The 111,859-nt window shown below is 71.2% G+C and carries 109 protein-coding genes, 1 pseudogene and 1 riboswitch (1 of these 111 only partly in view); of the genes and pseudogenes, 57 read left to right on the plus strand and 53 right to left on the minus strand.

Going from position 1 to position 111,859, the window contains the following annotated elements; genetic code table 11:
- Positions 1-63: 63 nt before the first annotated feature.
- The gene (locus tag TNCT1_RS17235) at positions 64-741 is read left to right on the plus strand and encodes a CBS domain-containing protein (RefSeq protein ID WP_143632896.1); all 678 of its coding nucleotides are present in this window, start codon (positions 64-66) and stop codon (positions 739-741) included.
- Between the two features lie 12 nt (positions 742-753).
- Here the strand turns inward: TNCT1_RS17235 and TNCT1_RS17240 are convergent, their stop codons facing one another.
- The 7 genes from TNCT1_RS17240 to acsA all read right to left on the minus strand — a co-directional run bounded on the left by TNCT1_RS17240 (position 754) and on the right by acsA (position 7,784).
- Positions 754-1,041, minus strand: a complete 288-nt coding sequence (locus TNCT1_RS17240) for a DUF1876 domain-containing protein (protein WP_143632898.1) — start codon at positions 1,039-1,041, stop codon at positions 754-756.
- A 123-nt stretch (positions 1,042-1,164) separates the two neighbouring features.
- Positions 1,165-1,983 carry a universal stress protein gene (locus TNCT1_RS17245; protein WP_143632900.1) on the minus strand — a complete coding sequence of 273 codons (819 nt, stop codon included), beginning with the start codon at positions 1,981-1,983 and terminating at the stop codon, positions 1,165-1,167.
- Between the two features lie 49 nt (positions 1,984-2,032).
- Positions 2,033-2,302: an acyl carrier protein gene (locus TNCT1_RS17250; protein ID WP_143632902.1), complete on the minus strand. Its 270-nt coding sequence runs from the start codon at positions 2,300-2,302 to the stop codon at positions 2,033-2,035.
- A 5-nt stretch (positions 2,303-2,307) separates the two neighbouring features.
- Positions 2,308-3,852: a 2-oxo acid dehydrogenase subunit E2 gene (locus tag TNCT1_RS17255; RefSeq protein WP_143632904.1), complete on the minus strand. Its 1,545-nt coding sequence runs from the start codon at positions 3,850-3,852 to the stop codon at positions 2,308-2,310.
- A gap of 1 nt (position 3,853) precedes the next feature.
- Positions 3,854-4,933: an alpha-ketoacid dehydrogenase subunit beta gene (locus TNCT1_RS17260; protein WP_143632905.1), complete on the minus strand. Its 1,080-nt coding sequence runs from the start codon at positions 4,931-4,933 to the stop codon at positions 3,854-3,856.
- Positions 4,930-5,955, minus strand: a complete 1,026-nt coding sequence (pdhA, locus tag TNCT1_RS17265; RefSeq protein WP_216856629.1) for a pyruvate dehydrogenase (acetyl-transferring) E1 component subunit alpha — start codon at positions 5,953-5,955, stop codon at positions 4,930-4,932. The genes TNCT1_RS17260 and pdhA overlap by 4 nt, the downstream gene beginning before the upstream one ends.
- Positions 5,952-7,784, minus strand: a complete 1,833-nt coding sequence (acsA, locus tag TNCT1_RS17270) for an acetate--CoA ligase (RefSeq protein ID WP_143632907.1) — start codon at positions 7,782-7,784, stop codon at positions 5,952-5,954. Before acsA ends, pdhA begins: the two co-directional genes overlap by 4 nt.
- 359 nt (positions 7,785-8,143) lie before the next feature.
- Between acsA and TNCT1_RS17275 the strand changes: the two genes are divergently transcribed.
- From TNCT1_RS17275 to TNCT1_RS17310, 8 genes are all read left to right on the plus strand, one after another.
- Complete coding sequence (locus TNCT1_RS17275) at positions 8,144-9,328, plus strand: 4Fe-4S dicluster domain-containing protein (protein WP_143632909.1); 1,185 nt, start codon at positions 8,144-8,146, stop codon at positions 9,326-9,328.
- On the plus strand, positions 9,325-10,143 hold the full coding sequence (locus TNCT1_RS17280) for an FAD/NAD(P)-binding protein (RefSeq protein ID WP_143632911.1): 819 nt from the start codon (positions 9,325-9,327) through the stop codon (positions 10,141-10,143). Before TNCT1_RS17275 ends, TNCT1_RS17280 begins: the two co-directional genes overlap by 4 nt.
- A 1-nt stretch (position 10,144) precedes the next feature.
- The gene (locus TNCT1_RS17285) at positions 10,145-10,996 is read left to right on the plus strand and encodes an oxidoreductase (RefSeq protein ID WP_143632913.1); all 852 of its coding nucleotides are present in this window, start codon (positions 10,145-10,147) and stop codon (positions 10,994-10,996) included.
- Between the two features lie 24 nt (positions 10,997-11,020).
- On the plus strand, positions 11,021-12,367 hold the full coding sequence (locus TNCT1_RS17290; RefSeq protein ID WP_143632915.1) for a Ni/Fe hydrogenase subunit alpha: 1,347 nt from the start codon (positions 11,021-11,023) through the stop codon (positions 12,365-12,367).
- Positions 12,364-12,837: a hydrogenase maturation protease gene (locus tag TNCT1_RS17295; protein WP_143632917.1), complete on the plus strand. Its 474-nt coding sequence runs from the start codon at positions 12,364-12,366 to the stop codon at positions 12,835-12,837. Before TNCT1_RS17290 ends, TNCT1_RS17295 begins: the two co-directional genes overlap by 4 nt.
- Before the next feature lie 240 nt (positions 12,838-13,077).
- On the plus strand, positions 13,078-14,592 hold the full coding sequence (locus tag TNCT1_RS17300) for a DUF1254 domain-containing protein (RefSeq protein ID WP_143632919.1): 1,515 nt from the start codon (positions 13,078-13,080) through the stop codon (positions 14,590-14,592).
- Between the two features lie 162 nt (positions 14,593-14,754).
- Entirely contained in the window at positions 14,755-15,633 is an 879-nt protein-coding gene (locus TNCT1_RS17305) for a universal stress protein (protein WP_143632921.1), read from the plus strand.
- A 90-nt stretch (positions 15,634-15,723) separates the two neighbouring features.
- Positions 15,724-16,167, plus strand: a complete 444-nt coding sequence (locus tag TNCT1_RS17310) for a universal stress protein (RefSeq protein WP_143632923.1) — start codon at positions 15,724-15,726, stop codon at positions 16,165-16,167.
- Between the two features lie 22 nt (positions 16,168-16,189).
- Here the strand turns inward: TNCT1_RS17310 and TNCT1_RS17315 are convergent, their stop codons facing one another.
- From TNCT1_RS17315 to TNCT1_RS17335, 5 genes are all read right to left on the minus strand, one after another.
- A complete protein-coding gene (locus TNCT1_RS17315; RefSeq protein ID WP_235902655.1) occupies positions 16,190-16,420 on the minus strand; it encodes a TrkA C-terminal domain-containing protein in 231 nt (76 codons plus the stop codon).
- On the minus strand, positions 16,410-16,868 hold the full coding sequence (locus tag TNCT1_RS17320) for a CBS domain-containing protein (protein ID WP_143632925.1): 459 nt from the start codon (positions 16,866-16,868) through the stop codon (positions 16,410-16,412). The genes TNCT1_RS17315 and TNCT1_RS17320 overlap by 11 nt, the downstream gene beginning before the upstream one ends.
- A gap of 36 nt (positions 16,869-16,904) precedes the next feature.
- On the minus strand, positions 16,905-17,894 hold the full coding sequence (locus tag TNCT1_RS17325) for a nitroreductase (RefSeq protein ID WP_143632927.1): 990 nt from the start codon (positions 17,892-17,894) through the stop codon (positions 16,905-16,907).
- 30 nt (positions 17,895-17,924) lie between these two features.
- Positions 17,925-18,803: a universal stress protein gene (locus tag TNCT1_RS17330; RefSeq protein WP_143632930.1), complete on the minus strand. Its 879-nt coding sequence runs from the start codon at positions 18,801-18,803 to the stop codon at positions 17,925-17,927.
- A 136-nt stretch (positions 18,804-18,939) separates the two neighbouring features.
- On the minus strand, positions 18,940-20,334 hold the full coding sequence (locus TNCT1_RS17335; RefSeq protein ID WP_143632932.1) for a nicotinate phosphoribosyltransferase: 1,395 nt from the start codon (positions 20,332-20,334) through the stop codon (positions 18,940-18,942).
- 170 nt (positions 20,335-20,504) lie between these two features.
- On the opposite strand from TNCT1_RS17335, the gene TNCT1_RS17340 reads away from it, so the two are divergent.
- Positions 20,505-20,927, plus strand: a complete 423-nt coding sequence (locus tag TNCT1_RS17340) for an Hsp20/alpha crystallin family protein (RefSeq protein ID WP_143632934.1) — start codon at positions 20,505-20,507, stop codon at positions 20,925-20,927.
- Between the two features lie 63 nt (positions 20,928-20,990).
- On the opposite strand, the gene TNCT1_RS17345 is transcribed toward TNCT1_RS17340, so the two are convergent.
- The 9 genes from TNCT1_RS17345 to TNCT1_RS17385 all read right to left on the minus strand — a co-directional run bounded on the left by TNCT1_RS17345 (position 20,991) and on the right by TNCT1_RS17385 (position 28,712).
- Positions 20,991-21,611 carry a V-type ATP synthase subunit D gene (locus TNCT1_RS17345; protein WP_235902657.1) on the minus strand — a complete coding sequence of 207 codons (621 nt, stop codon included), beginning with the start codon at positions 21,609-21,611 and terminating at the stop codon, positions 20,991-20,993.
- Positions 21,608-23,002, minus strand: a complete 1,395-nt coding sequence (locus tag TNCT1_RS17350) for a V-type ATP synthase subunit B (protein ID WP_143632936.1) — start codon at positions 23,000-23,002, stop codon at positions 21,608-21,610. Before TNCT1_RS17350 ends, TNCT1_RS17345 begins: the two co-directional genes overlap by 4 nt.
- Positions 22,999-24,786 carry a V-type ATP synthase subunit A gene (locus TNCT1_RS17355; RefSeq protein WP_143632938.1) on the minus strand — a complete coding sequence of 596 codons (1,788 nt, stop codon included), beginning with the start codon at positions 24,784-24,786 and terminating at the stop codon, positions 22,999-23,001. Before TNCT1_RS17355 ends, TNCT1_RS17350 begins: the two co-directional genes overlap by 4 nt.
- Entirely contained in the window at positions 24,783-25,295 is a 513-nt protein-coding gene (locus tag TNCT1_RS17360; RefSeq protein ID WP_143632940.1) for a hypothetical protein, read from the minus strand. The genes TNCT1_RS17355 and TNCT1_RS17360 overlap by 4 nt, the downstream gene beginning before the upstream one ends.
- A complete protein-coding gene (locus TNCT1_RS17365; RefSeq protein ID WP_235902659.1) occupies positions 25,292-25,510 on the minus strand; it encodes a V-type ATP synthase subunit F in 219 nt (72 codons plus the stop codon). The genes TNCT1_RS17360 and TNCT1_RS17365 overlap by 4 nt, the downstream gene beginning before the upstream one ends.
- A gap of 11 nt (positions 25,511-25,521) precedes the next feature.
- Positions 25,522-25,935 carry an ATP synthase subunit C gene (locus tag TNCT1_RS17370; protein WP_143632942.1) on the minus strand — a complete coding sequence of 138 codons (414 nt, stop codon included), beginning with the start codon at positions 25,933-25,935 and terminating at the stop codon, positions 25,522-25,524.
- On the minus strand, positions 25,920-27,362 hold the full coding sequence (locus tag TNCT1_RS17375) for a V-type ATPase 116kDa subunit family protein (protein WP_235902661.1): 1,443 nt from the start codon (positions 27,360-27,362) through the stop codon (positions 25,920-25,922). Before TNCT1_RS17375 ends, TNCT1_RS17370 begins: the two co-directional genes overlap by 16 nt.
- The gene (locus TNCT1_RS17380) at positions 27,349-28,197 is read right to left on the minus strand and encodes a hypothetical protein (protein ID WP_235902663.1); all 849 of its coding nucleotides are present in this window, start codon (positions 28,195-28,197) and stop codon (positions 27,349-27,351) included. The genes TNCT1_RS17375 and TNCT1_RS17380 overlap by 14 nt, the downstream gene beginning before the upstream one ends.
- Positions 28,198-28,274: 77 nt before the next feature.
- Positions 28,275-28,712 (minus strand): hypothetical protein, encoded by a 438-nt coding sequence (locus TNCT1_RS17385; protein ID WP_235902665.1) that lies wholly within the window; start codon positions 28,710-28,712, stop codon positions 28,275-28,277.
- A 165-nt stretch (positions 28,713-28,877) separates the two neighbouring features.
- Here TNCT1_RS17385 and TNCT1_RS17390 point away from each other — a divergent pair, with 165 nt between their 5' ends.
- From TNCT1_RS17390 to TNCT1_RS17410, 5 genes are all read left to right on the plus strand, one after another.
- Entirely contained in the window at positions 28,878-29,747 is an 870-nt protein-coding gene (locus tag TNCT1_RS17390; RefSeq protein WP_143632946.1) for a CBS domain-containing protein, read from the plus strand.
- Positions 29,748-29,878: 131 nt separating this feature from the next.
- Positions 29,879-30,784, plus strand: a complete 906-nt coding sequence (locus TNCT1_RS17395) for a universal stress protein (protein WP_143632948.1) — start codon at positions 29,879-29,881, stop codon at positions 30,782-30,784.
- 129 nt (positions 30,785-30,913) lie between these two features.
- Positions 30,914-31,078: a 50S ribosomal protein L33 gene (rpmG, locus tag TNCT1_RS17400; RefSeq protein ID WP_143632951.1), complete on the plus strand. Its 165-nt coding sequence runs from the start codon at positions 30,914-30,916 to the stop codon at positions 31,076-31,078.
- Positions 31,079-31,170: 92 nt separating this feature from the next.
- Positions 31,171-31,293 carry a type B 50S ribosomal protein L36 gene (gene ykgO / locus TNCT1_RS17405; RefSeq protein WP_043662604.1) on the plus strand — a complete coding sequence of 41 codons (123 nt, stop codon included), beginning with the start codon at positions 31,171-31,173 and terminating at the stop codon, positions 31,291-31,293.
- 224 nt (positions 31,294-31,517) lie between these two features.
- The gene (locus TNCT1_RS17410; RefSeq protein ID WP_143632953.1) at positions 31,518-31,931 is read left to right on the plus strand and encodes an SRPBCC family protein; all 414 of its coding nucleotides are present in this window, start codon (positions 31,518-31,520) and stop codon (positions 31,929-31,931) included.
- A gap of 226 nt (positions 31,932-32,157) precedes the next feature.
- Here TNCT1_RS17410 and TNCT1_RS17415 read toward each other — a convergent pair whose 3' ends face one another.
- Positions 32,158-32,823: an MSMEG_1061 family FMN-dependent PPOX-type flavoprotein gene (locus tag TNCT1_RS17415; RefSeq protein WP_143632955.1), complete on the minus strand. Its 666-nt coding sequence runs from the start codon at positions 32,821-32,823 to the stop codon at positions 32,158-32,160.
- Between the two features lie 198 nt (positions 32,824-33,021).
- Between TNCT1_RS17415 and TNCT1_RS17420 the strand changes: the two genes are divergently transcribed.
- Complete coding sequence (locus TNCT1_RS17420; RefSeq protein WP_143632957.1) at positions 33,022-33,462, plus strand: VOC family protein; 441 nt, start codon at positions 33,022-33,024, stop codon at positions 33,460-33,462.
- Between the two features lie 251 nt (positions 33,463-33,713).
- On the opposite strand, the gene TNCT1_RS17425 is transcribed toward TNCT1_RS17420, so the two are convergent.
- Positions 33,714-34,130 carry a DUF3224 domain-containing protein gene (locus TNCT1_RS17425; RefSeq protein WP_143632959.1) on the minus strand — a complete coding sequence of 139 codons (417 nt, stop codon included), beginning with the start codon at positions 34,128-34,130 and terminating at the stop codon, positions 33,714-33,716.
- A gap of 116 nt (positions 34,131-34,246) precedes the next feature.
- Here TNCT1_RS17425 and TNCT1_RS17430 point away from each other — a divergent pair, with 116 nt between their 5' ends.
- The 3 genes from TNCT1_RS17430 to tkt all read left to right on the plus strand — a co-directional run bounded on the left by TNCT1_RS17430 (position 34,247) and on the right by tkt (position 37,629).
- The gene (locus TNCT1_RS17430) at positions 34,247-34,705 is read left to right on the plus strand and encodes a pyridoxamine 5'-phosphate oxidase family protein (protein WP_143633300.1); all 459 of its coding nucleotides are present in this window, start codon (positions 34,247-34,249) and stop codon (positions 34,703-34,705) included.
- A 248-nt stretch (positions 34,706-34,953) separates the two neighbouring features.
- On the plus strand, positions 34,954-35,292 hold the full coding sequence (locus TNCT1_RS17435; protein WP_216856631.1) for a hypothetical protein: 339 nt from the start codon (positions 34,954-34,956) through the stop codon (positions 35,290-35,292).
- A 99-nt stretch (positions 35,293-35,391) separates the two neighbouring features.
- Complete coding sequence (gene tkt / locus TNCT1_RS17440) at positions 35,392-37,629, plus strand: transketolase (RefSeq protein ID WP_143632960.1); 2,238 nt, start codon at positions 35,392-35,394, stop codon at positions 37,627-37,629.
- A gap of 482 nt (positions 37,630-38,111) precedes the next feature.
- On the opposite strand, the gene TNCT1_RS17445 is transcribed toward tkt, so the two are convergent.
- Together TNCT1_RS17445 and TNCT1_RS17450 are read right to left on the minus strand one after the other, a co-directional pair.
- Positions 38,112-38,399, minus strand: coding sequence for a hypothetical protein (locus tag TNCT1_RS17445; protein WP_143632962.1), 288 nt, complete (start codon positions 38,397-38,399; stop codon positions 38,112-38,114).
- A gap of 129 nt (positions 38,400-38,528) precedes the next feature.
- Positions 38,529-38,783 (minus strand): DUF6332 family protein, encoded by a 255-nt coding sequence (locus TNCT1_RS17450; RefSeq protein ID WP_174266331.1) that lies wholly within the window; start codon positions 38,781-38,783, stop codon positions 38,529-38,531.
- A 253-nt stretch (positions 38,784-39,036) separates the two neighbouring features.
- On the opposite strand from TNCT1_RS17450, the gene TNCT1_RS17455 reads away from it, so the two are divergent.
- The 5 genes from TNCT1_RS17455 to TNCT1_RS17475 are packed head-to-tail and all read left to right on the plus strand — an operon-like array spanning position 39,037 to position 43,889.
- Positions 39,037-40,236: an FAD-binding oxidoreductase gene (locus tag TNCT1_RS17455; RefSeq protein WP_174266332.1), complete on the plus strand. Its 1,200-nt coding sequence runs from the start codon at positions 39,037-39,039 to the stop codon at positions 40,234-40,236.
- Positions 40,233-40,487, plus strand: coding sequence for a (2Fe-2S)-binding protein (locus TNCT1_RS17460; protein ID WP_143632966.1), 255 nt, complete (start codon positions 40,233-40,235; stop codon positions 40,485-40,487). The genes TNCT1_RS17455 and TNCT1_RS17460 overlap by 4 nt, the downstream gene beginning before the upstream one ends.
- Positions 40,480-41,970, plus strand: coding sequence for an FAD-dependent oxidoreductase (locus TNCT1_RS17465; protein ID WP_174266333.1), 1,491 nt, complete (start codon positions 40,480-40,482; stop codon positions 41,968-41,970). Before TNCT1_RS17460 ends, TNCT1_RS17465 begins: the two co-directional genes overlap by 8 nt.
- Positions 41,971-41,982: 12 nt before the next feature.
- A complete protein-coding gene (locus TNCT1_RS17470) occupies positions 41,983-42,885 on the plus strand; it encodes a dihydrodipicolinate synthase family protein (RefSeq protein WP_143632968.1) in 903 nt (300 codons plus the stop codon).
- Between the two features lie 2 nt (positions 42,886-42,887).
- Entirely contained in the window at positions 42,888-43,889 is a 1,002-nt protein-coding gene (locus TNCT1_RS17475; RefSeq protein ID WP_143632970.1) for a proline racemase family protein, read from the plus strand.
- A 378-nt stretch (positions 43,890-44,267) separates the two neighbouring features.
- On the opposite strand, the gene TNCT1_RS17480 is transcribed toward TNCT1_RS17475, so the two are convergent.
- A complete protein-coding gene (locus tag TNCT1_RS17480; RefSeq protein ID WP_143632972.1) occupies positions 44,268-46,871 on the minus strand; it encodes a collagenase in 2,604 nt (867 codons plus the stop codon).
- A 358-nt stretch (positions 46,872-47,229) separates the two neighbouring features.
- Entirely contained in the window at positions 47,230-48,195 is a 966-nt protein-coding gene (locus TNCT1_RS17485) for a LysR family transcriptional regulator (protein WP_143632974.1), read from the minus strand.
- A 316-nt stretch (positions 48,196-48,511) separates the two neighbouring features.
- Between TNCT1_RS17485 and TNCT1_RS17490 the strand changes: the two genes are divergently transcribed.
- The 5 genes from TNCT1_RS17490 to TNCT1_RS17510 all read left to right on the plus strand — a co-directional run bounded on the left by TNCT1_RS17490 (position 48,512) and on the right by TNCT1_RS17510 (position 52,157).
- A complete protein-coding gene (locus TNCT1_RS17490; RefSeq protein ID WP_143632976.1) occupies positions 48,512-49,024 on the plus strand; it encodes an ATP-binding protein in 513 nt (170 codons plus the stop codon).
- Positions 49,025-49,215: 191 nt separating this feature from the next.
- Positions 49,216-50,601 carry an aminopeptidase P family protein gene (locus TNCT1_RS17495; RefSeq protein WP_143632978.1) on the plus strand — a complete coding sequence of 462 codons (1,386 nt, stop codon included), beginning with the start codon at positions 49,216-49,218 and terminating at the stop codon, positions 50,599-50,601.
- A 117-nt stretch (positions 50,602-50,718) separates the two neighbouring features.
- Positions 50,719-51,429 (plus strand): GntR family transcriptional regulator, encoded by a 711-nt coding sequence (locus TNCT1_RS17500; RefSeq protein WP_143632980.1) that lies wholly within the window; start codon positions 50,719-50,721, stop codon positions 51,427-51,429.
- Between the two features lie 111 nt (positions 51,430-51,540).
- Positions 51,541-51,780: a hypothetical protein gene (locus TNCT1_RS17505; protein WP_143632982.1), complete on the plus strand. Its 240-nt coding sequence runs from the start codon at positions 51,541-51,543 to the stop codon at positions 51,778-51,780.
- Positions 51,780-52,157 (plus strand): fic family toxin-antitoxin system, toxin component, encoded by a 378-nt coding sequence (locus TNCT1_RS17510; RefSeq protein WP_143632984.1) that lies wholly within the window; start codon positions 51,780-51,782, stop codon positions 52,155-52,157. Before TNCT1_RS17505 ends, TNCT1_RS17510 begins: the two co-directional genes overlap by 1 nt.
- A gap of 118 nt (positions 52,158-52,275) precedes the next feature.
- Here the strand turns inward: TNCT1_RS17510 and TNCT1_RS17515 are convergent, their stop codons facing one another.
- The 3 genes from TNCT1_RS17515 to TNCT1_RS17525 form a co-directional block, all read right to left on the minus strand.
- Positions 52,276-52,986 carry a DUF2071 domain-containing protein gene (locus TNCT1_RS17515; protein WP_143632986.1) on the minus strand — a complete coding sequence of 237 codons (711 nt, stop codon included), beginning with the start codon at positions 52,984-52,986 and terminating at the stop codon, positions 52,276-52,278.
- Positions 52,987-53,488: 502 nt separating this feature from the next.
- Positions 53,489-54,094 (minus strand): GNAT family N-acetyltransferase, encoded by a 606-nt coding sequence (locus TNCT1_RS17520; RefSeq protein WP_174266336.1) that lies wholly within the window; start codon positions 54,092-54,094, stop codon positions 53,489-53,491.
- Between the two features lie 88 nt (positions 54,095-54,182).
- Complete coding sequence (locus tag TNCT1_RS17525) at positions 54,183-55,430, minus strand: threonine/serine exporter family protein (RefSeq protein ID WP_235902666.1); 1,248 nt, start codon at positions 55,428-55,430, stop codon at positions 54,183-54,185.
- A gap of 951 nt (positions 55,431-56,381) precedes the next feature.
- On the opposite strand from TNCT1_RS17525, the gene TNCT1_RS17540 reads away from it, so the two are divergent.
- Complete coding sequence (locus TNCT1_RS17540) at positions 56,382-57,461, plus strand: Dyp-type peroxidase (RefSeq protein WP_143632990.1); 1,080 nt, start codon at positions 56,382-56,384, stop codon at positions 57,459-57,461.
- Positions 57,462-57,480: 19 nt separating this feature from the next.
- Positions 57,481-58,323: a family 1 encapsulin nanocompartment shell protein gene (locus TNCT1_RS17545; protein WP_143632992.1), complete on the plus strand. Its 843-nt coding sequence runs from the start codon at positions 57,481-57,483 to the stop codon at positions 58,321-58,323.
- Positions 58,324-58,585: 262 nt separating this feature from the next.
- Here TNCT1_RS17545 and TNCT1_RS17555 read toward each other — a convergent pair whose 3' ends face one another.
- Positions 58,586-59,671, minus strand: a complete 1,086-nt coding sequence (locus TNCT1_RS17555) for an aromatic acid exporter family protein (protein WP_143632994.1) — start codon at positions 59,669-59,671, stop codon at positions 58,586-58,588.
- Between the two features lie 98 nt (positions 59,672-59,769).
- Positions 59,770-61,206: a sugar porter family MFS transporter gene (locus tag TNCT1_RS17560; protein WP_143632996.1), complete on the minus strand. Its 1,437-nt coding sequence runs from the start codon at positions 61,204-61,206 to the stop codon at positions 59,770-59,772.
- Positions 61,207-61,595: 389 nt separating this feature from the next.
- Here TNCT1_RS17560 and ppk2 point away from each other — a divergent pair, with 389 nt between their 5' ends.
- Positions 61,596-62,552 carry a polyphosphate kinase 2 gene (gene ppk2, locus TNCT1_RS17565; RefSeq protein WP_143632998.1) on the plus strand — a complete coding sequence of 319 codons (957 nt, stop codon included), beginning with the start codon at positions 61,596-61,598 and terminating at the stop codon, positions 62,550-62,552.
- A gap of 107 nt (positions 62,553-62,659) precedes the next feature.
- Here the strand turns inward: ppk2 and TNCT1_RS17570 are convergent, their stop codons facing one another.
- Both TNCT1_RS17570 and TNCT1_RS36325 read right to left on the minus strand, forming a co-directional pair.
- Entirely contained in the window at positions 62,660-63,484 is an 825-nt protein-coding gene (locus TNCT1_RS17570) for a DUF1684 domain-containing protein (RefSeq protein WP_143633000.1), read from the minus strand.
- Between the two features lie 70 nt (positions 63,485-63,554).
- A pseudogene (locus TNCT1_RS36325) lies at positions 63,555-63,680 on the minus strand (LLM class F420-dependent oxidoreductase); the annotation flags it as partial.
- Between the two features lie 273 nt (positions 63,681-63,953).
- Here TNCT1_RS36325 and TNCT1_RS36955 point away from each other — a divergent pair.
- From TNCT1_RS36955 to ssuE, 12 genes are all read left to right on the plus strand, one after another.
- Positions 63,954-64,064, plus strand: coding sequence for a putative leader peptide (locus tag TNCT1_RS36955; protein WP_333750322.1), 111 nt, complete (start codon positions 63,954-63,956; stop codon positions 64,062-64,064).
- A 129-nt stretch (positions 64,065-64,193) separates the two neighbouring features.
- On the plus strand, positions 64,194-65,084 hold the full coding sequence (locus tag TNCT1_RS17580) for a glutathione S-transferase C-terminal domain-containing protein (RefSeq protein WP_143633002.1): 891 nt from the start codon (positions 64,194-64,196) through the stop codon (positions 65,082-65,084).
- 38 nt (positions 65,085-65,122) lie between these two features.
- Positions 65,123-65,231: riboswitch (SAM riboswitch) on the plus strand.
- Positions 65,232-65,555: 324 nt separating this feature from the next.
- Positions 65,556-66,536: an amino acid ABC transporter permease gene (locus TNCT1_RS17585; protein ID WP_143633004.1), complete on the plus strand. Its 981-nt coding sequence runs from the start codon at positions 65,556-65,558 to the stop codon at positions 66,534-66,536.
- Positions 66,533-67,330 (plus strand): amino acid ABC transporter ATP-binding protein, encoded by a 798-nt coding sequence (locus TNCT1_RS17590; protein WP_143633006.1) that lies wholly within the window; start codon positions 66,533-66,535, stop codon positions 67,328-67,330. Before TNCT1_RS17585 ends, TNCT1_RS17590 begins: the two co-directional genes overlap by 4 nt.
- 64 nt (positions 67,331-67,394) lie before the next feature.
- On the plus strand, positions 67,395-68,423 hold the full coding sequence (locus TNCT1_RS17595) for an ABC transporter substrate-binding protein (RefSeq protein ID WP_143633008.1): 1,029 nt from the start codon (positions 67,395-67,397) through the stop codon (positions 68,421-68,423).
- Positions 68,424-68,512: 89 nt separating this feature from the next.
- On the plus strand, positions 68,513-69,238 hold the full coding sequence (locus TNCT1_RS17600) for a GNAT family N-acetyltransferase (protein ID WP_143633009.1): 726 nt from the start codon (positions 68,513-68,515) through the stop codon (positions 69,236-69,238).
- A gap of 59 nt (positions 69,239-69,297) precedes the next feature.
- Complete coding sequence (locus TNCT1_RS36960) at positions 69,298-69,384, plus strand: putative leader peptide (RefSeq protein ID WP_348652471.1); 87 nt, start codon at positions 69,298-69,300, stop codon at positions 69,382-69,384.
- 77 nt (positions 69,385-69,461) lie between these two features.
- Positions 69,462-70,706: an LLM class flavin-dependent oxidoreductase gene (locus TNCT1_RS17605; RefSeq protein ID WP_143633010.1), complete on the plus strand. Its 1,245-nt coding sequence runs from the start codon at positions 69,462-69,464 to the stop codon at positions 70,704-70,706.
- A gap of 20 nt (positions 70,707-70,726) precedes the next feature.
- Positions 70,727-72,100 carry an NtaA/DmoA family FMN-dependent monooxygenase gene (locus tag TNCT1_RS17610; RefSeq protein ID WP_143633012.1) on the plus strand — a complete coding sequence of 458 codons (1,374 nt, stop codon included), beginning with the start codon at positions 70,727-70,729 and terminating at the stop codon, positions 72,098-72,100.
- On the plus strand, positions 72,097-73,188 hold the full coding sequence (locus TNCT1_RS17615; protein ID WP_143633014.1) for an LLM class flavin-dependent oxidoreductase: 1,092 nt from the start codon (positions 72,097-72,099) through the stop codon (positions 73,186-73,188). The genes TNCT1_RS17610 and TNCT1_RS17615 overlap by 4 nt, the downstream gene beginning before the upstream one ends.
- Positions 73,181-74,323, plus strand: coding sequence for an LLM class flavin-dependent oxidoreductase (locus TNCT1_RS17620; protein WP_143633016.1), 1,143 nt, complete (start codon positions 73,181-73,183; stop codon positions 74,321-74,323). Before TNCT1_RS17615 ends, TNCT1_RS17620 begins: the two co-directional genes overlap by 8 nt.
- Positions 74,324-74,603: 280 nt before the next feature.
- A complete protein-coding gene (gene ssuE / locus TNCT1_RS17630; protein WP_143633018.1) occupies positions 74,604-75,158 on the plus strand; it encodes an NADPH-dependent FMN reductase in 555 nt (184 codons plus the stop codon).
- Positions 75,159-75,413: 255 nt separating this feature from the next.
- On the opposite strand, the gene TNCT1_RS17635 is transcribed toward ssuE, so the two are convergent.
- From TNCT1_RS17635 to TNCT1_RS17655, 4 genes are all read right to left on the minus strand, one after another.
- A complete protein-coding gene (locus TNCT1_RS17635) occupies positions 75,414-78,290 on the minus strand; it encodes a tetratricopeptide repeat protein (protein WP_235902668.1) in 2,877 nt (958 codons plus the stop codon).
- A 654-nt stretch (positions 78,291-78,944) separates the two neighbouring features.
- Positions 78,945-79,253: a hypothetical protein gene (locus TNCT1_RS17645; RefSeq protein ID WP_143633022.1), complete on the minus strand. Its 309-nt coding sequence runs from the start codon at positions 79,251-79,253 to the stop codon at positions 78,945-78,947.
- Positions 79,254-79,534: 281 nt separating this feature from the next.
- The gene (locus TNCT1_RS17650; RefSeq protein ID WP_143633024.1) at positions 79,535-80,062 is read right to left on the minus strand and encodes a DUF6584 family protein; all 528 of its coding nucleotides are present in this window, start codon (positions 80,060-80,062) and stop codon (positions 79,535-79,537) included.
- A 188-nt stretch (positions 80,063-80,250) separates the two neighbouring features.
- Positions 80,251-80,424 (minus strand): hypothetical protein, encoded by a 174-nt coding sequence (locus TNCT1_RS17655; RefSeq protein ID WP_216856633.1) that lies wholly within the window; start codon positions 80,422-80,424, stop codon positions 80,251-80,253.
- Positions 80,425-80,548: 124 nt separating this feature from the next.
- Here TNCT1_RS17655 and TNCT1_RS17660 point away from each other — a divergent pair, with 124 nt between their 5' ends.
- Together TNCT1_RS17660 and TNCT1_RS17665 are read left to right on the plus strand one after the other, a co-directional pair.
- Positions 80,549-80,800 carry a hypothetical protein gene (locus tag TNCT1_RS17660; RefSeq protein ID WP_143633026.1) on the plus strand — a complete coding sequence of 84 codons (252 nt, stop codon included), beginning with the start codon at positions 80,549-80,551 and terminating at the stop codon, positions 80,798-80,800.
- Positions 80,801-80,810: 10 nt separating this feature from the next.
- A complete protein-coding gene (locus tag TNCT1_RS17665) occupies positions 80,811-81,995 on the plus strand; it encodes a flotillin family protein (protein ID WP_143633027.1) in 1,185 nt (394 codons plus the stop codon).
- Between the two features lie 82 nt (positions 81,996-82,077).
- Here TNCT1_RS17665 and TNCT1_RS17670 read toward each other — a convergent pair whose 3' ends face one another.
- Positions 82,078-82,650, minus strand: coding sequence for a GNAT family protein (locus TNCT1_RS17670; RefSeq protein WP_308789283.1), 573 nt, complete (start codon positions 82,648-82,650; stop codon positions 82,078-82,080).
- 226 nt (positions 82,651-82,876) lie between these two features.
- Between TNCT1_RS17670 and TNCT1_RS17675 the strand changes: the two genes are divergently transcribed.
- On the plus strand, positions 82,877-83,245 hold the full coding sequence (locus tag TNCT1_RS17675; RefSeq protein ID WP_143633028.1) for a nuclear transport factor 2 family protein: 369 nt from the start codon (positions 82,877-82,879) through the stop codon (positions 83,243-83,245).
- Between the two features lie 253 nt (positions 83,246-83,498).
- On the opposite strand, the gene TNCT1_RS17680 is transcribed toward TNCT1_RS17675, so the two are convergent.
- The 5 genes from TNCT1_RS17680 to TNCT1_RS17700 form a co-directional block, all read right to left on the minus strand.
- Positions 83,499-84,242, minus strand: coding sequence for an SOS response-associated peptidase (locus tag TNCT1_RS17680; RefSeq protein ID WP_143633030.1), 744 nt, complete (start codon positions 84,240-84,242; stop codon positions 83,499-83,501).
- A gap of 208 nt (positions 84,243-84,450) precedes the next feature.
- A complete protein-coding gene (locus TNCT1_RS17685) occupies positions 84,451-85,050 on the minus strand; it encodes a cation transporter (RefSeq protein ID WP_143633032.1) in 600 nt (199 codons plus the stop codon).
- 84 nt (positions 85,051-85,134) lie between these two features.
- Entirely contained in the window at positions 85,135-86,394 is a 1,260-nt protein-coding gene (locus TNCT1_RS17690; RefSeq protein WP_143633034.1) for an MFS transporter, read from the minus strand.
- A 419-nt stretch (positions 86,395-86,813) separates the two neighbouring features.
- Positions 86,814-88,745: a glycoside hydrolase family 5 protein gene (locus TNCT1_RS17695; protein WP_143633036.1), complete on the minus strand. Its 1,932-nt coding sequence runs from the start codon at positions 88,743-88,745 to the stop codon at positions 86,814-86,816.
- 414 nt (positions 88,746-89,159) lie between these two features.
- Positions 89,160-90,359 carry a hypothetical protein gene (locus TNCT1_RS17700; protein ID WP_235902670.1) on the minus strand — a complete coding sequence of 400 codons (1,200 nt, stop codon included), beginning with the start codon at positions 90,357-90,359 and terminating at the stop codon, positions 89,160-89,162.
- A gap of 630 nt (positions 90,360-90,989) precedes the next feature.
- On the opposite strand from TNCT1_RS17700, the gene TNCT1_RS17705 reads away from it, so the two are divergent.
- Complete coding sequence (locus TNCT1_RS17705; protein WP_235902671.1) at positions 90,990-91,466, plus strand: hypothetical protein; 477 nt, start codon at positions 90,990-90,992, stop codon at positions 91,464-91,466.
- Positions 91,467-91,617: 151 nt separating this feature from the next.
- Positions 91,618-92,892, plus strand: coding sequence for a hypothetical protein (locus tag TNCT1_RS17710; RefSeq protein WP_216856636.1), 1,275 nt, complete (start codon positions 91,618-91,620; stop codon positions 92,890-92,892).
- A gap of 97 nt (positions 92,893-92,989) precedes the next feature.
- On the opposite strand, the gene TNCT1_RS17715 is transcribed toward TNCT1_RS17710, so the two are convergent.
- Positions 92,990-93,349, minus strand: a complete 360-nt coding sequence (locus TNCT1_RS17715) for a MerR family transcriptional regulator (RefSeq protein WP_143633040.1) — start codon at positions 93,347-93,349, stop codon at positions 92,990-92,992.
- A gap of 62 nt (positions 93,350-93,411) precedes the next feature.
- Here TNCT1_RS17715 and TNCT1_RS17720 point away from each other — a divergent pair, with 62 nt between their 5' ends.
- On the plus strand, positions 93,412-94,557 hold the full coding sequence (locus TNCT1_RS17720) for an alkene reductase (protein WP_143633042.1): 1,146 nt from the start codon (positions 93,412-93,414) through the stop codon (positions 94,555-94,557).
- Positions 94,558-94,681: 124 nt separating this feature from the next.
- Here the strand turns inward: TNCT1_RS17720 and TNCT1_RS17725 are convergent, their stop codons facing one another.
- From TNCT1_RS17725 to TNCT1_RS17735, 3 genes are all read right to left on the minus strand, one after another.
- Positions 94,682-96,172, minus strand: coding sequence for an alpha/beta hydrolase (locus TNCT1_RS17725; RefSeq protein WP_143633044.1), 1,491 nt, complete (start codon positions 96,170-96,172; stop codon positions 94,682-94,684).
- 325 nt (positions 96,173-96,497) lie between these two features.
- The gene (locus TNCT1_RS17730) at positions 96,498-98,144 is read right to left on the minus strand and encodes an amidohydrolase (protein ID WP_143633046.1); all 1,647 of its coding nucleotides are present in this window, start codon (positions 98,142-98,144) and stop codon (positions 96,498-96,500) included.
- Between the two features lie 55 nt (positions 98,145-98,199).
- Positions 98,200-99,684, minus strand: coding sequence for an APC family permease (locus TNCT1_RS17735; protein ID WP_143633048.1), 1,485 nt, complete (start codon positions 99,682-99,684; stop codon positions 98,200-98,202).
- A 337-nt stretch (positions 99,685-100,021) separates the two neighbouring features.
- Here TNCT1_RS17735 and TNCT1_RS17740 point away from each other — a divergent pair, with 337 nt between their 5' ends.
- Positions 100,022-100,753 carry a TetR/AcrR family transcriptional regulator gene (locus TNCT1_RS17740; RefSeq protein ID WP_143633050.1) on the plus strand — a complete coding sequence of 244 codons (732 nt, stop codon included), beginning with the start codon at positions 100,022-100,024 and terminating at the stop codon, positions 100,751-100,753.
- Between the two features lie 227 nt (positions 100,754-100,980).
- Here the strand turns inward: TNCT1_RS17740 and TNCT1_RS17750 are convergent, their stop codons facing one another.
- The 3 genes from TNCT1_RS17750 to TNCT1_RS17760 all read right to left on the minus strand — a co-directional run bounded on the left by TNCT1_RS17750 (position 100,981) and on the right by TNCT1_RS17760 (position 103,940).
- The gene (locus TNCT1_RS17750; protein WP_373920480.1) at positions 100,981-101,445 is read right to left on the minus strand and encodes a MarR family winged helix-turn-helix transcriptional regulator; all 465 of its coding nucleotides are present in this window, start codon (positions 101,443-101,445) and stop codon (positions 100,981-100,983) included.
- Positions 101,446-101,595: 150 nt separating this feature from the next.
- The gene (locus TNCT1_RS17755; RefSeq protein WP_143633056.1) at positions 101,596-102,456 is read right to left on the minus strand and encodes a TIGR03620 family F420-dependent LLM class oxidoreductase; all 861 of its coding nucleotides are present in this window, start codon (positions 102,454-102,456) and stop codon (positions 101,596-101,598) included.
- Between the two features lie 170 nt (positions 102,457-102,626).
- The gene (locus TNCT1_RS17760) at positions 102,627-103,940 is read right to left on the minus strand and encodes an epoxide hydrolase family protein (protein WP_174266337.1); all 1,314 of its coding nucleotides are present in this window, start codon (positions 103,938-103,940) and stop codon (positions 102,627-102,629) included.
- Between the two features lie 353 nt (positions 103,941-104,293).
- On the opposite strand from TNCT1_RS17760, the gene TNCT1_RS17765 reads away from it, so the two are divergent.
- The 3 genes from TNCT1_RS17765 to TNCT1_RS17775 all read left to right on the plus strand — a co-directional run bounded on the left by TNCT1_RS17765 (position 104,294) and on the right by TNCT1_RS17775 (position 107,308).
- Positions 104,294-104,737 (plus strand): nuclear transport factor 2 family protein, encoded by a 444-nt coding sequence (locus TNCT1_RS17765; protein WP_143633058.1) that lies wholly within the window; start codon positions 104,294-104,296, stop codon positions 104,735-104,737.
- 72 nt (positions 104,738-104,809) lie between these two features.
- The gene (locus tag TNCT1_RS17770) at positions 104,810-105,778 is read left to right on the plus strand and encodes an alpha/beta hydrolase (RefSeq protein WP_143633060.1); all 969 of its coding nucleotides are present in this window, start codon (positions 104,810-104,812) and stop codon (positions 105,776-105,778) included.
- 210 nt (positions 105,779-105,988) lie between these two features.
- A complete protein-coding gene (locus tag TNCT1_RS17775) occupies positions 105,989-107,308 on the plus strand; it encodes an epoxide hydrolase family protein (protein WP_143633062.1) in 1,320 nt (439 codons plus the stop codon).
- Between the two features lie 60 nt (positions 107,309-107,368).
- Here TNCT1_RS17775 and TNCT1_RS17780 read toward each other — a convergent pair whose 3' ends face one another.
- Positions 107,369-108,325: a DMT family transporter gene (locus tag TNCT1_RS17780; protein WP_143633064.1), complete on the minus strand. Its 957-nt coding sequence runs from the start codon at positions 108,323-108,325 to the stop codon at positions 107,369-107,371.
- A 522-nt stretch (positions 108,326-108,847) separates the two neighbouring features.
- Here TNCT1_RS17780 and TNCT1_RS17785 point away from each other — a divergent pair.
- Both TNCT1_RS17785 and TNCT1_RS17790 read left to right on the plus strand, forming a co-directional pair.
- Positions 108,848-109,555, plus strand: a complete 708-nt coding sequence (locus TNCT1_RS17785; RefSeq protein ID WP_143633067.1) for a maleylpyruvate isomerase family mycothiol-dependent enzyme — start codon at positions 108,848-108,850, stop codon at positions 109,553-109,555.
- Positions 109,556-109,744: 189 nt separating this feature from the next.
- Positions 109,745-110,230 (plus strand): DUF427 domain-containing protein, encoded by a 486-nt coding sequence (locus TNCT1_RS17790; RefSeq protein ID WP_143633069.1) that lies wholly within the window; start codon positions 109,745-109,747, stop codon positions 110,228-110,230.
- Positions 110,231-110,282: 52 nt separating this feature from the next.
- Here TNCT1_RS17790 and TNCT1_RS17795 read toward each other — a convergent pair whose 3' ends face one another.
- Positions 110,283-111,341 (minus strand): PP2C family protein-serine/threonine phosphatase, encoded by a 1,059-nt coding sequence (locus tag TNCT1_RS17795; protein ID WP_235902673.1) that lies wholly within the window; start codon positions 111,339-111,341, stop codon positions 110,283-110,285.
- Positions 111,342-111,694: 353 nt separating this feature from the next.
- Here TNCT1_RS17795 and TNCT1_RS17800 point away from each other — a divergent pair, with 353 nt between their 5' ends.
- On the plus strand, positions 111,695-111,859 hold the 5' portion of the coding sequence (locus tag TNCT1_RS17800) for a lamin tail domain-containing protein (protein WP_235902675.1). 1,755 nt of this gene lie beyond the right edge of the window; 165 of the gene's 1,920 nt are visible here — the first part of the coding sequence; it begins with the start codon at positions 111,695-111,697; the stop codon falls past the right edge of the window.

Raw genomic sequence — 111,859 nt, forward strand, 5'->3', positions numbered from 1 at the left:
CCGCACCGCCGCACGGGGCGCGGCTCCAGGAGCGAGGCGGGCGCCCCGCACCCGGGAGGCACCATGCATCACCGCACAGTCGAGGAGCTCATGTCCCGGGACGTCGTCCGGGCACGGCCCGACACGCCGTTCAAGGAGCTCGTCAGGCTGCTGGAGGACAATGGGGTCACCGCCGTACCCGTGGTGGACGAGATCGGCCGTCCGATGGGCGTGGTGTCGGAGGCCGACCTGCTGCGCAAGAGCGCCGACCAGGCCGACCCGTCCGGCAGGGCCCCCATCCCGCGTCTGGAGGCCTGGGAGCGGGCCAAGGCCGGGGGCTCCCGCGCCGAGGAACTCATGTCCGCCCCCGCGGTGTGCGCACGGCCCGAGTGGACCGTGGTCGAGGCCGCCCGCCTCATGGAGACCCAGAAGGTCAAACGCCTGCCCGTGGTCGACGAGGCGGACCGGCTGCTGGGCATCGTCAGCCGCGGTGATCTGCTGCGGGTCTTCCTCCGCCGGGACGAGGCCATCCGCGAGGAGATCACCACGGATGTGCTGCGGCGCACCCTGGGGCTCGAACCGAGGGACGTGACCGCGGAGGTGCGCGACGGGCGGGTCACCCTCGCGGGCACCGTGGAGCACGGCAGCCTCGTCCCCGTCGTCGAGCAGCTGTGCCGGGGCGTCGACGGCGTGGTCTCGGTCACCGCGCGGATCGCCGTCCGGACGGACGCCGCCGGGGAGCCCCCTGCCGGAACACCATGAGGCGGCCGGGTCTCAGAGGGGCCGTCCGGCCGTCCGACGGGTGTCGGCTCGTGCGGCGGCCATGGCCCGGACGTCGCGTTCGGCGGTCTCCAGCAGCTGATGGGCGAGATCCACCAGGGCCCTGCCCGCCGCCAGCTCGTCGCCGATCTCCGGCACGTTGGTGTCCGCCGGATGGCAGTGCGCGGACCCGTGGCCGGTGAGTGCCGTGGTGCCGGTGTCCAGCACCAGGTGCGCCTTCGTCGTGCCGTCGTCGTCCTCGAAGAGGTCGAGACGTACCTTCCACTGTCCTGTGTGCGACATCGTTCTCTCCTTGCCTGGCATTGCCTGGCGTCCCTCCACGATGCGACGGCCGCCGTACCGCGGCAGGGGGCCGAAGGTCCCCGGCGCACCGGCGACCGGCCCCGGAAGCCGGTCCCGCGCCGGTCACACCTGCGGGACGACGGCCACGGGGCACGGTGCGTGATGCAGCAACGCGTGGCTGACCAGGCCGAGTTGCAGCCCCGGATGGCCCAGCCGCCGCCTGGCGCCCACGACCAGCAGATCCGCGGTCGACGCGGCCTCCAGCAGCGCCCGGCGGGCCGGCTCCTCGATCAGGCGCCGGCTCACCCTGGCGTCGCCGTACCTTTCCGCGGGCCGGCGCAGGGCGTCGTCGAGAACCTGGGCCGGGGGCCGCCGGTGCGCCTCCAACTGCCAGGAGGACGCCTGCGGCGTCGTACAGGCACCGGCCGGTGCGCTCCAGGCGTGCACCGCCTCGAGCCGGCAGCGCCGCACCTGGGCCTCGCGCACCGCGAAGTCCACGGCCGTGCCGCTGCTCTCGCCGTCCTCGACGCCCACGACGACGCTTCCGAACCCGGTGGCGCGGTGTTCGGAACCGCCGCGGACCACGACCACCGGGCAGTCGGCGCGCGCGGCCACGGCGAGGCCGACCGAGCCGAGAAGCATGCCGGACAGATCCCCGAGCCCCCTGTTCCCCAGCACCAGCGCGAAGGCGTTGCGTCCCTCGCCGACCAGGGCGGTGGCCGCGTCCTCGTGCGACACCTCGCTGGACAGGACCACCGCCGGAGCGGCCTGTCTGGCGCGCGCCGAGGCGGCGCCGAGCACGGCGGACGCCTCCCGCTCACCGGCCGCCGCGTGCAGCAGTCGGAGCGGGACCCCGTGCCGGACCGCCTCGCCGGCGGCCCAGTCGACGGCCTCGAGACTCGCCTCGGAGCCGTCGACGCCCACCACCAGGGGAATCGTCACCGCGCCCGTCTCCTCTCCCGCCGCACGCGCCGCTTGCCATTGAGTCCGGTCATGCCCCCCGGCCGCCGCCGGTCCTCTCGACCAGGAACCGTGTCGTGGCGGACAGGGTGGTCAGGTCCGGGTAGTCCTCCTCGTCGATACGGATGCCCGCACGCTCCGACAGCAGCTCGACCAGGCTGAGGAAATCGAGCGAGTCGAGTTCGAGCACGTCGCGGAACTTGTCGTCCGGTCCGACCAGTGTGAAGTCGGCGTCGGGGACGACCTGCGCGATCGCCTCCTCGACCAGCGACCGGGCCTCCGCCTCGTTCAGTGGCTTCATGCGGCTCACAGCTCCTCCGGTCTCTGCAGAAGTCGGCCGACCGCCGTGAGGTAGCGCGCCCCCACGGCGCCGTCCGTGGCCCGGTGGTCGGCGGCCAGGGTCGCGGTCACCACCGGACGCACTCCGAGCATGCCGCCCGCGGCCCACGGCCGTTCGACTACGGCGCCGAAGCCGACCAGGGCCACCTGGGGCGGGTGGATCACCCCGAACACGGCCTCCACACCCTGGTCGCCCAGGCTGGTGACGGTCAGGGTGGCGCCGGACGTCTCGGTCCCGCGCAGCCGCCCTCGGCGGGCACGCTGCACCACCTCCTTCAGCCGGGTCATGAGGACGTCGGGCGGCAGTGTGTCGGCGTCGTGGATCACCGGGGCGAGCAGTCCGCCCTGCCGGAGCGAGACCGCGATGCCCAGGTTGATCGCGGAGGCGGGGGCGAACCCGTCGTCCAGCCAGTAGCCGTTGAGCGCCGGCACCTCGCGTGCCGCCACGGCGGCGGCCTTCAGGAGCAGGGCCGCGGGCACGAGCCGGCCGGCGGGCGTACGGTCGCGGTTGGTCCGGCGGAGCCAGTCCTCGGCCGCCGTCAGGTCGATGGTGGTGGACAGGTAGTAGTGCGGGATCTCCCGCTTGGAGCGGCTCATGAGACCGGCGATGGCACGGCGCATGGTGTCCGTACGGTCCTCCGCGCGGCCCTCGCCCCGTTCGGCGGTGTCCGGACGCCGTTCGCCGTTCAGCGGGCCCGGCTCCGGCCGCCCGGGCCCGTCTCCGCCGCCGGGGGAGCGCACGGCCGCCCGCACGTCCGCCGCCCGCACGGCTCCGGCGTCCCCGGTGCCCCGCACCGCTGCCAGGTCGACGCCCAGCTCCAGGGCGAGGCGCCGGGCGTACGGGGTGGCCCGCACTCGCGGCGCGCGAGGCGGCTGGGCGTGCTCCACGTCGGCGCGTGTGATCCGGCCCCCGCGGCCGGTGCCGTGCACTGTCGCCAGGTCGACACCGTGCAGATCGGCCAGGTGCCGCACGAGCGGACCCGTGCCGGGCATCGGGACGGTTTCACCGGGCGGACCCGGGCGCGCCGGTGCGTGCTCCTCGGCCGGCTCGTCCCGGGATCCGGCGCGTACCGGCTCCGCAGCGGTCCCGGGCCCGCGGGCCGTCTTCCGTCGGGGCGCCGGGTGCCGGTGCCGTGCGGACCGTTCCGGGCCGGCCGCCGCCTGCGAGGACGCCCCGCTCGCGGTCGCCTCCCCGGCCGGCTCGGCGGACCCGGCCGGAACCCGCTCCGCCCCGGCCGTCACCGGCCCGCCGGCGCCCGCCCGCATCTCCGGCACGCCCCGGTCCTCGATGAGCGCGAGCGGGGTCCCCACCGGTACCCGGGTCCCCGGTTCGACGAGCAGCCGCCCCACGGTCCCGGACGCGAAGCACTCGACCTCGATGGCCGCCTTGTCCGTCTCCACGACCGCCACGACATCGCCCTTGCGCACCCGGTCCCCGGGACGCACCAGCCACTCCCGCAGCAGTCCCTCGGCCATGTCCGCGCCGAGCGAGGGCATGGTGAACGCGGTCATCTCAGCCCGACCTCCCGCCGACCGGCTGCCGTCGTGCCCCGCCGGCCGGGGCCGGCGCCGGTTCGCCCACGACGCGGTGCACGGCCGCGACGATGGTGCTCACCTGGGGCAGCGCGGCCTCCTCCAGCCGGCGCGCGTACGGTATGGGCACTTCGGCGCTGCACACCCGCTCGACTGGGGCGTCGAGATCGTAGAAGTGCTGTTCCGTCAGGCGTGCCGAGATCTCCGCGGCGAGGCTGCCGGTACGCCAGCCCTCGTCGACGACGACGGCACGGTGGGTGCGCGCGACCGAGCCGCCCACGGTGGCGTCGTCCAGGGGGCGCAGCGTCCGCAGATCGACGACCTCGGCGCTGACGCCGCCGGCGGCGAGGTCGTCGGCGGCGGCCAGCGCCTTGGGCAGGGAGCCGCCGTACGTGATCAGTGAGACGTCCGTGCCGGCGCGGCGGACGGCCGCGTGGTCGAGGTCGACCGGCCCGGCGTCGGCGGGCAGGTCGCCGGAGACGTTGTACAGGGTGCCGTGCTCGAAGATCAGTACCGGGTCGGGGTCGGCGAGCGCGGGTGCCAGCATGCGGCGGGCGTCGGTGAGGGTCGCCGGGGCGAGGACCCGCAGGCCGGGGATGTGCGCGTACCAGCCCTCCAGGCTGTGCGAGTGCTGGGCGGCGAGCTGCCGCCCGGCGCCGGTGGTCATCCGGATCACGATCGGCACGGGCAACTGGCCGCCCGACATGTGGAGCAGGGTCGCCGCGTTGTTGAGGATCTGATCCAGCGCCAGCAGGCTGAAGTTGACCGTCATGATCTCGACGATCGGCCGCATCCCCGACAGGGCGGCGCCGATGCCGGCGCCGACGAACGCCGACTCGGACAGCGGGGCGTCGCGGATCCGCTCGGGCCCGAACTCCTCCAGCAGGCCGAGGCTGACGCCGAAGCAGCCGCCGTACCGGCCGACGTCCTCGCCCATCAGGAACACCCGCTCGTCGGTGCGCAGAGCCTCGCGCAGGGCCTCGCGCATGGCCTCCCGGTAGGTCGTCTTCCGCGCGGAGGGCGCCGCCTCCCCGGCCGCGGGGGTGTGGGTCGTGGTCATGGCCGCGTCGCCTCCGCCGGGCTGGTCACGTACTTCAGCAGGTCCTCGACCGGCTCCTCCGGAGCCCGCTCGGCCGCCTCCACGGCCGTGTCGATCTCGGCGGCCAGCCGGTCCTCCAGCGCCGTGCGGGCCTCGTCGGTGAGCTCCTTCGCCTCCCGCAGCCGCCGGGCGAGCCCCTCGACCGGGTCGCGTTCCTTCCAGCGCTCGATCTCGTCCTTGTCGCGGTAGCGGTCGGAGTCGTACATGGAGTGGGCGCGGAAGCGGTACGTGCGCATCTCCAGGAAGTGCGGTCCGGTCCCGGCCCGCACCCCTTCGGCCGCGCGCCGGGCGGCGTCCTCGACGGCGAGGACGTCCATGCCGTCCACCGCCCAGGAGACCATGCCGTACGCGGCCGCGCGCAGCGCTAGGTCGGTCTGGGCCTGGTGGCGGGCGAGCGCGGTGCCCATCGCGTACAGGTTGTTCTCGCAGACCAGCAGCAGGGGCAGGCGCCACAGCGCGGCCAGGTTGGCGGTCTCGTGGAACTCGCCCTCGGCGAAGGCGCCGTCGCCGAAGAAGCAGCAGGTGACGCGGTCGCGGCCGGTCATACGGTCGGCGAGCGCGAGACCGGCGGCGAGCGGGAGCCCGCCGCCGACGATCGCGTTGCCGCCGTAGAAGCGGCGGCCGGCGTCGAAGAGGTGCATCGAGCCGCCACGGCCGCGGCTGCAGCCGGTGACCTTGCCGAACATCTCGGCCATGATCGCCTCGGCCGGAACCCCGCGGGCCAGCGCGTGCCCGTGTTCGCGGTACGTCGACACGACCGCGTCGTCGTCCGTGAGCGCCTCGTTGACGCCGACGGCCACGGCTTCCTCGCCGATGTACAGGTGCATGAAGCCCCGGACGCGCGCCGCGCTGTACAACTCCACACAGCGTTCCTCGAACCGCCGGACGCGCAGCATCGACTCCAGCAGGGCGAGGCGGTGTGCGGCCTGACGGTTCGGCCGGGCGGCGGGCCGTGGTGCGCGGGGGGTGCGGGCGGTGGTCATGCGGGCTGCTCCGTCCTCACCTCGGGGGCGGCCCGCGAAGCGGAGTCCTCCAGGGTGGAGATGTCGCCCTCGGGCAGCCCGAGCTCACGGGCCCGCAGCAGGCGGCGCATGACCTTGCCGCTGCGGGTGTGCGGCAGGTGCTGCTCGAAGGCGATCTCGCGGGGCGCTACGGCCGGTCCCAGCCGCCGCCTGGCGAAGGCGAGCAGATCCCGCCGGGTCGCGCCGCTCGCTTCGTAGCCCGGCCGCAGCGTGACGAACGCCTTGACGATGTTCCCGGCCACCGGGTCCGGCCGGCCGATGACCCCGGACTCGGCTACCGCCGGGTGCTCCATCAGGGCGCTCTCGACCTCGAACGGACCGATGAGGTGCCCCGCCGACTTGATGACGTCGTCGGCCCGCCCGACGAACCAGTACCAGCCGTCGGCGTCGCGTCGCACCAGGTCGCCGGTGAGGTACCAGCCGTCGGCGAAGGCCGCTGCGGAACGGGGCTCGTCGTGCAGATAGCCGCGGAACATCGAGGGCCAGACGGGCCGCAGCGCCAGCTCGCCCTCCACCCCTGGCTCCTCCACCACGGTGACGCGTCCGCCGGCGACCTCGGCCCGGCCGTCCTTGCCGCGGCGCAGCACCGCCGCCTCCACACCGGGCAGCGGACGCCCCATCGAGCCGGGGCGGATGTCGCTGGCCGCGAAGTTGGCGATCATGATGGCGCCGGTCTCGGTCTGCCACCAGTTGTCGTGCACCGGCAGCCCGAGCACGTCCCGGCCCCACACCACCGCCTCCGGGTTGAGCGGCTCGCCCACCGACGCGATGAACCGCAGCGCACCGAGGTCGAACGAGCGGGGCAGGTCGAACGGACCCGTCCTCGGCGTCGTCCGCATCAGCATGCGCAGCGCCGTCGGCGCCGTGTACCAGACGCTCACCCGCTGCTCGGCGAGGATCCGGTACCAGCGGCGGGCGTCGTAGTCGCCCTCGTCCACGACGACCGTGACGCCGTGCATGAGGGGAGCGACGATCCCGTAGGACATGCCCGTCACCCAGCCCGGGTCCGCGGTGCACCAGAACACGTCGTCCTGATGGAGGTCGAGGGCGTACAGCGCGGTCATGTAGTGGGCGACGGCCGCCTCGTGCACGTGCACCGCGCCCTTGGGGATGCCGGTCGTGCCGCTCGTGAAGTGCAGCAGGGCCATGTCGTGCGGTGAGGTCGGCGGAATGGTGAAGGTGTCGGCCGCGGCGGCCATCAGTGCGCCGAGGGACCGGGTGCCGGGCAGTTCGTCCGCCCCGTCGCCGACGATCAGTACGTGCCGCAGGCCGGCGAGGCTGTGCCGGCGCCCGGCGACCTTCTTCCGGTACAGGTCGGCCGTGGTGACCAGCACCTGCGCGTCGCTCAGCGTCACCCGCTGGAACACCGGGTCCGGTCCGAAGGCGGAGAACAGCGGGCACAGGACACTGGTGTTCTTCAGCGTCCCGAGGACCACGGTGTACAGCTCGGGGCAGCGCCCCAGCAGCGTCACCACCCGGTCGCCGTACCCGATGCCGAGGCCGCGGAGCACGTTGGCGAACCGTGCCGTCGAGCGGGCCAGGTCCGCGTAGGTCACGGAGGTGACCGTGTCGTCCCGTCCGACACAGCGCAGCGCGACCGCCGTGGCCCGCTCCGACGCCGCGTGCCGGTCAACGGCCTCGTGCGCGATGTTCAGGCCCCGCCCGCCGGGCAGCCCCTGCATCCTGCCGCGGGCCGCCTGCCAGGAGAAGCCCGCGCACTCCTTGTCGTAGTCGCGCAGATTGGGGGCGGTGCGCAGTGGGGTGTCCTTCCGGATGGTCTCCCATGGCATGCCGGCCCCTCCTTCCTTCAGGCCCGCTTCGACCATCCACCCGGCCCGCCCCGTCCGCACTGGGTCGAAGGGCCCCCGTCCGCGGCCGGACGGCTCAGATCCGCGGCCCCGGCCATGACGGCCACCGGGTTCTCGGTGGCGCCGGCCCCACCCGTGACGGCCATCAGTGCACCGGCCCCGGCCCATGACGGCCACCGGGTTCACGGTGCGCTCCGGGCAGCGGCGACGGGACCAACGGACCCCTGCACAGGTGCCACGTGGCTCTGTCGGCGCGGCGCCGCACCCGGAATGCTGCCATCGTGGGCCTGGGGGGACGGCGGTGCTCCATGTGCCGTCCGCTGTGCCGAAGGAGGTCGGGCATGGACGCCGACGCCGAGGTGGAGGTCTCCCGGCCGCCCGCTCCCGACGGGATCGTCATGGGCCGGGACGGCATGGCCGCGCTCGTGGACGTGCTGATCCGCCGCGGGTACACCGTGATCGGACCCACCGTGCGGGACGGGGCCATCGTGCTGGCGGAGCTGAGCTCGGCCGACGAACTGCCGTACGGATGGGGCGTGGAGCTGGAGGCCGGGCGGTACCGGCTGCGGGAGCGGCCGGACGGCGCCGCCTTCGCGAACGCGGCCGGCCCCCAGTCGTGGAAGTCCTTCCTGCATCCGGCGCGGGTGCGCGAGTGGAGCGCCGACCGGGCGGAGGGCGCACTGGTCTTCAGCGCCGACCGGGCCGAACCGCCCCGATACGCCTTCCTGGGTGTGCGCCCGTGCGATCTGCGCGCCATCGCCGTCCAGGACCGGGTGCTGACCGGCGGGGCGCACCGCGACCCCGGCTACGAGCGGCGGCGTTCCGGCGCCCTGCTGATCGTGGTCGAGTGCACGGAGCCCGGAGCCACGTGCTTCTGCGTCTCCATGGGCACCGGGCCCGCGGCGGGCCCCGGCTACGACCTGGTGATGACCGAGGTGGCCGACGAGGACGGCCACCGCTTCTGGGTCCGCAGCGGCAGCCGGGAAGGCGCGGAGATCCTGGCCGAACTGCCCGCCCGCCCGGCCGACCCGGAGACCAGGGAGACCGCTCACGCGAACGTCGACGCCGCGGCGGAGCGCATGGGCCGGACCATGCCGGAGGCCGACCTGCGGGAGCTGATGGCGGGGACCCTCGACGCGCCGCGCTGGGACGACGTCGCCGGGCGCTGTCTGACCTGCGGAAACTGCACCATGGTGTGCCCCACCTGCTTCTGCACCACCACTGAGGACGTCACGGACCTCACCGGTGACCACGCGGAGCGCTGGCGGCTGTGGGACTCCTGCTTCGACCTGGACTTCTCCCGGCTGCACGGCGGCCCGGTCCGCTCCTCCGCGCGCAGCCGCTACCGGCAGTGGATGACCCACAAACTCGGCACCTGGTACGACCAGTTCGGCTCGTCCGGCTGCGTGGGCTGCGGACGCTGCATCGTGTGGTGCCCGGTCGGGATCGACATCACCGAGGAAGCGGCCGCCCTGCACGACTGGACACGGTCCGGAAAGCCCGCCTCCGCTCCGGAGTCACCGTGACCACCGTGACGCCCCCGCTGCCGTACCGGGTCGCCGGCGCCTGGGACGAGACCGCCGACACCCGGTCGGTCGAGCTGGTGCCGGCCGGGCGGGCACTCGCGCCCTTCTCGCCGGGGCAGTTCGCCATGATCTACGCCTTCGGGGTCGGTGAGGTGCCGGTCTCCGTGAGCGCGCTGCGCGGCCGCCACGGGGGGCTCGTGCACACCGTGCGCGCGGTGGGCGCCGTCTCGGCCGCGCTGTACCGGCTGCGCCCGGGCGACACCGTCGGACTCAGCGGGCCGTACGGCACCGGCTGGGACCTCGAAGCGGCCGCGGGGCACGACGTCCTGGTGGTCGCCGGCGGCATCGGACTGGCTCCGCTGCGGCCGGTCGTGCACCAGCTCCTGGGCCGGCCGGCCGCACACGGCCGGCTGGCGGTCCTCGTCGGCACCCGCACGCCCGGCGACCTGGTGTACCGCGACGAGATCGAGAGCTGGCGCGGCCGGGCCCGGGTCGAGGTGACCGTCGACCGGCCCGGTCCCGGCTGGCGGGGCGCGGTCGGCGTGGTCACCACGCTCCTGGACCGCGTCGAGCTGCGCCCGGCACGCTCGTGCGCGCTGGTGTGCGGGCCCGAGGTGATGATGCGCCACACCGCACGCGACCTCGTCGTCCGCGGCGTGGTCCCGCACCGCGTCCAGGTGTCCCTGGAACGGAACATGCGGTGCGCCACCGGCCACTGCGGCCACTGCCAGCTCGGCCCGCTCCTGCTGTGCCGCGACGGGCCGGTCGTCGGCTACGACCGGGTGGCGGACCTGCTCCTGACGGGGGAGTTGTGACATGCTCACCGAACTCGGCCCGGACATCCGCACACGGCCGACGCTCGCCGTGTGGAAGTTCGCCTCCTGCGACGGCTGCCAGCTGACACTCCTCGACTGCGAGGACGAACTCCTCGGCCTGACCGAACGCGTCCGGATCGACCACTTCGTGGAGATGACCCCGGTCGAGGGCGGCGGGCGGGAGCGTGCCCGGCTCGAGGGACGCGGGCCGTACGACCTGTCCCTGGTCGAGGGGTCGATCACCACCGCGGAGGACGCCGAGCGGATCCAGCAGGTCCGCCGGATGAGCCGGTACCTTGTGACGATCGGGGCCTGCGCCACCGCGGGCGGCATCCAGGCACTGCGCAACTTCGCCGACGTCGACGACTTCCTCACCGCCGTCTACGCCCGTCCGGAGTACATCGCCACCCTGGAGACCTCGACACCGGTCTCGGCCCATGTGCCGGTCGACTTCGAGCTGCGCGGCTGCCCCATCGACCGCCGCCAGCTCCTCGAGGTCGTCAACGCCCACCTGGCCGGCCGCAGGCCCCAGATCTCCGGGCACAGCGTCTGCTTCGAGTGCAAGAGGCGCGGCACCACCTGCGTCACCGTCGCCCACGGCACCCCCTGCCTCGGCCCGGTCACCCACGCCGGCTGCGGGGCCATCTGCCCCGCCTACGGACGCGGCTGCTACGGCTGCTTCGGACCGTCGAGCCGGCCCGCCCTGCGCTCCATGATCGCCCAGTTGCACCACGACGGGATGAGCGAGCGGGACATCCAGCGTGTCTTCCGCACCTTCAACGCCGCGTCACCGGAGTATGCCCCCGTACCCGACCTCGCGGCCGAGGAGCGGCAGCAGAGCCCACCGGCCTGACGGACCACGCCCGGAAAGGCTCGCATGAACCGTCGCGGAACCCGCGTCCTGCGGCTGGACGCGCTGGCCAGGGTGGAGGGCGAGGCGGCCCTCCACCTGCGCGTCGAGGGGGACACGGTCGCCGAGACGCGGCTGCGCATCTACGAACCCCCGCGCTTCTTCGAGGCCTTCCTGACCGGCCGGGGACACACCGAACCCCCGGACATCACCGCCCGCATCTGCGGCATCTGCCCCGTCGCCTACCAGATGAGCGCCTGCCAGGCGATCGAGAACGCCTGCGGCGTCACGGTCGACGGACCCCTCGCGGACCTGCGCCGCCTGCTCTATTGCGGCGAGTGGATCGAGAGCCACACCCTGCACATCTACCTGCTGCACGCGCCGGACTTCCTCGGCCACGCGGACATGGTGGGCCTCGCCCGCGACCAGCGCGCCGCGGTGGAACGCGGCCTGCGCCTCAAACAGGCCGGCAACGCGATCCTCGAACAGCTCGGCGGTCGCCCGATCCACCCCGTCAACGTCCGGGTCGGCGGCTTCTACCGGACACCGGCACCGGCCGAACTCCGGCCGCTGGCGGAACGGCTGTGGCGGGCCCGGGAGGACGCGCTGGAGACCGTCCGCTGGGCAGCGGCGTTCGACTTCCCCGAGGCCCGCTGCGACCACGACCTGCTCGCCCTGCGCGACCCCGGCCGCTACGCCGTCGACACGGGAACACCCGCGGTCATGACCGTCCGGAGCACCGGCCCGGCGCTGCGGGAGTTCGCCCTGTCCGACTTCGAACAACACGTCCGGGAAGAGCAGGTGCCGCACTCCACCGCCCTGACGGCCCGGCTCGACGGCCGTCGCTTCCTGACCGGCCCGCTGGCCCGCTACGCGATCAGCGGCCGCTGGCTGCACCCCGCGGCGGCCGAGGCGGCCCGGGACGCCGGGCTGGGCGATCCCGCCACCGGGACGATCTGCGACAACCCCTTCCGGAGCATCCTCGTACGCGCCGTCGAGGTGGTGCACGCCGTCGAGGAAGCGCTGCGCCTCATCGACGGATACGCGCAGCCTCCGCGGCTGGCCGTGGAGGTCCCGCCGCGCGAGGCCGTCGGCGCCGGAGCCACCGAGGCGCCCCGCGGCCTGCTGTACCACCGCTACGCCCTCACGGCGGACGGCACCCTCACCGAGTCCCGCATCGTTCCGCCCACGGCCCAGAACCAGACCGCCATCGAGGAAGACGTACGCAGGGCGGTCCAGGCGCGCCTGGACCGCGCCGGGCCCGCCGCCGGCGACGAGGAACTCACCCATCTGTGCGAGCGGGTCATCCGCAACCACGACCCCTGCATCTCCTGTGCCGCGCACTTCCTCGACCTGACGGTGGAGCGCCGGTGAGCGGCCGGGTGGTGGTCATCGGGGTGGGCAACCCCCTGCGCGGCGACGACGGGATCGGCCCGGCGGCGGTGGAGGCGCTCCACGGCCGGGTGCCGGACGGCACCGTGCTGACGGTCAGCGACGGCGAACCCGCACGCATGCTGGACCTGTGGCGCGGCGCGGACACCGTGGTCCTGGTCGAAGCCCTTCGCACGAGCCCGGCCTGCCCGGGTCGGCTGCACACCCTGACGCCTTCGGAAGCCGCCCGCCACGCCCCGGGTGCGGCGAGCACGCACGCCTTCGGTCTGGGGGAGTGCCTCGCCCTTGCACAGGCTCTCGACCGGTTGCCGCCACAGCTCGTGGTGCACGCCGTCGAGGTGGCCGGCGTCGCGCTCGGCACGGGCCTGAGCCCGGCGGTGCGGTCGGCGCTCCCCGAACTGACCGAGCGCGTCGCCGCCACCGTGAGCCGGGCCCACGAACACCACCGCTAGGCCTGTTGCGCAAACGCCCCTCGCCGCACGACGCCCCGGCCAGTGGACCGTTTCCGGACCGATGGGCGCTGCCGACCACGGGGCCGCGCGTACGAACCGACCAGCGCCGCCGGCCGCCGGGGCCACGCGACCTACTCCGGCTGCGTCCGACGGCGAAGCGGGGGACGATGGTCAGGGGTCTCCACGGGCCCGGGACGGCCCCCGACCTGCCTCCGACACCGTGAGCGAAGTGGTGTTGTCATGTCCGAACCCTCGCAGCCCCCTGTCTGGCGGCGGATCCCCGAGGACCTGGCGGGCTCGGCCGCCTCGGTGGCCCGGGCCGCCGGGAACATGGCCCGGCACCCTGGATCCACGATCGATCGCGCACGCCGCCTGCCCGGGATCGTGCCCGCGCTGGGCCGGGCCGTGAAACCGGTCCTGACCGGGCGGACGGCCGACTGGCGCGGAGAGTACGCCTACACGCTCGGCGAACAGGCCTTCGTCTACGGGTTCCCGTACATCTACTACGCCCAGTTGCGGCACGACTGGGTGACGCAGCCGCGCAACCCGGCGACGGTGCCGTACGCGGCGGTCAACCACTTCTGGCACGCCGAGCGGCTGCTGGACGCGACCTACCGGGACGGCGGGTGCCCCAACAACGACACCCTGTACTCGGCGGCCTGGGTGAACCTGGGCAGCGAACCGGTCGTCCTGTCGCATCCGGACATGGGGGACCGCTACTTCACCTTCGAGCTGGTCGGGATCACGTCCGACAACTTCGACTACGTCGGCCAGCGCACCACCGGTTCCGGCGCGGGCAGCTTCGCCCTCGTCGGCCCGGACTGGCACGGCAAACTGCCCGCCGGGGTGCGACGGCTCCACAGGGCGCCGAGTCCGTGGATCCTCGTGCTGGGCCGCACCCTCGTCGACGGCCCGGACGACGTACCCCGCGTCCGGGAACTCCAGGCCCAGTACCGGCTCACCCCGCTCAGCCTGTTCGGCAAGCGGGATGCGGAGGTCCCCGAAAGCCGTGACGTCCTGACGCCGATCTCCGCGGAGGAGGACCCCCTGGGGCCGTGGAAGACCCTGAACGCAATGCTGGCCGAGAACCCACCGCCGTCCCGTCACGCGCTCCTGCTCCAGCAGTTCGCCGAGATCGGCGTCGGCCCCGGCCTCGACGTCGAGGCCCAGCCCGAGACGGTCAGGGAAAGCCTCACCCGGGCCGCCGCCGTGGGCGTGCCCCTGCTCAGGCAGCAGATCCTCAGCGGCGACTGGGCCCATCTCGTGCACGGGTGGCGATACCCGCCCCCGCAGATGGGGCGGTTCGGCGACGACTTCCTCAAGCGCGCCGCGGACCAGGCGCTGATCGGCGTCGCCGCCAACGATCCCGCCGAAGCGGTCTACCTGCTGAACTTCGACGACGCGGAGGGAAAGAAGCTGGCCCCGGGAGGCCGGTACGAACTGCACTTCCCCGGCGACGCCCTGCCGCCGGTCGACGCGTTCTGGTCGCTGACCGCCTACGGGGAGGACATGAACCTCATCGCCAACCCGGCCGACCGCTACTCGGTGGGCGACCGCAGCACCGGCCTGCGGTGGGACGCGGACGGGGGACTGACCGTTCACCTGCAGAGCGAGGCGCCCGCGGAGGAGCGGGAAGCCAACTGGCTGCCCACAGCCGGGGACGGCACCTGGTTCGTCGCCCTCCGGATGTACCGGCCCCGCCCCGAGGTGATCGACGCGACCTGGGAGTGCCCTCCGCTGACCCGCGTCGCCTGACACCGGGCGCCGGCACCGGCCATCACGGGCCGCGGGGCCGGGGCCGAAGGTCCTTTCAAGCGGGCCCGAGCGCCCCTCGCGGCGCCCGGAGCCGGGTGGCACGGTGAAATCTCCCTCCACTGTGCCGCCCGCGAAGGCGGACCCTGAAAGGCGGTGGGCAAGATGTCACTTCCCCTGGTGGTGGGCGTCGACGGATCGGACTCGTGTCTGCTCGCCGTCGACTGGGCCGTGGACGAGGCCGCGCGCCACGGCGCCCCGCTCAGGCTGGTGTACGCCTCCCTGTGGGAGCGCTATGAGGCCGGCCTTCCCTCGGTCGGGCCGGGGCGCCCTTCTGAACAGGTGCTGGCCGAGCACATCGTGGCCTCGGCGGCCGATCGTGCCGAACGGCGCAACCCGGACGTGAAGGTCACCACCGACATCGTCCCCGAGGACGCGGTGGACGCCCTCGTCCGCGAGGGCCTGGACGCCTTCACCCTGGTGACGGGTTCACGGGGCCGGGGCGAGGTCAAGGGACTGCTCCTCGGGTCGGTCGGTCTCGCCGTGTCCGCTCGGGCGCACTGCCCGGTGGTCGTCGTCCGGGGCGATCCGGCGGGGCTCGCGGGCACGCACGAGCGGATCCTGCTGGGCATCGGCGACGTCGACGACATGAGCACCGAGGCCGTGCGGTACGCCTTCCGGGAGGCCGAGCTGCGCGGCTGCGTCCTCGACGTAGTGCATGCCTGGCGCCGGCCCGCCTTCGACAGGAACGGCAACCGGACGCGCACGGGAGAGCCGGCGGGCACGTACGAGGAACGCGCCGCCGCCGTCGTCGAAGCCCGGATCGGGGCCGCGAGCGCCGCTCATCCGCAGGTCCGCACGCGCCCGGCGACGCCGGAGGGACCGGCCGCCAGGGTCCTCGTGGACCGGTCGGCCGCCGCCGACCTGGTGATCGTCGGGGCGCGGCGCCGGACGCGCACCGTCGGATTCCAGCTCGGCCGCGTGAGCCACGCCCTCCTGCACCGTGCCCGGTGCCCGGTCGCGGTCGTGCCCGAACGGCGGTGAACGGTCTCCGCCGGGGCTGGACGGCCCGCGGCATGGAGATTACGGGTGCGGGATATGGCGGGCGCAGACACCGAGAGAGAGGTGGGACGCATGGACAAGGAGGTTTCCGGGCGCCGGGTGGTGGTCGGCGTCGACGGGTCGCGGTCCTCCTACGAGGCCCTGCGCTGGGCCGTCCGCTACGCCGGTCTGGTGGGCGCGTCCGTGGACGCGGTCGCGGTGTGGGAGCTGCCGGGCCTGTACGGCTGGTCGGGTCCCGCGGTGGACATGGACGTCGACGAGGACGAGGCCCGGCAGAAGATGAGCCGGGAACTGACCGATGTGCTCGGCGACGACGCCGCCGGCTCGGTGCGGACCCACCTGGTGCACGGCAACGCCACCGACGTCCTGCTGAGAGCGGCCGAGGGGGCCGAGGCCCTCGTCGTCGGCAGCCGGGGCAGGGGCGGCTTCGCGCGTGCCCTGCTCGGTTCGGTCAGCCAGCATGTGTCGCAGCACGCAGACTGCCCGGTCGTCATCGTGCGCTGCCGGGAACGGTGACGCGGGGCCGGTCCCGCCCGGCTCACTGGAAGGCCGCGTGGATCTCCTGCTCGGTCGCCTCGTGCGACACGAGCAGCAGCTCGTCGCCGGGCAGCAGCCGCACCTCGGGACCCGGGACAGTGGGCTGCCCGCCCCGTACGACGGTGGCCACCACGGTGCCGGCGGGCAGCGCGATCTCCGTAGTCCCGGCGCCCGCCGCCGGACCGCCGTCGTGGAGCGCGGTCGTGCCCTGCCGTGCCCGTTCAGGGCTCATCCGGGTCTCCGGCCTGCCGGGGCGGTCCCGGAGGCTCCTGCAGGACGCTCCAGGCCACCGGCCCCAGCAGGTCGGTGAACCGCCGGAACAGGTCGAGGAACAGATCGTCGATCGTCAGCACCCCCACCACCCGGCCCGTGTCCAGGACCGGAAGCCGGCGGACCCCGGTGCGGCGGAACGTGCGATGGGCGGCCTCCAGGCTCTCGACGGCCTCGACGGTGACGACGCGGGCCGACATCACCGCGTCCACCCGCGTCCCGGCGTCCAGGCCACCGCCCATGCCGCGAACGGCGAGGTCGCGGTCGGTGACGATGCCGTGCAGGGCCCCGTCCACGACCACCAGCACGGACCCGACGGCGCTCTCGGCCATCAGCCGGGCCACCTCGGCCAGGGTGGCGTCCGGCGTCACGCACACCGGAGGAGCCGTCATCACCTCGGAGACCTTCATGGCTCCTCCTCGCTGTTGCGTTCCGCGAGGCCGGACTCAGCGGACGTCGAGCAGTTCGGCGACCGGCCGCCGCGGGCTCGCGGGGCCTTCGGGGCCGTGGCCGAGCCGGATGACCATCTGCACGTGCCCCATCGCGGAGAGGGGGTCGCGGACGGCCCACCTGATCTCGGGCCACTCCAGGGGCTGCGAGGTGACCGAGGCGACCAGCCCGTCCACGGTGGCCCGGAGCAGGACCCGCTCCAGTGCCTGACCGGCCGTCAGCCAGTCCGCGGGCCGGTCGTGGGCGGTGCCCAGCAGGGCGATGTTCGGCCTCCGCTCGAAGAGCGCCCAGCCGCGTCCGGGCAGCGGACGGCCGACGGCGAAGTCACGCACGGGGACCGAGGAGCGGCGCTGCCGAGGACCGAAGGCCTCGGCGGTGATGCCGTCGACGGCCCCGGCGCCGCCGGAAGGGCCGGTGTGCGCCCAGTGCGCCGTCTCCTCGCGCACGTCCGGCGCTTGCGCCTCCCTGCCCTCGGCGTCGCTCGCCAGCTCCAGGATCGACTGCACGTGCCACTCGCCGGGGAACAGCAGTTGTGCGCCCTCGGCGAGCGCGGCGTCCCGCAGCGTCTCCCGCACCGTGGTGGGAAGCGTCTCCTCGCGGAAGGGGAACCGGCTGGAGTGACGGCGGTGGACCGCGGGGCTCAGCCGGGCGAGCTCCCCGTCGGGGGCTCCCGTGCCGCACAGCCGGAGCTCGGCGAGGAACTCCGGGCAGGCCGGTTCGGGCAGCAGCCGCACGAGCGGCGCGAGCCCGGCTGCCGCGGCGGCCACGCGCAGGTTGAACAGGGCGGCGCCGCACCCCACGTGCAGGCCGCGGTTGTCGGGGTCGGTGCGCGGCAGCGCCCGCTCCAGGTCCGCGTACAGCCGCAGCACACCGGTGTCCCGCAGATAGCGGAAGGCCCACGGCTGGGCGTTGTGCAGCGACGGCGCGGCCGCGGCGTCGGCGACGAGTGCGGCGACGGTGTCCACGTCGGGAGGTTGTGCGGTCACGGCGGCTCTCCTTCGTGCCGGTCTGCCGGTTCACTCGCGGGTCGGTACGGCGATGACAGGGCAGCGGGCGTGGTGCAGCACGCCCTGGCTGACCGAGCCCAGCAGCATCCCGGCGAAGCCTCCGCGGCCCCGGGTCCCCACCACCAGGCCCAGCGCATGCGCCGAGGCGTCGGTGAGCACCTGGACCGGATGCCCGACGAGCACTTCGTGGTGCAGGTCCACCTCGGGATAGCGGGCCTGGCGTCCTGCCACGGCCTCGGAGAGGAGCCGGCGGGCCTCCCGCTGCGGCTCGCTCTCGTCAAAGATCCTCAGCGGGCCGGGCTCCCAGACGAGCAGGGCCCGCAGCCGGGCGCCGCGCAGGGCCGCCTCCTCGAACGCCACGTCGACAGCGGCTGCGGAGTGCGGGCTGCCGTCCACACCGACGACGAAGTACGCCGGCTCCTCGGTGACGTGTTCCGGCTCGGGCACGACCACCAGCGGACAGTGCGTACGGGCCATGACCGGCAGGGCCACGGACGAGGAGCCGAACACCTCCTGCTTCCGGCTCAGATGACGCGATCCCAGCACGACGGCGGCGGCGCCGCGGCTCTGCTCGCGCAGCACCCACACCGGGTCGCCCTCCGCGAGCAGCGCGTCGACCTGGAGCTGCGGGTGCCGGGCCGTGGCAAAGTCCACCGCCTGCCCCAGCACCTGCCGGCCGGCCTTGTGCAGAGCCTCGTTCCACTCCTCCCAAGAGGGCGGGACCTCCTGCCCCCGGTAGCCCCGGGTGGGCACGCCCTCCACGTGGACGGTCCGCAGCGGCAGGTGTCTGCGGGCGGCCTCGTCGGCCGCCCAGGCCAGTGCCATCCGGTGGACGGGATCGGGGTCTACGCCCACCACGATCGGCCGGCGGTCACCGTGCCCGGACATCGCCCTCGCCTCCTCAGCCGCGGTGGCGCGCGGGAATGCCGCCGCCAGTTCCATGGAAGGCCGCGCCGGCTCCGGCCTGCCAGGGGCCAATGGTCCCCACGCACGTCCTGCCGGCCCTCCGCCGGCGCCCGGCGGGTCAGTGCCCGGGGACCGAGAAGGCGGCGGAACCACGGTGGGCCGGGTCCGGCGGCGCGGCGCGGCGCTCCGGTCCCCGGCGGGCCTCGATGTCGGCCCGTACGGAGGCCGTCAGACGGCCGAGCGCCTGCGATCGCACCGGCCGGACCGGCTCGGGATCCTCGATCCGGCGCGCCGGGCCGGGCAGCCCGGCCAGATCCTCGCGGAACCGCTCACGCGCGGCCCGCCAGTCGTCGGGCGCACCCGTGCGCCGCCCGTCCCGCATGCTCGTGAGCAGCAGCGGGCACGCGCGGTCCGGCGCCACCTCGGCCGCCAGCGCGATGACGTCCGGCCGCCCGGGCCGGCGGAAGACCTGCTTGCGGCCCGGCGCCGTGACCTTCGCCGAGGACAGCTTCATCACGGGCCGGCCGTCGTACTCGACGAGCTTGTACGCGGCGTCCAGGTACGGGGCGTCCGCCGCGACGCCCACCTTCGTGCCGACGGCGTACACGTCGATGGGGGCTCCGGCGCGCACGAGCCGGTCCACCCCGTACTCGTCGAGTCCGCCGCTGGCCACGATCCGTACCTCGGGCAGCCCGGCCGCGTCGAGCAGGGCGCGCGCCCGGCGCGAGAGCGCGTCGAGGTCCCCGCTGTCCAGCCGGATCGCGCAGCCGGGGCCACGCCGCAGATCGGTCAGGACCCGGGCCGCGATCCGGACACCCTGTTCCGTGTCGTAGGTGTCGACGAGGAAGGTGACCGGGCCGGGGTGGCAGCGCGCGAACGCGCGGAACGCCTCCTCCTCGCCGGGGAACGCCTCGATGTAGGAGTGCGCCATGGTGCCCGACGCCGGAACGCCCAGGGAGGTGGCGGCGGCGACGTTGCTGGTGCCGGCGAAGCCCACCAGGGCGCCCAGCCGGGCGGCCTGCAGCCCCGCCCACGGACCGTGCGTGCGGCGCAGCGAGAAGTCCACGACCGCCCTGCCCGCCGCGGCCAGGACGCAGCGTGCCGCCTTGGACGCCACCGCCGTCTGGTGGCAGAGCTGGTTCAGCAAGTACGTCTCGACGAGCTGGGCCTGCGGGAGCGGCGCGGTCACCTCCAGCAGGGGCTCGCCGGCGAGGACCACACGGCCCTCCGGGACCGCGCGCACTTCGCCCTCGAAGCGGAGCCCGAGGAGCGGTTCGAGGTCCCGGACAGGCCGGTGCAGGGCGTCCGCGAACCGCTCGACGTCGTCCCGCTCCACGCGCGAGCCGGCCAGGAAGTCCAGGGCGGACTCCAGACCCGCGGTCACGAGGAAGCCCCGGCCGGGCGGGAGGTCACGGACGAACAGGCTGAAGGTGGCCGGCGCCCGCATGTCCTCCCGGAGGTAGGACATGGCCATGGTCACCTCGTAGAGGTCGGTGGTGGTGACGTCGGACATGATGATCGCCGCCGGATGTCGGGGGTCTGCTGATCCCAGTCTCGTCGCGGCCGTGCGGCAGGAAAGGGACCTCAGGGCCGCGCACATGGGCTCTTCGGCCCCAGCGAAGGGGGTTCCGCCGCGCTGAACTGGTTGTGTCCGCGGAGAGGACCGAGCCGGGAGGTACGGCGATGACCACACTCGCACGCAGACAGAGGTTCGCGTTCCCGGAGATGTCGGACTGGTTCGAGACCCTGCCGGCCCGCTTCAGCATGCCCACGATGAGTGAGCTGTACACGGTGCGGATCGAGGACTACACGGAGGACGACCGTTACGTGATGCGGGCGGAGCTCCCGGGCATGGCGCCCGAGGACATCGACGTCTTCATCGCCGACGGCGTGCTGACGGTCCAGGCCGAACGCACCGAGAGGGACGTCACGAAGAACCGCAGCGAGATCCGGTACGGCGCGATGAGCCGCAGCGTGTCGCTGCCGGCCGGTGCCGACGAGGACGACGTCAAGGCCGAGTACACCGACGGCATGCTCACCGTCAGCGTGGGCCTGGGCGCCGAGAAGGCGGAGGCGAAGCACGTGAAGATCCGGCACGGCGACTGACGCCGTCCGGTGACGTCCGGCGGGCCCTGTCCGGGGCCCGCCGGCGGTGTGCGCACGCGAGCGTCATCGGCCGGCGCGGCCGGCGGCCCAGCGGCGCCGTACCGCCTCCTCGTGCTCCGCCGCCTCCAATGCCAGCTCCACGGCGCCCAGTTCGGCCTGCAGCCGCGGGATCCAGTGTCTGCGCAGGGCACGGACCCGCCGGCGCGTCCGTTCGGCCTCGGCGGCCAGCAGGTCGGCTGCCGCCTGGTGCGCGGCGAGTTCCGCCGCGGCGCGGACCGCGGCCCGGTAGGCCGTCTCGGCGTGGGCGAGCGCCGTGTTGGAGGGGGTCGGCTCCGCCGTGGAGCGCACGGGCGCCGCGCACTCCACCGCTGCCGGGTGGCGAACGCCCATCAGCGCGGCCCAACGGATGTCGACACGGACCCGGTCGACGGGCGCCGCTCGGGCCAGCGCGCGTTCGCCGCCGAGCAGCACCCCGCGCAGCAGCCAGGTGTCCGCGTCGGCCAGCGCCTCGTCCCACGCCCGGTGCGCCTCCTCGGCAGCCCGGCGTGCCGTGTGCTCGCGGTCCAGCAGGAGCCGGAGTTTGCGGTCGAGCAGGTCCGCCCCGCGCAGCGCCGTGGCGAGACCCCGGCGCAGCCGCAGGCGCCCGGCCCGCCCGGTCGCGGCGCGGCTCGCCCGCGGGCTCACCGCCGTTCCTCCCGCCGAGGCCGAGCGTGGGCGTCGAGCAGGTCGGCCGGGAGCATGCCGAGCTGGCTGCGCGGCAGGGTCAGCAACACCTCCCAGGCCCGGTCCAGGGAATCGTCCAGCGACCGGTCCTCGTCGGCGCCCTGCGCGAGGAAGCGGTCCCGGAAGGCGTCCTGGAGGTCCAGGTGGCGCAGATCGGTCGCACTGAGCGCGGCGCGGCCGATCAGGTCGGCGAGTTCCGCGACCTGCCGGGACCGGGCCAGCGCCGCGGTCAGCTGCGCCGCGACGGCCGGATGGTCGGCACGGGTGCGTCCCGCCCCGGTCCCCTTGCGCATCAGACGCGACAGCGAGGCCAGCGGATCGACGGGCGGATACGCGCCGGCCGCCTGGACGTCGGCGGACAGCACGATCTGGCCCTCGGTTATGTAGCCGGTCAGGTCGGGGACGGGGTGGGTGATGTCACCGGCGGGCATGGTGAGCACCGGCAGGACGGTGACCGAGCCCGGCCGGCCCCGGATCCTGCCGCAGCGTTCGTAGAGCGAGGCCAGGTCGCTGTAGAGGTAGCCGGGATAGGCACGCCGCGCCGGTATCTCACCGCGCGCGGCGGACACCTCGCGCAGCGCCTCCGAGTAGGCCGTCATGTCCGTCATCACCACCAGAACGTGGCGGCCGGCCGCGAACGCCAGGTGTTCGGCGACGGTCAGGGCGAGCCGCGGGGTCAGCAGCCGCTCGATCACGGGGTCGTCGGCGGTGTTGAGGAACAGGACGAGTTCCCGTGCCGCGGAACGCGCGGCCAGCCCGGCACGGACGAACGCCGTGTCGGCGTGGGTGAGCCCCATCCCCGCGAACACGACGGCGAACGGCTCACCCCCGCAGGTCGCCTGGGCCGCGATCTGCACGGCCAGTTCCAGGTGCGGCAGCCCCGCGGCCGAGAACACCGGCAGCTTCTGTCCGCGCACCAGCGTCGTCAGCACGTCCACCGCGCCCACCCCGGTGAGTACCGGCTCGTTCGGGGGCTCCCGGCGTACCGGGTTGATCGGCGCGCCGCCGACCGCCTCGTACGATCCGCCCAGCACCGGCGGCCCGCCGTCGGCCGGTTCCCCGCGCCCGTTGCAGACCCGCCCCAGCCACCCGGCGCCGACCGGGATCCGCATCGGCGACCCCGAGAAGGCGACGCGGGTGCCGGTGCGGTTCATGCCGGCCGTGTCCTCCAGGACCTGCACCACCGCGAGGTCGCGGTCCACCTCGAGGACCAGCCCGTGCCGCCGTTCACCGGTGCCGAGCACGATCGTGGCGGACTCGTCCCAGCCGACCCCGCTCACCCCTTCGACGACCACGAGCGGGCCGCGCAGCTCGCGCACGCCCGTGTACTCGATCCCCGCCGGGCCGCTCACACCGTCTCCCCGAGCCGGGCCAGCACGGTGTCGCGGGCAGCCGTCACCGGCTCCGTCTCCGCCGGGCCCGCCGCCTCGCGCGCCCGCAGCAGCGGGCCGAAGTCGGCCGCCTCGACGACCTCGGCCCGGGTACCGGCGTCCACCTCCTCCAGGCAGCGGTCGATCACGGTCAGCACGGCGTCCACCAGGGCCGCCGTCTTCGCCGGGGAGCTGAAGGCGTCCGCCGGGGACAGCGCGTTCTGCTGGATCGCCGCCTCGCGCAGCAGCCGTCCGGCCAGCACGGTGATCCGTTCCCGGGGCGGCAGAGCGGTGACGCCGACCAGTTCGACCAGGCCGGCCAGCCGGTCCGCCTCCGCAAGCTGCCGCGCCACGCGCCCGCGCCGCTCGCTCCACTCGGGGTCGCCTGCGCGCGCGTGCGCGTCCGACAGCGCGGCGGCGTCCCGGGAGAACGACTGCGACCAGGACACCGCCGGATAGTGCCGTGCGTAGGCGAGGTCGCGGTCCAGGCTCCACAGGCACCGCACGAACCGTTCGGTGTGCGCGGTGACGGGCTCGGTGCGGTCGCCGCCCGGTGGGGACACGGCGCCGATCACCGTGACGGACCCGGTGCCGCCGCCCAGCGTGCGAACGGCGGCCGCCCGCTCGTAGAACGCCGCCAGCCGTGAGGCGAGCGACGCCGGGTAGCCCTCCTCGGCGGGCAGCTCGCCCATGCGGGAGGCGAACTCGCGCAGCGCCTCCGCCCACCGGGACGTCGAGTCGGCGATGAGGACGACGTCGAGACCCATGTCGCGGAAGTACTCCGCGACGGTCGCGCCCGTGTGCACGCTCGCCTCGCGCGCCATCATCGGCATGTTCGAGGTGTTCGCGATCGTCACGGTGCGCTCCGCCAGCCGGCCGCCGGTGCGTGGATCGGCCAGCTCCGCCAGCTCCTCGATGACGTCCGCCATCTCGTTCCCGCGCTCGCCGCAGCCGACGTAGACGATCACGTCCGCGTCGCACCACTTGGCGATCTGCTGCAGCAGCATCGTCTTGCCGGTGCCGAACCCGCCGGGGACGGCGACCGTGCTGCCGCGGGCCACGGGGAACAGCAGGTCCACGGCACGCTGCCCGGTGTTCAGGGGCGCGTCCGCCGGCAGGCGCCGCGCGACCGGCCGCGGCCTGCGCACCGGCCACGACTGCGCCATGCGTACTTCGACCCCGCCCACCACGGCGAGCGGCACGTCCGCGGCGTACGTGCCGGCCGACGCGATCCGTGTCACCTCGCCCGACAGGCCCGGGGGTACCAGCAGCCGCAGCGGGACACGTGCGCCGATGTCTCCGAGGACGGCGCCGGGCGCGGCCCGTTCCCCCTGTGCCAGCCGGGGCGTGAACGACCACGCGGCCGTCTCAGCGGTGCCCGACCCGCTCGTGGACAGACGGTCGCCCGCGCCCGCCAGGGGGCGCAGCAGGCCGTCGAACACGCCACCGAGCAGCTCCGGGCCCAACCGCACCGTCAGGGGCCGCCCCTGGGGCCGCGCGGGGTGTCCGGGCGCCAGCCCGCCGGTGTACTCGTACGCCTGGACGGAGGCGGTGTCCCCCTGGATCGCGACGACCTCGCCCGGCAGCCCGAGGCTGCCCAGCAGGACGAGATCGTGCATGGCGACCGTGGGAGGGCAGGCGATCTCCACGAGCGAGCCGGCCACACGTAGGACGCTCGGGCCGGCCGCCCGAGCACCGCCCGCCGCGAGTGCGGGGGCGATCGCACCGGACCGCTCCGGCTCCTGGCCGTCGGCGATCGCCGTCACGGCGGGCCCCACAGCGTCTCGACCCGGGCCCCCAGCCGGTCCAGGGCGCGGTCGGCGAGGGCGTCGGCCGACAGATCGACCCGGCGGCCGGGCGCTTCGGCCGTCACCCCGCCCTGCGCTGCGGCCGTGACCTCCGCCCCCCGCCCCAGTGCCGCTCGCGCCACGTCGGCCAGGTGCGACCGTGCCACGGCGCCCTCCCGGGCCAGCGCCCGCCGCACGCCCTCCCGTACCTCGGCCCTGAGCGCCGCGTAGACCTCGGCGCGAACGGCGAGTTCCGTCTCCCAGGCCCGCTGCGCGGCCCGCACCCGCTCCCGCTCGGCCTGTCCGGCGCCGTCGGCCTGGCCGAGTCCGCGGGCCCGCGCCAGCACGGACCCGGCGTCAGCCCGTGCCGCGAGCAGGGTGCCGGCCGCGTCGGCGCGGGCCCGGTCCAAGACGGCGTCGGCAGCGGCTCGCGCCGCGCGCAGCAGCTCGGCCCGGACACGTTCCAGCTCGTCGGCCGGCGCGGTCATGAGGGCATCACCACCGTCAACGGCCGGTCCGGGTCCGGCGCCGTCGCCGCGTCCCCCAGCACCTCGGCGGCCTCGGCCGTGAGGATCACCAGACCGACCGTGCCGGGCAACGCCCGCCAGGCCACGCGCACGGCCTCCGGGTCCTCCGCCACGAGGACGTCGACCCCGGCCAGCGCCAGACCGCACACCCTGGTCCGGGCGCCGATGGCGGCCACCGTAGCCACCGTCAGGCCTTGCCGATCAGCAGGATCGCGACGACCAGCCCGTACACGGCGATGCCCTCCGCCAGGCCGACGATCACCATCGCCCGGCCGAACATCTCCGGTCGTTCGCTCAGCGCGGCCAGCGCGGCGGCGCCCGTGTACGCGACGGCTATCGCCGCCCCGATCGACGCGCCTGCCACCGCGATGGCCGCGCCGATCAGGGCGGACCCGTTGACCCCGCCGGACGCGGCGGCCCGCGCCGAGGCCTGCGCGGGGCCCGTCAGCGCCGTGGTGAGGACGACCAGGGCGCCGCCCAGCAGAGCGAGGTTCGCGGCCAGCAGCCAGCGGAAGGCGTGCCTGGCCCGGCGCCGCCGCAGCAACCGGACGGCACCGAGCACCGCTACCAGGACCGGCAGGACGATCAGCCAGGTGAGCATGGGAGCACCTTCGCAGCGGGGTCGGCAGGTTCCGCCGGGGGAACGTGCCAGGGACGGAACGGACGGCCCTCCCTCTCGAAGAGGCGGGAGAAGAGCTCGTAGAACTCCAGCCGCAGGGCCTGCACACCGGCCACCAGGGCCTCCAGGGCGAAGGAGACGGCCGTGCCCACGACGAACAGCAGGACGGCGCCCGCGAGCCCGGCCGCGCCGCGCCCCGCCAGCGCCGTGGTGCCGCGCCACACCAGGGCGGCGAGCGCGGCATGGGTGAGGCCGAAGGCCGCGAGCCGGGCGAACGACAGGGTGTTCGTGCCGGTACGCACGACGACGTCGAACAGCCGCACCACCGTCTCGGCCACCCCCGCGCCGCCGCCCCCGGTGGCCCGGAACATGCCGAACGCCACCAGCGCCAGCCCGGCCACCGCGCAGGCGGCCCCGGCCACCGTCCAGGCCAGGTGGTGCAGGAGCAGACCCGCCGCGGCCTGGGCGAGCCCGAGGTAGAACAGCAGCCCCGCACACCCCGTGGCGGCGTAGAGGCCCTGGGCCCAGCCGTTCTCCCGCACGCGGTTCACCGCGCCCGCGGCGTGGGCGAGCACCAGCAGACCGGCCCCGAGGACCACAGCGGCGGCCAGCAGACGGGCGGGCTCCTCCAACGGGCTCAGCCACAGCACCGGCAGCAGCCCGGTCGGCCCGAAGAACTCGCCGTACGCGGCGCCCGCGAGCATGGCCGCGACTCCCGCACCCGCCAGGAACGGCCACAGCCGGGTGAGACGCGCCAGGGCACGGGGCCGCCCGAGACGCAGGGCGAGAGCGCCGAGCACCAGCAGCGCGCCGTGTCCCACGTCACCGAACATGATCCCGAACATGACGACGTAGGCCAGACCGGCCGGCCACGAAGGGTCGAGGTCCGCGTAGGCCGGTGTGCCGTACGTCGACACCAGCGGCGTGAAGGAGGCGGCCCGGCCCGAGCGCAGCAGCGTCGGCGGATCCGTGCCCCGCGGCACCGGCAGCGGCAACAGCGCGCCGCCCGCCGCGGCCAGCCGGTCCGCGACAAGCGGCACCTGCGCGGCCGGACACCACCCGGCCAGCGCCGCCACCTCGCCCTGCCGTACGGCGCCCTGCGCGCGCTCCTCCAGCTGGGCCTCACCGGCCAGCAGGGCGAAGCGGCGCCCACGGTCGAGCCGGTCGAGATCGGGCGCCGTGACGGCCAGGGCCGCCGGAGCGCCGCTCCGGGACCCGGACGGCGTTCCCTGTCCGCGCAGCCGCTGCAGCCGCACGGCCGCCTCGCCCGGCGCCGCCTCCTCGACGCGGTCCAGTTCCACGCAGCCCTGCTCCGCGATCCGCACCAGCGCCTCCCTCAGGCCGGACTGCGGTACGACCACCGCCACGCGGCGCATCCGGACCGGTGTCACCGCCTCAGACCAGGGCATCGAACGCCTCTCCCGGCCGTCCGCCGCGCGCCGCCGACTCCAGCGCGGCCCGTACCCGCCAGGCGTCCGCGGACAGCGACGCGACCGCGCCGACGACGACCGCTGGCCCGTACCGGCCCTGACGGAGCATCGCCGCGCCCTCGGCCTGTACCGTCCGCCACCAGCGGGCCTCGGCCCGCCACAGCTCACCGGGCTCGTCTACATCCGTTAGGACCCACCGGGCGGTCGAGGGCAGGCTCTCGCGGAACTCCGGGTAGGACGGAGCGGCCGGCGCCCGTGCCCCGAGCAGTCGTGCCGCGTCCCTACGCACGGACCGCGTGGGGGAGCGGCGGTGCACGAAGAGTTCTCGCGCGGTCAGCAGGACCGCGCGTCCCTGCGCCCAGCGGCGCGCGGGCGGGACGGACACGGCGACCCGCCGCGCCGCGGCCATGCGCATGCCGGTGACCAGGGCCCACGGAGTGTCGTCGCCAGGGTCGCCCCAGGGCGATGCGGCGAGCGCCGCTCTCAGCTCCGCGAGCGTCCCGGCACGCTCCAGGCTCCGCCAGGCCGTCTCAAGGGCGCCGAGCCGGTACGGCTCCACCGCCTCGGCGCGCCCGCCCTCCGGCGCCGGCAGCCGGGCCACCACATTGGCGATCTCGAATCCCGAGGCGAGCGGAACCAGCAGGCGGGCGCCGCCGCGCGGCAGCCACCCGGCCAGCACCCGCAGCTGCCACAGAAGGGCCGCGGCCACCGCCCGCTGGGCGCCGGCAAGGCCGACGGCGGCCCGCGTGTACCGCGCGTACGGCGTCGTCGCGAGGCGCCGCAGGGCGTCGTCGAGCGTCGGACCCCGCGCCATCTCACGCGCCCCCTCGGCGCCCGGACACCTCGCGGCGAAGGCCCGCGCCCGCACCGCCCCCGCGACCCACCCGGCGCTCACGGATCCGCCGCCGTCCCGCTCGCCGGCCGCATGGCGTCGGCCACGGCGAGTTCCACCAGACGCGGCATGCGCTCCCGTGCCCGCTCGCGGATCGCCGAGGCCCTGCGGTCGCCGGCCGCGCGCAGCGCGTCGGCCTCCCGGCGGGCTTCCCGCAGGAGAGGCTCCGCGGCCTGCCGGCGAACCTCCGGTGCGCGCTCCCGCGCGTCCGCCAGGAGACGTTCCGCTTCCTCGGAGGCCTCCTGCCGGAGGGCCCGCGCCCTCTGCTCCGCGGCGGCACGGATCCGTGCCGCCTCCCGCTGAACGTCGGTCAGCCGGTCGAGGGCCGGTTGGAGTTCCGCCGCCCGCTCCGCGGCACGGTCGGCGGGCACGCCGGTCGCCGACGCCCCCGGCGTCCCCGCCGGACGGAACCGCTCCAGGAAGTCCCGCAGACTCATCGGCAGCCTCCTGCGGTCGGTGCCCCTTCAGTTTCACCGTTCCCGGTCCGCACCGCACCGGATAGGGTCCTTGCGCCGTTCCACCAGGGCCGTTCGGCTCTTGGCGCGGACCGCGGGCACGGCAGACTGGGACGGTAGGCGACTCGACGGAGTCAGGAGGCCGCCGTGAACGCGCACGAGAACTTCCGCGCGCAGGCCGACGCCCGGCAGGGTGCGCCCGCACGTCCCTGGAGCCCGGGGGAGACGGCTCGGCAGGACATGCTGCTCCGCTACCTCGGTGCGGTCGCCTCGGCCGCCGCCAGGCACTCCGGCAGGACGGCCGAGCAGTCGGACACCGGGGAGCGGGCCCCGTCGGCCGCGACTCCCGCGCGGCGGCCGGACCTCCCGCAGGAGCCCGGCACGCCCCTGGTGCGGGACGTCATGGACGTGCCCGCGACGTCCGTCGGCGAGGACCTGCCGTATCGCGACATCGCCCGGTTGCTGGCCCGCGAGCAGGTGGGCGCGCTCCCGGTCGTGGACGCGGAGGACCACGTCGTCGGCGTCGTCTCGGAGTCCGACCTGCTGGCCAAGGTCGCGTTCGAGGCTTCCGGCCACCGGCCCGGGCACATCGGCAGGCTGCGCGAACGCCGGATGCACGGCAAGGCCCGGGGCGAGACGGCCGCCGACCTGATGACAAGCCCCGCGATCACCGTGCTGCCGGGCACGACGGTGGCCGAGTCCGCCTGGCTCGCCGCGCTGTCCCGGCTGAAGCGGATGCCCGTCACCGATCGCGACGGCCGGCTCGTCGGCGTGGTGCGCCGTGACGCGTTGCTGGAGGCGCTGATCAGGGACGACGCCGGTATTCGAGCGGAGGTCCAGGCCACGCTCGAAGCGTGCTGCCCACCGGCCGACCGCGAGGGGGTGGCGGTGACCGTGCACGACGGGATCGTGGAACTGACGGGCCGGCTGACGCCGGCGACGATGGCCCGGCTGGTCGCGGAGGTCGAGGGGATCGCCGACGTCGTCGAGGTGAAGAACCTGCTCACCGCCGACTGAGCGAAGGTCCCGTCACGGATCTCCGGCCGCGGAGGGACGGTCGGGCCCCGGTGGGGCCGTGTGGCCCCTGATCCTTCCGGCGCCATGACGTCAGGCTGGTGTCGGAACCCTCGCCGTGGGAGGTGGAGACGATGCCCCGCACCGTCACCGTTGGTGTCGACGACTCGCCCGAGAGCCGGGCCGCAGCGGAGTGGGCGGCGCGAGAAGCGCTGCTGCGCGGTCTGCCCCTCAAGATCATGTACATCTCGGAGCCGACTCCACGGCTCGTGGCCCGGACGCCGCTGCTGGATCCCGACACCTACCGGCAGTGGGCTGAGCAAGTGACAAGGGAGTCCGCGGAGGGCGTCCGGCTTCGCCACCCGGGCATCGAGGTGATCACCGAGCGGCTGACCGGGTCCCCGGCCGACGTGCTGTGCGAGGCGGCGGGCTTCGCCGAGCTGCTGGTCCTCGGCTCACGGGGCCTCGGCGGTCTGGAGGGGTTCATGGTGGGCTCCGTCAGCCTCGGCGTGGTCGCCCGCGCCGAGCGGCCGGTGGTGCTGGTGCGGGCGGGGGAGCAGGCCGCCGACGAGCACCGGATGGACCCGGCGGGCGTTCCGTCCGCCGCCGCACCCTTCCGCCCAGTGGTTCTCGGGCTCGACCTCGACCAGGCGGACGACACCCTGATGGAGTTCGCCTTCGACGCCGCCGCCCGGCGCAAGGCCGCACTGCGGGTCGTCCACGCCTGGCCGGAACCGCCGGCCTCCTTCTACCGTTTCGCCCGCAGCCCCGAACCTCACGACTCGCTCGAACGCGGTCAGGCCGCCCTTCTGAGCAAGGTGCTGCAGCCCTGGCGGCAGAAGTTCCCCGACGTCGAGGTGATCGAGGCGAGCCGGTGCGGCAGCGCCGCGCAGGTCCTCGTCAACGCCTCCCGTGACGCCTCCCTGGCGGTCGTGGGCCGGCGCATCCGCACCAAGCCGTTCGGCGCCCGCATCGGCCACGTCGCCCATTCCGCCCTGCACCACATCGCCGCTCCGGTCGCGGTCGTCGCACACAGCTGACCTGGTCCTCCGCCGGGACCGGGGTGCCTGAGCACCGGGAATGCGCTGCCGGGGAGTGTTGTTGTCCAGGCTGTCTGACATGGCGAAGTCAATCCGCTCGGGATGTCGGACAAGCGAAGGAGGCTCCCCATGGCACGCAGCACCGCACGGCCCGTCGTCACGCTGAGGTCGACGGCCGGAACCGGTTCCGCCCACGTGACCCGCAAGAACCGTCTGAACGATCCCGACCGGCTGGTCCTGCGCAAGTACGACCCCGTGATCGGCAAGCACGTCCCGTTCCGCGAGGAGCGCTGACCCCTGCGGCCCGCCGCTGACCGCGGGCCCGTCACCGACCGCGGGCCCGCCACTGACTGCGGACCCGTCCGATCTTCCGAGAGGAGGCCTTCATGAAGGTGCGCAACTCCCTGCGCTCGCTGAAGTCCAAGCCCGGCGCCCAAGTGGTGCGCCGACGGGGCGTGACCTTCGTCATCAACAAGAAGGACCCCCGCTTCAAGGCCCGCCAGGGCTGACGGTGAAGGCCCCTGGTCCCCGGTTCGGTGCCGGGGGCCAGGGGCCCTTCCACGCTTCCGACGGCGGCTGTCCGGGGCCGAGGTCACCAACGCTCCCGGCCCCGGGTGCTCGGGGCGGAAGCCACCGACGCTCCCGGCCCCAAGTGCGGCACCGCACTGCGCCTGTCGCGTGGTGCGCCGGCGATTCCGTTTGTGCGGGGCGGCCGTCGGGGACTCCGTTGACCATGGGTGACTACAGCGACAGCATCACGGTGAACGTGCCCGCGGACCGGCTCTTCGACTATCTGTCGGACGTGGAACATCTTCCCTCGTACATGCCGCGGCTGACCTCCGCGCACCCGCACGACGGCGACAAGGTCACCGTCACCGCTCACATCGATCCCCCGGACGCTCCGGAACAGGATGTGACCAGCGAGGCGTGGCTGCGGGTCGTCGAGGACGGCAAGAGCCTGGAATGGGGTGCGCCGGGGCCGCACGACTACCAGGGCCGGCTGCACGTGGACGGCGAGGCCGGAGCCGCTTCCAGCCGCCTTACGGTGGAGCTGCACACGGAGCAGACCGAGGGCGAGCACATCGACCGCAGCCTGGAGGAAGCGCTGCACGGCATCAAACAGGCGGTGGAGCGCGCGGAACACTGAGGACCGCGAGGACCCGAGAACCGCGAGGACCGCGAGGAACTCCGAAGTCGTCGCGCCCGCCGCCCGCCGCCCGCCGCCCGCCGCCCGCCGCCCGCCGAGCGAGCCGGGCGGCAGGCGGCGGAGTGCTACCGCCGGCGGGTGAGCCCACGGCCCTGCAGAGCCCGAGCCCGGCCGTCGAGGGCGTCCCGGTCCGCAGTCACTCGGTCCGTAATTACTCGTACCGCAGTCACTCGTACCGCAGGCGCAGCGACTCCCGTTCGGCCTCCTCGACCTGGGCGACGGTCAGGCCCGGCATGTCGAGCTGGGCCAGGGTCACCTCGGCGCTGGTCGGCTGGGCGTCGGCGGGCACCCACTGCTCAGGCTGCCAGGCGTTCGCGCGCATCAGCGACTTCGGACAGTGCGGGTAGGCCTCCTCGACCTGCACCACCAGCGCCGTGACGGGCGGTCGCCCCACGGGAGTGAGCCGGCCGAGCAGCTCCGGACGAGCCGAGACGCAGGCGCGGCCGTTGACACGCAGCGTGGTCGGGCGGCCGGGGACGAGGAAGAGGAGGCCGACGCGTCCGGTCCGCAGCACGTTGTGCATGGTGTCGAGCCGCTTGTTGCCGGTCGCGTCGGGGATCGCCAAAGTCCGGTCGTCCAGCACCGAGACGAACCCGGCCGGACCGCCACGCGGCGTCACGTCCGCCCGGCCCTCGGCGTCCGCACTGCCGATGAACACCAGCGAGGAGCAGCCGATCAACGCCCGGGTCGCCTCGGTCAGGCGGTCGGTCTCCTTTCGGAGCGAAGCGGGGTTCGGCTGCGAGTAGAGCTCGCGCAGCTCGTCCGGGCTGGTGAGGGCGTCCTCCCGGAAGGAGTCGTAGAGCGAGCCGGTGGTCCCCGTGTCAGTCGTCATGTGGACGACCCTAGAAGACGCCTCGCCTTGGATGAGACGTTCGGCGACGGCTTCGAGCACATCGTGGACGCGTTCCTGGCGATGCCGAGCGGCGAGAACACCGGCAAGACCATCGTGCGGGGCCGCGCAGATACGTGCCCGGGTCCCGGCCGTGTGCCCCGGACGATGGCATGCCGCAGAGGTCCTAGGCTCGGCGACATGACTATTCAGCGGATGGACAACGTCGCCATCGTCGTCGACGATTTGGACGCGGCTGTCGCCTTCTTCGCCGAGCTCGGCATGGAGCTGGAGGGCAAGGCGGAGATCGAAGGTCGTTTCGCGGACCTCACCGTCGGACTCGACGGCGTCCGCAGCGACATCGTGATGATGCGGACCCCGGACGGTCACAGCAAGCTGGAGCTGACCAAGTACCACACGCCCGCGGTGTCCGGCACCGAGCCGCGCAACCCGCCGCCCAACACGCTGGGCCTGCACCGCGTCATGTTCGCCGTCGACGACATCGACGACACCATCGCCCGCCTGCGCGCCCACGGCGCCGAACTCCTCGGCGAGGTGGCGCGGTACGAGAACATCTTCCGGCTCTGCTACCTCCGCGGCCCCGCGGGCATCATCGTCGCCCTGGCCGAACAGACCGGCTGACGCAGGCCCGCTGCCCACTGCCCGGGGACGGGGCTCGTGCGCTCGGGCGCCCGCCAGCGCCCAGACCGCTGCGACCGGTCTGACTGTTCTCTCTCGCATGCTCCCTCCCCTTGAGTACGGGGAGTGAGCGGACTCAACTCCGAGAAGTACAGGCGACTTTGGAAGCCGCCGCGATCAACCGCCGATTACGGGGCGGCGGCACCCGAGCCTCGCCAGGCCCACCACCCTTGCCTCTTGCACGTCATCCATCGTCATCGGCCCACTTCCAGCTCGTAGTCGAACCAGATCCGATGGGTCCCATCGGCGTCGACGGCCATTCCTCCAGCACCGGAGATCCCGGTCAGCTCTCCCGTACCGCTTGTGGGCACGATGGTGAAGAACTCCGCCGTACGATCGCTGCCGGACGTCGTCGCCGAGTGTGCGAAGTTGAAGGCGCCGGCCCGGCCGCACAGCGAGCCCTGGAACGATTCCATGGCCACATAGGTGCCCACGCCGGTCGTCTGGTCGAACGCCGCGGTGAACAGGGTCGCCGAGCGACCGGCGACCTCGCCCTCGAAGTGTTTCTCCATCGTCGCGACACCCACCGGAAGCCCGGTGGACACGGCCGGGTCCGGCCTCAGCTCGGTCGGGACGAACGCTTTGACGGTGAACGTTCCTGTAGCTCTCATGGGCACGACCGTAGCGGTGCGGTCTGACACCGAACTCCCTCAACTGGACTGTCGTGAATATGAACTTGGACCTCCGTCCAGGAAATTGCCGGGCGGCCATGGACGTTGATCACGTCATGACTCAAGGACCAGCACCTCGCCCCCTGTCCGACGAAGCCCTCTCCAGCCTGCTCGGCGAAGCGCAGTTCGGCACGCTCGCCACCGTCAAGCGCAGTGGTCACCCCCACCTGACCACCATGCTGTACAGCTGGGATCCCGAAGCACGCATGGTGCGGTTCTCCACGACGGCCGACCGGGTCAAGGTCGGGCATCTGCGGCGCAACCCGCGTGCGGCGCTTCATGTGCAAGGTGGCGACGTGTGGTCGTTCGCCGTCGCTGAGGGCGAGGCCGAGGTCTCCCAGAGCACGACCGCTCCCGGCGACGCCGTCGGGCGGGAACTCCTTGAGATGATCCCGCAAGCGGCGAGGCCGGAGGATGAGGATGCGTTCCTGGAGCAGCTGGTTGCCGAGCGCCGGGTCGTCATCCGGCTGAAGGTAGACCGCCTGTATGGCACGGCGCTCGATCTCGAGGGCTAGGCACTGTCCGGCACGTGACTGTCGGACCGGTGGGTCGTTGTGCTCGGCCTCCGAGCGACGCCCCGCTGACGTCGGTGCCTGACCTGTCCATGCCACGGCCGGTAGGCGGCGCGCGGGCGTGCCCAAGACGACGATGCATGGTCACACCTGCTGAGCAACAGTGCCGGGGAGCTGTAGCCGTATCGGCGATCGCCTTGTGGATTCCGCGGTCTCCGTGTGGCTACCGGGCCGGCGGGTAGCCGGTGAGGGTGACCGCATCCGCCACCGCCCTTCTCGACACCGACGGGACACTCATCGACTCCGACTACCACCATGCCCGCGGGGACCAGGTGGTCACCGCTTTCGCTGGCGAGGAACTGGAGCGCCGGGTGGGCGACCGGGCCAGGGAGCAGCAGGGCAGGGAGGCCGACGAGCTGCTGGAGGAGATGGCACCGTTACCCGGTGCTCGCGATCTCCTCGTGGCGGTCAAAGAGCGCGGTCACCGGCTGGTGCTGGCCAGCTATGCCCAACAGTGTCACGTGGAGGTCTTTGCGGACATGCTGGACGTCCGTGACACGAAGGCACTGGACGACACCCCACTCGCCTGACGCCCCCACCGTCGCCGGGCCCGCCCGGTTGCGGTGCCCAGTACCGGCCGCGCGGTGAAAAGCATCTACCGTCCCACCCCCAAGGGAGTACCGCCACCGATGACTGCCCATGAGACAGACCCCGCCACCGAGGCGAAGAGCACCCGCCCCGAGGCTCCCGCCGAGGCCGCGAGCGACGCGCCCACCGGCAACCCCTTCCAGCCGCACCCCACCCTCCCCGAGGGGATGGGCGATCTCGACCGCCGCGCGATCGACACCGTGCGCGTGCTGGCGATGGATGCCGTACAGAAGACCGGCAACGGCCACCCCGGCACCGCGATGAGCATGGCCCCCACCGCCTACCTGCTGTTCCAGAAGTGGCTGCGCCACGACCCGGGCGATCCGAACTGGGTCGGCCGTGACCGCTTCGTGCTGTCGATGGGGCACTCAAGCCTCACCTTGTACATCCAGCTCTTCCTCTCCGGCTACGGCCTGGACCTGGCCGACCTCCAGGCGCTGCGCACCTGGGGCTCCGCGACCCCGGGCCATCCCGAGGTCAACCACACACCGGGGGTGGAGACGACGACCGGCCCCCTCGGCCAGGGCGTCGGCAACGCCGTCGGCATGGCGATGGCCGCCCGCCGCGAGCGCGGTCTGCTGGACCCCGACGCTCCCGAGAGCGAGAGCGTCTTCGACCACACGGTGTGGGCGTTCGCCTCCGACGGCGACCTGGAGGAGGGCGTCAGCGGCGAGGCGTCGTCGCTGGCCGGCACGCAGGAGCTGGGCAATCTGGTCCTGGTCTACGACGCCAACCGGATCTCGATCGAGGACGACACCGACATCGCGTTCACCGAGGACGTCGGCAAGCGGTACGAGGCTTACGGCTGGCACGTGCAGCACGTCGACGACGGCGAGGACCTGGCCGCGGTCGACCGCGCGCTGGCCGCTGCCCGGGCCGAGACCGGCCGCCCGTCGCTGATCGTGCTGCACACGATCATCGGCTGGCCCGCGCCGAACAAGCAGAACACCGGCGCGGCCCACGGATCCGCGCTGGGCGAGGACGAGGTCCGGGCGACCAAGGAGATCCTCGGCTTCGACCCCGACAAGACGTTCGAGGTCGACCCGGAGGTGCTCGAGCACGCCCGCCGGGTCGCCGAGCGCGGCGCGCAGGCGCACGCGACGTGGCAGCAGCGCTTCGACGCGTGGCGGGCCGGCAATCCCGACGGTGCCGCGCTGCTCGAGCGGCTGTCCACCCGTCGGCTGCCGCAGGGTTGGGCGGACGACCTGCCGGTCTGGGACGCCGATCCGAAGGGCGTGGCGACCCGGAAGGCTTCCGGCGAGGTCCTCGCCGCCCTGTACCCGGTCCTGCCGGAGCTGTGGGGTGGTTCGGCCGACCTGGCGGAGAGCAACAACACCGCGGTCAAGGGGGAGGCTTCGTTCCTGCCCGAGAACCGGCAGACCAAGATGTGGTCGGGCGGACCGTACGGGCGCACGCTGCACTTCGGCGTCCGCGAGCACGCCATGGGCGCGATCATGAACGGCATCGCGCTGCACGGCGGGACCCGCGTGTACGGCGGCACATTCCTCACCTTCTCCGACTACATGCGCGGCGCGGTGCGGCTGGCCGCGCTCATGCAGCTCCCGGTCACCTACGTGTGGACGCACGACTCCATCGGGCTGGGCGAGGACGGCCCCACCCACCAGCCCATCGAGCACTACGCGGCGCTGCGGGCCATCCCCGGCCTGGACTTCGTCCGCCCGGCCGACGCCAACGAGACCGCGGTGGCCTGGCGCACCATCCTCGAGCACAACGACCGTCCGGCCGGACTCGCCCTGTCCCGGCAGAACCTGCCCGTCTTCGACCGCACACAGTTCGCGTCGGCCGAGGGCGTCGCCCGGGGCGGCTACGTGCTGGCCGAAGCTTCCAACGGCAGCCCTGAGGTCATTCTGATGGGCACCGGAAGCGAGGTGCAGATCGCCGTCGCCGCCCGGGAGACGCTGGAGGCCGACGGCATCCCGACAAGGGTCGTGTCACTGCCGTGCTGGGAGTGGTTCGCGGCCCAGGACCGGGCCTACCGCGAGCAGGTGCTGCCGCCTGAGGTGCGCGCCCGGGTGAGCGTCGAGGCCGGCGTGCCCATGGGCTGGCGGGAGTTCGTCGGCGACGCCGGCCGCATCGTCGGCCTCAACCACTACGGCGCCAGCGCGGCCTACACCGTGCTGTACGAGCAGTTCGGGCTCACCGCGGACGCGGTCGTCGCCGCGGCCCGGGAAAGCCTTGCCGCCGCCGAGGCACCGCCGCTGGCCCCCGTCGGCCCGGACAGCGCCGGCGTCCTGCATGCCCCCACCGGCGATCGCTGACCCGCCCGCCCCGCCCACGGCGGGGCGGCCGCGGGCGCGGCGCACAGCGCCGACGGGTCGCCACCGACGTCGAGCGTGCGCCGCAGCCGGTCGGTCCCCCGCAGCAGCTCCCTGAAGCCCCCGGAGCCTGCCCCAGCACCCTTCGTCGGTGCGGTGCGGTGCGGTGCGGTGCGGTGCGGTGCGGTCGGCGGTCGCGGGCGTCGGGGTGTTCGGCGAGGGCGCGACCCACACCAGACCGGCGTCGCGGCGTCCATGGCCCGCCGCGACGCCGTGACGCCGCGACGGCGGTGGCGTTGTCGGACCCGTCTGCAAGGGCGGTCGGTGCGCGGCAGGGGGCAAGACCAGGTGGGTACCAGATCCGCGAACTCGCACTCTGCGTCGGTCAATTGCACTCGCGCCACGCAGGAAGCTCTACCGGACCAGACCCCGCCGCGAGAGTGAAGTTCGGAACTGCCACCGTCTGCCCGTAAGTCGAACCAGGCTCAGCCGAGGCCGCGATGGGCGGCCCACAACGTCCCGGCGTGGTTGGCCGCGTCGACAACCAGAGCCGCCAGTTCTGGTTCGTCGGGAACCGGGAACGAGACATATGCGCCCCGACCACCGCCGACTGGTCGGCCATAGGCTTTCGCGGCGAGGTGACCGTCCGGGAGAAGCCGGATGTTGAGTGTGGTCAGTTGGAACTCTTCACCACGTCGAGTGTCCGTCCAGCGGAGCGCCTGCGGGATCGTGACGTTGATCGCCAGAGCACTCACTTCCAGGTCGCTGCTCATGGACGGATGATCTCACGCGAGTCGCACAGGCGGCGGGCGAAGTAGGCAGTTCGATCGCGACTCGATAGACCCCTACACGCTCAACGATCCCACACTGAGAGGCTACCGACCGTAGAGCCAAAGTCCTGGTCAGCGGCCCAAACGGCGCTGCTTTTCGAAGCGAAGCAGCACCCGTACAAGACGCCACACCCCGGCCAACGCTCCGAGCAATGCGCCCCCTGCCAACACGCGTCGCTCTGCCGAACCCGGAAGGTCAAGGCTCAGGGCGAGAGCCCAGGAGACGACAAAGATCAACCCAGCCAGCGCGGCGGCAGTCACCAGGGCGAAAACGATCTCCACCGTCATTGCGTCCTTTTCCCATCGCGACTCACGCCCCATGTCCATGCTGCAAGTCTCACATCGCGGTTGCGCTGACCGTACTTACACGGGCGGTTCGACCACCACGCAGCCGCGGCCCCCAGGGCTCGCCCGTGGCTGCCGCAGCGCCACGCCATGCTTCGCCGACACCGGGAACGTCATGCCCGGCCACGATCGGGTTCCCGATCAGGTTCGCAAAGCCCCACCTCGCTCAAATCTCACACAAGTTACGCCGGGAGGCGGCGTTGTCTTGGCGTGGATCAGATGTATAGCCTGAGTTATGGCATGTGACATTGCACAGGAGGAGGGCCGGGTGAGTCTGAAGGTCGTTGTCGTGGGTGCCGGCGTTGTCGGCGCCGCCTCCGCCTTCCATGCCGCCTCGGCGGGCCTGGACGTCACGGTCATAGACCGGGGGCCCGTCGGGGCCGGGACGACGAGCCGTGGAGAGGGCAACGTCCTTCTCTCCGACAAGGAACCCGGCCCCGAACTCGACCTGGCACGGCTCAGCCGCACCCTCTGGGACGAGGCCGGTGAAGAACTCGGCTCGGAGTCGTTCGAGTTGGAGGCCAAGGGGGGCCTGGTCGTCGCGAGTACTGAGGAGGGCCTCGCGGCGCTGCGGGAATTCGCCGCGAGGCAGAATGCGGCCGGCGTCCGTATCGAGCCCGTCGACCACGTGCGGGACGTGGAACCCCACCTGGCGCCCGGGCTGCCCGGCGGTGTTCACTACCCGCAGGACGCCCAGGTGCAGCCGGTCCTGGCGGCGGCCGCGCTGCTGCGAGCCGCCGTACGGCGCGGCGGGCGCCTGCACTCGGGAGAGGTGGTCGGCGCCGAGACCACCCGGGACGGCCGGGTCACCGGCGTCCGGACCGCGGCCGGCGAGGTGCTGCCCTGCGACGCCGTCGTCAACGCCGCCGGGACCTGGGGCGGCGAGGTCGGCCGCCGGCTCGGCGCGCCCATCGAGGTGCTGCCACGCCGGGGCTTCGTCCTGGTGACCGAACCGCTGCCGCCGATGGTCCGGCACAAGGTCTACTCGGCGGACTATGTGGCCAACGTCGCCTCGTCCGACGCCGGTCTGGAGACCTCGTGCGTCGTGGAAGGCACGCGCGGGGGCACGATCCTCATCGGGGCCAGCCGCGAACGCGTGGGCTTCGACCGGACGTTGAACACCGCCGTGCTGGCCAGGCTCGCCGCACAGGCCTGCCGACTGTTCCCCTTCCTGCGCGGAGTCCACCTGATCCGCGCCTACCGCGGCTTTCGGCCCTACTGCCCGGACCACCTGCCGGTCATCGGCCCCGACCCTCGGGTGCCGGGCGTCGTTCACGCCTGCGGCCACGAGGGGGCGGGCATCGGCCTCGCCCCCGCGACCGGCGCGCTCGTGACCGCCCACCTGCTCGGCCGCCCCTGGCGCGGCGCCGACCCCGCGGCACACACCGGCCTGCTGCCCGACCGCTTCCTCACCTTTGGAGGTACGCCGCAGTGAGCGACATCGTCATCGACGGCGAACCCCTGCCGTTCGTAGCGGGGCAGACCGTGGCCGCGGCCCTTGTGGCCGCCGGCCGGGTCGCCTGGCGCACCACCCGCACACGGCATCGCCCACGTGGTGTCTTCTGCGGCATCGGCGTCTGCTTCGACTGTCTCGTGACGATCGACGGAGTTGGCGGACAGCGCGCCTGCCTGGTGCCCGCACGTCCGGGTATGACCGTCACGACCGAGGAGGACGGCGATGCGTGATTCGGCAGATCTCATCGTCGTAGGCGCAGGGCCGGCCGGCATGGCCGCGGCAGCCACAGCTCTGTCAGGCGGGCTGCGCGTGCTGCTGGTAGATTCCGGTAGCGCCCTCGGCGGCCAGTACTGGCGGCACCCGCCAGAAAACGCGCGGCCGGAGATCCCGACCGAGGACCTCCACCACGGACTGCGCAAGTACCGCGCTCTGTCCGCGGCTCTGTCGGCGAGCCGAGCGGCCGGGCGGCTCGACCTGCGCCTGGCGCACCACGTGTGGTCGGTCGTCCGCGAGGGCGACGGATTCGTGCTCCACGCAGTCGACCGGCGCGAGGCACCGACGGAGACCGCCGTGGTCCTGCGTGCTCCAAGGCTCCTCGTGGCGACCGGCGCCTACGACCGGCAACTGCCGTTCCCCGGCTGGGATCTGCCCGGTGTGCTCACCATCGGCGGCATCCAGGCGCTGCTCAAGGGCGGCGGGGCCGTCGCCAGGCGCCGTGTGGCGCTGGGCGGTACCGGCCCGTTCCTGCTCCCGGTGGCCGCCGGCCTCGCGGCGCGCGGGGTCGAGGTGGTCGCGGTGTGCGAGGCCGCCGATCCCCGGGCGTGGCTGCGCCACCCAGGTGCGCTGCTGTCCAACCCGGGTAAGTGGGCCGAGGGAACCGGGTACGCTGCCGCGCTCGCCCGCCACCGAATCCCGGTTCGCACGCGCACGGCGATCGTCTGCGCCGAAGGAGACGAGCGGGTGACGTCGGTGCGGGTCGCCACTGTGGCGTCCGACGGCAGCCCACGCCCGGGTACGGAGCGGCGGATCGAAGTCGATGCCGTCGGCGTCGGCTGGGGCTTCACGCCCCAACTCGACCTGCTCCTGCCCCTGGGGTGCGACCTCACCCCGTCCGCGGACGGCAACGCGGTCGTCGCCGTCGACGGCGGACAGCGCACCAGCGTTCCCGGTCTCTACGCCGCGGGCGAGGCGTGCGGTGTGGGCGGGGCGGCGCTCGCGGTGGGCGAGGGGCGCCTCGCCGCCGCGTCGGTTCTGGCGGACGCCGGTGCCGCGCCCGTGCTGGGGACGATGCGCGTGGCCATGGTGCGCGCCGCGGTGGCCAGGCAGCGCGCCTTCGCCCGGGCTCTGGCCCTCGCCCACCCGATTCCTCCGGCGTGGTCCTCCTGGCTGACCGACGAGAGCGTCGTGTGCCGCTGCGAGGAGGTGACGGCGGAGGCGGTCCGCACCGCCTGCGCCGAAGGCGGTGCGCATGACCACCGGCAGGTCAAGCAGCTGACCCGGGCCGGGATGGGCTGGTGCCAGGGACGAGTGTGCGGACCGGCCGTGCACTGCCTCACGGCTTGCGACGAGGCCTACGTGCCCGCGGAACGGCTCATCGCGATCCCCATCACCCTCGGTGCGCTCGCCGATCTGGATGAACGAGCCTTCCCTGAACGACCGTCCGAACCTTCCCTGAACGACCGTCCGAACGGACGCATCACACTGAATGACTGACAAGGAGTGTCCATGACCGAGACTCAGTCCCGCTTGCCCTGGCACGGTGTCCTCGTCGCGACGAGCCTGCCCTTCGACGACGACCTCGCGGTCGACTTCGGCGCCTACGGGGAGAGCGTAGCCTGGCTCGCCGAACAGGGGGTGCACGGCGTTGCGCCGAACGGATCGCTCGGCGAATACCAGACGCTGACGCACGAGGAACGCGACCGCGTCGTGGAGACGGCCGTCGCCAACGCCCCGGCCGGGTTCACCGTGATGCCCGGCGTCGGCGCCTACGGCGGCGTCGAGGCCAGGCGGCACGCCCGGTTCGCCAAGGACGCGGGCTGCCAGGCCGTCATGTGCCTGCCGCCCAACGCCTACCGCGCCGACGACCGCGCCGTCCTGGAGCACTTCGAGCTGGTGGCGTCGGCGGGTCTGCCGGTCACCGCGTACAACAACCCCATCGACACCAAGGTCGACCTGCGCCCGGAACTGCTGGCCAAGCTGCACGCCGAGGGACTCATCGTCGGCGTCAAGGAGTTCTCCGGTGACGTACGGCGGTGCTACGAGATCTCCGAACTCGCCCCCGGACTCGACCTCATGATCGGCACCGACGACACCGTCCTGGAGGTCGGTCTCGCCGGCGCCAAGGGCTGGGTCGCGGGATACCCGCAGGTGTTCCCCCGGGCCTGCCTCGCCCTGTACGAGGCGTCGGTCGCCGGCGACCTGGAGACGGCGCTGCCGCTCTACCGCCGGCTCCACCCGGTCCTGCGGTGGGACAGCAGAACGGAGTTCGTCCAGGCCGTCAAGCTCGGCCAGGAGATGACCGGCCGGCGCGGAGGCAGGTGCCGCCCGCCGCGGCAGCCGCTCGGCCCGGAGACCGAGGCCGTCGTCCGCGCCGCCACCCAGGCGCTCATCGACAACGGGGTGAACTGACGATGCGGTCCAACGTCTGCTACCACGCCGTCGACTCGCACACCGAGGGCATGCCGACCCGTGTCATCACCGGCGGGGTGGGCGTCCTGCCCGGTTCGACGATGTTCGAGCGGCGGCAGCGGTTCGTCGCAGAACGCGACCACCTGCGCACCCTGCTGATGTGCGAGCCGCGAGGGCACGCCTCGATGTCCGGCGCCATCCTGCAGCCCCCGACCCGGCCGGACGCCGACTTCGGCGTGCTCTTCGTCGAGGTCTCGGGCTGCCTGCCGATGTGCGGGCACGGGACCATCGGCGTCGCGACGGTCCTCGTCGAGACCGGGATGGTCGAGGTCGTCGAGCCGGAGACCCGGGTACGGCTGGACACACCGGCCGGACTGGTCACGGCGCGGGTCCGGGTCCGCGACGGCCGTGCCGAGTCGGTGACCCTGGAGAACGTCGCGTCGTACTGCCACGCACTCGACCAGGTCGTCGACGTCCCGGGCTACGGGGAGGTGCGCTACGACATCGCCTACGGCGGCAACTTCTACGCCTTCGTGCGGACCGAGGACCTCGGCATCCCCTTCGACCGGGCGGAGAAGCAGCGGCTGCTCGCCGCCGGACTGGCCATCATGGACGCGATCAACAAGCAGAACCCGGTGGCCCACCCGGAGAACCCGGAGATCGACGTCTGCCACCACGTCTATCTGGAGGCTCCCGGATCCACCGCGGAGCACTCCCGGCACGCCATGGCCATCCACCCCGGATGGTTCGACCGGTCGCCCTGCGGCACCGGCACCAGCGCCCGCATGGCGCAACTGCACGCCCGCGGACAGCTCTCCGTCGGCCAGGAGTTCCTCAACGAGTCGTTCATCGGCTCCCGCTTCACCGGGCGCATCAGAGAGGAGACGACGGTCGGGGGCCGTCCAGCCGTCCTGCCGTCCGTCACCGGCCGCGCCTGGATCACCGGCACCGCCCAGTACCTGCTCGACCCGTCGGACCCCTACCCGGCCGGCTTCACCCTGTGAGTGGCCGGACCACTTCGTCCAATTCCTGCTCAACGGCCTGCTCGTGGGCTCGTTCTACGCCCTGGTCGCCTCGGCTACTCGATGGTCTACGGGGTTGTCAAACTGCTCAACTTGGCCGCGACCGGCACCTTCGGCATGGTCTTGAAGCGGGTCGCCTACCGTCCGCTGCGCAGTGCGCCCAGGCTCCGTCCTCATCACCGCCGTCGGCGCGAGCTTCGCACCCCGTCGGGTGGTCAGATCGCCCGGCTGCTGCCGGGCGATCTCGGTGGAGTCCGGAGCGGGAGTCCCCGGCACCCCCGCTCCGGACTCGGCCCGGGGCGGGGGGAGCCGCCCCGGGCCGATGGTGGAGCTGTCCCTCTGACGAAGCAGAAGCGCCAGTCAGTAGCTGGTGCTGACGGTGACGCCGCTGAAACTGCTCACCGCGTACAGGCTGATGTACTGGGCGCCGGCCGGCGGGTTGGTGATGGTCAAGGTGTGGCTGTTGCCGGCACCCGTGGCGCGCTGCGTGTAGTTGGTGGTGCTGGGCCAGCCGCTGTAGCTGTAGTAGAGGTCCGCGTCACCCGTGCCGCCGGAGGTGGTGATCTTCAGCTGGGTGGTTCCGGACGGGACGTACAGGTAGAGGTAGGCGTAGGCGCCGGTGGTGGCGGACTGGTTGCTGCGCCGGCAGTTCTGGCCCAGTTCCCGGGTGTCGGTACCGGTGCACTCGGTGCCGGTGCCACCGCTGCTGCTGACGGTCACGGTCCTGCCGGCGGTGGAGGTGGCGCCCTTGTCGTCGGTCACGGTGAGCTTCACCGTGTAGGTGCCGGCGTCCGCATAGGTCTTGCTGGGGTTGGTGGCGGTGGAGGTGGTTCCGTCACCGAAGTCCCAGGACCGGGAGGCGATGGTGCCGTCGGAGTCGGTGGACTGGTCGGTGAAAGTGACCTTCAGGCCCTGCGCGGCGGAGGTGAAGGCGGCGGTGGGTGCCTGGTTGCCGGGCGGGTTGGTGCCGCCGCCGCAGTCGCCGGCCGCGCAGCCGGCCAGCCAGGTGTACCAGTCGCTGTTGTAGCGCGTGCCGATGGTGCTGGTCAGGTAGCTGCGGGCGGCGTTCCAGTTGCCCGAGCGGTAGTAGCCGAGCACGGTGTTCATGTCGGAGGGGTGCTTTTCGAGCATGTACCGGGCGGCGAGGTAGCCCCAGCGGTAGATGCGCGTGGTGTCGTTGCTGTAGGTCGTGTCGAAGAGGGTGCTCAGGGCGTAGGTGCGGCGTCCTGCCTCGGTCATGGCCTCGTTGTAGGGGACACCGCGGTAGGAGTAGGAGACGTACTCCGCGAATCCCTCGATCCACCAGACGGTCGGGGTGGTGACGCCGGCGTTGAAGTCGCCGTACATGTCGAACCGGCCGTCGAGGTAGTGGGTGTACTCGTGGTTGAGGTTCCAGATCTGGAAGTCCGGGCGCAGCCACTCGGCCTCGTAGGCGATGAAGCGCGGCTGGTTGCCGGCGGCTGCCGGGTCACCCTCGAGGTACATGCCGCCGTTGTTGGTGTCGATGCCGTACATGGCACCGGCGTAGGTCTGGTAGTCGGTGCTGGAGTCGAAGACCACGACCTCGATCGTGCTGTTGTTGTCGTTCGCGACGGGGCCGCTGTCGTGAACGACGTTGTGGAAGTACGCGTCCTGGCTGCGCAGGCTGGAGCAGCTCGATGCCAGCTCGCTCGAGGTCATCTGCTGGGCCTTGATGGTGATGCTGGAGCTGCACGGGTAGGTCACCGTCAGCACCGAGCTGGCCAGCTGCGACTGCAGGTTGCACGTGCCGTAGTAGGAGCAGTTGGCCTTGTCGTAGTAGTCGGTCATCTCGGCCACGCCGACCCACAGCGGAGCGGAGGTGCCCTTGATCGAGCTTGAGTTCAGCAGGCCGGCGGCCAGCGGACGAACCTTCGACTGCAGCGGGGACTCCTGCAGGAACCGGCCGAGTTCGCGTCCCGCGTTGGACGTGAGGTAGGACTGGTCGGTACCGAGCAGCGACAGGTGGCCGGCGGCGAAGCTGTACAGGGAGTCGATCAGACTCGGGTCCGACTGGACGGCCGTCACGAAGGCGGGCACCTGGTGGCCGCGGAACGTCACGGTGTAGACGTTGTTGACCGCGTTGAGCATCCACCAGGACGCGTTCCACGAGGAGTTGTAGTCCGCCAGCAGCCGCTTGAGGACGTAGATGTAGCGGGCGTTCTCCTCGGCGCTGTCGATGAGGGTGACGGCCTCGGCGAGGGTCTCACCGTTGGCGTCGGTGACGTCGCGAGAGTGCGAGCTGGCGAAGAAGGCGTCCAGACCGGACCGTATGGCGGTCTGCAGGCCGCTGCCGTAGGCGCCCACCGTGCCGGCGTTGTAGTAGTGCACGTAGTAGCCGGCGCGCAGGTAGAGGACCAGCTGGGGCATGCCGGTGCCGGCGTTGCCGGGGTACGACGCCGAGCCGTCGCGCACGGCGTAGGCGACCGTGGCCATCTGGGCTTCGCGGAAGGCGTTGTAGGCGTCGCTTCCAGTCACGTTGAACAGCGTGTTGACGCAGTCGGTCGTGGACGCCTTGATCTGCTGTACCAGCGCGCTGCCGGTGCGGCTGGTGAAGTCGGAGACATTGCACGCGGCGGCCGCGGCGGCGCTCTTCTTCCCGGCCTCACCTCTGGCGGCTGTCTCCATGGATTTCGAGGGCCGGGCCGGCGGTTTCGCGGCCCTGCCGTAGGGCTCCTTGAGCGCGTCCTTGCTCGCGGCCAGCGGCGGAAGCTCGGAGGCCTTCAGGCGCCCCTTCCCGACGTGTTCAGCGTCAGCAGCGGCGGTCTGTGACTCGGGCGCGGGACCGGAGCGCTTACCGCCCCCCGTCACCGCCTGCGTAGCGGCGGACTGGGGTGCTTCGGTACGTGCGCCGGCAGGTTGTGCCAGCAGGCCAGTACCCATGGCGAGGGTCAGGGCCAGCGGTATCGCCGCGCCCAAACTCCGTCTGACCAGTGATTTTCTCACTACGCCTCCCATGAGGGGACAGGCCACGCAGGGCGTGGCCGATGGGGTGGAGGAGGGTCGTGGAGGGGAGGGCCGCGCCGTCGGTACGACGGGAGCACGGCCGCCAATGACACGATTGGCATGGCTACGACCTGTGACATGTACCATTGCACAGGTGACATGTGCTGGGGAAGACATCGGAGCCAATTTGAGGTTGCCAATTGGTGTGCGTGGACCGCGACTTGCCCAACGTCGAACGAGGCTGGACGAGCCTCAGCGAAAGGCCCAGTAGGTCCTGGAACCTTTCACGGCGCGCAATCTAAGCGCATGTTGGCGGCGGTCTGCAGAGCGCCCGCAAGTTCACGATAGAAACGGGAGCTCACCGGATCCGCCTTACGGTTTCACCGAGCCGGGATGCGGCCCACTTCTGCAGGTGCGGAGCTCGCGCCAACAGGTTTCGGTAGACACGAACAGCGTGGTGATGCACAGCTTCAGCCACAGGTCCTTCCACGGCTTCTTCGCGCCAGATCAGCAGATGCCGCTGCCACAGGGGATCCCCGGCGAGTGGTTTGACCAGAACGCCGGCGACGGGACACACGGTGGGCTGAACAGCGGTCACCCCAAGGCCTTTGGCGATCATTGACTGCAGCTGATCAAGTACATGGAACTCGTGTGTGTCAGCGGGTCTGAAGCCCGCAGCCCGACAGGCGTCGTAGAAGGCATCCGGCCAACCGACGCCGTCGTCCGAGGCGACGAACCAGGTGTCCTTCGACAGCTCTTCCAGCGGTACCTCGACACGATGCGCGAGCGGGTGGCCGGCCGGCAAGGCAACGAAGATGGGAACGGTGTTGATGGCACGGCACGTCAGAGCCGAGGAGTGCGGCAGCGGCATCCCGGGGTAGGCCACGCCTAAGGCGGCGTCTAGTTCGCCGGCCTCCAGCAGTTTGAGGAGGTCACCGGTGGCGTACACACTGCAGACGGACACCTTCAAGTCCGGACAGACGTCCCGGAGGGTGTCCAACAGTGCCGGAACCACCGGCGTGTTGGTGACACCGAGCCGCAGGGCCCCGGTCATCAGGGTTGAATCACTCATGTGGCGTCTCCCCAGAGCATCGGCGCGGACCAGGACGTCGCGGGCCTGACTGACGACTCCCGCACCGTAGGCCGTCAGTTCCACGCCGGTGCCGCTGCGTGTGAAAAGTCTTTCCCCGAGCAGTCGCTCGATGCGATGCAGTTGTGAGCTCACCGCCGGCTGGGTGAGCCCGAGCGCGGCCGCTGCGCGCCCAACGCTCCCGGAGTCCGCGATTGCGCACAGCATGCGCAGGTGGCGCAGCTCCAGATCCATCAGTACACCTCGCTGTGTGGCGGAAACGGCAAGCGCATTATGCGTGTACGCCGATTCATGTGGGAATCGTTCGCGCTCATTTCATGGAGTCTTATGCCTGGCCTGATGTTTCTGTTATGGCTGGAGCTATTGATCTGGCGGGCTGGTCGTGGCAGCCTCCACTTCGCGGCGCTGCCTTGTCGAGGTGGCGCACGTCCGCGCCACTCGCGTCTTTCGTACCACCTAGTGATCTCGTCCGTTACCGTCATCCTTTGTACTCAATGGCTGCATGAGTCGAAAGGAGCCGGAGTGGCTGCGATCTCCCAGGAGAAACATCATGCCCCACACCAGAATTCATTTCGACCTTGAAGCGGCCGCAGCCGCGGTGCGCGATGCCCGCCATCGCATATCCGCGGCAGTGAAGGCGTGGGGCGCGCTGGACGACGAGGCCTCCTTTCGCCTGGAAGTCGTGGTAGCGGAGCTGCTCACCATCAGCCTTCTGCACGCGAACAGCCCCATAGCCATAGACGTGGCCCTTGATCAAGGTTTCCTTGTCGTCAGTGTTCTCGACGGTAGTTCGGCGGCGCCTCGAACCTGTGAGGCTGGCGCCGGCGACGAGCGTGGCCGTGGTCGCGCCCTCATCGAGGCACTCAGTCTTTTTCACGGAATCGAGTTCACTGCCTCCGGGAAGCGTTGCTGGGCGGTCCTTCCCTCGGCGGTAGGCCCGTCACCGGTCAGTGACGCAATAGCCGACAGCGCTCACACCGAAATCGATCTGCCGAGTTCCGTACGCTGGTCGTTAACCCCTCTCGGCAAGAAGATGTCGTCCAGCCTGCCTCCCCCCATGTGAAGCAGTGCTACGTACACGGTGTAACGCCCCAGCGATACCGCCCCATTCGGGTAACCGAAGAGAGGAAGTCAGCCAACCGGGCCATCTGCCCACGTCACTGAAAGCGAACCACGACACCCAAGGACTTCTCGATGGCAGATCAGGGTGAGGCACGCGGTACTTGCAGCAGGAGAAGGGAGGGACCGGCAGCAATGGCCGACCAGTTCCATGGCGGATGGGCGAAGACGAATCTGAACCTGTCGGTCCTGCCGGGAGCAGCGTACGCAGCCAAGCGGCGCTCGGCGGTGTCGGAACGATTCCCCGGCGAACGAATCATTGTCCCCTCGGGCGGGCTCAAGGTGAGGAGCAACGACTTCGACTACGCCTTCCGGCCGCACTCCGCATTCGTGCACCTTACTGCCGAACAGGGGACGCAGGCTGTCCCCGACAGTGTCCTGGTTTTCGAGCCGACCGGCAGCGGGCACTCGGTCACCCTGTTCACCCGGCAACGGTCGCCGCGCGGTATCGGGCCGAACAGCACGGAGTTCTACAGCGACCGCCGGCACGGCGAGTTCTGGATCGGCCGACGCCGGACGCTCTCTGAGACCGCGGACACGCTCGGAATCGAGGTCGCCACCCGAGACGAACTGGAACAGGCCATCAGCAGGAGCATCCCCACTCGTGTGCTGCGCGGTGAGGACACCTATGTCGACGCTCTGGTGCCACCGACCCCGCAGGCCGACGCAGAGCTCGTCACCTTCCTCTCGGAGCTGCGACTCGTCAAAGACGAGTGGGAGATCGGCCGGCTACGGGAAGCGGTTGACTGCACGGTCACCGGCTTCACCGATGTCTTGAGTGAGTTGGGTGACGCCACGCGCCATGCACGGGGAGAGCGCTGGATCGAGGGCACCTTCAACCGCCGTGCCCGACTCGGGGGTTACGGGCTGGGCTTCGACACCATCGCGGCGGCCGGCTCACACTCCTGCATCCTGCACTGGATGCAGAACGACGGCCCGGTGCGGGACGGGGATCTGCTTCTGCTGGACGCCGGCGCCGAAGCTGACTCCTTCTACACAGGGGACGTCACCAGGACACTGCCGGTGAGCGGACATTTCACCGAAGCCCAGCGCCGCGTCTACGACCTGGTGTTCGCGGCCCAGTCGGCAGGTATCGCTGCGCTACGGCCCGGCGCCCCGTTCGGTGCCTTCCACGACGCCGCGATGCGTGTGATTGCCGAAGAGCTCGATGCGTGGGGGCTGCGCCCGTACGGCACGACCGCTTCGACACCTGGGCCTGACCTGTACCGCCGCTACACCTTGTGCGGATCGGGCCACATGCTTGGACTGGACTGCCACGATTGTGCCGGTGCTCGAGACGAGGCGTACTCGGCTGGTGTGCTCCGACGCGGTCATGTCCTCACTGTCGAGCCGGGACTGTACTTCCAGCCCGACGACCTGACAGTGCCCGCGGAGCTGCGCGGCATCGGCGTGCGAATCGAAGACGACCTCGTCATCACGTCCAGCGGAGCGGAATGCTTGTCGTCCGGCCTGCCACGCAGCGCCGATGAGGTGGAGGCCTGGATGGCGTCCGTGCGCTGATGCGACCCCGCCTACCCGGGCGCGACCGCCGCGGGTGAGGACTTCTGTCCCGGTTCCCGAAGCAACGTGACATTGTATAGTCGGAGGTCATCGCACTGGATCAGCGGAGGAGCGGAGATGCCTCACCTCGAATCACGGGCTATCCCCCTTCAGACCCATCTGCGCGACCAGGTGGCCAACGCTCTCCGGGCCGCTCTCATAGCGGGCGAGCTGCGTCCTGGGGTCATCTACTCCGCCCCCACCCTGGCGACGGAACTCGGTGTTTCCGCTACACCGGTACGCGAGGCCATGCTGGACCTGGCCAGGGAAGGCTTGGTCGAAGCGGTGCGCAACAAGGGCTTCCGCGTCACAGAGATGACCGAGCAGGACCTCGACGAGTTCACCGACATCCGAACACTGATCGAGGTTCCCACGGTGGGCCGCGTCGCCGAAACGGCCACCATCGAGCAGTTGGAGACGCTGCGCCCACTGGCAGAACAGATCGTCGTGGCGGCCCGGGAGCACGACGTCATCAAGTACCTCGAAGCCGATCATCGGTTCCATCTCGAACTACTGGCGCTGGCTGGCAATCATCACCTCGTAGAGGTGGTGGCTGACCTGCGTAAACGATCCCGTCTGTTCGGGCTGGCCAGCCTCAACGAGGCAGACCGCCTCATCGCTTCGGCTCAGGAGCACGTCGAACTCGTTGACCTGATGGTGGCCGGCCAGGTCAAGGAGGCCGAGGACTGCATGCGCCGGCATCTCGCCCATGTGCGCACCCTCTGGGCGGACGGCCGGGCAGAGGTCGAAGGGCGTGAACCTGCCCTCCGGTCTCGTAGCCGTTCCTGACGTCGGCTCGTCGAGGTGACGCCGGCTGGTCCAGGGATGGCTGTTGCCTGGCGGTGTCCGGGCCACCGCCCGCTCCGCCCCATGCCCGGTAACAGCTGTTACCATGCAGGTATGGCGAAGACACAGCTGGGCGCGCGTGTGGACGAGGACGTGGCGGAACTCGCGAAGAAGCGCGCCGCCGACCTGGGGCTGAGTATCGGCGACTACCTCGGCCGGCTGGTGCAGGACGACACCAGTGGCCTGCGCGCACGCGCGGTGGATGCGGCCGCCCGCTTCCTGGCCGAACACCAAGCGGTCTTCGACGAGGCCGAGCAAGCACAGCAGACGCCTCGGGGAGCGCGCGCAGCCTGATGGATCTGAATATCGACGTTCCCTGGATCCTGCAGGTCGCTGAGGCCGCCGGGGCGAGTGATCCGGCCCCCGACGACTACGGCGTGCCCGTCTCGGCGGTCGCCCGCCACCGGGCGGAACTGTTCGAGCAGCCCGTCTACGACGGCCCCTATGCCAAGGCCGCCGCCTTGGTGCACACGCTGGGCCGCTGCCGCTGGCTGGAGCGCTCCAACCTGGCCGTCGCCGCCGCGTCCGGCGTCATGTACCTCAAAGCCGCCGGGGTCACCGTCAAACCCGCCCGCGAGGATGCCATCGCTCTCAAGGACCTGCTTCTCGACCCCGCCTGCACCGCGGGGAAGATCGCGGCGTTGCTGCGGAACTGGCCCACCGCCACCTGACGCCCGCAGACCGCGGAGCGTGCGGTGCGCGGCGGGCAGCAGGGGTCCTCACCGGATGTGAGTGTTGTCGTTCTTCCTCGCTCCTGTAGCGATCACCGCCGGGGGCGGGTTGCCGCGGTCACGGTCGGCGTGCTGGGTGCCAGGGGGTTGGCGGCAGGAAGGCCGGCAGGCCGAACTCCACTTGCACGCCCGGTGCGTACAGGACACTGACCGGCTCTGTCGTGGGTGCGGTCAGTCCCGCCGCCGCGACCGCCGAGGCGCCCCAGTCGAGTAGGTCGCAGTGCTGGAAGGTCCACGGCGTATGGGCGTTGGGCAGGTAGTAGGAACGCTGGAAGACGCGTGCGTGCAGACCCCAGCGGTTGGTCAGGAACCCGTCCAGGGGTTGCGGCGCCACCGTCCGGTCGGTGACGTGGACCCAGACACGGCTGGTGGGGCGCATGCCGCCGCGGCCGCGGGAGCGGTACAGCAGGCGAGGCCCGTACCAGCGGCTGAGTGTCTGTGACCAGCGGTACGGCAGGCCGAACGCCGCTCGGGCGACGACGACGGGTGCGAGCCGGTCGCAGTCCAGTGAGCGGAAGACCACTCCGCGTCGGCCGAGCGCGTCTCTGCTGTACAGACGTACGTTGACCTCGTCGAAGGTTCCGACGCCCGGTATCGGGGGAAGCGGCCCGAGGGCGAGACGGCGCATGCGGAAGAAGACGAGTCCCACGTAGGTCCGGCCGTGATGCAGGTCGGGAACCGTCCCGGGCGGCAGCAGCCGGGCGACTTCGAAGGGGTCGGCCGGCCAGTGCAGGAACACCACGTCCTGCCAGCGTTGCCGGAAGAGCACATGGTCCAGTGCACGGGGTGCGCTGGGCGTCACAGCTTCCACCGCACAGGCATGTGGTGCCCGCCGGCTGTGGCGATGCCCGGCTGCCATACGCCGCTCCTACACTCACTCCGGCGCCGTACTGCTACACGGACGCGAGCTTGCGGTACACCGGCAAATCGTCACGAAGCGTCATGTCTGATCCCTTCGGAGTCAACACCCAGCCCTCCCGGTCAGGACGACAGCGACCGTTTCGCGACGTCACCGTCGCTGGTTCTTCCGCTCAGGAGCTCCCATCGGTTGCATGCGGCTACAAAGCCGTCCTGGTGATCGGCTTCGAGAAGGTGGAGGGGCGGCGTCCGCCGGCAAGGGCAGTCGAGGCGAAGGCGTCGCGGACGGTGAGGGGGATGGAGGAGCTCAGCCACGGCAGCAGTCCTGGGTGTCCGGCAGGCGGTGCGAATGGGGACACCTTTCGCCAGGCGCCACCGCACGGATCCGTCCGCATGGGAAAACGTCGGGTGTGTCAGAGCCGTCTCGTGGTGAACACGGTGGTCCCATGCACCGCGTCTACTTCCTTCCGATCGGTCTCGGTGAACCCGACCTTGGCCAGCACTCGGCGAGAAGCGGTGTTCCAGTCCCAGACCGTGGCCCACAGACGTTCGTACCCAGAAGATCGCGCCCATTCCAGAACCGCCAACGAGGCCTCGGTCGCGTATCCCTGACGCCAACTCCGGCGTAGCAGCTCGAAGGCCAGTTCCGGTTCCCCTACCGCCCCTCGCCCGCTGGCGACCAGCCCGCAATAGCCGATGACGTCACGAGACGCCTTCCGTTCGACCGCCAGCAACCCGGTCGACCACACCTTGTCGGTGCGGATCGAATCCTCGAGCTCAGCGACCGTGGGGTGTCCGTCCGCGTCGATTCGGCGGTGCGGCGGCACTCGTGGATCACGCTCGGTCCACAGTTCACGCTGGACGACAGCCTCGTCTACCCGCCAAGGTCTGAGCAGCAGCCGACTCGTCTCGAGTAGAACCTCACCGCCCGGCGCGCCAACAGTCATGGCAGCAACCCTCTCACGGGCGAACGAGCTGTCATGCCACAGGGCATGGCGTCGATCGTAGAAGCTCGACATGCGGGACCTCGCCTGTCTCTTCGGCATCCACAACTCGGAGCCGCCGGGGGGTGACGGGGCGCGGTCGGGGTTGCCGGTTCGGTGGCAGTTAGGTTTCGCCGTGCCCCTGCATGAGTGCTTCGCCGACCATGAGGCCGATGGCGAGGGCGGTGACGATCGTGACCAGCTTCAGCAGGTCCTGAAAACCTTCGACATAGCCGCCGATCAAAGTGGTCAGACCGCGCATGCCGAGTGAGCCGACGGTGAGCGTGAAGAAGCCGGGCAGGATGAGGATCAGCCGAGGTGGACGGCGCGGCCCGCGCGAGAGCAGTGTGGCCGCGGCTGCGAGGACAACCGCGGCGACGAAGGTGCTGCCCGTCTCCCCGGCGAGCTTCGTGAGCGCCGACTGCACGCCGACGGTGACGTAAACGAGCAGGAGCAGCGGCCAGAAGAAGCGCAACGGGATCGCGAAGGCGAACACGGTACCTGCTGTGAAGACGATCCAGGCAACGAACAGCGCCCACCGGGGCAGGTCGGAGTGGGCGGCGACATCGAAGAACGCGTGGGGAGTGGCGCCGGCGAAAAGGACGCCGAGCAGGACGCCGACGTACAGCTGGACCAGAAGGAAGGCGGAGTAGACGAGCCGTATCGCACCGGTGGTGATCAGACCGGCGGCCAGCTCGGCGGTCGCCGCGCTCAGGTAGTCGCCGGGAATGAAGTAGAACAGCGCCGGGAGCATCAGCAGGACGGGACCGCCGTGCGCAGCGTTGTTGGCGAAAAACTCGATCGTGACAAGGGAGACCGCCGTAGACACCGCGAGCGGAAGGAACCGGTGCAGCCGGGGCAAACGGTCGGCAGTGACCGCCAGAGCTGCGGCGAGCGCCCCCAGCACGGCTGTGGTGGCGATCTCGTACCAGGTGGGCTGCATCAGCGGTGCAAAACCCAGCGCGAACAACACGATGCCGAGGAACTTCAGCCACCACGGGTACGGCGTCGGCGCCGCTTCGATCTGCATCAGTCTGCGGTCGGCCTCCCCGATGCCGGTCCTGCCTGCCCGCACTTCGGCGATGAACGGCTTGAGCGCGGCGACCTGGTCGAGGCGGAAGACCTCCGGGAAACCGTGCACCATGACGGTGCGGGTACTGCCGTCCGCCGCGGTGACCGTGAGCGCGGCCGCCTCCGGCACGAGCAGCAGGGATGCAGCGCCGCCGAACGCACGGGCACTGTCCGCCACGGCTCGTTCGATCAGATGGGCGCCCTCGCCGGACGAGCGCAGCAGCAGGCCGGTCAGCCGCGCCAGGAACGCCGTGAGTCCGTCCAGATCCGCGACCGATCGCTGCTCCACTTTCGCCTCCAACACCTGCGTCCGAGCTCCACGGCCAGGAGAAGCTGCTTACACGGGCCCGGCGGTGTCGGCACGGGTGGCGTGCTGCCCAGTGGCGCCGGTCCAATGCACTGCCGGTCCGCAGGGTGACCAGTCGGCGGTGTTCCGGTAGTCGGTCAGGGCCACGGGGGTGCCGTACTGCAACAGGGTGTCGCGGACGATCCCCGCCGCCCAGGCCGCCTTGGTTGCGGAGCAGTCGGAAGGCTTCCAGCTCGCGCGCCCGGCGCAGCGGTCCCACGTCCAGGGGGCGCAGCCCTGCGGAGGAGACCAGGTCCGTTACGGCCTGTTTTGCCGCATCGTCGTCTCCGGCGATGAAGACGTCCAGTGGCCGGCCGGCCACCTGTCCTGAGGTGAGCGGCCCGGCGAAGGTGGTGTTGAAGGCTTTGACCACCCGGCTTTCCGGCGCGGCGGTGGCGAACTGTTCGGCAGCTGAGGTGCCGGGAGGTACGACGAGTGAGTCGAGGGTGGTCAGATCCACAGGGTTCGAGATGTCGACGACAATGGACGTCACATGCCTTCCACCCTCACACCCCCCGACGGACACTGCCACCGGAGGGCCGGTCCCTCATCCCCTCGACGATCCGCTCTCTCTGGACCAGCCTCCGTCTCGGGGCCGATCCTGCATCCTCACGTCTTTCGCTCCGACGCTGCCGCGACTGCGGCGTTCGGACCTGTCGGCCGCGTGGTGTCCCGGACCGTCACCATCCGTGGCTGTATGGGGCACGTTTTCGCGTGCGGTAGGCGTGACGCGAGGTTACGGCATACGGTGAGTAAGGGCGCGCCCGCGGGCACTCGACGGGGTCTCGGCGTCGGGGTGCCGTTGGGCCGTCGTCCGGCGAGGGGCGGCTCCGCTGCCCGTGACGTGCTTGCGTCTCCGCTTGGGATCAGGGTTTCGTCGGTGATCGTAAGGAAGGGGCGCGTGCCATGCGCGCACACTCCCAGGACCCGGTGCCCCAGCCGGTGCTGTCTCCACTGACGAACGCGGCGATTTTCCTGGTAGTGACCATCGACCCGCACGGTGAGCCGGTCGTACGGGAGCTGTTGTCGGACCTCAATGGGCTGCAGCGGGCGGTCGGCTTCCGGGCGACGCCGGACGGAAAGCTGAGCGTAGTCGCGGGCATCGGCTCGGAGGCGTGGGATCGGCTGTTCACCGGCCCCCGCCCGGTGGATCTGCATCGCTTCCGTGAACTGGCCGGTGCGCGGCACCAGGCGGTCTCAACACCGGGTGACCTGCTGTTCCACATCCGCGCGGCTCGGCTGGACCTGTGCTTCGCCCTGGCGGCCGAGATCATGGAGCGGCTTCGCGCCGTCGTCACCGTTCGTGACGAGGTGCATGGATTCAAGTACTTCGACGTGCGCGACCTGCTGGGGTTCGTGGACGGCACGGAGAATCCGACGGGGCCGACCGCGAGGGCTGCGGTGTTGATCGGTGACGAGGACCCCCGGTTCAGTGGAGGCAGTTACGTGATCGTGCAGAAGTACCTGCACGATCTGGACGCTTGGAACGCACTTCCAACCGAGGCGCAGGAGATGGTGATCGGGCGACGGAAGCTGTCCGACATCGAACTCGACGACACCGTCAAACCAGCCGACTCCCACGTGGCGCTGACCACTATCGAGGACCCGGACGGGACGAAGCATCAGATCCTGCGCGACAACATGCCCTTCGGCGCCGCAGGACGGGGCGAATTCGGTACGTACTTCATCGGCTACGCCCGCACTCCGGCCGTGACAGAGCGGATGTTGGAGCGCATGTTCCTGGGAGCCTCGCATGCCTCCCACGACCGGATATTGGACTTCTCCACGCCTGCCACCGGATCGCTGTTCTACGTGCCCAGCAGCGACTTTCTCGACGACCTTCCCGAGCCGGCGGCCGCGGGCGAGAGCGAGAGGATGGAAGGAGCCGGCGAGATGGGCAGCGCGGATGAAATCGAGGCTGCGCCTGTAACGGTCCGCCTGCCTACCGCGGACGGCTCCCTGGGGATCGGCGATCTGAGGACGTGACAGGAGGCGAGCATTGGCGATGGACAATCTGCATCGGAAACTGGCACCCCTCTCCGCCGCCGCGTGGGCCGACTTGGAGGACGAGGCACGGCGGACGTTCAAGCGGCATGTCGCGGCTCGCCGAATGGTCGACGTGCCCGAGCCAGGGGGGCTGGAGTTGGCAGGTGTGGGGACCGGTCACCTGCAGGACGTGGAGGCCCCGGCTGAAGGCGTCAAGGCTCGCGTACGCCGTTTCCAGCCGCTGGTCGAGCTGCGGGTGCCGTTCACCGTCGATCGGCAGCAGGTCGACGACGTCGCACGAGGCGCCAACGACGCGGACTGGCAGCCGGTCAAGGACGCCGCTCGGCGGATCGCCTTCGCCGAAGACCGCGCGGTGTTCGAGGGGTACGCGGCTGCGGACATCTCGGGGATGAGGCAGAGTTCGTCCAATTCCGTTCTGGTACTGCCGGCCGAGGTGCGCGATTACCCGGACACCCTCAGCCAAGCCCTCACCGCGCTGCGACTCGCCGGTGTGGGCGGCCCCTACGCCCTGGCTCTGAGTGCAGCGGCGTACACCGCTGTCAGCGAAACGTCCGACTTCGGCTACCCGATCATCAAGCACATCGCCCGGGTCCTGGACGGCGACATCGTGTGGGCACCCGCCATCGACGGCGCCTTCCTGGTGTCGAAACGGGGCGGAGACTTCGAGTTGCGCATCGGCCAGGACCTGTCCATCGGCTACCTGTCGCATGACGAGCGCAGCATCCGGCTCTACTTCCAGGAGACGCTGACCTTCCTGGTGTACACCAGCGAAGCCGTCGTGCCCGTGGAAACCGAGACGCCCAGGCCACCCGAACCCTCGGAGGTGCGGACACGAGGGTAGGCGTCCTGGGAGCGGGCGCAGTGGGATCGGCTACAGCCCTCTGCCTGGGCGAACGCGGCGGAACCTGCCGGGAGACCGTACTGATCGACCGCGACACCGCCCGCGCCGACGGCGTCGCCGCCGACCTGCGCTACGCCGCGCCGCTGTCCCCGACGGTCGACGTGGGAACCACGGTGATCGACACGGCACTGTGCCAGGTGCCCGGGTCCGACGAGGTGAAGCGGCGTCCTGGATCTTCGTGCCTGAGGTACACCGCCGTCCGTTACGGGTGCGAGTCGCGTCGCCTTTCTCTCAGGCGTGTCCACAGGGTTGACGGCGGGGCGGGCACGGACAGCTCGCCGAGGTCCTCAGGAGCGGCCCGGGCGATGTCGACGGCCCGTGCCGCGTCGACGCCGGCGAAAGCCATGAGGTCAGTGGCCACCATGCGTACCGCCATAGGGACGGCGGCGGTACGCCCGGTTCCACCCTCCCGTGCCGCGAGCCGGTGCACTACGTTCAGCGCTCGCTGGGCAGCGCGTCGACGGGTTTCGTGATCTCCAGGAGTGCGAGCGAGCTCCTCGAGCTCGCCGGCCAGCTCGCGCACGTCCGGGGCGGACGCGGCGAGTTCCTCGCTGTCATCCATCCGGTGGGCCGTGGCCATACGGGCGAGCATCAGGCAGCTGCTGCCCAGCAGATCGAGCCGCTCCGCGTTGTGTCTCTCGCGCGAAATAGGAGTCACTCGTCCCCACCAGACGGGTGAGTGCCGAATGATGCGACGGCTGCTCTCGCGAGCCTGAGCGAGGTCCATCAGCAGGTCCCGGGCGCTGTGCAGGTGCTGGGCCACCTGGTCGTTGAGCGAGTCGTCATTGCGCTCCAGGGCCTGCGCGGTGAGGCGCAGGACGCTGCCGATGCCCGCCAGGGCCGCAGATTCGGCCCGGCGCAGCAACATGACGGGCTCCGCAGGAAAGACCAACTGGCTGAACACCAGGGCAACACCGGATCCGATCACCGCGTCGACCAGTCGTTGCGGCCCGGCCCCGCCACCTACGGCAACGGCAAGGATGGCGCTCACGGCTGCCTGTGCGATCACGATGCGTTCGCTCCCCAGCGCGAGCGCGACCATCATGGCCACGAAGGCTGCCACCGCCAGGGCTCCGTACCCGTGGTGCAGCACCGGAATCGCCAGATCCGCAGCAAGAATGCCGACGATGACTCCGAGCACCAGCCGCACGGCGTTCGTGCCCCGCTCTCCCCGCGAGGCGTTGAGCGCGACCACGGCGGCGACCGGGGCGAAAAACGGCTGCCGGTGATGAACCATGTGCTTGGCGATCACCCATGCCGTGCTGGCAGCGGCCGTCTGCTGCAGCACCGGCCACGCGCCTGCGGCCACCCGTGCCCACGCCCCGGACCCGGCGTGCACCACTGCGCGCCGCAATCTGCCCACGGCGCCGGCACGTAGACGCAGCCTCAACCGGCCTCCGCTCCGACCTGCGGACGCTTACGGAAACGGGTCTGCAATGCGATATCGACCTGCTCGAAGTCGCGGCCCCGGGTCTCAGGAACGTACCGGCTGACGAACCACAGCCCGAAGGCGCAGACAGCCGCGAAGACCCAGAAGGTCTGCCCCTGGCCGATCACGTTCGCCACTGGCAGGAAGACGAGGCTGACCACGAAGTTCGAGATCCAGTTCACCGCCGTGGAGGCACTGGAGCCCGCGGCACGGGCATGCGGGGGGAAAATCTCGCCGATCAGCACCCAGAAGACGGGACCCAGACCCACGGCGAACGCGGCGATGTACACCACCATGAACAGCAGGGAGAGCAGCGCGTTCATGCCGATCACGAAGGAGAGCCCCAGCAGTGCGAGCATCACGAGCATGCTGGCGAGGGAGCCGAGGAGTAGGCGGCGTCGTCCCGCGCGGTCGACCAGTTTGATCGCGACAATGGTCATGAGCAGGTTGATGACGCCGATGGCCACCGAGTACAGGATGGAGTTCGATGCACTCAGTCCGGTGTTCTCGATGGTCGTCGGCGCGTAATAGATGATCGTGTTGATACCACCGAACTGCTGCACAGCGGCCAGCGTCAGTCCCACGATCAAGGCGGCCCGGACCCTGGGCTCCAGCAGGACACGCCACCCCCCTGCCCTCGGGGAGTCGCTTCGAAGCCCCTGGGTTTCCCGGCGTTGCGCCTGCTCGATCAAGTGATCGGCTCGTTCCTCACCGGCCACCGACACGATCAGCGCCCGGGCCTCGTCTCTCCGGCCGTGACGGATCAGCCACTGAGGCGACTCCGGCAGCAGCCACAACGCTCCAACGACGATCCCCAGGGCCGGAAGTGCGCCGACCGCGAACATCCCACGCCACTGCCCGCCACTCGCGAAGAGGAGGTTGATGAAGTACGAGATCAAAATGCCAGTAGTGATCATCAACTGGTTGAGGGTCAGCACACGCCCGCGGATCTCCTTCGGCGAGACCTCCGACAGATAAACCGGAACAGTCGCCGACGCCGCTCCCACGGCCAGGCCGAGCACGACCCGGCCGACGAGCAGCGCCCCGTAACCGGGAGCGGCCACCAGGATCGCGGTTCCGATGAGGAACACCGCTCCCTCGATTCCCAGCGCCTTTCTGCGGCCCAGGTTCTCCGCCATACGCCCAGCGGCCACCGCGCCCAGCATGGCCCCGATCAGCAGCACGCTTACCACGCTGCCCTGCTCGAAGGCGCTCAGTCCGAAGTCGCGCTTGATATACAGCAGGGCACCGGAAACCACCCCGGTGTCGAATCCGAACAGAAAACCGCCGAGCGCGATAACCACTGCCCAGCGCCAGACTCGCCGACGGCCCCCTTCCGGAATGTCAGCCAGGGGCCCTTCGGTGCCCGGCTCTCTGGAGAAACCCTGGACCATACGCGTCCCCTTCGCAGCAGGAGGAATCGCTCGCCTACGCAGACGACTGGAAACGCCGACGACGAGTCTGTCGGGTGTTACTTTCTTGGCTCGATACGGACGATGGGACAAGACTCGCCGCATTGGAAGCAATGGTGGCCCCCCGGCGGAGCAGTGCCTCCACTGACTCGTCTCGACCAGGCGTTGCTGCCGGTTGGTAGAGGTCCGTTCGGAGTGCGCCAACGATGGGCCGTGCGAGTGAACAACCGCCCTGGCAACTCCGTCGGCGGCCTGGTGCCGGTAGATCATTCCCCTGCACAACAAATGATCCAGGAGGCAATGGGCGGGGTCGGACGGGGCACTCGTGTCTCGCCTTGACCGACCGCGAGAGCCGAACGGAACACCAGTTGATGGACGTGCAAGACGCCGGGAAGCTTCTCGATGGACTGACTGTGGACGCCAGTCGGCGGGAGCAGCCGATCGTGCTGGACAAGGAGGGGCGCCCCATCCGGACGTGGCGGGAGAACCACCCCTACGAACGGAAGGTGGGACGCCAGGAGTACGAGCGTGCCAAGCGCGTGCTGCAGATCGAGCTGCTCAAGCTCCAGCGCTGGGTCAAGGACACCGGCACGCGCGTTGTCGTGGTGTGCGAGGGACGTGACGCGGCGGGCAAGGGCGGCACGATCCAACGGCTCACCGAGCGGCTCAACCCGCGCGGCGCACGCGTGGTCGCCTTGGACAAGCCCACCGAACGCGAAGCGGGCCAGTGGTACTTCCAGCGGTACGTCGCGCAGCTGCCGACCGCCGGGGAGATCGTGTTCTTCGACCGCTCCTGGTACAACCGGGCCGGTGTGGAGCGCGTGATGGGGTTCTGCTCCGAGGAGGAGTACGAGCTGTTCCTCGAGCAGTGCCCGACCTTCGAGCGGATGCTGGTCGACAGCGGCATCGTGCTGGTGAAGTTCTGGTTCTCGGTGTCCCGTTCCGAGCAGCGCACACGCTTCGCCATCCGGCAGGTCGACCCGGTGCGCCAATGGAAGCTCTCGCCCACCGACCTGGCGTCTCTGAACCTCTGGGACGCCTACACCGAGGCGAAGGTCGGCATGTTCCGCGCCACGGACACTTCCCACGCCCCCTGGACCGTCGTCAAGAGCAACGACAAGCGGCGGGCCCGGCTGGAGACCATGCGGAGTCTGTTGTCGCGCATCGACTACGCGAGCAAGGACCACGAGGCGGTGGGCACACCCGACCCGCTCATCGTCGGCGCCGCTGACACCCTGCTGGAGCCCGGTGAGGAGGACACCATGCTCTCGCCCACGCCGCTCTCACCCGGTCTCGGCGTCCCCGGCAAGCACCCCGGCAGCGACTGACGTGGCACCCGTCCAGGACCCGTCCGGACACGGCAGACCCTGACGCCTCTCGGGTGGCCGTCCTGGACGAGGGCGGCCACGAGATCGTCCCCGCGACACCACCTGGCTCAGGAGCCGCTGCGCTCGCGGGGGATCTTGTGACCGGCCTCGATCGCCACCGGCAGCCGGTTCTCGGCCGGGGGCAGCGGGCAGGTGGCCAGGTCCGTGTAGGCGCAGGGCAGGTTCGCGGCCCGGTTGAAGTCCAGGACGACCGTGCCATCAGCGGCGGGCGGATCCAGTGCCAGGGCCCGGGTGGCGGCGTAGGTGGTGACCCCGGAGGTCGCGTCGGTGAACAGCACCAGCAGCCGTCCCGCACCATGGCCGGGAAATGCGGTCAGCGACAGCGGGTGCCCGTCGAGCTCGAACTCGACCCTGCCCGGAGCGTCGTAGACATGCTCAAGGCTCTCGACCGCGGCGCCCACGGTGGTCGGCCGCGGTGAATCGAACGGGACGTACCGGCCGGTTACGGCCCAGCGCGGGTCGGGGGCATAGGCGGGCGTGCCGGTGAAAGCCGTGCGCAGCGGCGCGTCCGGGTGCCGGGGGCGCACGATGTCCTGGCCGCCGCGCTTGGCGACCTCGATGACGGCGTCTCCCCAGACGGCGTTGACGCCGCCGCGCTCGGGAAGCACGCCGAAACGGTGCTCGCCGCGCACCGGCGTCCCGTCGACGACCAGTTCCTCGCTCTCGTCGAGGTCTACGACGACGCCTTCAGGGCCGGTGTGCCACGAGCCGGGCGCGTCCGGGAAGCGCTGGGGTCGGTCGTCGAGCCAGTGCAGGCCGGTGACCGCCAGGAACCCGTGCGGGGCGGCGAGCCGGGCCTCCTGGGCGCGATACCACACCAGCCAGGCTTCGGTGAAGGCGTGGAGGTCCGTGGTGGTGGCCTCGGTGGTCATGGGGAATCTCCTTTGTGCCGGGGTGCGTTCGGGCAGGGAATGCAGGGGGTCGTCGAGTCGACGGGTGTACTCACTCGGCCAGTTCGCCGAGGAGTCGCCAGGTGCGCCGGCGGTCGGCTTGTCCCGCGAACTCGGTGCCCGAGAACACCACCTCGGTGGCGCCGGCGTCGCGGTAGCGCCGTATCTCCGCATCGATTGCCGAACTCCGAGACTTCCAGAGCCAGTTCGACGGTCGTGTCGACCTGGTTCGGCGCGTCGGACGCGTTGAGCGCTACTCCAACAGTCATGTCAGTTCAGAACGGGCGTCGGCCGGACCCGCATTCCGGTCCGCGTGTGACAGCTTCTTGTCAGTCATGTGTACTCAGTCATGAGCGGGAGTGCCGACGTGCCCGCGGGACGGCCCTCTTGACGCCGGTGTCGGTCGGATCGACACTCACTGAGGGAATCCTAGTGAGTGGGTAGGGAAATTATGAGGCGCTTGGAGTCGGTCACCGTCCGAGTGAGCCGTTCGCCTCTTCTGACCTCCCGCCGTCACATAGATCTGCTGCGTGTCTGCAGCGCGATCAACCCCCAGGGCTGAGCCGCACCCATCCCGCACCGCAGACGCCCTCGGGCGTCGTGCCGTCCGGTGCGTACGAGAGAGCCTCGTTCCCTCGCCCGTCGTCGCTTCCGCCGCGCGTACGTCCGCGCCCTTCCTCCGGGGAGAGTCATGACCGTCACACCGTCGGCCGCCCACGCCTCCGGCCGATCCGCGCCCGCCTTCCGGGGCCGGATCGGCCGGGATGCGCGCAGCGGCCACTACGCCGTTCCGGGCCGCTACCGCCTCCATCTGTCGACCGCCTGTCCCGGCGGCCTGCGCATCGCCGTCACCCACAGCCTGCTCGGCCTGGACACCAGCTGTCCGGCGACCTACCTGCCCGCGGTCCCCGACTGCCCCGGGGGCGGCCACTCCGTCCTGCGTCCGCTGTACGAGGCCAGCGCCCACCGGTACCCCGGTCCGGCCGTCGCTCCGGTGCTCAGCGACGACTGGTCCGGGCGGATCGTCAGCACCCATGCCCCGGACATCATGCGCGACCTCGACCGCCGGTTCGGCGGTGACCGTCTCTCGCTCTACCCGTGCGGCGCGGAGTCGGAGATCGAGGCGGTCGAGCGGATGTGCGGGCAGGGCATCGAACGGGCCGCGCAGCACGCCGGATCGGCCGGTGGTGAGCCGGTGGAACGTGACACGGCACTTGGCATGCTGCTCGAAACGCTCGGGGCCCTGGAACGCCGGCTCGAAGGGCGCACGTACCTGATCGGCGACGGAATCACGGCCGCCGACGTCGAGTTGTGGGTCGCCCTGGTCCAGCTCGACACCGTGCATCGCAACCACCTCGACGCCTCCGCCGTCCAACGCATCGCCGACCATCCGATGCTGTGGGCGTACGCCCGCCGGCTCGCCGCCCATCCCGCCTTCGGCGGCCACCTCGACCTCGACGGCATCGAGCGCCGTCACCACGCCCGCTGCCAGGGCCTGGAGGCCGCCGGAGCGGCCGTGCGGATCCTGGACTGGGCGGCCCACACGTCCAGTGAGCCGTTCCACCTGGTGGACCGGCGTTGACATTCGTTCGGGCAGTTGTCTTAACTACGGCCCAGAACGGTCATGAGTGTCAGCGACAAGCCCTGGCTTGCTGACCGGCAACCCTCGCGCCGCGGTGGGGTGCCCCAGGTGACGACCGGACCGAAGATGTTTCGGTAAGCGCGAGGCCCACCGGGCCGGAACAGTGATGGTGACGCCATGTACGCAGCCAACAGGACGGCCACGCGCCGCTCCCGAGGCTGCGTACAGCCGTACCCGAACCCTCTCGTCGCCGATCGCGCCGTCGATCTGCTCCGCGTGAACAGCGCACTGTGTACCGCACCGGGCTGTGCCCGCTGTCGGGGCTGACACCTCCCCGCAGCCCCCGCACTCCCTGACGAACACCGCCCGTGCGGTGTGCCGTTGTCCTCCCCGCCCCCGGTACCTCACCGTCGCGTGCGCCACCGCATGCCGCCGTGCTTCCGGGGTGTTCCCACCCAGCCGGAGCCCACCATGAGTGAACCCCCTGGCGCCACCGTCACCCTCCCCGAGGCGCCGACCGCCGACCAACCGTTCAAAGCCCTCACCGCCCAGCGAGTTCTGCCGCTGCGGCGCCCCGGACGCTGGATCGCCACCGCGGTGGTGCTCGTCCTGGTCGCCCAGTTCGTGCACGGTCTGGTCTCCAACCCCTTCTACCAGTGGGACCGCTGGGGCTACTGGTTCCTGCGCCCCACCATCCTCGACGGCCTGCTCATCACCCTCCAAGTCGCCGCCTACAGCGCGGTGCTCGGCCTGATCGGCGGCATCGTGCTCGCCCTGGCCCGGCTGTCGAGGAGCCCCGTGCTGCGCGCGGTCAGCTGGACCTACGTCTGGGCGCTGCGCTCGATCCCGCTCATCGTGGTACTGATCTTCCTCTACAACTTCAGTGCCCTGTACAAGACGTTGAGCGTCGGCATTCCCTTCGGCCCGGCCTTCTTCTCCTTCGACGAGTCGAAGCTCGCCACCGACATGGTCGTCGCCGTCGTCGGCCTCAGCCTCAACGAGGCCGCCTACGCGGCCGAGGTCGTACGCGGCGGCATCCTCTCCGTCGACCAGGGCCAGCACGAGGCGGCCGCCGCGCTCGGTCTGCCCAAGGGCTACCAGTTCCGGAGGATCGTCTTTCCGCAGGCCCTGCGCTCGATCATCCCGAACTACGTCAACCAGCTCATCGGGCTGATCAAGGGCACCTCGCTGGTCTTCTACGTCTCCCTGCTCGACCTGTTCGGCTCCGCGCAGACCATGGGCTCCACGTACCCCGGTGACATCGTGCCGCTGCTGCTGGTCGTCACCGTCTGGTACCTGATCCTGACCAGCTTCGTCTCCGTCATCCAGTTCTACGTCGAGCGGCACTACGCCCGCGGTGCCACCCGCGGCCTGCCGCCGACACCGCTGCAGAAGCTCCGCACCGGGCTCACCGACCTGCGGGCCCGCATCCGCCGGGAGGCCGCCGTATGACCGCCAAGACCCTCGGAGCCCTGGCGGACGTCGAGGCCGCCACCGTCGAGATCCACGACGTGCACAAGTGGTACGGCACCCACCGGGTACTGGACGGCGTCGACCTGACCGTCCGCCCCGGCGAGGTCACCGTCATCCTCGGCCCCTCCGGCTCCGGAAAGTCCACCCTGCTGCGGGTCGTCAACCACCTGGAGAAGCCCGAGATCGGCCACGTCAGCATCAACGGCGAGCTGATCGGCGTGAAGCGACAGGGCGAGAGGCTCAAGGAACTGAGCGAGCGCGCCATCCTCACCCAGCGCGGGCGGATCGGCTTCGTCTTCCAGAACTTCAACCTCTTCCCGCACTTGACCGTCCTGGACAACGTGGCCGCCGCCCCGGTCGCCACCGGCCGGCTCGGCAAGCCCGAGGCGCAGGAGCTGGCCCGCGAACTCCTCGGCCGGGTCGGCCTCGGCGACAAGACCGGCGCCTACCCGCGCCGGCTCTCCGGCGGCCAGCAGCAGCGCGTCGCCATCGCCCGCGCCCTCGCTCTGCGCCCCGGCGTCATCCTCTTCGACGAGCCCACCTCCGCCCTCGACCCCGAACTGGTCGGCGAAGTCCTCGCCGTCATCAAGGACCTGGCGACCAGCGGCACCACCCTTCTCATCGTCACCCACGAGATCGGCTTCGCCCGCGAGATCGCCGACCGGGTCGTCTTCATCGACGCCGGAAAGATCATCGAGCAGGGCCCGCCCTCCGAAGTCCTCGACAAGCCGCGCCACGAACGGACCAGGGACTTCCTCAGCAAGGTCCTCTGACCCGCCGCGCACTTCAGACCTCCCCCCACGCCACCCTCATCACCTCCACCGACAAGGAACGGCCATGCCGACCCACTTCACCCGACGCAGCCTGATACGCGGCATCACCGCGGCGACCGCCGTCGCCTCCCTGGCCACCGGGCTCGCCGCCTGCGGTGGCAACAGCGAAGCGGCCACCACCACCGACAGCGCAGCCAAGTCCGGCGAGGTCGTCATCGGACAGGTCTCCAACGGCGCCGCCCAGCAGACCTCCATCAAGGTCTCCGAGGTCAAGTCCATCAGCGCCGAACTGCCCGCCGCCGTCAAGAAGAGCGGCAAGCTGGAGATCGGCATAGGCGCCCTGCCGGCCGGCTTCCCGCCGCTGGCCTACGTGGGCAGCGACCAGAAAACCCTCACCGGCGCGGAGCCCGACCTCGGCCGCCTGGTCGCCGCTGTCCTCGGCCTCCGGCCAGAGGTGAAGAACTCCACGTGGGAGAACCTCTTCGTCGGCATCGACAGCGGCAAGGTCGACGTGGCCTTCTCCAACGTCACCGACACCGAGGAGCGCAAGAAGAAGTACGAGTTCGCCTCGTACCGGCAGGACAACCTCGCCTTCGTGGTGCAGAAGAAGAGCACCTGGAACTTCGACGGCGACTACGAGAACCTCGCCGGCAAGACCGTCTCCGTCAGCTCGGGCACCAACCAGGAAAAGATCCTCCTGGAGTGGAAGGCGAAGCTGGCCAAGGAAGGCAAGAAGCTCACCATCAAGTACTTCCAGGACAGCAACAGCGTCTACCTCGCCCTGTCCAGCGGCAAGATCGACGCCTATCTCGGCCCCAACCCCGGCATCGCCTACCACAACCGCCAGGTCGCGAACACGCCCAACGCCACCCGCACCGCCGGCACCTACTCCGGCGCCGGCGCGCGCCTGCAGGGCCTGATCGCGGCCACCGCGAAGAAGGACAGCGGCCTGGCCAAGCCGCTCGCCGCCGCCATCAACCACCTGATCGAGAAGGGTCAGTACGCCGAGTGGCTCAAGGCCTACAACCTCTCCAACGAGGCGGTGGCCAAGTCCGAGGTCAACCCGCCCGGACTGCCCCTCGACAACTCCTGACCATCACGTGCAGGGGACTCCACCGCCGCCTCGCGGTGGAGCCCCCGCGCGCCGGACACCCCGAGCCGCACCCCGGAGACCGCCACACCATGTCCGTGACCAGCATCGACGCCAGCTCCTCGCACATCCTGGACAACCCCGCCTGGGCCGCGCTCACTGGCCCTCACGCCCACTTCGCCCAACGAATCGGCCACGCCGCCCGCTACCCCCAGGACGTGGCGCCCTTCCACGCGCTCTCCGACGAGGACGACCCGCGCGCCTGGGCGGACCTCGCCGCACTCGTCGGCCCCGGCGGCACCGCCGCGGTGCGGGGCGTCACCGGGGCGGCGGCCGGCTGGGAGGTCGTGCGCACCGGACACGGCGTCCAGCTCGTGGACACCGCCCTGCGCGCCGAACCCGACCCCGAGGCCGTACGGCTCGGTCCCGACGACGTGCCCGAGATCCTGGACCTGGTCGCCCGCACCGAGCCGGGCCCCTACCTGCCCCGCACCGTCGAGCTGGGCACCTACCTCGGCATCCGTCACCAGGGCCGGCTCGTCGCCCTGGCCGGCGAACGGCTGCACCCGCCCGGCTGGACCGAGATCAGCGCCGTGTGCACCGACCCCGACCACCGCGGCCGGGGCCTGGCCACCCGTCTGGTCCGCGCGGTCGCCGCCGGCATCAGGGAACGCGGCGAACGCCCTTTCCTGCACGCCGCGGCCGCCAACGCGAACGCGATCCGGCTGTACGAGTCGATCGGGTTCACCCTGCGCCGCCGTACCGTCTTCTCGCTCGTCCGGCACACCGGGGCAGCCGCTCTGGAAGAAACGGCATAGCCGTGCCGTTGTCCTTGTCGAAGGCGAGTGCCTGGTCCGCTCGGACGGAGGTGCGACACGTGACAGGTGTACTCCGTGCCGTCCGCCTCCACTCCCGGCCCCACATCGACCTCCAGCGCGTGGCCGGCTCCCTCTGTAGCTCCTGACCCTGTATCCCCAGCCGCCGTGCGCCCCGATCACCGCGGGCCGGCGATCTCGTACGGACCTTCAGGAAGGCACCCTCGTGTCCGCAACTCCCGCTTCTCACCTGCACCTTGCCGTCACCCTCGACGGCACCGGCTGGCACCCCGCCTCCTGGCGCGAGCAAGTCGCCCGTCCCCGGGACCTGTTCACCGCCGGTTACTGGGCCGACCTGGTCGCCGAGGCCGAACGCGGCCTGCTCGACTTCGTCACCCTCGAGGACGGACTCGGCCTGCAGTCCTCGCCTCCCCAGTCTCGACATCGCTCGACCGGGGGGAGGCCCATCGGTGAGCCGGACGGCCGAACCGATCAGGTCCGCGGACGCCTGGACGCCGTACTGATCGCGTCCCGTATCGCACCCTTGACCCGGCACATCGGACTGGTGCCGACCGTGATCGCCACCCACACGGAGCCGTTCCACATCTCCAAGGCGATCGCCACTCTCGACTACGTCAGCACCGGCCGGGCCGGCCTGCGCGTGCAGATCTCGCCATGGCCGCACGAGGCCGCGCACTTCGGTCGCCGCACCTTTCCACCGCTCAGCCTCGAGGGTGTCCGGAGTCCGGCCGGGCAGGAACTGCTCACCGACCACTTCGACGAGGCCGCCGACTACGTCGAGGTCGTGCGCCGGCTCTGGGACAGCTGGGAGGACGACGCGGAGATCCGGGACGCGGCCACCGGCCGCTTCATCGACCGCGACAAGCTGCACTACATCGACTTCGAGGGCAGGCACTTCAGTGTGAAGGGCCCGTCCATCACCCCGCGCCCGCCCCAGGGCCAGCCGCTCGTCACCGCCCTGGCCCACCAGACGGTCCCGTACCGGCTGGTGGCCCGACAGGCCGACGTCGGCTACGTCACTCCGCACGACGCCGGCCAGGCCCGCGCGATCGTCGCCGAGATCCGCGCCGAGCAGGAGGCGGCCGGACGCGCCGGTGAACTCCTGCATGTCTTCGGCGACCTGGTGGTCTTCCTCGACGACGAGCCGGCCGCGGCGGAGGACCGCCGTGCACGTCTCGACGCCCTCGCGGGGGAGCCGTACACCAGCGACGCCCGCATCTTCGCCGGTACGTCCGCTCAACTCGCTGATTTGCTTCAGGAGTTGGCGGCGGAGGGGCTGAGCGGCTTCCGGCTGCGGCCCGCCGTCGCCGGGCACGACCTGCCCGCCGTCACCCGGGGCCTGGTGCCCGAACTCCAGCGCCGTGGCGCCTTCCGCACCGCCTACGAGGCCGACACCCTGCGCGGCCTGCTGGGCCTCGCCCGCCCCGCCAACCGCTACGCCACCGCCTGAGCCGGAAGGACCGCACCGACATGAGCAAGCCGCTGAAGCAGATCCATCTGGCCGCACACTTCCCGGGCGTCAACAACACCACCGTGTGGAGCGACCCGAAGGCCGGCAGCCACATCGAGTTCAGCTCCTTCGCCCACTTCGCACAGACCGCCGAACGCGCCAAGTTCGACTTCCTCTTCCTCGCCGAGGGACTCAGGCTCCGCGAACAGGGCGGCAGGATCTACGACCTGGACGTCGTCGGCCGCCCCGACACCTTCACCGTCCTCGCCGCCCTCGCCGCCGTCACCGAACACCTCGGCCTCACCGGAACCATCAACTCCACCTTCAACGAGCCCTACGAGGTGGCCCGCCAGTTCGCCAGCCTCGACCACCTCTCCGGCGGCCGCGCCGCCTGGAACGTCGTCACCTCCTGGGACGCCTTCACCGGCGAGAACTTCCGCCGCGGCGGCTTCCTCCCGCAGGGCGAGCGTTACTCCCGGGCGAAGGAGTTCCTGGCCACGGCGGGCGAACTCTTCGACTCCTGGCACGGCGACGAGATCATCGCCGACCAGACGACCGGCGTGTTCCTGCGCGACGCGAAGGCCGGCTCCTTCGTCCACACCGGCCGGCACTTCGACATCCAGGGCCAGTTCAACGTCCCGCGCTCCCCGCAGGGCCGTCCCGTCATCTTCCAGGCCGGCGACTCCGACGAGGGCCGCGAATTCGCCGCGTCGAGCGCCGACGCCATCTTCAGCCGCTACGCCACCCTCGAAGGGGGCCAGGCCTTCTACGCGGACGTCAAGAACCGCCTCGCCAAGTACGGTCGCCGGCACGACCAGTTGCTCATCCTGCCCGCCGCCTCCTTCGCCCTCGCCGACACCGACACCGAGGCGCGGGAACTCGCCCGGGAGGTGCGCCGCCAGCAGGTCAGCGGGGCCACCGCCATCAAGCACCTGGAGTTCGTCTGGAACCGCGATCTGTCCGCCTACGACCCCGAAGGCCCGCTGCCCGACATCGACCCGGACGTCAGCGACAACCACATCTCCAAGGGCCGCGCCCAGGTCCGGATGTACCGCGACCCGCTGGCCACCGCCCGCGAGTGGCGCGAGCTGGCCGAGGCGAACAACTGGTCCATCCGCGACCTGGTCATCAACACCGGTAACCGCCAGAACTTCGTCGGCTCCCCGGCGACCATCGCCAAGACCATCAACGACTACGTCCAGGCCGACGCCAGTGACGGCTTCATCCTCGTCCCGCACATCACCCCGACCGGCCTCGACGACTTCGCCGACAAGGTCGTCCCGCTGCTGCAGGAACAGGGCGTCTTCCGCACCGACTACGAGGGCCCCACTCTCCGCCACCACCTTGGCCTCGCCCACCCGGACGAGGCGTCCGACGAGCGGGCGGCGTCGTGAAGTTCCTCGCGATCACCCTGATATCGCACCGCCCGGACCCGGTCACCGGGGTGCGGAAGTCCACACACGACCGGTTCCGCGAGGTCCTCGACGACGCCCTGCTCGCCGAGGAACTGGGGTTCGACGGCTTCGGCGTGGGGGAGCGGCACGAGCGGCCGTTCATCTCCTCGTCTCCGACCGTCGTACTGAGCCATGTGGCCGCCCTGACCAAGCGGATCCGCCTGTTCACGGCCGTCACGACGCTCAGTCTGCTGGACCCGGTCCGCGCGTACGAGGACTACGCCACCCTCGACCATCTCTCCGAAGGCCGCCTCGAGCTGATCATCGGCAAGGGCAACGGCGCCGCCCAGCGCGTCCTGTTCAACGTCACGCCCGAGGACCAGTGGGACCGCAACGCCGAGAGCTACGAGGTCTTCCGCAAGATCTGGCGCCAGGACAAGGTCACCGCCGACACCCGCTTCCGTCCCCCGCTGACGGGCGCCGAGGTGTGGCCGCGGCCGTACCAGCGGCCGGTCCGGGTCTGGCACGGCAGCGCCACCAGCAGGGAGTCGGTCGATCTCGCCGCCCGCTACGGTGACCCGCTGTTCTCCGCGAACGTCACCAACCCCATAGAGCCGTATGCCGAATTGATCCGCCACTACCGTGAGCGCTGGGAGTTCTACGGCCACGACCCGGCCGACATCGCGGTCGGCGCCGGGACAGCCGGCATCCACGTGGCCCCCACCTCTCAGGAGGCGCTGGCCGCGTACCGGCCGATCTTCGAGTCCAACCTGGCGTTCTTCAAGAAGGCCGGCCTGCCGGTGGTCTTCGAGACCGTGGAGGACTTCGCCGAACGCAGCTCCGCCCTGATCGGCAGCCCGCAACAGGTCATCGACAAGGTGCACCGCTACCACGAACAGTTCGGCCACACCGTGCTGCACGTGCATGCCGACGCGGGCGGGCTGACGGCGGCCCAACACCGCGCCTCCCTGAAGCTGTTCCAGTCCGACGTCGCCCCCGTACTGCGCCGCGAGATCCCGGACCCGCCGTTCGCCTGGGGCCCCGTGCCTCCCGCATCACCACTCACCCAGGAGTCCATCCATGTCTGACATCTCCCTCGGCGTCCTCGACCTGGTCCCGATCCCGTCCGGCTCGACGGCAGCCGATGCCCTGCGCAACTCCATCGACCTCGCACAGCAGGCCGAGCGCTTCGGATACGCCCGCTACTGGTTCGCCGAGCACCACCTCAATCCGGGCGTGGCCGGAACGTCACCCGCGGTCGTCCTGGCGCTGACCGCGTCGGCCACCTCCACCATCCGGCTCGGCTCCGGAGCCGTACAGCTCGGGCACCGCACCGCGCTGTCCACCGTGGAGGAGTTCGGCCTGCTCGACACACTGCACCCGGGCCGCTTCGATCTGGGCCTGGGCCGCTCGGGCGGCCGTCCGCCAGGACAGCCGCCCGCACCGTCGCTGACGGCGACCCCCGTCGTCGACGGCCGCACCCCGAACGGCCTGCTGATCCCGCCCCGCTTCTCCTTCGAGCAGCTGCTCGGCTCACCCCGCATCGCCCTGCAGCGAAGGCTGCTCCTGCTGCCGGGCGCCGAGTCACAGGACTACGCCGAGCAGATCGACGACATCCTCGCCCTGCTGGCCGGCACCTACCGCTCCCTGGAGGGCGTCGAAGCGCATGTCGTGCCGGGGGAGGGCGCCGACGTGGAGGTGTGGATCCTGGGCAGCAGCGGTGGTCAGAGCGCCGCGGTCGCAGGCGGCAACGGTCTGCGGTTCGCGGCCAACTACCACGTCAGCCCGGCCACGGTCCTGGAGGCCGTGGAGGGCTACCGGTCCTTCTTCCAACCCTCCGAATTCCTCGACAAGCCCTACGTCAGCGTCTCGGCGGACGTCGTCGTCGCCGAGGACGACGCAACGGCCCGTGAACTCGCCACCGGCTACGGCCCGTGGGTGCGCAGCATCCGCACCGCCGAGGGCGCCATCGAGTTCCCGACGCCGCAGGAAGCGCGTGCCTACGAATGGACCGACGAGGACCGGGCCCTCGTCCAGGACCGTCTCGACACCCAGTTCGTCGGCTCGCCGGGCCGGGTCGCCGACCAGCTGGAACAACTGCAGGAGGCCACGGGCGCGGACGAGTTGCTCATCACGACGATCACCCACGACCACACGGACCGGGTCCGCTCGTACGAACTGCTCGCGGAGGAATGGCGTCGACGGGGGCACTCCTTCCAGTAGTGAAGGCCCGCGCCGCCGACGTCACCCTGGAGACCGGCAACCAGACCTTCGAAGTGACCGGCGCCCGCGCCACCGCCGCATCCGAGGGCCTGCCGCTTCTGGCGCAACGCCCGCATACCCACACCCACACTCACACCCTGTACGACCCAGTCGCCTACAAGCAGCTGGATGTCGGGCGCTGGGTCGTCCAGGGTGAACTGCCCGAACCGACCTGGTACTCCCGACCGCCCCCAGAGCGCCTCCCCGGCGGATGCGCCCCCTTCTCCCCGAAAGAGGATCCATGGCCACCATCCTGTCGGTCTCCGGCAGCCCTTCCGCCTCCTCCCGCACCAACCGCCTGCTGCGTCACCTGGACCAGCGACTGACCGCTCAGGGGCACGACGTCGTTGCACTCGACGTTCGCGCCGTCCCCGCCGAGGCCCTCCTCGGCGCGGACTTCCGGCATCCGGCGATCGTCGAGGCCGCCGAACTGTTCGCGAGGGCCGACGGCGTCGTCGTGGGAACACCCGTCTACAAAGCGTCGTACTCCGGAGTCCTCAAGGCGCTCCTCGACCTTCTCCCGCAGTACGCACTCACCGGAAAGACGGTCCTCCCTCTCGCCACCGGCGGCTCCACCGCGCATGTCCTCGCCATCGACTACGCCCTGCGTCCGGTCCTCAACTCCATGGGTGCCGCGCACATAGTGCAGGGCTGGTTCACCCTCGACAAGGACATCACCGCACACGACGACGGCTCGATCACCGTCGCACCGGCCGCCGCCGAGGCCCTCACCCAGGTCGTCGACCAGTTCTCGCTGGCGCTGGGCCGCACCCCGCTCCTGGCCGCGGCGAGCTGAGGCCACGACCGCACACGTCATCACCGACGAGTCTGCGGCGGACAGGGCGGTGGCGGTGCCGGCCCGTACCTGCCAGGCCAGGTCGGACAAGGCCGCCCTTGGCGCGTGTGGCCGGGGCGGCCGGGCAGCTCGTCGTGCCCAGAGCCTCGTAGGCGGCGCAGCGCACCAGGGCGGCGGAATCGTCGACGAGCGCGGCGAGGGCTGAGCGGACTGCCGTGCCCGAGCCCGTGCCCAGGGTGGCCGGGGCCTGGAGGGTCATCGCAAGGTGTGCTCAATGATCAGATCGTGGCACTGCCGCGCACGGTCAGCCGCCCCGCCGCCCGCGGCAGAGAGCTCAGTCAAATAGGTCAGTACCTCTGCGAGGTCGCCCGCCCCCGGTTGTACAGCGAGCAACTCCCGGGTTGCCTCTGGCGCACGGTTCTCCGGTTCGACGAGCACGGCTCGAAGAAGGCGCAAGAACGTGGTGTCAGTTTCGGTTGGCAGGATCATGGGGGACGAGAGCAGCGCGCTCCACTGTTCCGCACACGTTTCGAGTCGTCCCTCCACGGTGTCGAGCATAAGCTTCTCGAACCTACAGGAGAGATCCGCGGGGTCTATCTCGACTGCCCGCTCCAGGTCTACTCGCGCCTTCTCGTAGTGGCCTGCTTGCCGATGGGCCCTGCCACGAATGCCGAGGGCCCAGGCAAGTGTGGGGTCGAGTTCGAGTGCGGCGGTGAGGTCTGTGACGGCTTGGTCGTACCGGCCTGCCTGGTGGTGTGCTTGGCCGCGGGAGCCGTGGGCCCAGGCGTAGGTGGGGTCGAGTTCGAGTGCGGCGGTGAGGTCTGCGATGGCTTGGTCGTACCGGCCTGCCTGGTGGTGTGCTTGGCCGCGGGAGCCGTGGGCCCAGGCGTAGGTGGGGTCGAGTTCGAGTGCGGCGGTGAGGTCTGTGACGGCTTGGTCGTACCGGCCGGCCTGTTGGTGTGCTTCTCCTCGGTGGGCGAGGGCCCAGGCGTAGGTGGGGTCGAGTTCGAGTGCGGCGGTGAGGTCTGTGACGGCTTGGTCGTACCGGCCTGCCTGGTGGTGTGCTTGGCCGCGGGAGGCGAGGGCCCAGGCGTAGGTGGGGGCGAGTTCGAGTGCGGCGGTGAAGTCTGTGACGGCTTGGTCGTACCGGCCGGCTTGGCGGTGTGCTTCGCCTCGGCGTCCGAGGGCCCCGGCCAGTGTGGGATCGATGTCCAGTGCGGCGGTGAAGTCTGTGACCGCTTTGTCGTAGCGGCCAGCTTGACGGTGTGCTTCTCCGCGATCGGTGAGGGCCCAGGCGTAGGTGGGGTCGAGTTCGAGTGCGGCGGTGAAGTCAGCGATGGCTTCGTCGTACCGGCCTGCCCGGTGGTGTGCTTGGCCGCGGGAGCCGAGGGCCCAGGCAAGCGTGGGGTCGAGTTCGAGTGCGGCGGTGAGGTCAGCGACGGCCTCCTCATGGTGGTCGAGCCATCGGTGAGTTTCTCCGCGACGGGCCCAGGCTAGGGCGTTGCGGGCGTCGTGCGCGAGGGCGCGGTCGAACTCGACAAGGGCCTCTTCGTCCCGGTCGGAGAGGTAGAGACGCTGGCCACGGTAGGTATAGGCCCAGCTTCTTGCCGCTCTACCAAGTTGGCCGTGGGCAAGCAAACCACCAAGGCAGACAAGGAGGGGCTCGTCGTCGGCGAGAGCGTCCCGGAGGCGTAGGGACCAGTTGAGCAGGGCGGCGTCCGCGGTGTCCTGTGCGGCTTGTTCCAAGGCCTCGGCCCACTGCCGCAGCACCGCGGTGCCTTGGCCCGCGGCATGCACAACGTGTTCAAGAGCGGTTGTCAGCTGGGTTCCTGGATGCGCGCACAGCCGGTGATACATCTCATCCAGACAATGCCGGCGCCATTCAGCGTCTTCCCAGCGCTTGGCCTCAGAGAGCCGTTCCTCGACCGTGACACGCCAGGAGGCATGAGTGTCTGCCAAGCGCAGATGCGCCGAAACCCAGCCTTGAGGAGAGTGGGTGCGCTGCTGGCGAACCATGCTGGCGCGGACCACCGCGTGGTAGTGCTTGAAATCGCCGCGGCCGCTGACGAACGGCTGCCCGCACAGCCACTCCCACAATCCCTCTCCCTCAGGCCCGGCTGCGGCAGCGAAGACGTCTTCATTCAGTTGCAGCGGCAGCGCACATGCCCGCACAGCCTCGCGTTGCTCAGGGTCTGTGATCCACTGCACGAACCGCTCGACTGCCACGTCCGCGAGGTCTCCGCCCGTGTCCACTTCGTCAACGGTGTGGGGGCGGGCCAGGGCGAGGAGCTCCACGAGCAAAGGCAACCCCATCGACAGATGCAGCACTGCTTCCACCACCGCCGGGTCGGTCACGCCCCGGGAAGTCAGCAGCGCACGCGTCTCGGCCTCGGTGAAAACCTCCAACGGCACGTCCGCGACCTGATCCCGCAGCGGTGCCCACTCACGTTCCGCGAGTTCATCCCGGCCTGCCAGCACCACGACGACATTCGCCGGCACCGGACCGAAGTCTTCCTCCAGCAGACTCAGCAGCCACTCGTTCAGGTACCGGGCCGTCTGCTCCCACGTGTCGAAGAACAGCACCACCCACCGATGGCGATGGCACAACCGCTCCAGCTCGGCGACGAAAGCCCGGCTCAGCCCCGCCTCATCACCTTGCGCTCCCCGCCGCCTGGCACGAGCTTGGGATGCCGACCGGAGCCGGTCCAGCCCCTGGGCCGCGGCCTCCGGATTCGTCATCGCCGTCACCACACCGGCCCCTGGAATCAGGGACACCGCTCCTAAAGCGGCCTGTGTCACCACCCGGCTCGACACCGACGCCTCGCCCTCCACGGGTATTGGCTCTCCCTGCGCTGCCTGCTCCCGACGGAACTGCTCGATCGCCTTGTCGAACTCCTTCCACGGACCGGCCTGCTCCGCCAACTGCCTGGGCACCTCGACCAAGGCCTGCTGCACTCCGTGGACGTCGTTCTCGTCCACTACCGCCGTCACCGCATCCGCACGCCTAGCCGCCTCCTGCCACTGCCGCAGCAGCGTGGACTTCCCCACCCCACCCACACCACGCACATGGAACAGAAACTCCGCCGGATCCTCCTCAGACTGCGGATCCTTCGACAAGTTCTCCGCGAACAATGCCAACTGCGCCCGTCGGCCTACGAACCGTGCCTTCGCGCGCTGCCGGATCAGCGCACCCCTCGACAGACCTCGATTACCTGCCCCCGGCATCTCCGCACCCCCGTCACTTCGCCCACCTCGCCATTGAGGCCGACGGCGCACCCGTTCGAAGCAGTCGCATCGAACGCAGACAATCAGTGTCCGATCCGGGCCTCTCGTTTGTCAGCCAAGTGCAAGAGACCGCACCCCCCGACAGCAGTGCGCCGAGGAGCAGCGCCCGTCCGACCGTCACCGCGCTGAGGGACGCCGTCCAGCGCGGGGCCTTGGCCGTCCCGCCGGCTGGCGGCCGATTCACGCCTCTTCCGTGGGGCCGTGGGGCCGTGGGGGCGGCCAGGGCGGCACGTCCGCCCTCGAGCCGGTGGCGTGCGGATGCAGGCGGTCGAGCTGTTCGAGCAGAAGGTCAGGCCATGGAGGTCCTGCGGCGACTGCGGATGAGTCTGAAGTCGGCGTCCCTGTAGCGCCAGTTGTGGCGGGACGGTGGCGTGCAGCCTCTGGTTTCCCGGGGCCCGGGCGGTTCGCGGTGCCGTCTGTCACCGCGCTGTCTGAAGAAACTGGTCGCGTACCTGGAGCGGGTGGTCAGCAGACGGCTGAGGCCGCCGCTGCGGGCAGGCTCTAGCCCCGCCGATTGCGAAGGCGCCCGGCGCGTTGAGCGACGTACTGCAGCACTCCGCCACTGATCAGCATGAGCAGGCTGGTGGCGAAGACGATGTCGGAGTCGGTGAGGTCGCGCACCATACCGCCGTAACGGGCCAGTGCCATCCCCGCGGCGAACAGGAGGGCTCCGGAGCCCCACAGCCGTGGCCGCAGGAGGTACCCCTGTTGCCAGGGCACGGCTCGGCCGGTCGTGAGGGCCAGGACACCCGCCACGGCGTAGAGGACCACGACCACCGCGACCGCGATCAGTGAAATGACGTCCAGCATGAAGCCCCCTCGCCCAGATATCCAAGATCGTGGCACCGCGTACTGGGGACTACAAGAGCAGCCGCCTGTTATCCCGGGCACCTACGGCGCTTGTCTGCCGTGGACCGGTTCGGCGAGTTCGGTGAAGGTGGCTTCGGCCCAGTTGAGCGCCCGCGACGGAAGGAGCTCCCCGACCCCGGCCACGGATAGTCCCTCCGCGAAGCGGCCTCGCCGGATAGCAGCGGTGCGGCCCCGGGGGTCAGGAAGCTACGCCCACTTCATGCCCAGCTCCTCGGTCTGGGTCAGTCGAAGAGGGCAACGAGTCCGTTCACCCAGATGGCGAGGAACACAAGGGCCGCCCCCAGGCAGCCGACGCCCGCCAGCACACCGCCGACCGTCCACGGCTCGGAGGGCGCCTCATACTCCGCTTCCAAGCCGTCCAGGTAGGACGCGGGATCGTCCCAGTCGACGGGGTGCCCCAACTCCTCGGCGCATGCGGTCCGTACCGCGACCAGCTGCTCCTCCGCGAAAGCGGTGGCGGCCTTCGCCTCGGGGCCCTGCCAGGTGAGGGCCTTCATCCGCCACACGGGAGACGCGTACCGAGCCTCGAAGGCAGCGGTCTCGTCGTCGTTCCGGTTCTCCTCGAGGTACATCCAGCGTCCGGCCTCGGCGGCGTCGCCGTAGAGCCGGTACACCTCGGCCAGACGACGGCGGAGCGCCAGGTCGTGCGGGTAGGACGAGACGAGGCCGCGCAGGCGCTGGCGCGCGACGGGAACCCGGCCAGCGGCCAGGTCTGCATCGACTCGGGCGAGAGTCTCTCTCAGGGGCATGAACGCATGATCGAGTACCGCACTGATCTACGTCGACCTGATTTCACCGCTCAGCACCCGCTCGCTCCTATCCACCCGGCTTGCGAGCAAGGACAGCGGCCGAGGCCCAGCCATCGCGGCGCCGCCGAGGGGGGAAGGGGTCTGGCCGAAGGTGTTGACGATCTCCTTATGGATGCCGCGGACTCCGATCAGCGGAGAGTGTCCAGACGGGTGCGGACGGGGACGGTCTTGCCGGCGCCGACCTCGCTGGTGCCGGCGCCGATGGAGCGTTCGGCGATGCACCAGGAGATGCGGGCGACGGCCTGGTCGTGAGGGTCGGGCCGGTGCAGCGCGCCAGGCGCGAGGTCGCGGCCGAAGGGCATGCGCTCAGGCCCTCAGAGCGCCCGGCGGGCACGGAAGGCTCCACGCCTCTCCCACCCGTTGGGTGGCGGCCCCGCTGGGTCTATCGTCAGACTTCTGAGGTCAGGACAAGGAGGACGGCCGGTGATGCCGCAGGACGACGCCGTGATCGGCTGCACGGGCAAGGTGCTCATCGGGACGCGGGGGTCCGCAGGCCCCGGCGAGGTCCTGGTACGGGTCCGAGGCGGCTCCGAGACCTTTCTGGCCTGGTCCGAGGACCCCCTGCCGGCGGGCACGACGGTCCTCGTGATCGAATCACGCGGATGCCGGAATGTCGGCGTCATCGAGTGGGTGGATCCATTGGACGCGCTCGGCGGGGAGGCCGCCGGCGCAAGCTGAGGAGTACAGCATGTTCGGATACCGCGTTCCCGCTCCCGACGAGGCGATGTTGATCTCGGGGGGCCGGCGGGGACTGGGGGGCGCGCCGTTCCGAGTGGTCACGGGGCACGGGAAGTTCGTGCTCCCGGTCTTTCGCAAGGTCCGCTTCCTCACCCTGTCGATGTGCGAGGCGGAGGTCACCGAGACCTGTGTCACCAAGCAGGGCATCTCCCTGCACGTCCGCGCGGTCATCGCCTTCAAGGTCGGCAACGACCACGAGAGCATCATCAACGCCGGTCAGCGGTTCCTCTCCGACCAGGAGCAGATGTCGGTGCTCACCGGCCGGATCTTCGCCGGCCACCTGCGGGCCATCATCGGCTCGATGACGGTCGAGGAGATCGTCACCGAGCGGCAGAAGCTCGCCGCCGAGGTGCTGGACACCTCCAAGACGGAGATGGGGACGATCGGCCTGATCGTCGACTCCCTGCAGATCCAGTCGATCGACGACGGCGACACCGGTTACATAGACGCGATGTCGGCCCCGCACAAGGCGGCGATCCAGCGGCAGGCCCAGATCGCCCAGGCCCAGGCCACCCAGGCCGCGGTCGAGGCGGAGCAGGAGGCGACCCGTAAGCAGGCCGAGTACGCCCGGCAGACCGCGATCGTCAAGGCCGAGTACTCGGCCGAGGTGGACCGCGCCCAGGCGGAAGCCGCACAGGCGGGGCCGCTGGCCCAGGCCCACGCTCAGCAGGAGGTGCTGGCCGCCCAGACGGAGCTGGCCGAGCGCCAGGCGAAGCTGCGCCAGCAGCAGCTGGTCGCCGAGGTCGTCAAGCCGGCCGAGGCCGAGGCCGAGCGGGTGCGGATCCTCGCGGCCGCCGAGGCCCAGCGCATGAAGATCCAGGCGGAGGCAGCGGCCTCGTACGACCGGGTCGCGCTGGACCGGATGCTGATCGACCAGCTCCCGCAGATCGTGAAGGAGGCGGCAGGCGGCCTGTCCGGAGCCAACGTCAACATCCTGAACGGAGCGGACGGCCTCGGCGAGATCGCCGCCGGCCTGGTGTCCCAGGGTCTGACGATCCTCGACTCGGTGCGGCAGAACATGAGCGGGCAGGACCAGGACACCAAGGCGGACGACAACACGGGCGCCAAGGGGCTGCTGCAACTGCGCTCGGGCAAGGAGCGGGCGTCGGACAACGGTCCGGTGAACGTCGACTAGCCAGAGGCTGTCCTACTTTTCAGAATCACTGCCTTGCCGTGCGGACGGCAAGGCAGTTGGGGCCTGTCACCGAACCGAGGGCTCACAGGCCGCCCACCGGATGGAGTCGGGAGAACTCCTCAGCGAGCATGCCCATCAGAACAAGATCGTGATACCGGCCGACGAGAAACACATGCTCCCGAAGGCGGCCTTCCTCGACGAAACCGAGCCGACGGTGCAGTGCGAGCGAACCCTCGTTGTGCGCGAAAACCCGTGCTTGGCACTTGTGATAGCGCCGCTCGGCGAACATGAATCGCAGTAGCATCACCACTGCTTCTGACGCGTAACCCTTGTGACGATGGTCAGCGCCGATCATGACGCCGTACTCGAACCAACCCGCACGGGCGTCGGCGTGGTACGTGCCGACCGTGCCGACTGTCTCTCCCGAGTCCGCAGCCTCAACGGCCAGCTGAAAGCAGTCGCGGCCGGGGTCGGCAGCGGCCTGCTCCCTCGCCCAGGCGCGGTAGCCCTCGGCCGAACGAGGTGGATACAGCACGTCCCCCAACCGTTCCTGCTCGGCGGCAAAGCGCATGCACGCCCTCCAGTCGTCCGGTTCGATGCCGCGCAGGCGTACCCGGGAGCCCGTCCAGAAAGATGCCATCCCCCATTCGATCACGCCGCAAAGGGCAGTCCCAGGCCTGCTCCTGAACTTGTCAGGCACGACATGACACCGTGCCTCGTCATGGGGCCAAGGCCTCATTACCTCTGCGGTAATCGCGCGGTGAAGCGGGACGCGGCATGGTGAAGCCATCGGGTTCGAGCCGGCGCACTCCGGCTCGCACCCGGCCCAACTGGGCCAGACGCCAAGTCACTTGCCACTGCACCGGAACGGGAGTCCCGCCATGTCGATCTATGCTGCCGCCGTCGCCCGCTACTTCGAGGCCTGGAACGCCACCGACGCCGACACGCTCGCCAAGGCGGTCGCCACCGCGTGGTCCGAGGACGGCACCTACACCGACCCGCTGGCCGACGTGCGCGGCCACGAGCAGATCACCGCGGTCATCCAGGCGGCACACGAGCAGTTCCCCGACTTCGAGTTCAAGCTGGCCGGAGACGTGGACGGCAACCATCACATCGCCCGCTTCCGCTGGGAGCTGGTGTCCATCGCCGACGGCTCGGCTCCGGTCGCCGGCTCGGACGTCGTCACCCTGACCGAGGACGGCCGGATCACCGCCGTCCTCGGCTTCCTCGACCGGCTTCCGCAAGCCTGACACCCGCAAGCCTGACACCCGCAGGTCCCGTGCCCCGGCTCAGCCGGGGCAGCCCGCCACCACGCCGGCGTCCGTTGACGCCGCGCGGCGAGGCCCCTGCGCGTACAGCGCCGCTCATGCTGCTGACGGTGGTTCCGCACGCGCCGGCGCCCGGCCGGTTGCCGCAGTCACGGCCACGGCCACGGTCACGGTCGCGCTAGCGCCTCGGACGCCCGGGGGGCGGCCCCTCGTCGACCGCTCACTCGTACTGCGATCACAGGCGGATCGGGTCGAGGAGTCGGGGACCGTTGTTGCGGACGTTGTTGACGGCCGTGGAGACCGGAAGGGCATCAAGGTGCCCGCCGGCGGGCCGGCCGAGGAGAGTGCGCAGGTCTTCCTGGTCCTGCTGCGCGGGATCGAGCCAGGCCTCGTAGTTGTCCTCGGTGAGGGCCAGCGGCATGCGCGGATGGACATGACCGGCCGCATCGGTGGCCTCGGTGGTGATGATCGTGCAGGTCATCAGCCAGGCGGCCGGGTCGTCGTCTTGAGTGACGGCCGGGTCGCGCCAGTACTCGTAGAGCCCGGCGAGCGCCATCACCTGGTCGTCCTCGGGGTGGATGAAGTACGGCTGCTTGCGGGCCTTACCGGTGACCGGGTCCTTGACCGGCTGCCACTCGTAGAAGCCGTCCGCCGGAAGCAGGCAGCGGCGTTTGGCGAACGCGTTCCGGAATGCCGGCTTCTCGTGCACGGTCTCCACTCGGGCATTGATCATCCGCGCCCCGATCTTCGGCTCCTTCGCCCAGGACGGCACCAGGCCCCAGCGCAGGGGCCGCAACTCCCTCGACGGCGCAGTCGCACCGTCGTCGCCGCGGGGGGTGCGTTCCAGGACGGCCCAGACGTCATCGGTCGGGGCGACGTTCCAGCTCGGTGCGAGCACATCCGTGACCGGCCATTCGTCGACGTGGAACAGCTGCGCCAGGTCCTGGGGGCGCCGGGTGGAGACGTATCGACCGCACATGCGCCCACTCTCTCACCGCCCCGCCACGCAGGGGCCGATGCCCGGCTGCCCGAACAGGTGTGTCACGTCCGGTGCCACGGACCGCACGTCGACTCCGAGAATCATCCGGCTGGCGCTGCTTCCCGGATGCGGCCTCAACCCACCTGATGGCGTGGCCGTCACGGAGAGTCAGATGCTCGGTGTCGACGGCGGTGGGCGGTCCAGGTGGTCAGTGCTCGCCGAAGAAGATGTCCTTTACCTCCCGCAGGGCGTAGTAGACCAGCACGTATCCAGCGGCCGGGTCGGCCCACCACAGGCCGGCCAGAGCGTTCAGCACCAGGCCCAGCAGCACGGCGGCGGCCAGCAGACCGTCGATCAGGGTGACTCGGCCCTCCGTCTTCAGCACCGGGTTGTCCAGGGCGGTGCCGGTGCGTGCCTTGCCGGCGGCGAGCACGAACATGACTGCGGCCGTCACCGCCGTCCAGCCGATGCCCAGTGCCGAGTGATGGGGCCGGAAGCCGGTGGCCAGTACCCAGGTGGACTGCACCAGCAGGTACACCGCAAGAAGCCCGAAGCCGCAACCGATCAGCCTCAGCGCACGGCGCTGGCGCGCCTCTCCGGTACCGGACAGCTCCCAGATCACCACGGTGGAGGCGCCGATCTCGATCAGCGAGTCCAGGCCGAACCCGGCCAGCGCTACGGACCTCGCCGAGATCGCCGCGAGGGCGAGCACCACGATGCCGATCACGTTCCAACCGAGGGTGGCGTACTCGAGAGCGAAGCCGCGGCGCAGAAGCGCCTGGCGGGCGGTGTCATCCGTTCTGGTCACCGCCAGATCTTCCCGCACCTGCCCGCCAGCCGGGAGCGCGCCTCAGGCAGCTGCTGCCGAATTCGGCTCGCCCCCTCAGCCGGATCAGGATGCTCCATGCGTCGCGGCGGCATCGGAGTCCGAACCGGCGCGGACCCCCTGGGTATCGCGGGGCCGCGCCATCGCCATCATCCCGGCCACTACCGCCGCCGCGCCCGAAACCATGAAGCACACGGTGAGCGGGAGACGACCGACCAGCGCCCCCGCTACCGCCGAGCCCGCCGAACCACCTGCGTTGACCGCCGTGTTGACCCAGGCTCCGGCCCGGGTGCGGAAGCCCGGCCCGGCAGCCTCATCCGCTACCAGGTACGCAGTGGTGAGGGACGGCGCGATGAACAGGCCCGCGCAGGCGGCGGCCACCGCGAAGGACGCGATACCGGGTACCAGCCCTGCCGCGGCCAGCGTCAGTCCAAGGCCCACGGCGAGCAGTGCCAGCCGGAGTCGCGCGGTGCTACGCCAGCGGACGGCGCCATACACCAGCCCGCCGACCGCGCTGCCGCCGGACAACGCCGCGAACACCCAGGTCACTACGGACGTGCTGGAGTGCCGCTGCTCGACGAAGGCCACCGCCATCAGATCGAACGCCCCGGTCGCGAGGCCCGTCGCGGCGGCCACGAGCACGGGCTGTGCCAGTCCCCGGGAGGCCCTACGCCGTCCGCCTGCCTTGCGGGGCTGCGGATCGCGGCGGTAGGGGAGCCGGGCCGTCCCAGGGGACGAGACGAAGAGAAGGGTTCCAGCGGCCACCAGCAGAGCGCTGAGGGCCACGGCAGCCGAGGGCGGCGCCCACCGCACCACGGCGCCCACGAGAAGTGGTCCGGAGACGAACAGCAGTTCCTCAGCCACGCCGTCGAGCCCGAAGGCCCGCTGGATCAGCCGCGGGTCTTCGACGAGTTCGCTCCACACGGCCCGCATGGTCGGGCCCAGCGGGGGCGGGAAGGCACCGGCGGCGACTGCGACAGCTCCGACGAGCAGGGCGTCGGCGCCGGGCCGCCAGGTCGCCACGGCGAGCGCGGTGAGCAGCCCGGCGTACCCGAACGCCAACGGCGGCAGTACCCGGCGGGGCCCGTACCGGTCGATGAGGGACGCCCGCAATGGTGAGAGCAGGACCGACAGGGCTCCGAAGAGCGCCATGACCGTACCGGCCACGGCATACGAGCCGGTCGCCTGGCTCACGGAAAGCAGAACGGCGAGGGACACCATCCCGTACGACAGTCGGCCCACGAGCGCGGCGGCGAAGGTGCGGCGGACGTGTGGAATACGCAGAACGGCGGCGTACGAGGGCCGCGCAGAGGTGGACGCAGACACGTGAAGGGTTCCTCAGAGGGAGGCATGAAAGGGACACCGATAGGCCGCGACGGCTACGGCCGAACGCCGGGTGCCGATCGCGGACCTGAGCGGGTCCTATGCCAGGAGGAGGAACACGAGGGGCAAGGTATCAGCGGTGCGGGCCTTGAATCCAGAGATCACCACTCCAGCCGTGTGCTCTCTGTCGGGCTCGTCGTCCGGGGACTCCTCGAGTCCATGCCCGCAGGGTCTGGGCGGCCGCCCCGGAGGAGGCCAATAACCGGTGAGCGCTCCCCACTCCGAAAGAAGCACCATGGCGGACTTCCGGACGGTCGTGGCCTTCGGTGCTGCGCGGAGGATCACCTCGCCGGCTGCCGAGGTGCCGTCGGTGCGTGTGCGGCGGCACCCCGGCGACCTAGCGCGCCGCGGCCGGGTGCCCCTCACGCGCCCGGCGCGCCACCATCCGTACGACACAGCAGGGCTGCGGGTCCGGGGCGGCTGCCGAACCTGGTGGTGAACGCGATCCCGGCAGCGTACTCGTTCACCGCGCACTGCCCCTTGTAGTCGCCCTCGGCGAAGTCGCCGCCCGCCGCCCCGCCGGGACGGTTGTCGGACCGGTCGAACCACACCGTGCGGGCGGCCCCCGCGAGCGCGGTACGGCCCGGCGCGCACAGCGCCGCCGACACCCGCTCCCCGCGCACGCTGTAACCGGTCAGGAGAGCGCCCGTCGGGCACTGGAGCTTGGTGTACCCCGACGCCCAGTCGCCGCCGGCGGGCACGTACCGCTCGTCGGTGACGGCGGTCTGCCCCGCGTCCGTGGCCGGAGTCGCCGTGCCCGCGTCGGTGCACAGGCCGCGGCCGCTGGTGTGGCCGAGGCCGATCAGCCGCAGCCCGTCGGGGCAGGCGGCCTTGCGGGCCCCGGGGTCCCAGTCGCCCGTGGCCCGTGCGCGCAGCGACTCCACCGCGTCGCCGTGGTCGGTGGCGAGCATCCGCCAGACGGGCACGGACGCGACGGGACCGGTCGTGCCGGGCGCGGACATGAGGTGCCGCCAGGCCGTACCGCGCCAGTCGGCGGCGTCGAGCACACCGGAGCGGTGCCCGGCGCCGTCGTAGCGCAGCAGCGCCCAGTCGTCGTGGCCATCGAAACCGACCAGCGGCCAGTACGCGAAGTCGGCGTCGTGGTCGGCGAGGTAGTCGGTCATGTTGCCGAACCAGGTGCGGGCCGCCGGGTTCGTCTCGCCGCTCCCGATGCCGAACTCGCTCACCCAGACGGGCGCGGTGTAGTGCCGGCCGTTCTCCTCGACGAAGAACGCCTCGTCGTCCAGCGCCGCGCCCAACTCCTCGCGGGTCATGTCCTGGTAGCGCGCGTCGTGCGTCTCGCCGACGCCGGTCGCGCCGCTGTGGTGCGGACCGGTGTAGCCGTAGAAGTGGGCCGAGTAGACCAGCTTGTGGGCGTCCACGAGCGCGTGCGAGAGCGTGCGCACCGGGGTGAGCTGGGGCCGTCCGTGCGGAAGGCCGTCGACCGGCAGGCCGGTCCAGTTGATGCCCTCGACGACGATGAGCAGCCGGGGGTTGCCCTCGGTGAGGATCCGGTCCGCCGCGAGCTGGGCGGCCGCGTACCAGTCGTGATCGTCGCCCAGGCCCCAGTTGGGGTCGTCCAGGACGTTGCGCCTGACCTCGTTGTACAGGTCGGCGCCCACCACGCCCGGGACCCCGGCGTAACGGCGGGCCATGAAGACCCAGTCGTCCGCCCACTGCCGGGTGGACTGCCCCGTGTTCCAGCGCTCGTTGCCGTCGACACCGCAGCACCAACGGGAGGTGTTGGTGTGGTTGTTGAGGACGACCGCGAACCCGCTCCGGCTGAGCGCGTCCACGACGGCGTCGTAGACCTGGAGCGGTGTCCTGCCGCGCAGCTGAGGGTTGGCGCTCACGGCGCTGTCGGGCACCGTGGCCGTGCTGTGGATCATCTCGTTGGAGAACGGCAACCGGACGGTGTTGACGCCCAGTTCGTGGAAGTCGGCGAGCAGCCCGTCCAGCGGCACGCGGTCGAGACCGAGCGGTATGCCGTGGGAGTCCTGGCCCGCATGATGGCTGGCGGGATCGCCGATGTCGCCACTGCCCGTCCACGAACCCTGTGCGCCGTCCCAGTTGGCGCCCTTCAGTCGGAAGCGCTCACCCCGGGCGTCGACGATGTAGCGCCCACGGGTGGACAGGGGCGGATACCAGGTGTCGGCGGCCGCCGAGGCCGAGGCCGTGGTAGGGGCGGGTGAGCGGGACGGCGGCGCGGCGGACGCCGTGGTCGTCTGCGTGGCCAGGAGCACGAGGCCGGCGACTGCTCCGGCCAGACGCAGGACAGTTGGTGCCATCGACATGTGGACAGCCCTCGGTCGGTGTGGGGGAACCGTTCTCCGGGGCTGTACGGTGCCCTGTCCCGCCGGGAAGGTCCAGAGGGCTGACGCATGCGGCGCGATCCGTTCACCACGGTGGCTCCGCGGCGTATCAGGCCAGCAGTGCGGCGGCGTGGTGACGTGCTTGGTGCGGCCCGCAGCAGCATCTCCTGGGTCGGGTACTGCTTCACGCTGGCGCGCGGGGTGGAACCCGAAGGACTCCTCCGTCGCAGTGCCGGTGATGTCCCGTGCCTTTCGGCCACCCCGGCGAGGGCCTGCCACTCGGGGTCCAGTTCGCCGCCCCGCTCGGCCGCAGGGGGGATTCTGCATGCGCCGGCGGCGCAACTAGAGCGGGCGGCTCCTTGCGGCGGCACGCCCACCCCTGACCTGACAGTCGGGTCACTGGGCGCGGCGACGGTGCTGGAAGAACAGCACGCCGGCTCCCGTCATCACCGCCGCAGCAGCCACGCCGGCGGCCGGCAGCACGGAGGAGCCGGTCTCCGCGAGGCCGCCGCCGCTCGTCGTCCCGGTGTTCGTCGTCCCGCCGGTGACCGTGGAGGAGGATCCGCCGTCCGAGCCGTTGGTCGAGGTGCCCGTCGAGCCGTTCGAGCCGCCTGCCGATCCGTCCGTGCCGCTGGTCGAGCCGCCCACTGATCCGGCGGAGCCGCCCGACCCGTCCGAGCCGCCTGTCGAGCCGGAGGAGCCACCGTCCGCGACGTCCAGGGTGATGTCGGCCTGGTCGTTGGCCTTGTCGGGATCGAAGGGCCGGGCCTCGGTGCTCAGGGCTATGGACCCCTTGGCGCCGGGCATCCGCTTGTCGATGCGCAGCTCGAAGGCGTAGGTCTCCCCGCTGCCTTCGTAGAGCGACCGCATGCCGCAGACGTACGCCCGGCCCTCGGCCCGGCAGAAGGTGCCGCGCTTGACGACCGTCGTTCTGGTGGGAGGAGTGATCACCACGCGGACGGCCTCGTCACCTTCCCTGGGCCACACCCACGCTGGGCCGGCGTTGGTGAACTTCACCTTCATCGTGACCGTGTCCCCGACGCTCCCCTTCAGTGCGGCACCCGTCACCTGGTAGTCGGCCGTGTTCACGATGGTGACGGGCACGTCGACGATGCGCGCCGCCCCCACGCCCCCGGCCTTCGCCGCGACGAGCTTCACAGGCGGTGCGGTTCCCGGCACCGGGTCACTGCCGTTGTCATCGGCTCCCGGATCTACGCTCTCGACACGCAGGCGCAGTTCTTCGTTGAGCGCGCGCTCCAGAGCCGTGACGCGCAGGGGCCTGTCGGTCGTGTAGACGGCGCCGGGTTCCACCGCCTGGTCGAACGCACACACCGCGGTCCACCGCTCGGGCATCTCGTCGTAGGACCGCACGTGCTGCACCTGACAGTTGGAGGGCACCTGGGCGAAGTCGAGTCCTCGGGTGACGGAGTAGGCGACCCACACCTCCTCGGCCGACACCGTGCCCTTGTTCGCCACGGTGGCCGAGACGTCGATGCCGTCTCCCGGCCTCAGCCCGCTGACCGGCCCGACGCCCCCGACGACCAGGTCGGGCGTGTTCTCTTCGCCGAAGGCGGCAGGCGCGGTTGCCAGTGCCACAAGACCTGCTGCGCCGAGGGCGGCTAGAGAAGACCGGAAGGTGCGACGGGCTGGTGAGGGTGTCGGCACGGAGAGATCCTTTGCTGGGCGCGAGTGAACAGACGGTGTCTCCGAGGGAACGGTCCCCGCTCGCTAGACTCCCGCCGATCGCGAACGGTTGCCCATCCGGCGCAGGGCAACCGCTGTCGGCCCGTGGATCAAGCGGTGAGCAGTCCCGGCAGTGTGCCGGCGGGCGAAGCCGGTCTGCTGTTCCTGGGCGTGGACGCGACCCAGTGCCGGGCGAAGAGGGCAATTCCGTAACCGTCCGACCCAGTCTCGATCACCCCACTGCCCCCGCGCTTCGCCAGCCCTTCGCAACCAGACAGGATGAGTCCAACATCCACCTGCGAACCGGGAGTGCTTCTCCTTCGGGTTCGGTACTCAGAGGAGCCAGCTTTGTTGCCTCACCGGACCACGCCCGTGATTCTGGCGCTTTTGGGGCTGACACTCGCAGCGTGCGCCTCGAACGAGCCCCCGCCGCCGAAAGGGGGCCCGCAGGTTGTACGCGATCGGCTCGCCGCAGCCGACGACGCCCCGTACTCGGCTGCGCTCAGAGCCGTGACGCGGTCAGGGCCTACACGGCTTCAGATCATGGAGGGGCGGGTCAACCTCAACGCGCCTTTCACAGGGCGCACGACAGACAAAACCGAGGAGTACACCGAGGACGTCGTGATCACCCGGCAGAAGGTGTATCGGCGCGCCAGCGGAACTCATGGGGAATGGCAGGAGTTCCCTGCATCGGCGGCAAAGGGGGGTCTACCCGTGGACCGGCTCCCGCAGTACGTGCGGCTCATGCTCGGTCACAGCGCATCCGTGCATCGGGGGAGCGAGCCCTTGCGGGTATCGGCCCGCCTCACCCCGGGAGACATCAAGTCGGTGGACAGGACCGCCGGACGCAACTTGCGCCCTGCGACCGCAGTCGACGCCGATGCTTGGATCAACGACGAGGGCCGAGTCGTGCGCGTACGCCAGAAGATCCATTTCGCGTCCGGCCCCGACATAGAAGCGACGCTCACGCTCACCGACTTCAAGAGCCCCGTGTCGGTGAACGCCCCGGCTGCGTCCTGAGCGTGGCGTACTGTTCCAGCACACATCTCACACATCGCGCTCCTCGGTGGCCGAGTCCGGAACGGTCCTGGCCGCGTCGGGGTGACCTTCCCCTGCCGCGGGCGACCGCGCGTTCAGGTTGTATGCAGGTTGGCCGGGTCAAGCTCGTCGCATGACAACGACGAGCGAAGTCCGCACAGGCCGCAGCGGGCGACTGATGCTGAACAAGGTTCCCGAGGTCACCATCTGGTTCTGGGTGATCAAGATTTTGTGCACGACCGTCGGTGAGAGTTTCGCCGACTGGATCAACATGAAGCTGGGCGTCGGCCTGGTGAACACGGCCTGGATCTTCACCGCGGTGTTCGTGGTGGTTCTGGGCGTCCAGCTGCGGCTCAAGCGGTACGTCCCCTTCCCGTACTGGCTGACCGTGGTCGTCGTCAGTGTCACGGGCACGCTGTACACGGACATCCTCACCGACCAGCTCAACGTGCCGCTGTGGATCAGCTCCGCGGTGTTCTCGGTCCTGCTCGCCGTGGTGTTCGGTGTGTGGTGGTGGCGCGAGCGCACCCTCTCGATCCACTCGGTCACGACGCTGCCGCGCGAGTCGTTCTACTGGCTCGCCGTTCTCGTCACCTTCGCGCTCGGTACCGCGACCGGCGACTGGACCCTCGAGCTCACCGGCTGGAGCCCGGGGGTCTCGGTCGTTCTGCCGCTCGGCCTCATCGCGGCGATCACGCTGCTGTGGAAGTTCGGCGCGAACCCGGTGCTGTCCTTCTGGCTCGCCTACATCCTGACCCGCCCGCTGGGCGCCAACATCGGCGACTGGCTCGCCTCCCCGAAGGTCGCGCAGCCGGGCGAGCCCACCGGCCTTGCACTGGGCACCTTCGCCACCAGCCTGATCTTCCTTGGTCTGATCCTGGCGACCGTCATCTACCTGACGGTGACGCGCTCCGACGTGACCGAGACCCACGACGCTGTGCACACCCCGCAGATCAGCGCGAACCCGCGCCGGGAGCGCTTCGCGCTTGCGGGCTTCGGCCTGCTCGCCGTCGCCACCGCGAGCCTGCTGATCTGGGCGCACAGCCAGCCGCACGTCGGCCCGGCGCCGGAGGAGGACGCCACCTCCACCGTCCACCTCGCCCCCGGCCAGGCCGTGAAGCACTTCCCCGCACGGAAGGTCGACGCGCTGAAGGCCCTGGCGTCGACCTCGCTCCGGGACGCACAGGCGGGGAACGCGACGGGGGCCCACGCAGCTGCCCAGTCGCTGCGAGACCTCTGGGACGCCGACCAGGCTTCGTTGCAGCCGCTGGACAACACCGGCTGGACGTTCATCGACGCCCAGATGGACCAGGTCCTGAAGACCTTCGGCATCGACCACTCGAACCCGCCGATGTCACCGGCCCGGCAGGAGGCAGAACTCAAGACCCTCCTCACAGACATGCGCTGACGGACCTGATCGGCGGCGACTCCTCGCGACTCCTCGGAGAGTGCCGCCGATCAGGGACTTGCGGGGCACGGGAGAGGGTGTTCGGAGGCAGGGCCGGTCAGGCGTCCCGGGCCGTGCGGATGACCTCGTCCAGGGTCTCCCGGGTGCGGCGCAGATCGGCGATCATGCGGTCGATCCGGTCCCGCTCGGCTGTCAGGTCCTGCACCAGGCGCCCGGTGGCGATCGCGGAGGGTCCGCCGTCCCGGTCGCGCATGCAGGGCAGCAGTTGTCGGATCTTCTCGCTGTGCAGCCCGGCCGCGTACAGTTCCTGGATCCGGATGACCCGGTCGACGGCCCACTCCGGGTAGTCGCGGTGGCCGCCGGGGGTGCGCTCGGCGGTGAGCAGCCCCTGCGTCTCGTAGTAGCGCAGCGACCGCTCGCTCACGCCGGTGCGCCGGGCCAGTTCGCCGATCCGCATGTCCGCCTCCGCCGGGAAGTGGGCTTGAACCTCACATCGGTGTCAAGTTCTACCGTGCCGGCATGACGCGGACAACGGACTTCCTCGCCCCCGCCCGGCTCGGCCGGCTCGTCCTGCCCAACCACCTCGTGATGGCCCCGCTGACCCGGAACCGTGCGGAGGCCGACGGCACCCCCACGGACCTGATGGTCACCCACTACGCACAGCGCGCCTCGGCCGGACTGATCATCGCCGAGGGCTCGACGCCCAACCCGGCCGGACAGACGTACCCGGACATCACCGCCATCCACACCGCCCGGCACGCTGACGGCTGGCGGCGGGTCACCGACGCGGTGCGGGCAGCCGGCGGACAGATGTTCCTGCAGCTCCAGCACGGGGGACGGGTCAGCCACCCGGCGACCACCGGCCTGACGCCCCTCGCACCCTCCGCCGTCCCGCTGCCGGAGAGGATCTTCACACCGCAGGGCCACCTGCAGGCAGCCGTCCCGCGCGCGATGACGACGGACGACATCCGGGACACGATCGCCGACTTCGCCGCCGCCGCACGCCGGGCCGTCGACGCGGGCCTCGAGGGCGTGGAGGTGCACTCGGCCAACGGCATGCTGCTGCACCAGTTCCTCGCGGACAACACCAACCGCCGCACCGACAGCTACGGCGGCACCGTCGCGCGGCGGGTGCGGTTCGCGGCGGAGGTAACCGAGGCGGTGGCCGACGCGATCGGCGCCGACCGGGTGGGCATCCGCATCTCCCCGGCGAGCACGGTCAACGGCGTTCTGGAGGAAGACACCGACCGTCTCTACGCCACGCTCCTGGACCGCTTGAAGAGGCTGGACCTCGCCTATCTGCACCTGGTGCGCTCCGACCCGGCGACCGGCTGGTACCGGCGGATCCGGACCGACTGGCCCGGCGTCCTGATCGGCAACCCGGACCTGACCGACCTGTCCACACGGGCCGTCACCCGGGCCACGCGGGAGATGCTGGCGGCCGGCGCCGACCTGGTGGCACTCGGCCGGCCCTTCCTCGCCAACCCGGACCTCGTCACCCGGCTGCGCCTCGGCGCACCCCTCAACCCGGTCCGGGACCGGTACTTCATGTACGTGGGCGGGGCCACCGGTTACAACGACTATGCCGCCCTGTCGAATCAGTCGGAGCCGCTGTCCAGCGACTCGGTCCTTCCGCCATGCCTGGAAACGGGAGCAGCTCTGTAGGCAGACTCGTCAGCGGCGCCTCGCTGCGGGGCGGCACGCCGCATCACGAGCGAGTGGGCGCGCGACACCGGGCGCAACCTGGCATCGGGGCCCATGGGTCGGGGCCGGTGACGCCGGGCGGCCGTCAGGCGCAGTAGGTGTCCGTGTCCGGCCGCTGCCCCGTCGCCAGGAAGCGGGAGACCGTGCGGTCGCCGCAGGCGTTGCCGTTGGCGAGGTAGGCGTCGTGCCCGGTGGAGTTCACCGTCACCATGACAGCGCGCCGGCCGAACGCCTCCCGGAGCTTCCGGGCGCCGCTGAGCGGGGTCGCGACGTCCCGCGCGTTCTGGACGAGCAGGATGTCGGACGGCCCCCGGCCGGTGATCCTCACCGGCGCCTCACGTGGCGGATACGGCCAGGCGGCGCACGGCATCGCGTTGCGGGGCATGCCGGCGGTGAGCGGGTACTTTGCGCGGCTCTCGGCGACCTCCTTCTCGTACACGGCCTTCGACGTGGGCCACGCGACGTCGTCGCACATCGTGCCGGCGCCGACGGCGGCGACGTTCTGCAGGACGGCCTCGGGCGGCGCCGCGGGCGCGGGCGGCACGTTGCCCTGCTGGGCGGCCCGTATCAGCTTGGCGAGCGTGGGATAGCGGCTGGGGGAGTAGAGGCTGTCCAGCATGGTCTGGCGCAGGACGTTGCCGTTCAGCTCCTCCGGGTTGGCGCCGGGCCAGGGGAGGGGTTCCCGGTCGAGCCGGGCGGCCAGCCGCAGGAACAGCGGCCGGACGTCGGCGGCCCTGCTCGCGACGCGGTCCGGGTTGTCCGGCCTCGACGCCCACGCGGCGAAGTCGGGGAAGGTGTCCTCCACGCCCTGCTCGTGCCCGGCCAGCCAGGCGCGGGCGACGCGGGTGGGGTCGGGGTTGTCGTTGCTGTCCAGCACGATGCGGTCGGTTCGGTGCGGGAACAGCTGGGCGTACACGGCTCCGACGTACGTCCCGTACGACACGCCCCACGCGGAGAGCTTGCGCTCGCCGAGCGCGGCGCGCAGACGGTCGATGTCACGGGCCTCGTTGGCGGTGCTGAGATGCCGGATCAGCTCGCCGCCGTTCGCGGCGCAGGCGTCGGCCATGCGGCGGGCGGTGGCCATGTTCCCGTCCACCGAGCCGTCGGCGGCGGGCCAGGGGCGGAGCTTGGAGGTGGCCAGGTCGCCGTGGTCCAGCCCGCAGTCGACGGGCGTGGACGGGGCGAGCCCGCGTGGGGCGAAGCCCACCAGGTCGTAGGCGTCCCGGACGTCCTGGGGGAGCTTCTGGCCTTTACCCGAGGGGTCGTTCAGGCTGGAGCCGCCCGGCCCGCCGGGGATCAGCAACAGGGTGCCGCGCCGTGCCTCGGGATTCTCGCTCGGGATGCGCGAGACGGCGATGTCGATGAGGGGACTGCCGGGGTCGGCGTAGTCCATGGGGACCTGGAGGGTCGCACACTGCTGACGGGGGTTGATGCCGGAGCCCTCGCAGGCGGTCCAGGTGAGGTCCGCGGAGGGGCTCGCGGCCACGGAGGCGGTCACGGGCGCGGTGACGGCGAGAAGGACGGTGGAGACGCCGACGATGCCGGCGTTGCGGAAGGTGCGTGTGCGCTGCGTCATGGGACGAGCCTCGCGGATCTCCGGGTCCCGACCCATCCGGGCAACAACCTGAAGCGACCTGGGGTTTACCCCACCATCCCCCTGACGCACTTCACGGATACCCGTCACCACGACCACCGCGGCGGCGACCACCACGACGCCCGACGCTGACCCTCACCCTCCCGTGTGCCGGCGGCCAACGGAGCGGCCACCGGCCCCGGCACACGGGAGGGGTCCCCTCGGTCCCCTCACACTGCGGCGTCGGACGCACCGCATGACGAAGGCGCTGGACGCCCGCGGACACCGGGGTGGGCGGTGCGGGCGGTCGGAGGGACGAGCCGGCCGGTCAGGCGTCGGCCGCCGAGTGGACGCGCCGGCCGTCGACGTAGGTGAGGTGGACGCGGGTCCCGGCGATGGCCCCGGGAGGTGCGGCGAAGGGGTCGCGGTCGAGGACCACGAGGTCGGCGCGGTTCCCGGGACGGAGGGTTCCGGTGTCGTCGAGGTGGTTCACGTAGGCGCTGCCCGCGGTGTAGGCGGCCAGCGCGGTGGTGAGGTCGAGGGCCTGCTCGGGCAGGAACGGCTTGTCGTCGGCACCGGGCAGGGCGCGGTTGACGGCGACGTGGATGCCGGCCAGCGGGTCTGGGCTGGAGACGGGCCAGTCGCTGCCGGCCGCGAGGGTGGTGCCCGCCCGTACGAGGTCGCCGAAGGGGTACTGCCAGGCGGCGCGTTCGGGCCCGAGGAAGGGGATGGTGAGTTCGTCCATCTGGGGTTCGTGAGCGGCCCACAGCGGCTGGATGTTGGCGGTGGCTCCCAGCTCGCGGAAGCGGTGGATGTCGTCGGGGTGGACGACCTGAAGGTGGGCGAGGTGGGGACGGGTGTCGCGGGTGCCGTTGGCGGCGCGGGCGGCGGCGACGGCGTCGAGTGCCTCGCGGACCGCGCGGTCGCCCAGGGCGTGGAAGTGGACCTGGAAGTCGGCGGCGTCCAACCCGGTGACGTACCGCTTGAGGGCTTCGGGGTCGACGAAGCTGAGACCGCTGTTGGCGGTGGCGCAGCCGCAGCCGTCGAGGTAGGGAGCGGTCATGGCCGCCGTGTGGTTCTCCGCGACCCCGTCCTGCATGATCTTGACCGTGGAGCAGCGGAGCTTGCCGTGCGTGAGACGCTGCCGTCGGTGCAGCAGGTCGGGGATCTGCTCCTCGCCCACGGACCTGCGCCACCACAGGGCGCCGGTCACCGAGGCGGTCAGAGTGCCGTCGAGAGCTGCCGCCAGGTAGGCGTCGGAGGGGTCGGGGTAGCCGTCCGCCCCGCACAGCAGCGCGTCCTGCCAGGCGGTGATGCCGAGACCGTGCAGGAGTTCCTGGGCGCGCAGCAGCCCGGCGATCCGGTCGGCCGGTGTCTGCGCCGGGAGGTGGGCGCCGACCAGGCCGAGCGCGCCTTCCTGGAGCATTCCGACGGGGGTGCCGGCCGGCTCGCGTTCGATGCGGCCGTCCTGCGGATCGGGGGTGGCGGCGGTGATGCCGGCGATCTCCAGTGCCCGGGTGTTGACCCAGGCGCCGTGGTGGTCCCGGTTGAGGAGGTAGACCGGCCGGTCTGGCACGAGCGTGTCGAGGAACTGCCGGGTCGGTATGCCGCCCTCGAAGCTCTCCATGGACCAGCCGCCGCCGGTGATCCATTCCTTGTCGGGGTGGGCGTCGGCGTAGGCACGGATACGGCGGGCGTACTCGTCGGGTTCGGTGGTCCCGGTCAGGTCGCACTCGCCGAGTTCGATGCCGCCCATGACGGCGTGGACGTGAGCGTCCTGGAAGCCCGGCAGCAGCGGGCGGCCGCGCAGGTCGACGACCTCGGTGCGCGCTCCGACGAGCTCCTTGACCTCGTCGTGGCCGACAGCCGTGATGCGGCCGTCGGTGACGGCCAGGGTGGTGGCCCGGGTGCGGGCCGGGTCCATGGTCAGGACGGGTCCGTTGGTGAAGACGAGGTCGGCGTCGAGGTGGGACATGAGGTGGGAAGGTCCAATCGCTGGAGTATGGGTCCGGGCAGTAAAGGCGCCGCGGTCAGGACAGGGACTCGGCTTCGGAGGCCGGGACGGCGGCCGGCGCCGTCGTGCGGGTGAAGGCGGGGGCGCGGCGGTACCACTTGGCGACCGCGGACACCACGAGGCCGGTCACGAGGATCACGGAGGGGCACAGCAGGTTGAACCAGCCGTTGTCGACGCTGACTTCGAAGGTGTCGCTGAGGGTCGCGTAGTAGAACGCGAGGTAGGCGCCGAGGGCGAACAGGACGACGGCGCACACCGACGGCACGACGACGGCGAGGACGGCTTCACGCGGGCTGGTGCGCAGGAGACCGCGGAAGCGCAGGGCGCAGGCGATGGCGGTGAGCCCGTAGTAGAGCGCGACGAGGATGCCGATGGCGTTGACCGCGGCCAGGATCGCCTCGTTGAGCTTGGGGATCACCACGGTCAGTATCGCGACGACCGCGGAGATGACGGTGACGATCACGGTGCCGGCGGTGGGGCCGCCGTGCCGGGTGCTGATGCGTGCCCAGACGGGGCCGAGGGTGCGTTCGCGGCTCATGGCCAGCGTCAGGCGGGCGGTGGGGATGATGCCGGCCTGCAGGGAGGCCACGGCCGAGAACATCAGGGCGATCAGCGGGAGGGTGGCCCAGGGGTCGTCGGCGAGCCGGGCGGCGTAGTAGGTCAGTCCCTGGGCGCCGGTCTCGCTCATCTCGGGGGTGGTCATGACCCGCTGGAAGGCGACGGCGCCCAGGAGGAACAGGCCGAGCATGGTGAACAGGGCGATGTAGCTGCCCCGGGCCGCGTCACCGGCCCGCTCCGTCTCCTCGGTGACGGAGAACGCGGCGTCCCACCCCCAGTAGAAGAAGACCGCCAGGACCAGGCCCTGGGCCAGGGCGGCGGGCGAGTCGAAGGCGAACGGGTCGAACCAGGACAGCGAGAAGGGCTGGTCGCCCGCGATCAGTCCCCAGCAGCAGAAGACCAGCAGCACGGCGTACTCGAAGGCGAGCAGGTAGGACTGGAGCCGGGTTGCCTTGTGGACGCCGGTCACGGCGGTCACGGTGACCGCGGCCAGGACGACCAGGCCGATCAGGGTGCACTGGAGGGTGGAGTCGGCGTCCAGATGCCGGCCAAGGAGGCTGTCGACGCCGGCCTTGTGGGCGCACTGCACCAGGACGGAACCGGTCACGGACGTGGTGTAGGCGAGGAAGACGACGCCACCGGCGAGCGGTACCCAGCCGGCGATCATCCCGAGCCATGGGCCCATGCTCCGGCCGACCCACACGTATCCGGCGCCGCAGTTGGGCTCCGCCCTGTTCAGGCGGGCGTACGCGCTGGCGATGCCGAGCATCGGCAGGAAGCCGAGCAGCAGGATGAGCGGCGTCCGCCGGCCCGTGGTCGAGGCGAGGACTCCGAGGCCGATACCGATGCTGGTGGTCGCGGCGGTACTGGAGGCGGCCAGTACTACGCCGTCCACGACTCCCAGCGATTTCTTCAACTCAGGGGACGGGGTGGTGTTTTCCATGGGCAACCGGTCCAGGGGGCGGGACGCACGCGCGGCGTCCGTGAACGGAGGAGAAGGTCTGCAGGTGCTGCGGCATGGAAGCGGCGGTCCGCGGACCGCCGCCGGGTGGCGGAGAAGGTGTGGCGGATGGTGCACCGGACCCGTCAGGGCACGGCTGTGTCGACGGACCGCCGGGCAGGTCGGCCCGTACCGACCGGCCCCGCGCCGTCACCGTCGGCACGGGTCGACAGCGGCGTGCAGCGCTGGTGGAGCCACATCAAACAGCTCTGGACTTTTAAGGTCAATCGCGTTGTCATAAGAACCTCTGCCACTCGTTACCTCTCAGATCGGACTCCGGATGGGCACCTACGGCGATACGGACGACGCGGCTCCGTCCGGGCGGCTCGCGGCCGGACGACGGCGCCGCACGACGAGGACGGGCACGGTGCTCAGCCAGGAGCTGATCGTGCGGACGGCGATCCGCTTGCTGAGCCAGCACGGCCACGACGCGCTGGGCGTGCGCCGCCTCGGCAACGCGCTGGGAGCCGACCCGTCAGCGCTGTACCGCTATTTCCGGAGCACCGACGACCTCGTCCTCGCGGTCGCGGACGAACTGATCGGAATGAGCCTCAAGGACGTACGGATCACCGGAGAGTGGCGCGATGACCTGCGCTGTGTGGGGCTCGAACTGCACCGCACGTACACCGCCCACCCTCACGCCGCGGTGCTGGCGGCCTCCCGGGTCACCCGCCGCCCCAATGAGATGCGGGGTGTCGAGACCGGTCTGGGCATCCTGCGCGACGCCGGCTTCGGGCCGGACGACGCGGCCCACTACTACCACCGGTTCATCGACTTCACACTCGGCTTCGCCGCCATCGACGCGGCCGCCCACACGCTGCCCGCGGAAGCGGAAGCGGCCGACCGCGGGGCCTGGCAGGCGACCTACACCCGTCTGCCCGCCGACGAATACCCGCGCATCGCCGAGTCCGCGCACGCCCTGGCGCAGACCATGAGCACCAGCGCCTACCCCGGCGCGCTGGAGGTCTTCCTCGACGGACTGCGGGACGCGCTCGCCCGGCACGGCCGCTGAGGGCGCGCGCGACGAACCGGCGCCGAGCGCGCACCTGTTCCCTCACCGAGCGGGTCAGCCGGCCGCGCGGAGAGGACGGCTGCCGGCGCGAAGGCCGTGATGGCGTCGACGAGGTCGGCCGGGACCTCCAGCGGGATCAACGGATCGCGCTCGAGGCCCAAACGACTCCTCTCACACGTCCGGGCGCGTCGTCCTCCGACAGGGCGGCCGCGCGGCAGGCGCGCGTCTCACTGCTGAGGGTCGAGCTTCGCGATGATCGAGTCGGCGATCTCCGCCAGCAGGGCGGTCTGGCCCGGGGTGAGGTGGTCCAGGAACAGGCGGCGGACGTCTTCGACGTGCTGTGGCGCCGCGCTCTCCAGGGCCGCGCGCCCGGCCGGCGTCACTCTCACGTACGCGCCACGGCCGTCGTCGGCGCACTCCTCCCGGTCGACGAGGCCGCGCTTGGCCATGCGTGCGATGTGGTGGGAGACCCTGCTCTTCTCCCACCCCAGCACCTTCGCGAGTTCGAGCACCCGCAACCGGTCGTCGGCGGACCGGGTCAGCTCGGCCAACACCTTGTAATCGGTCGCGGAGAGTCCGAAGGAGCTCTGCATCGACCGACCGGCCTGGCTGACCAGCAGGTCGTGCATGCGCAGCAGACCTCGCCAGGCACGCTCCTCCACCGGGGTCAGCCATCGGGTTGATTCCGTCATGTGTCCACCGTATGAGAAGGTTGACACTTCAGTCATCTTCCCGACGCGCGTGATTCGCGTTCCGGCAGCAGGCCGCCCGGCCGAACTGCCGCCCGCGCCACACCGTGGGTCGCCCGCCCCAGGGTGTGGGGCGCCCGCCCCGCGTTCAGATCAGTGCGCCAGTGGCGCGAGCCGCCGCCACTCGGCGAGGGGCAGGCCCTCGCCCCGGCCGATGACGTGGAGGGCCACGTGGGTGGCACCGGCGTCGTGGTGGGCCTTGATCCGCTCACCGATGGCGTCGACGTCTCCCCGTGCCACGACCGCGTCCAGCAGACGGTCGCTGCCGCCCTCGGACAGGTCTTCCTCGGTGAAGCCCTGCCTGAGCAGGCTCTTGGCGTAGTGCCCCATGCGGATGAAGGGGGAGAGGAAGCCGCGAGCGGTCTCCCGGGCGCGTTCGGGATCGGTGTCCACTACGACAGCCTGGTAGGGGGCGAGCACGGGACCGGAACCCAGGACGGTCCGGGCACGGGCGGTGAACTCGGGGGTGACCAGGAACGGGTGGCTGCCCGCACTGCGCCGGCCCGCGAGCTCGGTGAGCTTGGGGCCCATGGCGGCCACCAGGCGCTCATCCGCCGGGACCGGGTCCTTCGCCAGATCGAGGGCGTCGAGGTAGCCGTTGAGCGCCGCGAGGGGACGGTACGTTCCGCCGGCGTGCTGCGCGGCGGCGGCGTCGCTGACGCCCAGCCCGAGGAGCAGCCGGTGCCCGTACGCCTTACGCAGTCGCGCGTGACCCTCGGCCATTTCGGCGGCCGGGTGGCGCCAGATGCTGAGCACTCCGGTGGCGACGGTGGTGTTCGCGGTCGCCCGCAGCAGCCGTTCCGCGTCGCCCAGGATGTCGCCGCCGCCGAGACCGGGGATCCACAGCGCACCCCAGCCGCTCTGGTCCAGCTCCGCCGCGGCCTCGTGGATCTCCACGGGGTCGCGGTGCAGACGCAGCTCCGGACTCCAGATGCCGGTCTTGCCGATGTACATGGCGACGCTCCTCTTCTGCCTTCCGCAACCGTGCGGTCACCCTAATCCGAACTAGGTGACGCGTCAACCAAATGCGCTGAGGCGTGCCGTTGCCGGCTCTGGGCGGTGCCGCCGGGCGAAGGAGGGGCCTGAGTACACCGCCGCCACGCCGGGCGTCCGGCCGGCAGCGGTCATCTCACGTGGCGTGCGTAGGCGCGCAGTTCGTCCACGAAGAGACCTGGCTGCTCGAACGCCGCGAAGTGGCCGCCGGCCGCGATGTCGTCGTTGAAGTAGACGAGGTTGTCGTAGGCCTTCTCGGCCCACACCCTCGGGGTGCGCACCAGCTCGTGGGGGAAGACGCTGACTCCCACCGGGAGATCCAGTCGCGTCAGCTCGTGGTTGTCCCGGTAGAACTCCCAGTACAGCCGCGCGGAGGACGCGCCGGTTCCGGTGAGCCAGTACAGGGTGATGTCGTCCAGCATGCGGTCGAGGCCGAGGACGCGCTCGGGGCGGTGGTCGCTGTCGGTCCAGTCGATGAACTTCTCGTAGATCCAGCTCGCCTGGCCGGCGGGCGAGTCGGCCAGCCCGTAGCCGATCGTCTGCGGGCGGGTGGCCTGTTCCTGGAAGTACCCGCCGTACTGCTGGGCGAAGATCTGCTGCTGGGCGATGGCCGCCTGCTCCTCCGGAGTGCCGTCGCCGAGGGCCGTGTTGGTGAGCATGAACTCCGGCAGGTTGAGGTGCACGCCGATCAGGCCCGGCGGACGCTGCCTGCCCATCTGCGTGGTGACGGCGCCGCCCCAGTCGCCGCCCTGGGCGATGTAGCGGCGGTAGCCCAGATCTTGCATGAGCGTGGCCCAGGCGCGGGCGATCCTTGCCGGGTCCCAGCCGGACTGGGCGGGGATGTCGGAGAAACCGTGGCCGGGCATCGAGGGGATGACCACGTGGAACGCGTCGTCCGCGGAGCCGCCGTACCGCGTCGGATCCGTGAGGGGGCCGATGGTGTCGAGGAACTCCACGAACGATCCGGGCCAGCCGTGGTTGAGGACCACCGGGAGGGCGTTCCGGTGCGCGGACCTGACGTGCACGAAGTGAACGCCCAGCCCGTCGATCCGGGTGCGGTACTGCCCGATCGCGTTGATCCGGGATTCGAAGGCGCGCCAGTCGTACCGCGTGCGCCAGTGGTCGAGCAGGGCCCGCAACCGTTCGAGCGGCACGCCCTGCGAGACGTCGTCCACGGTCTCCCGCTCGGGGAGCCGGACGGTGCGCAGGCGTTGGTCCAGGTCGTCGAGGGCGCTCTGCGGCACGTGCAGTCGGAAGCGTCGCGCATCGGGTCCGGCCGGCGCGAGGGGGACACCCGCGACCTCCGCCGCGCGGGCCGGCCGGGACTCCAGGGCGAGGGAAAGCGGGAGCGCCGACATCGCGGCTGCGGCCGAGTGCAGGAAGCCCCGGCGGGACCCGTCCGGCCGCGACGACTGGGGCGAGGCGGGCTGTGCGGTGGTGGACACGGTTCCTCCGTTGCGCTGGATCCAGGCAATACGTGGCCGGAGCGTAGGATCTGACGAGATGACATGTCAACTAGATGTTGGAGTGATCGTGTGAGCGGTGTGATTGTCGTGGCCGCATCTCGTCGTGTTCGTAAACCAGTTGGCATCCCTGCGGGACGCCTGAGCTGACGGCTATGCGGTCCATTGGTTGACGCGTCATGTAAATCGGCTACTGTGGCGACAGATCCGGGCCCCTCGGAGCCACGCGGCCCGGACGGTCCGGGCCCGGCCGCGTGCTTCCAGCCGTCGTCCCTCACGGTCAGGACGAGACCCGCGCTCCCGTCGCCGTCCCACTCCTCGAAAGGGAAAACCTCATGTCGCTCGACCTCGAAAAGATCATCCGGAACGCCTACCAGGTGGCGGAAGTCCAGGACATCCCCGGCTGGATCGACTGCTTCACCGAGGACGGCACCTTCACCGACCAGTCGGTGGGCGTCACCTACCGCGGTGCCGAAGTGGGGGAGCCGGTGCGCACCTACGCCCAGGCCTTCCCCGACATGCACCGCGAGCTCTACGACGTCTACGTGCGCGGCGACATCGTTGTCGTCGAGCTGTCGCTCAACGGGACCCACCAGGGCGAACTGACTCTTCCCATGGGCTCGATCCGCGCGACCGGCAAGACCATCCAGGTGCCCTGCTGCGACGTGTTCCGCCTGCGCGAGGACAAGATCGAGTCCTTCAACTGCTACCCCTCCGGAACCGTCCTCATGGCGCAACTAGGAGTGCTGAACAACCTCGAGGCCGCGTTCGCCCACTGAGCCGGACACCGCTCGGCTGGGAACAGCCGTGTGTCCCTCACGCCCGACGCCCCATCAACAAGGAGCACCACCATGGCCGGCAATCCCCGTGACATCGCCCTCGAACCCGCCGCTCAGGCCTTCGTCGACGCCACCTCCGAACCGCCGTTCCTGTACCAGCTCCCTCCGGAGGAGGGGCGCAAGGCGGTGGACCAGGTCCAGGACGCCGAGATCTTCAAGCCGGACGTCGACGAGGAGTGGTTGGAGGTGGAGGGCGGCCCCACCGGCGTCGTCAGGGTGCGCATAGTGCGTCCGGTGGGGACGTCCGGGGTGACGCTGCCCGTCATCCTCTACGTGCACGGCGCGGGCTGGGTGTTCGGCGACGCGCACACGCACGACCGTCTGGTGCGGGACCTCGCGGTCGGGGTCGGCGCCGCCGTGGTCTTCCCGGAGTACGACCACGCCCCCGAGGCGGGATACCCCGTCGCCCTGGAGCAGAGCTACGCGGTGGCGCAGTGGGTGACGGGGAAGGGCGCCGGCAAGGACCTCGACGCCCAGCGCATGGCGGTGGCCGGCGACTCGGTCGGCGGCAACATGGCGATCGCACTGACCCTGCTGGCCAAGCAGCGCGGCGACGTCCGCTTCGTCAAGCAGGTGGAGTTCTACCCCGTCACCGACGCCTCCTTCGACACCCCGTCGTACGAGGAGTTCGCCGAGGGCTACTTCCTCGCCCGTGACGGCATGAAGTGGTTCTGGGACCAGTACACCCGCAGCGAGGAGGAGCGCGGCCGGATCACCGTCTCCCCGCTGCGGGCGAGCCTGGAGGACCTGGCGGGGCTGCCGCCGGCGCTGATCATCACCGCTGAGGCCGACGTGCTGCGGGACGAGGGCGAGGCGTTCGCCGCCAGGCTCCGGCAGGCCGGCGTACCGGCGACGAACGCCCGGTTCGGCGGCATCGTGCACGACTTCGTCATGGTCAACTCGCTGCACGACACCGAGGCCGCCAAGCATGCGGTGCTGCTCGCGGTCGCCAGCCTCAAGTCGGCTCTTCAGACGGGCTGACGAGACCGCGGGGCCGTGCCCCCGTGGGCGGTCGCTCCGCCCGGGCGGCCGCCCGGGCGAACCCCCGCACCGGGCGCCGTGCCGCTGCCACGCCCTGAAAGCGACCGCGCGGCCGCCGCGCGGTCCCGCGACCGTTCGACGTTCCCCTTCCCCTTCGCGCGCCGTCGGCCTGTGCTCCCGCGGCGCGCCATGTGAGATCGGAGGCGCTTCATGCGCTCGTTCCGTCACCCGGAGGCATCGGCCGGTACGGCCGCCTTCCAGCCTTCGCGCCGCAACCTGCTGCGCACCGCGACCGCCGCCGGTCTGGCCACCGCCGTGCCGATGGTCCTCGGAGCCGGTCCGGCGTCCGCGGGCGAGGGCGTCCCGGGCCCGCTCCTGCTGCCACGGGCCACCGAGCGGATCACGCCGCTGCACCTGCACGTACCGGAGGCGCACCTGGTGGACCTACGGCAGCGGCTGGCCCGGGTGCGCCTGCCCGAGCGGGAGACGGTCCCGGACGCCTCGCAGGGCGTCCAGCTCGACAGGCTGACCGATCTGCTGGGCTACTGGCGCACCCGGTACGACTGGCGGCGACTGGAACGGAGGATCAACGCCCTCGGCCAGTACCGGACCCGCATCGACGGCCTGGGCATCCACTTCCTGCACGTCCGCAGCCGGCACGCGGCCGCCACCCCCCTGATCCTCACTCACGGATGGCCCGGCTCCTTCGTGGAGTTCCTGAAGGCCGTCGGTCCGCTGACCGACCCCATGGCGTACGGCGGCACCGCGCAGGACGCCTTCCACGTGGTGATCCCGTCCCTGCCGGGCTTCGGCCTCTCGGACCGGCCCGACTCGACCGGCTGGACCACGGCGCGCATCGCGGCCGCGTGGGCCGAGCTGATGGAGCGACTGGGGTACACCCGCTACATCGCCCAGGGCGGTGACTGGGGCGGCGGAGTCACCACCCAGCTGGGCAAGCTGCGCCCCAAGGGCCTGCTGGGCGTGGAGCTCAACTTCCCGGAGTACACGTTCAACCCGCCGGTCTCGGCGAACCCCACCGCTGAGGAGCAGCGGGCCCTCGGTGAGATCCAGACGTTCTCCGCCCAGTACTCCGGCTACTTCCAGGAGCAGTCCACGCGTCCGCAGACCATCGGCTACGCCCTGGCGGACTCCCCGGCGGGCCAGGCCGCCTGGATCTACGAGAAGTTCCTCGACTGGACCGACGCCTCGGGCCGGCCGCAGGGCGCCCTGACCCGCGACGAGATGCTGGACAACATCACGCTGTACTGGCTCACCGACACCGCCGCGTCCTCCGCCCGCGTCTACTGGCAGAACTACGGCGCCTCGGAGCTGACCACCCTCGACCTGCCGGTCGGCCTGAGCGTGTTCCCGCACGAACTGGTGCGCAGCCCGAGGGTGTGGGCCGAGCGCGCGTACAGCGACCTGGTCCACTTCAACGACCAGATCCCCGCGGGCGGCCACTTCGCGGCGTTCGAGCAGCCGCTGCTGTTCGCCCAGGAGGTCAGGAGGTTCGCCCGACTGGTCAAGTGACGGCCGCGTCCCCGGCCATGGTCGTCAGTCCGCGCGCTGGGCCCAGGGACGCGAGCCAGCCTATTCCGACGTCGCCCCCGGCTCCGACGCGCTCTCGTCCGCGCAGCTCTCGTCCGCGCAGCTCTCGTGCGAGCCGTTCTCGTCCGCGCCGCTCGGACGGTCCGGTCGGTGGCGCGGGCGGATCTCGCGGGCGGCCGCGCAATAGGCGCTGACCAGGATCAGGACACAGCCGGCCAGTTGCAGCACGGTGGGCCGCTCACCGAGTACGACCGCGCCCAGCGCGACCGCTCCCACCGGAGTCAGCAGCAGCAGGACGGCGCCGACGTGACTGCTCAGCACCGGTGAGGTCGAGGCGACCAGCAGCCACCCCACCACCTGGCTGGAGACCGCCACCGCCAGCAGCCAGCCCATGACTTTCCAGCCCGGTGTGAGATCCAGCCCGTAGGAGAACCGGCCGGCCAGCAGCGACACCACCGCGGCGCAGGCGATCACCAGCACGTAGCGCTGCCGGATGACCCCACCGTGGCCACCGCGCCGCAGCAGGAACAAGAACACCGAGTAGCAGACGGCCGCCAGTACCGCATGGACCGTGCCCGCCCGCGGGTCGCTGCCGGAGGCGCCGCCCTCGACCACCCCTCCGGTCAGGACGACCCCCAGGAGGATTACCGGCACCCAGAGCAGGAAGGAACGCGGCACCGGTTCCCGGTCGATGCACCAGGCCAGCAGGGGGACCAGCACCACCTGCACGTTGACCAGCACGGTGGACAGGCCCGCGCCGACCTCCGCGATCGCCTGGGTCCACAGCAGCATGTCCCAGGCGAACGCGGCGCCGGCGAGCAGCGCGAGACCGTACTGTCCGCGGGGCGGCGGTCCCTGCCGGCGGCGCTCCGGCAGCGCCAGCGCCACCAGCGCGGGCAGAGCCAGGACACAGCGGTAGAACGACGCCGTCCCGGGATCGGTGCGGGCCAGTCCCAGCAGCACCGCGGAAGCGGACACGCACAGGGCGCCGACCGCCATCCCCCCGGTAGGGTGGCGCAGCAGCCGGGACCCCGGCCGGACGGTCCGGGGCCTCACCGGGCCGGTGTCCCCGCCGGCACGGGTCGCAGGAGTGGCGCCACGTCGGGCCGGTCGGGCCATCACAGACCTCCTCGCTGCTTCCCTGCCTCAGTGCCCTGGGCGGTCACCGGCCCCTCCCGCGGTCGGGGAAGGGCCGGCGTCGGCCCGCACGGGCCGGCCGCTTCCTGTCGCCCGTCCCCGTCCGTGAGTCCGCGGGGTCGTGCCCGGCGTGAGGCTACCCGCGCGGCCCGCCGTGGCCGGTCAGGTCGACACGGCGTTCCCACGATTCACTCCAGCGGCCACGGCCGCATCCTCGCTGGTCCAAACCCGCTTCCGTTGGCGAGCAGGGGAGTGCGACCGAGTGCGGCCGAGTTGCTTCGGCGGCCGGTTGACGCTGTGAAGCGCCACCCCTACGCTCCTGTCGGATTCCGTAGAACGAACAGATAATTCCGCAATACGGATGGTGCGGAGAAGGTGGGGGAGATGCAGCGTCTCGATGCTCTGGGCCCGATCACCGCGTCCACGGACCGGTTCGTCGCCACGGTCGCTTCCCTCACCGACGTCCAGGTCGCCGGGGACACGCTGGTGCCGCCATGGACCCGCGGCCACGTCATCACCCATGTGGCGCGCGCCGCGGACAGTCTCTGCCGACTGCTCACCTGGGCACTCACCGGCGTGGAGACACCGCAGTACACGAGCATGGACGCCCGCGCCGCCGAGATCGAGGCAGGCGCCGGACGGCCGGTCGCCGCACTGGTCGCCGACATCCGCCACACCGCCGCCCGCTTCGAGGACGCGGTGCGTGCCCTGCCCCCGGCGGCCTGGCACAACGAGGTCCGTATGCGAACCGGCGAACTGCGCACACCAGCGGCCCTGATCCCCACCCGGCTGCGCGAACTGGAGATCCACCACGCCGACCTGGACGTCGGCTACAGCTTCGCGGACATCCCGGCCGACGCCGCACGGTGGATCATCGGCGACATCGTCGAGGCACTTGCCCGGCGGCCGGAAACGCCGCCGCTGTGTCTGGAGGCGACCGACACCGGCCTCGTCCAGGCTCTGGGCGCCGGCGGTCCCACAGTCAGGGGCGGGCAGGCCGACCTCCTCGCCTGGCTCAGCGGTCGCTCTTCCGGAACGGGGCTCACCGTGGCCGGCGGCGGCACGGTCCCGCCGGCACCCTTCTGGATCTGACCGGTGCCCAGGCGCGCGGCGGCCGGGCCGTGCTGTGCCCCGTCACTGAGCCACCGGCAACGAAGCTCCTGCCACCCCGGCACAGCCGATCCGGCCAATTCGAGATACGCCTCATCCGGAACGCCGTGATGTGCGGAAGAGGAGATGCACACGTCGAACAGTGTGCCCCGCGCACCACGAGGAGACGGTATGGCCGACTTCACCGATCGCGAGATCGAGTCCGTGTGGGACTACCCCCGGCCGCCCGCAGTGCTGCCGGACGACCGCCTCGTCCGTGTCGAGTGCGGTGGCCACGTCGTGGCCGAGACAAGACGTGCGGTCCGGGTGCTGGAGACCAGTCACCCTCCGACCTTCTACATCCCGCCGGAGGACGTCCGGTCGGATCTGCTGTTCCTCACCGAGGGCCGCTCCTGGTGCGAATGGAAGGGCGGCGCTCGTTACTGGGATCTGATCGTCGGTGACGCGGTGCGAAACCGGGCCGCATGGAGCTACCCACGCCCCGAGCCCGCGTACGCGGTCCTGAAGGACTACTTCGCCTTCTACGCGAGCCGTGTCGACCGCTGCCTCGTCGGCGGCAAGGAGGTGCAGGCCCAGGAGGGGGACTTCTACGGCGGATGGGTCACCGAGGACGTGCGGGGGCCCTTCAAGGGCGCGCCCGGAACGCGTGGGTGGTGAGTGTGGCCCGCCGCCCTCTCCCAGGCACTCGAGCGGATCGTGCGCGGGGGGGTCAGACGGCCAGGCGGCGGATCGCGACTGCGGCCGCGTCGTCGCCGAGGCGGCCGTGGACGTGGGCCAGCAGATCGTCGTGGAGAGCGCGCAGGAGTTCGTCGGGATCGTCCTTGGTCCACTCGGGCGCCCGTTCGGTGAACGGGTAGAAGCGGCCGTCGGCATCGCGGGCCTCGATGACGCCGTCGGTGTAGAGGAGCAGCAGGTCGCCGGCCTCGAACGGGAACGTCTGCACGTCGTAGGCGGCGAAGCCGAAGGAGCCGCCGAGTCCGATCGGAAGGTGGCTCGCGTCAGGCGTGAGTGGGGTGATCCGGGTTCCTCGCAGGAGCAGCGGCGGTGGGTGGCCGCAGTTGATGAGGTGCACGACCGGCTCGTGATCGGGGATGTCGAGCAGGATCGCGGTGGCGAAGTCCTCGTCGGTGTCCCGCTCCGTCGGTGACCGCCACTGGCTGGTGTCCCAGCGGAACGCGGCGTCCAGGTGCACGGCGAGGCGGGGCAGCGTGGCCTGCCGGTGGGCGGCTGCCCGGAAGGCGCCGAGCAGCAGGGCGGTGTTGCTGATCGCGGCCAGGCCGTTGCCGCGTACGTCGCCGATGAGGAGCCGGGTGCTGTGCTGGGCGGTCCGTGCGGCCGCGTACAGGTCCCCGCCCAGGTCGGCTTCTTCCTCCGCGGGGATGTACAGCCCGGCGATCCGCAGCGGGCCGGTGCGGGCGGGCAGCGGCCGCAGCAGCACGCTCTGCGCGGCCTCGGCGACCGACCGCACCTGGTGCAACTGGCGTTCGCGTCGATCGCGCAGCACGCAGATGGTGACACAGACGACGGAGACCACGATCAGAGCGATGATCTGCGCCTGGATGTTGGAGGTGGCCAGGCCCCCTCTCAGCGTGCCGATCAGCACCTGGCCCGCCACCGCGAGCACTCCCATCAGCGCGGTCACGCGGGCGCCGGCGAACGCCACCGTGATCGCCGGCGCCGCGACCAGCAGGGGGCCGAGGTGAATGTGCGGCGGAGTCAGCAGGTCCACCGCACAGACCGCGACGATCAGCGCGAGAGGGATCACCATCAGCGCGGGTGCGTGACCCGGCTGCCAGGAACGCCGGAAGTCTCTCCATGGTCGCAAGGCCATGTCCCAAGCCTTCCACTCGCCGGGGCGGTCAGCGGGCCGACACCTGCGGTGTCGACGACCAGGGCAGGCTGGTCGAGGGAAATCGCTGGTGGAAGGGAGGCGGCCCGGGGCGCGATCGGCAGGCCGGCCGGCTCGCGGGGCGTGCGGCGGCGCCGCGAGCCTGGCGTTCCGGTGGTCAGCAGGCTGCATTCAGGCGCAGTACACGCTGTTTCAACCTCGCGTCAGCAGAGTTCCGCCTCGTGCCTACTTCAGACTCACGCGCCGGCGTCGCCTCGGTGTGCGCCGCGGCCTTGACGTTCTCAGCACTGGTCGCCACCGGGCTGCTCGCCGCTCAGCCGGCGGCCGCCGCTGACCCGGTCGGCTATCAGAACGTGCGCATCAACGAGGTCACCTCCTCGAACAACGACACCGTGGAGCTGTACAACACCGGCTCCACCGCGGTGAGCCTCATCGGC

The organism is Streptomyces sp. 1-11 (assembly GCF_007176755.1).
GTDB lineage: Bacteria > Actinomycetota > Actinomycetes > Streptomycetales > Streptomycetaceae > Streptomyces.

Coding starts and splice junctions, on each gene's coding strand:
- TNCT1_RS17770 (WP_143633060.1), top strand. CDS start 104,810: ATGGCCGGCAATCCCCGTGACATCGCCCTCGAACCCGCCGCTCAGGCC.
- TNCT1_RS17785 (WP_143633067.1), top strand. CDS start 108,848: ATGCAGCGTCTCGATGCTCTGGGCCCGATCACCGCGTCCACGGACCGG.
- TNCT1_RS17775 (WP_143633062.1), top strand. CDS start 105,989: ATGCGCTCGTTCCGTCACCCGGAGGCATCGGCCGGTACGGCCGCCTTC.
- TNCT1_RS17425 (WP_143632959.1), bottom strand. CDS start 34,130: ATGAGAGCTACAGGAACGTTCACCGTCAAAGCGTTCGTCCCGACCGAG.
- pdhA (WP_216856629.1), bottom strand. CDS start 5,955: ATGACCACCGCCCGCACCCCCCGCGCACCACGGCCCGCCGCCCGGCCG.
- ppk2 (WP_143632998.1), top strand. CDS start 61,596: ATGGACGTGCAAGACGCCGGGAAGCTTCTCGATGGACTGACTGTGGAC.
- TNCT1_RS17465 (WP_174266333.1), top strand. CDS start 40,480: ATGCGTGATTCGGCAGATCTCATCGTCGTAGGCGCAGGGCCGGCCGGC.
- TNCT1_RS17655 (WP_216856633.1), bottom strand. CDS start 80,424: ATGCCCTTCGGCCGCGACCTCGCGCCTGGCGCGCTGCACCGGCCCGAC.
- acsA (WP_143632907.1), bottom strand. CDS start 7,784: ATGCCATGGGAGACCATCCGGAAGGACACCCCACTGCGCACCGCCCCC.
- TNCT1_RS17795 (WP_235902673.1), bottom strand. CDS start 111,341: ATGGTGATCCCTCTCGCGCTGATCGTCGCGGTCTGTGCGGTGGACCTG.
- TNCT1_RS17470 (WP_143632968.1), top strand. CDS start 41,983: ATGACCGAGACTCAGTCCCGCTTGCCCTGGCACGGTGTCCTCGTCGCG.
- TNCT1_RS17660 (WP_143633026.1), top strand. CDS start 80,549: ATGCCGCAGGACGACGCCGTGATCGGCTGCACGGGCAAGGTGCTCATC.
- TNCT1_RS17505 (WP_143632982.1), top strand. CDS start 51,541: ATGGCGAAGACACAGCTGGGCGCGCGTGTGGACGAGGACGTGGCGGAA.
- TNCT1_RS17240 (WP_143632898.1), bottom strand. CDS start 1,041: ATGTCGCACACAGGACAGTGGAAGGTACGTCTCGACCTCTTCGAGGAC.
- TNCT1_RS17790 (WP_143633069.1), top strand. CDS start 109,745: ATGGCCGACTTCACCGATCGCGAGATCGAGTCCGTGTGGGACTACCCC.
- TNCT1_RS17320 (WP_143632925.1), bottom strand. CDS start 16,868: ATGAAGGTCTCCGAGGTGATGACGGCTCCTCCGGTGTGCGTGACGCCG.
- TNCT1_RS17500 (WP_143632980.1), top strand. CDS start 50,719: ATGCCTCACCTCGAATCACGGGCTATCCCCCTTCAGACCCATCTGCGC.
- TNCT1_RS17585 (WP_143633004.1), top strand. CDS start 65,556: ATGAGTGAACCCCCTGGCGCCACCGTCACCCTCCCCGAGGCGCCGACC.
- TNCT1_RS17645 (WP_143633022.1), bottom strand. CDS start 79,253: ATGCTGGACGTCATTTCACTGATCGCGGTCGCGGTGGTCGTGGTCCTC.
- TNCT1_RS17695 (WP_143633036.1), bottom strand. CDS start 88,745: ATGTCGATGGCACCAACTGTCCTGCGTCTGGCCGGAGCAGTCGCCGGC.
- TNCT1_RS17570 (WP_143633000.1), bottom strand. CDS start 63,484: ATGACCACCGAGGCCACCACCACGGACCTCCACGCCTTCACCGAAGCC.
- TNCT1_RS17335 (WP_143632932.1), bottom strand. CDS start 20,334: ATGTCCGACGTCACCACCACCGACCTCTACGAGGTGACCATGGCCATG.
- TNCT1_RS17455 (WP_174266332.1), top strand. CDS start 39,037: ATGGCATGTGACATTGCACAGGAGGAGGGCCGGGTGAGTCTGAAGGTC.
- TNCT1_RS17290 (WP_143632915.1), top strand. CDS start 11,021: ATGAACCGTCGCGGAACCCGCGTCCTGCGGCTGGACGCGCTGGCCAGG.
- TNCT1_RS17730 (WP_143633046.1), bottom strand. CDS start 98,144: ATGTCCCACCTCGACGCCGACCTCGTCTTCACCAACGGACCCGTCCTG.
- TNCT1_RS17715 (WP_143633040.1), bottom strand. CDS start 93,349: ATGCGGATCGGCGAACTGGCCCGGCGCACCGGCGTGAGCGAGCGGTCG.
- TNCT1_RS17620 (WP_143633016.1), top strand. CDS start 73,181: ATGTCTGACATCTCCCTCGGCGTCCTCGACCTGGTCCCGATCCCGTCC.
- TNCT1_RS17545 (WP_143632992.1), top strand. CDS start 57,481: ATGGACAATCTGCATCGGAAACTGGCACCCCTCTCCGCCGCCGCGTGG.
- TNCT1_RS17360 (WP_143632940.1), bottom strand. CDS start 25,295: ATGACCGCGCCGGCCGACGAGCTGGAACGTGTCCGGGCCGAGCTGCTG.
- TNCT1_RS17665 (WP_143633027.1), top strand. CDS start 80,811: ATGTTCGGATACCGCGTTCCCGCTCCCGACGAGGCGATGTTGATCTCG.
- TNCT1_RS17475 (WP_143632970.1), top strand. CDS start 42,888: ATGCGGTCCAACGTCTGCTACCACGCCGTCGACTCGCACACCGAGGGC.
- TNCT1_RS17375 (WP_235902661.1), bottom strand. CDS start 27,362: ATGCCCTGGTCTGAGGCGGTGACACCGGTCCGGATGCGCCGCGTGGCG.
- TNCT1_RS17495 (WP_143632978.1), top strand. CDS start 49,216: ATGGCCGACCAGTTCCATGGCGGATGGGCGAAGACGAATCTGAACCTG.
- TNCT1_RS17710 (WP_216856636.1), top strand. CDS start 91,618: ATGACAACGACGAGCGAAGTCCGCACAGGCCGCAGCGGGCGACTGATG.
- TNCT1_RS17340 (WP_143632934.1), top strand. CDS start 20,505: ATGACCACACTCGCACGCAGACAGAGGTTCGCGTTCCCGGAGATGTCG.
- TNCT1_RS17560 (WP_143632996.1), bottom strand. CDS start 61,206: ATGGTCCAGGGTTTCTCCAGAGAGCCGGGCACCGAAGGGCCCCTGGCT.
- TNCT1_RS17740 (WP_143633050.1), top strand. CDS start 100,022: ATGGGCACCTACGGCGATACGGACGACGCGGCTCCGTCCGGGCGGCTC.
- TNCT1_RS17395 (WP_143632948.1), top strand. CDS start 29,879: ATGCCCCGCACCGTCACCGTTGGTGTCGACGACTCGCCCGAGAGCCGG.
- TNCT1_RS17720 (WP_143633042.1), top strand. CDS start 93,412: ATGACGCGGACAACGGACTTCCTCGCCCCCGCCCGGCTCGGCCGGCTC.
- TNCT1_RS17410 (WP_143632953.1), top strand. CDS start 31,518: ATGGGTGACTACAGCGACAGCATCACGGTGAACGTGCCCGCGGACCGG.
- rpmG (WP_143632951.1), top strand. CDS start 30,914: ATGGCACGCAGCACCGCACGGCCCGTCGTCACGCTGAGGTCGACGGCC.
- TNCT1_RS17590 (WP_143633006.1), top strand. CDS start 66,533: ATGACCGCCAAGACCCTCGGAGCCCTGGCGGACGTCGAGGCCGCCACC.
- TNCT1_RS17235 (WP_143632896.1), top strand. CDS start 64: ATGCATCACCGCACAGTCGAGGAGCTCATGTCCCGGGACGTCGTCCGG.
- TNCT1_RS17780 (WP_143633064.1), bottom strand. CDS start 108,325: ATGGCGGTCGGCGCCCTGTGCGTGTCCGCTTCCGCGGTGCTGCTGGGA.
- TNCT1_RS17415 (WP_143632955.1), bottom strand. CDS start 32,823: ATGACGACTGACACGGGGACCACCGGCTCGCTCTACGACTCCTTCCGG.
- TNCT1_RS17260 (WP_143632905.1), bottom strand. CDS start 4,933: ATGACCACGACCCACACCCCCGCGGCCGGGGAGGCGGCGCCCTCCGCG.
- TNCT1_RS17765 (WP_143633058.1), top strand. CDS start 104,294: ATGTCGCTCGACCTCGAAAAGATCATCCGGAACGCCTACCAGGTGGCG.
- TNCT1_RS17285 (WP_143632913.1), top strand. CDS start 10,145: ATGCTCACCGAACTCGGCCCGGACATCCGCACACGGCCGACGCTCGCC.
- TNCT1_RS17420 (WP_143632957.1), top strand. CDS start 33,022: ATGACTATTCAGCGGATGGACAACGTCGCCATCGTCGTCGACGATTTG.
- TNCT1_RS17445 (WP_143632962.1), bottom strand. CDS start 38,399: ATGAGCAGCGACCTGGAAGTGAGTGCTCTGGCGATCAACGTCACGATC.
- TNCT1_RS17580 (WP_143633002.1), top strand. CDS start 64,194: ATGACCGTCACACCGTCGGCCGCCCACGCCTCCGGCCGATCCGCGCCC.
- TNCT1_RS17650 (WP_143633024.1), bottom strand. CDS start 80,062: ATGCCCCTGAGAGAGACTCTCGCCCGAGTCGATGCAGACCTGGCCGCT.
- TNCT1_RS17680 (WP_143633030.1), bottom strand. CDS start 84,242: ATGTGCGGTCGATACGTCTCCACCCGGCGCCCCCAGGACCTGGCGCAG.
- TNCT1_RS17490 (WP_143632976.1), top strand. CDS start 48,512: ATGCCCCACACCAGAATTCATTTCGACCTTGAAGCGGCCGCAGCCGCG.
- TNCT1_RS17485 (WP_143632974.1), bottom strand. CDS start 48,195: ATGGATCTGGAGCTGCGCCACCTGCGCATGCTGTGCGCAATCGCGGAC.
- TNCT1_RS17310 (WP_143632923.1), top strand. CDS start 15,724: ATGGACAAGGAGGTTTCCGGGCGCCGGGTGGTGGTCGGCGTCGACGGG.
- TNCT1_RS17275 (WP_143632909.1), top strand. CDS start 8,144: ATGGACGCCGACGCCGAGGTGGAGGTCTCCCGGCCGCCCGCTCCCGAC.
- TNCT1_RS17725 (WP_143633044.1), bottom strand. CDS start 96,172: ATGACGCAGCGCACACGCACCTTCCGCAACGCCGGCATCGTCGGCGTC.
- TNCT1_RS36955 (WP_333750322.1), top strand. CDS start 63,954: ATGAGGCGCTTGGAGTCGGTCACCGTCCGAGTGAGCCGTTCGCCTCTT.
- TNCT1_RS17610 (WP_143633012.1), top strand. CDS start 70,727: ATGAGCAAGCCGCTGAAGCAGATCCATCTGGCCGCACACTTCCCGGGC.
- TNCT1_RS17330 (WP_143632930.1), bottom strand. CDS start 18,803: ATGTCCGGGCACGGTGACCGCCGGCCGATCGTGGTGGGCGTAGACCCC.
- TNCT1_RS17595 (WP_143633008.1), top strand. CDS start 67,395: ATGCCGACCCACTTCACCCGACGCAGCCTGATACGCGGCATCACCGCG.
- TNCT1_RS17380 (WP_235902663.1), bottom strand. CDS start 28,197: ATGGCGCGGGGTCCGACGCTCGACGACGCCCTGCGGCGCCTCGCGACG.
- TNCT1_RS17450 (WP_174266331.1), bottom strand. CDS start 38,783: ATGGACATGGGGCGTGAGTCGCGATGGGAAAAGGACGCAATGACGGTG.
- ykgO (WP_043662604.1), top strand. CDS start 31,171: ATGAAGGTGCGCAACTCCCTGCGCTCGCTGAAGTCCAAGCCCGGCGCC.
- TNCT1_RS17430 (WP_143633300.1), top strand. CDS start 34,247: ATGACTCAAGGACCAGCACCTCGCCCCCTGTCCGACGAAGCCCTCTCC.
- TNCT1_RS17300 (WP_143632919.1), top strand. CDS start 13,078: ATGTCCGAACCCTCGCAGCCCCCTGTCTGGCGGCGGATCCCCGAGGAC.
- TNCT1_RS17600 (WP_143633009.1), top strand. CDS start 68,513: ATGTCCGTGACCAGCATCGACGCCAGCTCCTCGCACATCCTGGACAAC.
- TNCT1_RS17255 (WP_143632904.1), bottom strand. CDS start 3,852: ATGACCGCGTTCACCATGCCCTCGCTCGGCGCGGACATGGCCGAGGGA.
- TNCT1_RS17675 (WP_143633028.1), top strand. CDS start 82,877: ATGTCGATCTATGCTGCCGCCGTCGCCCGCTACTTCGAGGCCTGGAAC.
- TNCT1_RS17540 (WP_143632990.1), top strand. CDS start 56,382: ATGCGCGCACACTCCCAGGACCCGGTGCCCCAGCCGGTGCTGTCTCCA.
- TNCT1_RS17705 (WP_235902671.1), top strand. CDS start 90,990: ATGGAGGGGCGGGTCAACCTCAACGCGCCTTTCACAGGGCGCACGACA.
- ssuE (WP_143633018.1), top strand. CDS start 74,604: ATGGCCACCATCCTGTCGGTCTCCGGCAGCCCTTCCGCCTCCTCCCGC.
- TNCT1_RS17735 (WP_143633048.1), bottom strand. CDS start 99,684: ATGGAAAACACCACCCCGTCCCCTGAGTTGAAGAAATCGCTGGGAGTC.
- TNCT1_RS17305 (WP_143632921.1), top strand. CDS start 14,755: ATGTCACTTCCCCTGGTGGTGGGCGTCGACGGATCGGACTCGTGTCTG.
- TNCT1_RS17520 (WP_174266336.1), bottom strand. CDS start 54,094: ATGTCGAGCTTCTACGATCGACGCCATGCCCTGTGGCATGACAGCTCG.
- TNCT1_RS17250 (WP_143632902.1), bottom strand. CDS start 2,302: ATGAAGCCACTGAACGAGGCGGAGGCCCGGTCGCTGGTCGAGGAGGCG.
- TNCT1_RS17510 (WP_143632984.1), top strand. CDS start 51,780: ATGGATCTGAATATCGACGTTCCCTGGATCCTGCAGGTCGCTGAGGCC.
- TNCT1_RS17755 (WP_143633056.1), bottom strand. CDS start 102,456: ATGTACATCGGCAAGACCGGCATCTGGAGTCCGGAGCTGCGTCTGCAC.
- TNCT1_RS17385 (WP_235902665.1), bottom strand. CDS start 28,712: ATGAGTCTGCGGGACTTCCTGGAGCGGTTCCGTCCGGCGGGGACGCCG.
- tkt (WP_143632960.1), top strand. CDS start 35,392: ATGACTGCCCATGAGACAGACCCCGCCACCGAGGCGAAGAGCACCCGC.
- TNCT1_RS17370 (WP_143632942.1), bottom strand. CDS start 25,935: ATGCTCACCTGGCTGATCGTCCTGCCGGTCCTGGTAGCGGTGCTCGGT.
- TNCT1_RS17750 (WP_373920480.1), bottom strand. CDS start 101,445: ATGACGGAATCAACCCGATGGCTGACCCCGGTGGAGGAGCGTGCCTGG.
- TNCT1_RS17315 (WP_235902655.1), bottom strand. CDS start 16,420: ATGAGCCCTGAACGGGCACGGCAGGGCACGACCGCGCTCCACGACGGC.